Origin of the sequence: Aurantimonas marina (genome assembly GCF_017183135.1) — a bacterium.
In the GTDB taxonomy this organism is placed as follows: Bacteria; Pseudomonadota; Alphaproteobacteria; order Rhizobiales; family Rhizobiaceae; genus Aurantimonas; species Aurantimonas marina.
The window spans coordinates 1-112719 of the sequence record NZ_JADDXW010000005.1; the positions used below are offsets into that span (position 1 = coordinate 1).

General features: G+C 64.5%; 110 protein-coding genes, 1 other RNA gene and 1 pseudogene. 69 read left to right on the plus strand and 43 right to left on the minus strand.

From position 1 onward, the window contains the following. From ING15_RS07290 to ING15_RS07300, 3 genes are all read right to left on the minus strand, one after another. Positions 1-1873 (minus strand): putative bifunctional diguanylate cyclase/phosphodiesterase (locus ING15_RS07290; protein ID WP_206454140.1); only part of this gene is annotated, 1873 nt, incomplete at its 3' end. Positions 1874-1894: 21 nt separating this feature from the next. Further along, a complete protein-coding gene (locus ING15_RS07295) occupies positions 1895-2725 on the minus strand; it encodes a substrate-binding domain-containing protein (protein ID WP_206454141.1) in 831 nt (276 codons plus the stop codon). A 269-nt stretch (positions 2726-2994) separates the two neighbouring features. Further along, a complete protein-coding gene (locus ING15_RS07300) occupies positions 2995-3465 on the minus strand; it encodes a tRNA (cytidine(34)-2'-O)-methyltransferase (RefSeq protein WP_206454370.1) in 471 nt (156 codons plus the stop codon). 226 nt (positions 3466-3691) lie between these two features. Between ING15_RS07300 and ING15_RS07305 the strand changes: the two genes are divergently transcribed. The 7 genes from ING15_RS07305 to ING15_RS07335 all read left to right on the plus strand — a co-directional run bounded on the left by ING15_RS07305 (position 3692) and on the right by ING15_RS07335 (position 11698). Next, positions 3692-5572, plus strand: coding sequence for an ABC transporter ATP-binding protein (locus ING15_RS07305; protein ID WP_206454142.1), 1881 nt, complete (start codon positions 3692-3694; stop codon positions 5570-5572). Then, positions 5569-7470, plus strand: a complete 1902-nt coding sequence (locus tag ING15_RS07310; protein WP_206454143.1) for an ABC transporter ATP-binding protein — start codon at positions 5569-5571, stop codon at positions 7468-7470. Before ING15_RS07305 ends, ING15_RS07310 begins: the two co-directional genes overlap by 4 nt. Positions 7471-7790: 320 nt before the next feature. After that, positions 7791-8351 carry a ubiquinol-cytochrome c reductase iron-sulfur subunit gene (petA, locus tag ING15_RS07315; RefSeq protein ID WP_206454144.1) on the plus strand — a complete coding sequence of 187 codons (561 nt, stop codon included), beginning with the start codon at positions 7791-7793 and terminating at the stop codon, positions 8349-8351. Between the two features lie 18 nt (positions 8352-8369). Further along, entirely contained in the window at positions 8370-9686 is a 1317-nt protein-coding gene (locus tag ING15_RS07320; protein WP_206454145.1) for a cytochrome b, read from the plus strand. Positions 9687-9713: 27 nt separating this feature from the next. Next, positions 9714-10664, plus strand: coding sequence for a cytochrome c1 (locus tag ING15_RS07325; protein WP_206454146.1), 951 nt, complete (start codon positions 9714-9716; stop codon positions 10662-10664). A 138-nt stretch (positions 10665-10802) separates the two neighbouring features. Next, positions 10803-11123, plus strand: coding sequence for an antibiotic biosynthesis monooxygenase family protein (locus tag ING15_RS07330; protein WP_206454147.1), 321 nt, complete (start codon positions 10803-10805; stop codon positions 11121-11123). A 44-nt stretch (positions 11124-11167) separates the two neighbouring features. Beyond that, complete coding sequence (locus ING15_RS07335) at positions 11168-11698, plus strand: adenine phosphoribosyltransferase (protein ID WP_206454148.1); 531 nt, start codon at positions 11168-11170, stop codon at positions 11696-11698. 43 nt (positions 11699-11741) lie between these two features. Here the strand turns inward: ING15_RS07335 and ING15_RS07340 are convergent, their stop codons facing one another. The 12 genes from ING15_RS07340 to lgt all read right to left on the minus strand — a co-directional run bounded on the left by ING15_RS07340 (position 11742) and on the right by lgt (position 24597). Then, positions 11742-13868 carry a putative bifunctional diguanylate cyclase/phosphodiesterase gene (locus ING15_RS07340; RefSeq protein WP_206454149.1) on the minus strand — a complete coding sequence of 709 codons (2127 nt, stop codon included), beginning with the start codon at positions 13866-13868 and terminating at the stop codon, positions 11742-11744. Positions 13869-14377: 509 nt separating this feature from the next. Next, positions 14378-14848: a MaoC family dehydratase gene (locus ING15_RS07345; RefSeq protein WP_206454150.1), complete on the minus strand. Its 471-nt coding sequence runs from the start codon at positions 14846-14848 to the stop codon at positions 14378-14380. Continuing rightward, on the minus strand, positions 14845-15303 hold the full coding sequence (locus ING15_RS07350) for a MaoC family dehydratase (RefSeq protein WP_206454151.1): 459 nt from the start codon (positions 15301-15303) through the stop codon (positions 14845-14847). The genes ING15_RS07345 and ING15_RS07350 overlap by 4 nt, the downstream gene beginning before the upstream one ends. A gap of 66 nt (positions 15304-15369) precedes the next feature. Next, positions 15370-16473: a redox-regulated ATPase YchF gene (gene ychF, locus ING15_RS07355; protein ID WP_206454152.1), complete on the minus strand. Its 1104-nt coding sequence runs from the start codon at positions 16471-16473 to the stop codon at positions 15370-15372. Between the two features lie 112 nt (positions 16474-16585). Next, complete coding sequence (gene pth, locus ING15_RS07360; RefSeq protein WP_206454153.1) at positions 16586-17326, minus strand: aminoacyl-tRNA hydrolase; 741 nt, start codon at positions 17324-17326, stop codon at positions 16586-16588. 47 nt (positions 17327-17373) lie between these two features. After that, positions 17374-18048, minus strand: a complete 675-nt coding sequence (locus ING15_RS07365) for a 50S ribosomal protein L25/general stress protein Ctc (protein ID WP_206454154.1) — start codon at positions 18046-18048, stop codon at positions 17374-17376. Positions 18049-18543: 495 nt separating this feature from the next. Then, positions 18544-19476 carry a ribose-phosphate pyrophosphokinase gene (locus ING15_RS07370; RefSeq protein ID WP_206454155.1) on the minus strand — a complete coding sequence of 311 codons (933 nt, stop codon included), beginning with the start codon at positions 19474-19476 and terminating at the stop codon, positions 18544-18546. 181 nt (positions 19477-19657) lie between these two features. Further along, a complete protein-coding gene (locus ING15_RS07375; protein WP_206454156.1) occupies positions 19658-20464 on the minus strand; it encodes a hypothetical protein in 807 nt (268 codons plus the stop codon). Between the two features lie 137 nt (positions 20465-20601). Beyond that, the gene (locus tag ING15_RS07380) at positions 20602-21750 is read right to left on the minus strand and encodes a M24 family metallopeptidase (protein ID WP_206454157.1); all 1149 of its coding nucleotides are present in this window, start codon (positions 21748-21750) and stop codon (positions 20602-20604) included. A gap of 3 nt (positions 21751-21753) precedes the next feature. Beyond that, positions 21754-22563: a peptidoglycan editing factor PgeF gene (gene pgeF, locus ING15_RS07385; protein ID WP_206454158.1), complete on the minus strand. Its 810-nt coding sequence runs from the start codon at positions 22561-22563 to the stop codon at positions 21754-21756. A gap of 22 nt (positions 22564-22585) precedes the next feature. Continuing rightward, a complete protein-coding gene (locus ING15_RS07390; RefSeq protein WP_206454159.1) occupies positions 22586-23707 on the minus strand; it encodes a class I SAM-dependent methyltransferase in 1122 nt (373 codons plus the stop codon). Next, positions 23704-24597 carry a prolipoprotein diacylglyceryl transferase gene (lgt, locus tag ING15_RS07395; protein ID WP_206454160.1) on the minus strand — a complete coding sequence of 298 codons (894 nt, stop codon included), beginning with the start codon at positions 24595-24597 and terminating at the stop codon, positions 23704-23706. Before lgt ends, ING15_RS07390 begins: the two co-directional genes overlap by 4 nt. 287 nt (positions 24598-24884) lie before the next feature. Here lgt and ING15_RS07400 point away from each other — a divergent pair, with 287 nt between their 5' ends. Beyond that, positions 24885-25406, plus strand: a complete 522-nt coding sequence (locus ING15_RS07400) for an EF-hand domain-containing protein (RefSeq protein WP_206454161.1) — start codon at positions 24885-24887, stop codon at positions 25404-25406. Between the two features lie 71 nt (positions 25407-25477). Here the strand turns inward: ING15_RS07400 and ING15_RS07405 are convergent, their stop codons facing one another. From ING15_RS07405 to ING15_RS07420, 4 genes are all read right to left on the minus strand, one after another. Beyond that, entirely contained in the window at positions 25478-26620 is a 1143-nt protein-coding gene (locus tag ING15_RS07405) for an extracellular catalytic domain type 1 short-chain-length polyhydroxyalkanoate depolymerase (RefSeq protein WP_206454162.1), read from the minus strand. A 102-nt stretch (positions 26621-26722) separates the two neighbouring features. Beyond that, positions 26723-27151 (minus strand): CopG family transcriptional regulator, encoded by a 429-nt coding sequence (locus ING15_RS07410; RefSeq protein WP_206454163.1) that lies wholly within the window; start codon positions 27149-27151, stop codon positions 26723-26725. 136 nt (positions 27152-27287) lie between these two features. Further along, on the minus strand, positions 27288-28475 hold the full coding sequence (locus ING15_RS07415; protein ID WP_206454164.1) for a lytic murein transglycosylase: 1188 nt from the start codon (positions 28473-28475) through the stop codon (positions 27288-27290). 74 nt (positions 28476-28549) lie between these two features. Beyond that, on the minus strand, positions 28550-29362 hold the full coding sequence (locus ING15_RS07420) for a glycoside hydrolase family 25 protein (protein ID WP_206454165.1): 813 nt from the start codon (positions 29360-29362) through the stop codon (positions 28550-28552). 324 nt (positions 29363-29686) lie between these two features. Between ING15_RS07420 and ING15_RS07425 the strand changes: the two genes are divergently transcribed. The 3 genes from ING15_RS07425 to ING15_RS07435 all read left to right on the plus strand — a co-directional run bounded on the left by ING15_RS07425 (position 29687) and on the right by ING15_RS07435 (position 31865). Then, positions 29687-30400, plus strand: a complete 714-nt coding sequence (locus tag ING15_RS07425) for a TerB family tellurite resistance protein (RefSeq protein WP_206454166.1) — start codon at positions 29687-29689, stop codon at positions 30398-30400. Beyond that, a complete protein-coding gene (locus ING15_RS07430) occupies positions 30397-31185 on the plus strand; it encodes an N-acetylmuramoyl-L-alanine amidase (protein ID WP_232845626.1) in 789 nt (262 codons plus the stop codon). Before ING15_RS07425 ends, ING15_RS07430 begins: the two co-directional genes overlap by 4 nt. 170 nt (positions 31186-31355) lie before the next feature. Continuing rightward, complete coding sequence (locus ING15_RS07435; protein ID WP_206454167.1) at positions 31356-31865, plus strand: lytic transglycosylase domain-containing protein; 510 nt, start codon at positions 31356-31358, stop codon at positions 31863-31865. A gap of 139 nt (positions 31866-32004) precedes the next feature. Here the strand turns inward: ING15_RS07435 and ING15_RS07440 are convergent, their stop codons facing one another. Further along, positions 32005-32469: a hypothetical protein gene (locus ING15_RS07440; protein WP_206454168.1), complete on the minus strand. Its 465-nt coding sequence runs from the start codon at positions 32467-32469 to the stop codon at positions 32005-32007. Between the two features lie 82 nt (positions 32470-32551). On the opposite strand from ING15_RS07440, the gene ING15_RS07445 reads away from it, so the two are divergent. The 27 genes from ING15_RS07445 to ING15_RS07575 all read left to right on the plus strand — a co-directional run bounded on the left by ING15_RS07445 (position 32552) and on the right by ING15_RS07575 (position 64041). Then, positions 32552-32995, plus strand: coding sequence for a MarR family winged helix-turn-helix transcriptional regulator (locus ING15_RS07445; RefSeq protein WP_206454169.1), 444 nt, complete (start codon positions 32552-32554; stop codon positions 32993-32995). Positions 32996-33275: 280 nt separating this feature from the next. After that, positions 33276-33723, plus strand: an RNA gene (rnpB, locus tag ING15_RS07450) — RNase P RNA component class A. 510 nt (positions 33724-34233) lie between these two features. Beyond that, entirely contained in the window at positions 34234-34695 is a 462-nt protein-coding gene (mraZ, locus tag ING15_RS07455) for a division/cell wall cluster transcriptional repressor MraZ (RefSeq protein ID WP_206454170.1), read from the plus strand. Further along, complete coding sequence (rsmH, locus tag ING15_RS07460; RefSeq protein WP_206454171.1) at positions 34692-35726, plus strand: 16S rRNA (cytosine(1402)-N(4))-methyltransferase RsmH; 1035 nt, start codon at positions 34692-34694, stop codon at positions 35724-35726. The genes mraZ and rsmH overlap by 4 nt, the downstream gene beginning before the upstream one ends. A gap of 5 nt (positions 35727-35731) precedes the next feature. Further along, positions 35732-36088 (plus strand): cell division protein FtsL, encoded by a 357-nt coding sequence (gene ftsL, locus ING15_RS07465; RefSeq protein WP_206454172.1) that lies wholly within the window; start codon positions 35732-35734, stop codon positions 36086-36088. Beyond that, positions 36088-37821, plus strand: a complete 1734-nt coding sequence (locus ING15_RS07470) for a peptidoglycan D,D-transpeptidase FtsI family protein (RefSeq protein WP_206454173.1) — start codon at positions 36088-36090, stop codon at positions 37819-37821. The genes ftsL and ING15_RS07470 overlap by 1 nt, the downstream gene beginning before the upstream one ends. 109 nt (positions 37822-37930) lie before the next feature. Beyond that, entirely contained in the window at positions 37931-39379 is a 1449-nt protein-coding gene (locus ING15_RS07475; RefSeq protein WP_206454174.1) for a UDP-N-acetylmuramoyl-L-alanyl-D-glutamate--2,6-diaminopimelate ligase, read from the plus strand. After that, positions 39376-40851: a UDP-N-acetylmuramoylalanyl-D-glutamyl-2,6-diaminopimelate--D-alanyl-D-alanine ligase gene (locus ING15_RS07480; RefSeq protein WP_206454175.1), complete on the plus strand. Its 1476-nt coding sequence runs from the start codon at positions 39376-39378 to the stop codon at positions 40849-40851. Before ING15_RS07475 ends, ING15_RS07480 begins: the two co-directional genes overlap by 4 nt. Then, positions 40848-41930 carry a phospho-N-acetylmuramoyl-pentapeptide-transferase gene (gene mraY / locus ING15_RS07485; protein ID WP_206454176.1) on the plus strand — a complete coding sequence of 361 codons (1083 nt, stop codon included), beginning with the start codon at positions 40848-40850 and terminating at the stop codon, positions 41928-41930. Before ING15_RS07480 ends, mraY begins: the two co-directional genes overlap by 4 nt. A 4-nt stretch (positions 41931-41934) precedes the next feature. Next, positions 41935-43347 carry a UDP-N-acetylmuramoyl-L-alanine--D-glutamate ligase gene (gene murD / locus ING15_RS07490; protein WP_206454177.1) on the plus strand — a complete coding sequence of 471 codons (1413 nt, stop codon included), beginning with the start codon at positions 41935-41937 and terminating at the stop codon, positions 43345-43347. Next, complete coding sequence (gene ftsW, locus ING15_RS07495) at positions 43344-44498, plus strand: putative lipid II flippase FtsW (protein WP_206454178.1); 1155 nt, start codon at positions 43344-43346, stop codon at positions 44496-44498. Before murD ends, ftsW begins: the two co-directional genes overlap by 4 nt. Positions 44499-44708: 210 nt before the next feature. Then, a complete protein-coding gene (gene murG, locus ING15_RS07500) occupies positions 44709-45797 on the plus strand; it encodes an undecaprenyldiphospho-muramoylpentapeptide beta-N-acetylglucosaminyltransferase (protein ID WP_206454179.1) in 1089 nt (362 codons plus the stop codon). 40 nt (positions 45798-45837) lie between these two features. After that, the gene (murC, locus tag ING15_RS07505; RefSeq protein WP_206454180.1) at positions 45838-47253 is read left to right on the plus strand and encodes a UDP-N-acetylmuramate--L-alanine ligase; all 1416 of its coding nucleotides are present in this window, start codon (positions 45838-45840) and stop codon (positions 47251-47253) included. After that, positions 47253-48212, plus strand: a complete 960-nt coding sequence (gene murB / locus ING15_RS07510; protein WP_206454181.1) for a UDP-N-acetylmuramate dehydrogenase — start codon at positions 47253-47255, stop codon at positions 48210-48212. Before murC ends, murB begins: the two co-directional genes overlap by 1 nt. A 390-nt stretch (positions 48213-48602) precedes the next feature. Then, a complete protein-coding gene (locus ING15_RS07515) occupies positions 48603-49652 on the plus strand; it encodes an endonuclease/exonuclease/phosphatase family protein (protein ID WP_206454182.1) in 1050 nt (349 codons plus the stop codon). A 157-nt stretch (positions 49653-49809) separates the two neighbouring features. Beyond that, positions 49810-50733 carry a D-alanine--D-alanine ligase gene (locus tag ING15_RS07520; RefSeq protein WP_206454183.1) on the plus strand — a complete coding sequence of 308 codons (924 nt, stop codon included), beginning with the start codon at positions 49810-49812 and terminating at the stop codon, positions 50731-50733. Beyond that, complete coding sequence (locus ING15_RS07525) at positions 50721-51635, plus strand: cell division protein FtsQ/DivIB (RefSeq protein ID WP_332873792.1); 915 nt, start codon at positions 50721-50723, stop codon at positions 51633-51635. The genes ING15_RS07520 and ING15_RS07525 overlap by 13 nt, the downstream gene beginning before the upstream one ends. Next, a complete protein-coding gene (gene ftsA / locus ING15_RS07530) occupies positions 51632-52960 on the plus strand; it encodes a cell division protein FtsA (RefSeq protein WP_206454184.1) in 1329 nt (442 codons plus the stop codon). Before ING15_RS07525 ends, ftsA begins: the two co-directional genes overlap by 4 nt. 130 nt (positions 52961-53090) lie before the next feature. Further along, the gene (ftsZ, locus tag ING15_RS07535; protein WP_206454185.1) at positions 53091-54632 is read left to right on the plus strand and encodes a cell division protein FtsZ; all 1542 of its coding nucleotides are present in this window, start codon (positions 53091-53093) and stop codon (positions 54630-54632) included. Positions 54633-54952: 320 nt separating this feature from the next. Next, the gene (gene lpxC, locus ING15_RS07540; protein WP_206454186.1) at positions 54953-55891 is read left to right on the plus strand and encodes a UDP-3-O-acyl-N-acetylglucosamine deacetylase; all 939 of its coding nucleotides are present in this window, start codon (positions 54953-54955) and stop codon (positions 55889-55891) included. A 128-nt stretch (positions 55892-56019) separates the two neighbouring features. Next, a complete protein-coding gene (locus ING15_RS07545) occupies positions 56020-56901 on the plus strand; it encodes an outer membrane protein assembly factor BamD (RefSeq protein WP_206454187.1) in 882 nt (293 codons plus the stop codon). A 169-nt stretch (positions 56902-57070) separates the two neighbouring features. Next, entirely contained in the window at positions 57071-58744 is a 1674-nt protein-coding gene (recN, locus tag ING15_RS07550) for a DNA repair protein RecN (RefSeq protein WP_206454188.1), read from the plus strand. A 2-nt stretch (positions 58745-58746) separates the two neighbouring features. Beyond that, the gene (locus tag ING15_RS07555; RefSeq protein ID WP_206454189.1) at positions 58747-59859 is read left to right on the plus strand and encodes an FAD-dependent oxidoreductase; all 1113 of its coding nucleotides are present in this window, start codon (positions 58747-58749) and stop codon (positions 59857-59859) included. Between the two features lie 37 nt (positions 59860-59896). Continuing rightward, entirely contained in the window at positions 59897-62023 is a 2127-nt protein-coding gene (ligA, locus tag ING15_RS07560) for an NAD-dependent DNA ligase LigA (protein ID WP_206454190.1), read from the plus strand. Between the two features lie 285 nt (positions 62024-62308). Beyond that, positions 62309-62920, plus strand: a complete 612-nt coding sequence (locus ING15_RS07565) for a YbjN domain-containing protein (RefSeq protein WP_206454191.1) — start codon at positions 62309-62311, stop codon at positions 62918-62920. A 118-nt stretch (positions 62921-63038) separates the two neighbouring features. Beyond that, positions 63039-63752, plus strand: coding sequence for an AzlC family ABC transporter permease (locus tag ING15_RS07570; RefSeq protein ID WP_206454192.1), 714 nt, complete (start codon positions 63039-63041; stop codon positions 63750-63752). Then, entirely contained in the window at positions 63745-64041 is a 297-nt protein-coding gene (locus tag ING15_RS07575; RefSeq protein WP_206454193.1) for an AzlD family protein, read from the plus strand. The genes ING15_RS07570 and ING15_RS07575 overlap by 8 nt, the downstream gene beginning before the upstream one ends. 61 nt (positions 64042-64102) lie before the next feature. Here ING15_RS07575 and ING15_RS07580 read toward each other — a convergent pair whose 3' ends face one another. Together ING15_RS07580 and ING15_RS07585 are read right to left on the minus strand one after the other, a co-directional pair. Next, on the minus strand, positions 64103-65107 hold the full coding sequence (locus ING15_RS07580) for a Tim44 domain-containing protein (protein WP_206454194.1): 1005 nt from the start codon (positions 65105-65107) through the stop codon (positions 64103-64105). An 84-nt stretch (positions 65108-65191) separates the two neighbouring features. Continuing rightward, positions 65192-66382: a vWA domain-containing protein gene (locus tag ING15_RS07585; RefSeq protein ID WP_206454195.1), complete on the minus strand. Its 1191-nt coding sequence runs from the start codon at positions 66380-66382 to the stop codon at positions 65192-65194. Positions 66383-66507: 125 nt separating this feature from the next. Here ING15_RS07585 and ING15_RS07590 point away from each other — a divergent pair, with 125 nt between their 5' ends. Together ING15_RS07590 and ING15_RS07595 are read left to right on the plus strand one after the other, a co-directional pair. After that, complete coding sequence (locus ING15_RS07590) at positions 66508-66822, plus strand: hypothetical protein (protein WP_206454196.1); 315 nt, start codon at positions 66508-66510, stop codon at positions 66820-66822. A gap of 13 nt (positions 66823-66835) precedes the next feature. Next, positions 66836-67171: a helix-turn-helix domain-containing protein gene (locus tag ING15_RS07595; RefSeq protein ID WP_206454197.1), complete on the plus strand. Its 336-nt coding sequence runs from the start codon at positions 66836-66838 to the stop codon at positions 67169-67171. 71 nt (positions 67172-67242) lie between these two features. Here the strand turns inward: ING15_RS07595 and ING15_RS07600 are convergent, their stop codons facing one another. The 4 genes from ING15_RS07600 to ING15_RS07615 all read right to left on the minus strand — a co-directional run bounded on the left by ING15_RS07600 (position 67243) and on the right by ING15_RS07615 (position 70220). Then, on the minus strand, positions 67243-67824 hold the full coding sequence (locus ING15_RS07600) for a c-type cytochrome (RefSeq protein ID WP_206454198.1): 582 nt from the start codon (positions 67822-67824) through the stop codon (positions 67243-67245). Positions 67825-68093: 269 nt separating this feature from the next. Further along, positions 68094-68930, minus strand: a complete 837-nt coding sequence (locus ING15_RS07605) for a PhzF family phenazine biosynthesis protein (RefSeq protein WP_206454199.1) — start codon at positions 68928-68930, stop codon at positions 68094-68096. 7 nt (positions 68931-68937) lie between these two features. After that, a complete protein-coding gene (locus ING15_RS07610; protein ID WP_206454200.1) occupies positions 68938-69378 on the minus strand; it encodes a GNAT family N-acetyltransferase in 441 nt (146 codons plus the stop codon). 2 nt (positions 69379-69380) lie between these two features. Further along, positions 69381-70220, minus strand: a complete 840-nt coding sequence (locus ING15_RS07615; RefSeq protein WP_206454373.1) for an AAA family ATPase — start codon at positions 70218-70220, stop codon at positions 69381-69383. A 178-nt stretch (positions 70221-70398) separates the two neighbouring features. Between ING15_RS07615 and ING15_RS07620 the strand changes: the two genes are divergently transcribed. Beyond that, positions 70399-71601, plus strand: a complete 1203-nt coding sequence (locus tag ING15_RS07620; RefSeq protein ID WP_206454201.1) for an MFS transporter — start codon at positions 70399-70401, stop codon at positions 71599-71601. Here ING15_RS07620 and ING15_RS07625 read toward each other — a convergent pair. Further along, a complete protein-coding gene (locus ING15_RS07625; RefSeq protein WP_232845627.1) occupies positions 71571-72308 on the minus strand; it encodes a DapH/DapD/GlmU-related protein in 738 nt (245 codons plus the stop codon). The two genes, ING15_RS07620 and ING15_RS07625, sit on opposite strands and share 31 nt — an antisense overlap. Positions 72309-72481: 173 nt before the next feature. Here ING15_RS07625 and ING15_RS07630 point away from each other — a divergent pair, with 173 nt between their 5' ends. The 5 genes from ING15_RS07630 to ING15_RS07650 all read left to right on the plus strand — a co-directional run bounded on the left by ING15_RS07630 (position 72482) and on the right by ING15_RS07650 (position 77823). Next, positions 72482-73837, plus strand: coding sequence for a selenium-binding family protein (locus ING15_RS07630; RefSeq protein ID WP_206454202.1), 1356 nt, complete (start codon positions 72482-72484; stop codon positions 73835-73837). A 40-nt stretch (positions 73838-73877) separates the two neighbouring features. Further along, positions 73878-74228 carry a 2Fe-2S iron-sulfur cluster-binding protein gene (locus ING15_RS07635; RefSeq protein WP_206454203.1) on the plus strand — a complete coding sequence of 117 codons (351 nt, stop codon included), beginning with the start codon at positions 73878-73880 and terminating at the stop codon, positions 74226-74228. 104 nt (positions 74229-74332) lie between these two features. Next, positions 74333-74926 carry an SCO family protein gene (locus ING15_RS07640; RefSeq protein WP_206454204.1) on the plus strand — a complete coding sequence of 198 codons (594 nt, stop codon included), beginning with the start codon at positions 74333-74335 and terminating at the stop codon, positions 74924-74926. A gap of 123 nt (positions 74927-75049) precedes the next feature. Beyond that, on the plus strand, positions 75050-76951 hold the full coding sequence (locus ING15_RS07645; RefSeq protein ID WP_206454205.1) for a cation:proton antiporter: 1902 nt from the start codon (positions 75050-75052) through the stop codon (positions 76949-76951). Continuing rightward, positions 76951-77823 carry a 50S ribosomal protein L11 methyltransferase gene (locus ING15_RS07650; RefSeq protein ID WP_206454206.1) on the plus strand — a complete coding sequence of 291 codons (873 nt, stop codon included), beginning with the start codon at positions 76951-76953 and terminating at the stop codon, positions 77821-77823. Before ING15_RS07645 ends, ING15_RS07650 begins: the two co-directional genes overlap by 1 nt. Positions 77824-77909: 86 nt before the next feature. Here the strand turns inward: ING15_RS07650 and ING15_RS07655 are convergent, their stop codons facing one another. Then, the gene (locus ING15_RS07655; protein ID WP_206454207.1) at positions 77910-78119 is read right to left on the minus strand and encodes a hypothetical protein; all 210 of its coding nucleotides are present in this window, start codon (positions 78117-78119) and stop codon (positions 77910-77912) included. Positions 78120-78359: 240 nt separating this feature from the next. On the opposite strand from ING15_RS07655, the gene ING15_RS07660 reads away from it, so the two are divergent. After that, positions 78360-80189, plus strand: a complete 1830-nt coding sequence (locus tag ING15_RS07660) for an aminopeptidase P family protein (protein ID WP_206454208.1) — start codon at positions 78360-78362, stop codon at positions 80187-80189. Between the two features lie 55 nt (positions 80190-80244). Here the strand turns inward: ING15_RS07660 and ING15_RS07665 are convergent, their stop codons facing one another. Continuing rightward, positions 80245-80724: a BA14K family protein gene (locus tag ING15_RS07665; protein ID WP_206454209.1), complete on the minus strand. Its 480-nt coding sequence runs from the start codon at positions 80722-80724 to the stop codon at positions 80245-80247. Between the two features lie 220 nt (positions 80725-80944). Between ING15_RS07665 and ING15_RS07670 the strand changes: the two genes are divergently transcribed. From ING15_RS07670 to ING15_RS07690, 5 genes are all read left to right on the plus strand, one after another. Continuing rightward, on the plus strand, positions 80945-81610 hold the full coding sequence (locus ING15_RS07670) for a DsbA family protein (RefSeq protein ID WP_206454210.1): 666 nt from the start codon (positions 80945-80947) through the stop codon (positions 81608-81610). A 166-nt stretch (positions 81611-81776) separates the two neighbouring features. Next, the gene (locus ING15_RS07675) at positions 81777-82064 is read left to right on the plus strand and encodes an accessory factor UbiK family protein (RefSeq protein WP_206454211.1); all 288 of its coding nucleotides are present in this window, start codon (positions 81777-81779) and stop codon (positions 82062-82064) included. A 277-nt stretch (positions 82065-82341) separates the two neighbouring features. Then, positions 82342-82842, plus strand: coding sequence for a type III secretion system chaperone family protein (locus tag ING15_RS07680; protein ID WP_206454212.1), 501 nt, complete (start codon positions 82342-82344; stop codon positions 82840-82842). A 2-nt stretch (positions 82843-82844) separates the two neighbouring features. Next, positions 82845-83660 carry a pyrroline-5-carboxylate reductase gene (gene proC, locus ING15_RS07685; RefSeq protein WP_408628684.1) on the plus strand — a complete coding sequence of 272 codons (816 nt, stop codon included), beginning with the start codon at positions 82845-82847 and terminating at the stop codon, positions 83658-83660. Positions 83661-83664: 4 nt separating this feature from the next. After that, on the plus strand, positions 83665-84024 hold the full coding sequence (locus tag ING15_RS07690; RefSeq protein ID WP_206454213.1) for a tRNA-binding protein: 360 nt from the start codon (positions 83665-83667) through the stop codon (positions 84022-84024). A 6-nt stretch (positions 84025-84030) separates the two neighbouring features. On the opposite strand, the gene ING15_RS07695 is transcribed toward ING15_RS07690, so the two are convergent. From ING15_RS07695 to ING15_RS07705, 3 genes are all read right to left on the minus strand, one after another. After that, positions 84031-85326, minus strand: coding sequence for an ATP-binding protein (locus ING15_RS07695; RefSeq protein ID WP_206454376.1), 1296 nt, complete (start codon positions 85324-85326; stop codon positions 84031-84033). 171 nt (positions 85327-85497) lie between these two features. Then, positions 85498-86223 carry a response regulator gene (locus ING15_RS07700; protein ID WP_206454214.1) on the minus strand — a complete coding sequence of 242 codons (726 nt, stop codon included), beginning with the start codon at positions 86221-86223 and terminating at the stop codon, positions 85498-85500. Beyond that, on the minus strand, positions 86220-86768 hold the full coding sequence (locus ING15_RS07705; protein ID WP_206454215.1) for a MarR family winged helix-turn-helix transcriptional regulator: 549 nt from the start codon (positions 86766-86768) through the stop codon (positions 86220-86222). The genes ING15_RS07700 and ING15_RS07705 overlap by 4 nt, the downstream gene beginning before the upstream one ends. 183 nt (positions 86769-86951) lie before the next feature. Between ING15_RS07705 and ING15_RS07710 the strand changes: the two genes are divergently transcribed. From ING15_RS07710 to ING15_RS07720, 3 genes are all read left to right on the plus strand, one after another. Then, positions 86952-87842: a branched-chain amino acid aminotransferase gene (locus ING15_RS07710; protein WP_206454216.1), complete on the plus strand. Its 891-nt coding sequence runs from the start codon at positions 86952-86954 to the stop codon at positions 87840-87842. Positions 87843-87877: 35 nt separating this feature from the next. Beyond that, positions 87878-88549, plus strand: a complete 672-nt coding sequence (locus tag ING15_RS07715; protein ID WP_206454217.1) for a spermidine synthase — start codon at positions 87878-87880, stop codon at positions 88547-88549. Positions 88550-88725: 176 nt separating this feature from the next. Beyond that, entirely contained in the window at positions 88726-89367 is a 642-nt protein-coding gene (locus ING15_RS07720) for an MBL fold metallo-hydrolase (RefSeq protein WP_269812737.1), read from the plus strand. A 26-nt stretch (positions 89368-89393) separates the two neighbouring features. Here ING15_RS07720 and ING15_RS07725 read toward each other — a convergent pair whose 3' ends face one another. Continuing rightward, complete coding sequence (locus ING15_RS07725) at positions 89394-90200, minus strand: hypothetical protein (RefSeq protein WP_206454218.1); 807 nt, start codon at positions 90198-90200, stop codon at positions 89394-89396. Positions 90201-90402: 202 nt separating this feature from the next. Continuing rightward, on the minus strand, positions 90403-90618 hold the full coding sequence (locus ING15_RS07730) for a cold-shock protein (RefSeq protein WP_206454219.1): 216 nt from the start codon (positions 90616-90618) through the stop codon (positions 90403-90405). Positions 90619-90922: 304 nt separating this feature from the next. Between ING15_RS07730 and ING15_RS07735 the strand changes: the two genes are divergently transcribed. Together ING15_RS07735 and ING15_RS07740 are read left to right on the plus strand one after the other, a co-directional pair. Then, entirely contained in the window at positions 90923-91573 is a 651-nt protein-coding gene (locus ING15_RS07735; RefSeq protein ID WP_206454220.1) for a pyroglutamyl-peptidase I family protein, read from the plus strand. Next, the gene (locus ING15_RS07740; RefSeq protein ID WP_206454221.1) at positions 91570-92391 is read left to right on the plus strand and encodes a class I SAM-dependent DNA methyltransferase; all 822 of its coding nucleotides are present in this window, start codon (positions 91570-91572) and stop codon (positions 92389-92391) included. Before ING15_RS07735 ends, ING15_RS07740 begins: the two co-directional genes overlap by 4 nt. Positions 92392-92478: 87 nt before the next feature. Here the strand turns inward: ING15_RS07740 and ING15_RS07745 are convergent, their stop codons facing one another. From ING15_RS07745 to ING15_RS07775, 7 genes are all read right to left on the minus strand, one after another. Beyond that, positions 92479-93321, minus strand: coding sequence for a fumarylacetoacetate hydrolase family protein (locus tag ING15_RS07745; RefSeq protein WP_206454222.1), 843 nt, complete (start codon positions 93319-93321; stop codon positions 92479-92481). A gap of 51 nt (positions 93322-93372) precedes the next feature. Next, positions 93373-94119 carry an SDR family NAD(P)-dependent oxidoreductase gene (locus ING15_RS07750; protein WP_206454223.1) on the minus strand — a complete coding sequence of 249 codons (747 nt, stop codon included), beginning with the start codon at positions 94117-94119 and terminating at the stop codon, positions 93373-93375. Positions 94120-94261: 142 nt separating this feature from the next. Next, entirely contained in the window at positions 94262-95032 is a 771-nt protein-coding gene (locus ING15_RS07755; protein WP_210348823.1) for an ABC transporter ATP-binding protein, read from the minus strand. Beyond that, a complete protein-coding gene (locus ING15_RS07760; protein ID WP_206454224.1) occupies positions 95029-95784 on the minus strand; it encodes an ABC transporter ATP-binding protein in 756 nt (251 codons plus the stop codon). Before ING15_RS07760 ends, ING15_RS07755 begins: the two co-directional genes overlap by 4 nt. Before the next feature lie 10 nt (positions 95785-95794). Beyond that, positions 95795-97036: a branched-chain amino acid ABC transporter permease gene (locus ING15_RS07765; protein WP_232845628.1), complete on the minus strand. Its 1242-nt coding sequence runs from the start codon at positions 97034-97036 to the stop codon at positions 95795-95797. 4 nt (positions 97037-97040) lie between these two features. Continuing rightward, on the minus strand, positions 97041-98054 hold the full coding sequence (locus ING15_RS07770) for a branched-chain amino acid ABC transporter permease (RefSeq protein ID WP_206454225.1): 1014 nt from the start codon (positions 98052-98054) through the stop codon (positions 97041-97043). An 89-nt stretch (positions 98055-98143) separates the two neighbouring features. Further along, complete coding sequence (locus tag ING15_RS07775; protein ID WP_206454226.1) at positions 98144-99508, minus strand: substrate-binding protein; 1365 nt, start codon at positions 99506-99508, stop codon at positions 98144-98146. A 377-nt stretch (positions 99509-99885) separates the two neighbouring features. Between ING15_RS07775 and ING15_RS07780 the strand changes: the two genes are divergently transcribed. The 5 genes from ING15_RS07780 to ING15_RS19710 are packed head-to-tail and all read left to right on the plus strand — an operon-like array spanning position 99886 to position 103643. Further along, entirely contained in the window at positions 99886-100749 is an 864-nt protein-coding gene (locus ING15_RS07780) for an STAS domain-containing protein (RefSeq protein ID WP_206454227.1), read from the plus strand. A 3-nt stretch (positions 100750-100752) separates the two neighbouring features. After that, on the plus strand, positions 100753-101115 hold the full coding sequence (locus ING15_RS07785; protein WP_332873793.1) for an STAS domain-containing protein: 363 nt from the start codon (positions 100753-100755) through the stop codon (positions 101113-101115). A 16-nt stretch (positions 101116-101131) separates the two neighbouring features. Beyond that, positions 101132-101536 (plus strand): ATP-binding protein, encoded by a 405-nt coding sequence (locus ING15_RS07790; RefSeq protein WP_206454228.1) that lies wholly within the window; start codon positions 101132-101134, stop codon positions 101534-101536. Next, positions 101533-102534 (plus strand): ATP-binding protein, encoded by a 1002-nt coding sequence (locus ING15_RS07795; RefSeq protein WP_206454229.1) that lies wholly within the window; start codon positions 101533-101535, stop codon positions 102532-102534. The genes ING15_RS07790 and ING15_RS07795 overlap by 4 nt, the downstream gene beginning before the upstream one ends. After that, positions 102531-103643, plus strand: a complete 1113-nt coding sequence (locus tag ING15_RS19710) for a sensor histidine kinase (RefSeq protein ID WP_206454230.1) — start codon at positions 102531-102533, stop codon at positions 103641-103643. The genes ING15_RS07795 and ING15_RS19710 overlap by 4 nt, the downstream gene beginning before the upstream one ends. Positions 103644-103745: 102 nt before the next feature. Here ING15_RS19710 and ING15_RS07805 read toward each other — a convergent pair. Continuing rightward, positions 103746-103926, minus strand: a pseudogene (locus tag ING15_RS07805) (NAD(P)-dependent alcohol dehydrogenase); the annotation flags it as partial. Positions 103927-104006: 80 nt separating this feature from the next. On the opposite strand from ING15_RS07805, the gene ING15_RS07810 reads away from it, so the two are divergent. From ING15_RS07810 to ING15_RS07830, 5 genes are all read left to right on the plus strand, one after another. Then, positions 104007-105170: an isovaleryl-CoA dehydrogenase gene (locus ING15_RS07810; protein WP_206454232.1), complete on the plus strand. Its 1164-nt coding sequence runs from the start codon at positions 104007-104009 to the stop codon at positions 105168-105170. Between the two features lie 76 nt (positions 105171-105246). Further along, positions 105247-105753 carry an AbrB/MazE/SpoVT family DNA-binding domain-containing protein gene (locus tag ING15_RS07815; RefSeq protein ID WP_206454233.1) on the plus strand — a complete coding sequence of 169 codons (507 nt, stop codon included), beginning with the start codon at positions 105247-105249 and terminating at the stop codon, positions 105751-105753. Further along, positions 105750-106130, plus strand: coding sequence for a type II toxin-antitoxin system VapC family toxin (locus tag ING15_RS07820; protein WP_253964207.1), 381 nt, complete (start codon positions 105750-105752; stop codon positions 106128-106130). Before ING15_RS07815 ends, ING15_RS07820 begins: the two co-directional genes overlap by 4 nt. A gap of 122 nt (positions 106131-106252) precedes the next feature. Next, complete coding sequence (locus ING15_RS07825) at positions 106253-107008, plus strand: flavodoxin family protein (protein ID WP_206454234.1); 756 nt, start codon at positions 106253-106255, stop codon at positions 107006-107008. 68 nt (positions 107009-107076) lie between these two features. Beyond that, positions 107077-108684, plus strand: a complete 1608-nt coding sequence (locus ING15_RS07830) for a carboxyl transferase domain-containing protein (RefSeq protein WP_206454235.1) — start codon at positions 107077-107079, stop codon at positions 108682-108684. 52 nt (positions 108685-108736) lie between these two features. On the opposite strand, the gene ING15_RS07835 is transcribed toward ING15_RS07830, so the two are convergent. Continuing rightward, positions 108737-109594 (minus strand): DMT family transporter, encoded by an 858-nt coding sequence (locus ING15_RS07835; protein ID WP_206454236.1) that lies wholly within the window; start codon positions 109592-109594, stop codon positions 108737-108739. Between the two features lie 270 nt (positions 109595-109864). Here ING15_RS07835 and ING15_RS07840 point away from each other — a divergent pair, with 270 nt between their 5' ends. Then, the gene (locus tag ING15_RS07840; protein ID WP_206454383.1) at positions 109865-111889 is read left to right on the plus strand and encodes an acetyl/propionyl/methylcrotonyl-CoA carboxylase subunit alpha; all 2025 of its coding nucleotides are present in this window, start codon (positions 109865-109867) and stop codon (positions 111887-111889) included. Then, positions 111886-112677 carry a crotonase/enoyl-CoA hydratase family protein gene (locus ING15_RS07845; RefSeq protein WP_206454237.1) on the plus strand — a complete coding sequence of 264 codons (792 nt, stop codon included), beginning with the start codon at positions 111886-111888 and terminating at the stop codon, positions 112675-112677. The genes ING15_RS07840 and ING15_RS07845 overlap by 4 nt, the downstream gene beginning before the upstream one ends. Positions 112678-112719 lie beyond the last annotated feature (42 nt).

Below are 112719 nucleotides of genomic sequence, written 5' to 3' on the forward strand. Positions count from 1 at the left end.
CCTCCGCGGGATGCGCAGTTCTGCTTATGCCCACGGCATCCGCGACAATCGAGGCGCCGCTGCGCGCAGAGTGAACGAGGGCACCGATCTGTTCTGCGGCCATCGGCCGGCCGAAGTAAAAGCCCTGGACTTCCTCGCATCCCTGCGCTCTCAACAGGTCGGCTTGCTCGATCGTTTCGACCCCTTCGGCATTTGATTTCATGCCGAGGGCGCGACCGAGGCTGATGACTGCGTTGATGATACTGTCGGCATCCTTGTCACGGCCGATATCGGCGATGAAGGACCGGTCGATCTTGATCTTGTCGAAGGGAAAACGCCGGAGATAGCTCAAGCTGGAATAACCTGTTCCAAAATCATCCATGGCAATCTTCACGCCCAATTCCTTCAGTGCGGTCAGGATGGCGATGGTTGCGTCGGTATCTTGCAGCAGAACACCCTCGGTGATTTCCAACTCCAAACGCCCGGCATCCATGCCGCTCTCTTCGAGTGCATGCTGGACCACCGCCACCAGATTGCCGCGGCGAAACTGCACCGGCGAGACATTGACCGCGACTTTCAACGACGGCCAAGCCTGGGCCTGGCGGCAGGCCGTATGAATGACCCAGTCGCCGATCGGCAGGATCAACCCCGTCTCTTCGGCAAGGGGAATGAAACGATCCGGCGCAATCCATCCCTGCTCCGGATGATTCCAGCGGATCAGGGCCTCGACGCCGATGAGCGCGCTTGTCGCCAGGTCGATCTGAGGCTGGAAGTGCAACTGCAACTGGTCGTTTGCCAACGCCCGGCGCAGGTCGATTTCCATCATCTTTCGCTCCAGTAAGCGACGATTCATGTCCTCCTCGAAGAATTGGTAGTTTCCGCGCCCGCCGCTCTTGGCGCGATAAAGCGCCATATCGGCCTGCTGAAGCAGATGCGATGGATCGGCTTGTCCGCCGGGCTCACAAATCGTGATGCCGATGCTTGCGCCGATCATCACCTCTTGCCCTGAAAGGTCGAACGGCTCTGCGAGAATGGCGACAAGTCTTTGCGCCAGCCGTGCGGCGCCTGCGGGTTGGACAATGCGCTTCTGAATGATGGCGAACTCATCCCCACCCAGGCGAGACAACACGTCGTTCTGGCGTAGGGCCGCGCTCATTCGCTCACTGGCCTGTTGCAGCAACTGGTCGCCTGCGGCGTGACCCAACAGGTCGTTGACTTCCTTGAAGTGATCGAGGTCGAGAAAAAGCACGGCGGCAGGCGTTCCGTCACGCTCGACATCGGCCATCGTGTGGGCCATCCACTCTTGAAAAACGGCGCGATTGGGCAAGTTGGTGAGGGCGTCGTGGCTTGCCAGAAACGAGGCTCGTTCGATCACTTTCCGTAACACGCACAGTGGTACCGCGCGCAAGGCGATGAAAATGCCCGCGCCGAAAAGGCCGGACAGCAGGAACACCATGAAGCTCTGGATCAGCTGCGGCCGCAGCGAGCGCTCGAACTCTACACGCCCGACGATCACTCCGGCATCGTAAAGCGCGTGGCTATCGCGAATGATGGGTCCCAGAAGGGGCGCGTCTGTTGCGCGTTCGGCGACGAGATCGCCATTCTTGGCGAAAACCCGTTGAATGTCTGTGGTGGTGTCGTGCTCGGTGCTGACGAGCAACTCCTCGATGCGCAGTGTTTCGAACTGCCACATTCTCGGGTTGTTGCCGATCAGTTGCGAAATCAGCTTCGCGTTGATTTCAGTGGTGGATTCAATATATCCGTTATTGTATTCATAAACATAATAAAAGTGCAGGGCGGGCAAAACCAATGCGACGATCATGGCCGCCGCCGCCGCCACTGCCGTGGTAAACGCTAAGGCAGAATCGTCTATCTCTTTCGATCGATTGAGCACGTTTACACCACCAGGTTTCTATTATTCGGCCATCGGGCTATGGCCCGTATTGGCAAGGATGTTTTGACCTTCTGCTGAGTTCACGAAGGCGACGAACGCCATCGCTGGCGTGGTGGTGTCAGACTTGGTCACGAGATGCAGATCCTTGACGAAGTCGTAATCAGCTTGCGCGGCGAGGACGGCCGTCGGCATGACGCCGTCCAGCGACAGAACCTTGAGCCGCCGGCCTTCTGTCGCAATCTGGCCGATCGCAATGAGGCCGATTGCGCCCGGCAACCGCTCCAGCGCCTCGGCATTGTCCTGATCGTTCGTGGCCGAGACCAACCCAGGACGACCGAAGGCGACGTCGACGGCGCGTTCCATGCCGGGCGAAAGCTGGCGCAGCAACTGGATGTCGGTCTCCGAAGCTGGGCGCAGCACAAGGCGTATGATCGTTCCGTCCGGCCACCGCGTCGTTTCGCCCGCATAAATAGCCGCGAGTTCACCGGGGGTGATTTCTGCGATGGGCGCGTCAGGTGATGTCACGACGGCGAGGGGCGTGCGGGCATAAAGACGGCTTGTCGCGCCGGCCGTGCGTTCCTCGTCCTTGAGGGCGCGGGAACTGACCGCAATATCCACGGCGCCCGCAAGCAATGCCTTGATGCCACCGCTGCTACCCAGGCTGGGCAGTACCTCGATCTGAGTGGCGGGGTGTTCCTTCATGAAGGACGCGCCGAGAAGCCGCATCCCGCCAAGTGCCCCGCCCGTCCCGCCGATCCGGACAGTCTCGGCTTGTGCCAGCGCAATGCCGGCCAGTGTCGTGGCGGCAATAATAGTTGAGAGTGAAACTATTGGAAATATATTCAGTCTCATGTAACAATTACCTTGTCCGCATGACTTTCCGGTACGGTGCCAAAATCTACGCAGAGAAAGTTTACGATTTGGTCGATTGCTTTTGCCGTGGCAATAAGTCGCTTATGTTAACAATAAGCGGCCACGGGCCTGAGTTCGGCCGACGCGCGTGATGGCGACATGCCCACCCGCCCGATGCGCCGACACAAGGCAGGCCGTCAGGGAAGCTTGGGTTCTCGACAGCGGCACTCACCAGGCCGGAGGGATGGCCAAACTATTTGTGCGTCCGTTCACCCGCCCCACCGTAGTCGCCGCAGCGCTTCGCCCGCAGCCATGCCGGTGGCGATGGCAAGGTTGAGCGAGCGGCCGCCGCCGTCCATCGGGATGGTCACCGCGGCGTCGGCGAGCGCATGGACCGTGTCCGGAACCCCGGCGCTTTCGCGGCCGAACAACAGGATGTCGCCGGGTGCAAAGGCGAAGTCGGTATAGCGGAGCGACGCCTTGGTGGTGAACAGGACGAGCCGCCGCTCGGCCGCCCTGCGCGCCGCCTCGAAGGCGGACAAGTCCACATGGCGGACGAGGCGGGACATGGCGAGGTAATCCATGCCCGCCCGCTTCAGCGCCCGGTCGGAGAGGTCGAATCCCGCCGGCTCGATGATCTCGACGGCAAGGCCAAGACAGGCGCCGAGCCGCAGGATCGTGCCGGTGTTGCCGGCGATGTCGGGCTGGTAAAGGGCGAGGGACACCGGTCCGGGCCCCATCGGGACGGCCATCTTGCCCGGCTCGTGGTCGTCGCGATCCTGCGTCATCGGTAGCCTTGCCTGACATCATGGGGGCGGCAAGCCGCGTCCGACGTCGCCGAAGCCGTGAATCCGCCTCGGTTCGTCCTATATCGAAGGTACCGCCTCGCCACAGCCGGTTGCCGTCCGAAAAAGCTCGGTCCTGCCTGTTTCGTCGAATGGGCGTCCGATCCGATGGGAAGTTTTGATGTTTTCGTTGTTCGAGCGGATGGTCGAGCCGTTTCCCGACCAGGAGCTTGAGACCCCGCCGGGCGGCGGGCTGTTCCGCTTCGTCTGGTTCTATGCCAAGCCGGCCTGGCCGTTGCTCGCCGCGATGGCGGCGCTCACCGCGCTGATCTCGATCGTCGAGGTCTCGCTGTTCGCGTTTCTCGGCCAGATCGTCGACTGGTTCTCCGGCATCTCGCGCGAGACGTTCATCGCTGAGCGGGGATGGGCCCTGGCCCTGATGGGCTTCGTCGTGCTGGCGGTGCTGCCGGGGCTGGTGTTCCTGTCGGGCCTCGTCACCTTCCAGGCGCTCGCCGGCAATTTTCCGATGCGGTTTCGCTGGATGGTGCATCGCTGGCTGCTCGGCCATTCGATGAGCTTCTTCAGCGACGAATTCGCCGGGCGGATCTCGACCAAGCTGATGCAGACCGCGCTGGCGGTGCGCGAGACGGTGATGAAGGCGCTCGATGTCCTGCTTTATGTCGCGGTGTATTTCACCGGCGTCGTGGTGCTGGTGGCGGCGGCCGACTGGCGGCTGGCACTGCCCTTTCTCGGCTGGCTGGCACTCTACGCGCTGATGTTGTGGTATTTCATCCCGCGCCTCGGCGCCGTCGCCGAGCGGCAGGCCGGCGCCCGCGCCGAGATGACCGGGCGGGTAGTGGATGCCTACAGCAACATCGCGACGGTGAAGCTGTTCGCCCATACGCGGCGGGAGGCCGACTATGCCCGCGACTCCATGCGCGGCTTCCTGACGACGGTGCATGGCCAGATGCGGTTGGTGAATCTGTTCCAGCTGTCGCTTTACCTCCTGAACTCGATGCTGCTGACCGGTGTCGGTGCCCTTGGCATTTCGCTTTGGCTGTCCGAACTGGTCACGGTCGGGGCGCTCGCGGCGGCGATCGGCCTGGTGCTTCGCATCAACGGCATGTCGCAATGGATCATGTGGGAAGTGGCGGCGCTGTTCGAGAATATCGGCACCATCCGCGACGGGATGGCGACGTTTTCGACGCCGCGGACGATCGCCGATCGACCGGAAGCGCCGAAGCTTGTGGTGCCGACGGGCGAGATCGTCTTCGACCGGGTGTCCTTCGATTACGGCAAGGGTGGTGGCGTCTTGCGCGATTTCGACCTCAATGTGCGGCCGGGCGAAAAGATCGGCCTGGTCGGGCGCTCCGGCGCCGGCAAGTCGACGATCCTCAACCTCCTCCTGCGCTTCCACGACGTCGAGGCGGGGCGCATCCTGATCGACGGGCAGGATATTTCCGGCGTCACGCAGGCTTCGCTGAGAGAACAGATCGGCATGGTAACGCAGGACACCGCGCTGCTGCACCGCTCCATCCGTGACAACATCCTCTACGGGCGCCCTGAGGCGAGCGAGGCCGAACTGACGCGCGCCGTCGAACGGGCGGAGGTCGCCGGCTTTATCGAGGAGTTGCGCGACGCCGAGGGGCGGCAGGGCCTCGACGCCGAGGTCGGCGAGCGCGGCGTCAAGCTGTCGGGCGGCCAGCGTCAGCGCATCGCGATCGCCCGGGTCATGCTGAAGGACGCGCCGATCCTCCTTCTCGACGAGGCCACCTCGGCGCTCGATTCGGAAGTGGAGGCGGCGATCGCCGCCAATCTCTACCGGCTGATGGCGGGCAAGACGGTCATCGCCGTCGCCCACCGGCTGTCGACCATCGCCGCGCTCGACCGGCTGGTTGTCCTCGATCGCGGCCGCATCGTCGAAGAGGGCACCCACGCCGAACTGGTGGGCCGGGACGGGCTCTATGCCCAGCTCTGGGCGCGGCAGGCCGGCGGCTTCCTCTATTGCGATCCGCCCGAGGACGGGACGGGCGAGGAATCGGATCTCAGGGCGGCGGAATGATGGACCGGTTCCTCAAGCGCTTCGAGACGCTGCTCGATCCGTTCGACGACGAGGGCGCCGGTGGCGGGGGCTCGGCGCCCGACCGGATCGGCCAGCTCCAGCCGCTGCCGGATGAGACCAACCGCTTCATCTGGCACTTCGCCAAGCAGGCGAAATGGCCGCTGCTGGGCCTGCTGGCCACCGGCGGCCTGACCGGCGGCATCGAGGCGGTGTTGTATACCGGCGTCGGCTGGCTGATCGACGCGCTGGCGCGGTCGTCGCCGGCGACGCTGTTCGGGGAGCATTTCTGGCTGATCGCGGGCCTCGCCTTGCTGACGCTGGTCGGCCGGGCGGCGATCCTGCTTCTGTCGTCGGTCCTCGAGGAACAGGTGATCTCGCCGAGCTTCTACAACCGCATCCGCTGGCAGAGCTACCGCCGGCTGATGGAGCAGCCCTACACATTTTTCCAGAACGACTTCGCCGGCCGGCTGGCGCAGAAAGTTCAGCAGGTGGGCGCGGCGACCGGCGACCTGATTACCACGATCCTGCAGACCTTCTGGTCCTTCGTCACCTTCATCGTACTGACCGTGACCATTCTCGGCGTGCTCGACTGGCGCATGGCGGTTGTGCTCGGCGCCTGGGCGCTCGGCTATGTCTGGATCGTTCGCAACCTCTTGCCGAAAATCCGCAAATACGGCCGGGCGTCTGCCGACGCGCGCTCGATCGTCTCGGGCCGGGTCGTCGACAGCTTCACCAACATCCTGTCGGTCAAGCTGTTCGACTCGGCGCGCAGTGAGGATTCCTTCGTCAAGGCGGGATTCTCGAATTTGGTCGACGCGACCCGGCGGATGACGCGGGCGCTGACCGAGGTGCGCACCGCCGTCGCCGTCCTCAACGGCGTCATGATGACCGGCGTCGGCGCGGTGGCGATCCTTGGCTGGCAGGCCGGCGGCATCACCACCGGCGGCGTCGCCACCGCCCTCGGCCTGGTGCTGCGGCTCAACCAGATGTCCGGCTGGATGATGTTCAACATCAACGGTCTGGTCCGCAATTACGGCACTATCCAGGACGCCGTCGCGACCGTCGGACAGCTGCCGACGTTGGTTGACGAGCCCGATGCCGAACCGCTGAACGCCGAGCGCGGAGCCATCCGCTACGAGAATGTCAGCTTCCACTATGGCAAGGGCGGCGGCGTCGTCGAGGATCTGTCGCTGGCGATCCGGCCGGGCGAGAAGATCGGGCTGGTCGGCCGCTCGGGCGCCGGCAAGACGACGCTGGTCAATCTGCTCCTGCGCCTCTACGACCTCGAGGGCGGACGCATCCTGATCGACGGCCAGGATATTTCCGGCGTGACGCAAGCCTCGCTGCGCGGCGCCATCGGCGTCGTCACGCAGGACACCTCGCTCTTGCACCGCTCGATCCGCGACAACATCGCCTATGGAAGGCCGGGTGCCGACGAGGGCGACATATTGTCGGCGGCCGAACGGGCCAACGCCGAGGATTTCATCCCCACCCTGCGCGACCCGAAGGGCCGCACCGGCTACGACGCCCATGTCGGCGAGCGCGGCATCAAGCTGTCGGGCGGCCAGCGCCAGCGCATCGCGATCGCCCGTGTGCTTTTGAAGGACGCGCCGATCCTGGTGCTGGACGAGGCGACTTCGGCGCTGGATTCAGAGGTCGAGGCGGCCATCCAGGAGAATCTGACGAAGATGATGGAGGGCAAGACCGTCATCGCCATCGCCCACCGTCTTTCGACCATCGCCGCGATGGACCGGCTGATCGTGCTCGACGAAGGCCGGATCGTCGAGGAGGGCAGTCATGCGGAGCTGGTGGCGCGGGACGGACTCTATGCCAGCCTCTGGGCCAGGCAGTCGGGCGGGTTCCTGTACGGGCGGCAGGAGGAGGAGGCGGCAGAGTAGGTGCGATCTACGATCGTACGTGGCATGCTCATTGGACAGCCGTCCATTGCCCGCACAACGCTCCTTGAAGGGCACAAGGCGCCCGGCCGGGTGCGTTCCGCGTCAGCGCGACAAGCGTTTCCGACTCACTTGCGCATACGTCGTCATGCCGCAGTCTTTCATCTGGACAATCGCTCGTTTCCCCGCCTAAAACCCGCGCGAAATCTCGATCTTTTTGGGGAGTGCGGCGAAAATGCGTCGCCTCTCCCCTTGCCGCGCGGGTTTAAATCCGCAAGAAGCGGTGCAATCCGCGCGAGACCAGTCAAGGAGTGGCAGCCGCCGTGAGCGTCAACGAACACGCCGACCCGAACCGTCGGGACTTTCTCTACATCGCCACCGGCGCGATTGGCGCGGTCGGCGCCGCCGCCTTCCTCTGGCCGTTCATCGACCAGATGAATCCGGACGCCGCGACGTTGGCGCTGTCCGAGATCGAGGTTGACGTCAGCCAGGTCGCCGAGGGTCAGTCGATTACCGCCAAGTGGCGCGGCAAGCCCGTCGCCGTTCGGCAACGCACGGCCAAGGAAATCGAGGAAGCCAAGGCCACGGGTCTCTCCGACCTCAAAGACCCTGTGGCACGCAATGCCAACCTCGCGGGCGACGCCCCGGCGACCGACGTGAATCGGGCTGCGCCCGGCAAGGAAGCCTGGCTCGTGATGGTGCAGGTCTGCACTCATCTCGGTTGCATCCCGCTGGGCGAATCGGGCGTGTATGGCGGCTGGTTCTGCCCGTGCCACGGCTCCGCCTACGACACGGCCGGTCGCATCCGTTCGGGCCCGGCGCCGGAGAACATGGCGATCCCGCCCTTCGAATTCACGTCCGACACGACCGTTCGCATCGGCTGACAGGGAGAAAGTTCGAATATGAGTGGTCATTCTTCCTACGTGCCGACGAGCGGCTTCATGCGCTGGCTGGACGCACGGTTGCCGCTGCCGCGTCTCATGTATGACTCCTTCGTCGCCTATCCGGTGCCGCGCAACCTGAATTACGCCTACACTTTCGGCGGCATTCTCTCGATCTTCCTGGTGCTGCAGATCCTGACCGGCGTCGTGCTCGCCATGCACTATGCCGCGTCCTCGGCGATCGCCTTCGAATCGGTCGAGAAGATCATGCGTGACGTCAACTGGGGCTGGCTGCTGCGCTACATGCACGCCACCGGCGCATCGTTCTTCTTCATCGCCGTCTACATCCACATCTTCCGGGGGCTGTATTACGGCTCCTACAAGCAGCCGCGCGAGGTCCTGTGGATTCTCGGCGTGATCATCTTCCTGTTGATGATGGCGACGGCCTTCATGGGCTACGTGCTGCCCTGGGGTCAGATGTCGTTCTGGGGCGCCACCGTCATCACCGGCTTCTTCACGGCATTTCCCCTGATCGGCGAGCCGATCCAGCAGCTGCTGCTCGGCGGTTTCGCGGTCGACAACGCCACCCTGAACCGCTTCTTCTCGCTGCACTATCTCTTGCCGTTCATGATCGCCGGTGTGGTGATCCTGCACGTTTGGGCGTTGCATGTGGTCGGTCAGACCAACCCGACCGGCGTCGAGGTCAAGTCGTCGAAGGACACGGTGCCGTTCACGCCGCACGCGACGATCAAGGACGGCTTCGCCATGATCGTCTTCCTGGCGATCTTTGCCTATTTCGTCTTCTACCTGCCGAACTTCCTCGGTCATCCCGACAACTACATCGAGGCCAACCCGCTCAAGACGCCGGCGCATATCGTGCCCGAATGGTATTTCCTGCCGTTCTACGCGATGCTGCGCGCCATCACCTTCGACATTGGACCGATCGATTCCAAGCTCGGCGGCGTCCTGGTTATGTTCGGCTCGATTCTGGTGCTGTTCTTCGTGCCCTGGCTCGATACCTCTCGGGTGAAATCGACGGCGTTCCGGCCGCTCTACAAGATCTTCTTCTGGATCCTCGTCGCCGACTGCATCTTCCTCGGCTGGCTCGGCGCCAAGCCCGCGGAAGGCATTTATCCGATCCTCGCGCTGTTCGGCACGATCTACTATTTCGCGCACTTCCTGATCGTACTGCCGGTTCTTGGCCTCATCGAGACGCCCAAGAAGCTGCCCAACTCGATCAGCGAGGCGGTGCTCGGACCCAATCGCGGCGTCGGCACGGGCACGGGCGGTGGAGCCGCCCCCGCATCGACGGCCTCGGCGCCGGAAATCAGAGGCTGAGCTGAGGCTTCGGAGAAAGACATGCCAATGACCAGACTACTGTCAGCCCTTCTCGCCGCTGGCGTCGTCTTCGCGCCGATTTCGGTCGCGGTTGCCCAGGACGCGCCGACGCCGGCCGAGACCACCGAGACGCAGCCTGCCGCGGCAGCGGCTGCGGAACAGCCGTCCGCGGAAACCGAAGCGGCCGCTGCCGGAGAAGAGCACGCCGAGGCCGAGACTCCGCATTATCCGATCAAGAAGCCCGAGGAGCTGTCCTGGAGCTTCGCAGGCCCGTTCGGCCAATGGGACATCGGACAGCTTCAGCGTGGCCTCAAGGTCTACAAGGAAGTCTGCTCCGCCTGCCATTCGCTTAACCTCGTCGCGATGCGTAATATCGAGGCACTCGGCTACAGCGAGGAGCAGGTGAAGGCCTTCGCGGCCGAATATCAGGTCACCGACGGACCGAACGGCGACGGCGAGATGTTCGAGCGGCCTGGCATTCCCGCCGACCGTTTCCCAGCGCCGTTCCCCAACCCCGCGGCGGCGGCCGCGGCGAACAATGGCGCGCCGCCGCCGGACTTCTCGCTGATCGCCAAGGCGCGCGCTGCCGAACGCGGCTTCCCGACCTTCGTCTTCGACATATTCACCCAGTATGCCGAGTCAGGACCCGATTACATCCACGCGCTTCTGACAGGCTACGAGGAAGCACCTGCGGGCGTGGAGTTGCAGCCGGGCACATACTATAATCCGTATTATCTTTATGGCCCGGCGCTGGCGATGGCACAGCCGATCTCCGACGATCAGGTCGACTATCCCGATGGCGCGCCGCAGACCACCGATCAGTATGCCAGAGACGTGGCGGCGTTCCTGATGTGGGCTGCCGAACCGCATCTCGCCGAGCGCAAGGCGACCGGCCTGATCGTCATGCTGTTCCTCATCGTGTTCGCGGCGCTGATGTTCCTGATCAAACGGCGGGTCTGGGCGGGGAGACCGCACTGACCGCAGTAACTGTCGGGGTCGAAAACAATGGAAAAGGGGGCTTTTAGCTCCCTTTTTTCTTGGCCAAGACGTGCCATGTGGGCCGAGAGTCGAATGGGCGGCCGACGTGTCGAACAAACGCGGATGGAGGAACCAGCAATGTATATCGCCATGAACCGCTTCAAGGTGTTGCCAGGCGCGGAGTCCGAGTTCGAGACGCTCTGGCTGAACCGTGAGTCGAAGCTGCGTGAGGTGCCCGGCTTCGTCAAGTTCCATATGCTGCGGGGGCCGGGGCGGGAGGGCCATACGCTCTACGCCTCACACACTATTTGGGAGAGCCCGGCCACCTTCCAGGCTTGGACAAAATCCGAGGCGTTCCGCGCCGCCCATGGAAGCGCCGGCAGCACCCGGCCGCTCTATGAAGGTCATCCGGAATTCGAGGGCTTCGAGGTCATCCAGACCATCGGCGCGGCGGATTGAACCTCCCATTATGATTTTTGTTCTTCTGAGAGGTCGGTAACCACATGAACGATTTCGCTGCCGCCATCCGTACCATTGCCGACTATCCTAAACCGGGTATCCAGTTTCGCGACATCACGACGCTGCTGGCCGATCCGGCGACCTTTCGCGCCGCCGTCGACACGCTGGTCGATCCCTACAAGAACGCGGGCGTAGACCACGTCGCCGGGATTGAGGCGCGCGGCTTCATCCTTGGCGGGGCGCTTGCCCATCAGTTGTCGGCCGGCTTCGTGCCGATCCGCAAGAAGGGCAAGCTGCCGCACGAAACCATTCGCGTCGCCTATAGTCTGGAATACGGGGTCGACGAGATGGAAATGCACCGCGACGCGGTCAGCCCCGGTCAGCGCGTGCTCCTCACTGACGACCTGATCGCAACCGGAGGTACGGCTGAGGGCGCAGTCAAACTCTTGCGCGAGATCGGCGCCGAGATTGTCGCCGCCTGCTTTGTCATCGATCTGCCGGATCTTGGGGGGCGCAAGAAGCTCGAGGCATTGCACGTGGACGTTCGAACACTTGTGGCGTTCTCCGGCCACTGAAGCGCGGTTCATGAGCTTGCGGAACCGGCCGTGGGGGGAGTAATCAGCCGCCGATAGGAAGGCCTGCGGTCAGATGACCTCGCTGCGAGGGGTCGGCGGTAGAGCGCCTGAATTCGTTCAGGAGGTAGCCGCCCACATCGGTTTCGGCCATCGGCCGACTGAAGTAGTAGCCCTGTAACTGGCTGCAGTTCAGGCCGCTGAGAATGGCGAGCTGCGCATCGTCCTCAACGCCCTCGGCGGTTACGCAGAGGTCGAGGACACGGCCGAGGATCATGATCGTTTCGAGAATGCCGCGGGCTACGGGGTCGTCCTTGATCGCGCTGACGAAAGATCGGTCGATCTTCAGCTTGTCGAAGGGGAAGCGACGCAGATAGGACAGACTGGAATAGCCTGTGCCGAAATCGTCGAGGGCGATTTTGACGCCGATGTTTCGCAGTTCGTGGAGGATCTCGACGACTTGTTGCGCATCGTCGATCAGGACGCTTTCGGTGATTTCCAGTTCCAGCCGATCGGCGCGCAGGCCGGTTCGCGCCAGCGCGTCCTGCACCACCCCGATGATTCCGCCGTCCTTGAACTGGTGGGCCGAGACATTGACCGCGACCGAAAGTTCCTCCGGCCAGGATGCCGCGGCCCCGCAGGCCTGATGGATGACCCACGCGCCGATCTCCGTGATGGCGCCGATTTCCTCCGCCAGCGGGATGAACCGGTCCGGGGCGACCCGTCCGTGCTCGGGATGCTGCCACCGCAGCAGCGCCTCGAAACTGACTGTCCTGCGTGTGCCGTTGTCGACGAGCGGCTGATACTGAAGGAACAGTTCCCCATTGCCGATGGCGTCGCGAAGATCCTGTTCCAGGCGGTGGCGTTCGATGCGCTGGCGGGCCATCGCGAGGGTAAAGAATCGATAGGTTCGCTTACCCTCCTCCTTGGCGTGATAAAGGGCGAGATCGGCGCTCTTGAGAAGATGTTCGGTGGTCGTGCCGTCCTTGCCGGGAAAGGCGATGCCGACGGACGATCCGACGCTCGCCGTTTCGCATCCGAGATCGAACGGCTTGGCGAAGCTCTCCAAGATCGCCATCGCCAACCGGGCGGCCGTGTACTCATCTCGGGCACTTCGGGCGATGATGGCATATTCGTCGCCGCCGATGCGCGACACCGTGTCCTCGGGTCCGACCACATCCTTCAACCGGACGCCGACCGCTTTCAACAGCCGGTCGCCCATCGTATGGCCACGGGTGTCGTTGATGGCTTTGAAGTTGTCGAGATCCAGATAGAAGATGCTGCAGACCGGTCCGTCGCAACCGCTCTCGCGGAAAGTCGCCTCGATCTGCTCCGCGAAGTGGGCCCGATTGGCCAAGCCGGTCAGGCTGTCGTGATGAGCCAGATAGTAGATGCGGGTTTCGGCGTCGCGAGCGGCGGTGATATCCGACGCCACGCCGCGAAAGCCGATAAACTCGCCGCTACAATCGAAGATCGGTTTGCCCGAAATGGACATCCACCGCGAGGCTTGCTGCGCGTCGACTTCAACGAGCTGGTCGCGAAACGGTGTCCGGGCCGCTAGATGGTCTAAAATCGGGGTGAGACCTTGGATCATTCCGCTGGGGCAGGAAAGAATGGATTGCAGCGTCGTGTTGCCGTCGAGCCGAATTTCGTCAGCGGCCTGACAGCGGAACTGCGAGAACCGTTCGATGCCGCGGGTGAGTGCCCCGCCGGCATCGGTTTCCCATAGCCAGTCGCTGGTTCCTTCTTCGAAGTCGCGCAGCAAGAGTTCGATAATGGCCGACTGCTCGGCAAGTTTCTCCTGATCCTCAAAATTTCCCCTGATCAGTCGCCCGCGGGCGAATCCGCTCTGGATGACGATGAAGGAGAAAGCACCGAGCAGGACCGTAAAAAGAAAATCATGCGGGTTGCCGGAAAGAAACAGGGCCGTAGCGCCCCCGGTGATGACGGGGAGCATGTAGTTGAGCATGGCCGCAGGGAGCGCGCAGAGGGCGAAGGCGCTACCGGAAATCAGCCCCACGACGATCGTGGCGGCGATCGCCTTCCCATCGCTGTCGGCCGCCGGATAGATGACGAGGATGCTGGCCGACCACCAGGATCCGAGCAGCAACGCCGAAACCTTGGCGCGTTCCACGGCGCGCCGCGATGCGGTTTGGAGGTATCCCGACTTCACGATGCGGTTCCGCGATTGGGCGGCGGCGAAGACGAAATAGAGAAGCGGGACGCACCAGAATAAAAATGCCGGGGCGAGACCGGCTTTGTAGGCGACAGGAAATATGACAGTTGCGCTGACCACGTTGCCAAGCATCATGATCTGCGTGAATTTCAAAATGTTGTTGATCTGGACGCCGCGAAAGCGGCGCGAAAACTCTGTTTCGACAGAAACGGATCGCGGGTTCGTTCTGTTAAAAGTAATTGTAAGCATTACGAAGTGCCGCGAGCCCCTGATTGTCCAAAGGGCATCCAATACCAAACGCACTAAGAAGTAGTGAATTAAAGCTATCGCATGTAACGGTAGATGCGCCTTGTGCTCGGGTTATTCGCTTGGGCAACGGAACCGTGCCTTCAGGTTTCTTCCGGATCGCTTTGACGTTCATTTCAGCCGGAACGATGGAAACCGGCAAGGACCGGCCGCAGGAAAGCCCTCACGGTCGACGGCCTTGGCGGCCCAACCTCGTGCGGTCAATCGATGCCGCTGAATGCAGCGCCATCGAAGGAAAATACCGGCTCGCCGTTCTGGTTGACGCCAAGCGTGGTGAATTCCAGGACACCCCAGCCTGGACGGCTGGCGGATTTCCGCTTCGCCGTCACGGTCTGACGGAAGGTCACCGTGTCGCCGGCATAGACCGGTTTCAGCCAGCGCAGATTGGTGACGCCGGGGGAGGGGCCCATTTTCGGTGCCGGGTTGCCCGCAGCGATCCATTCGCGGGCTTGGGCGGCGCGGGTATCGACATTGAGCCGCATGCACACCGCGGCGGTATGCCAGCCGGAGGCGCAGAGCCCGCCGAACATCGACGCCTTTGCAGCCTCCTCGTCCAGATGAAAGCTTTGCGGGTCATATTTTGCCGCGAACTGTTTGATGGCGTCCGCTTCGAAGCCGTGCGAGCCGAGTTCGATCGTTTCGCCGACGGTGATCGTCTCCCAGTAACTCATGCCGCCGCGGCCTCGCGGGTCAGGAGGAACAGCGTGTGCTCGCTTTCCAGAACGGTTTCGGCGCTTCCATTGCGCAGTTCGGTGGAGATACGTGCGAGGCCAATCGTCGGACGTTTGGCCGAAATCCGTGTGGAGAGCACGCGGGCCGTTCCGGACAGGATGTCGCCCGGGCGGACGGGACGCCGCCATCTGACGAAATCGACGCCCGGCCCCCCCTGCGACGTGGAGTCGAGCACATAGGCGTCGGCCATCATCCGCATCATCATCGCACAGGTATGCCAGCCTGACGCCGACAGGCCGCCGAGCATGCTCGCCTTCGCCGCCTCTTCGTCCAGGTGGAACGGCTGCGGATCGAACTCGGCCGCGAATTCGATCACCGCCTGCTTCGTGACCTCATAGGGGCCGAGGGCGATCTCCAGGCCTTCGGTGAAATCCTCGAATGCGCGCAATGTCATCTTTCCACGTTCATCAACCGGTGGACCTGACCGCCGCGATTGCGATTCAAGACCAATATGTTGGAGTTAATTGTTGAATTTGAACATTAGCACGTCGCCGTCCTGGACGACATATTCCTTGCCCTCGTCGCGGGCCTTGCCTGCTTCCTTGGCCGCAGTCTCGCCGCCGAGCTCGACGAAGTCGGCAAAGCCGATCGTCTGGGCGCGGATGAAGCCCTTTTCGAAGTCGGTATGGATGACGCCGGCCGCCTGCGGCGCCTTTGATCCGCGCTTCACTGTCCAGGCGCGCGCTTCCTTCGGCCCGGCGGTGAAATAGGTGATCAGGTCGAGGAGTTCGTAGCCGGCCTGGATCAGCCGGTCGAGACCGGGTTCGCTCAGCCCCATTGCCTCCAGATAGTCGCCCACTTCCTCGGGTGGAAGCTGGGCGATCTCCGACTCGATCTCCGCCGAAATCACCACGGTTCGCGCACCTTGGCGCTCGGCCATCGCCGCTACCGCTTCGGAATGCGCGTTGCCGGTGGCCGCGTCGTCCTCGGCGACGTTGCAGACATAGAGGACCGGCTTGGAGGTCAAAAGGTTGAGGTTGCGCAATTCGCGCCGTTCCTCCGGGTCCATCCCGGCGAGCAGCACGCGCACCGGTTCGCCGGCCTGCAGCTTCTCCAGCGCTGCCTCCATGACCGGAAGAGCCTGCTGCGCCTCCTTGTCCTTGCCGGCAGCCTTCTTGCGGGTGGCGACCGTGCGCCGTTCCAGGCTTTCCAGATCCGACAGCATCAACTCGGTCTCGACGGTCTCGGCGTCGGCCACGGGATCGATCGTGCCCTCGACATGGACGATGTCGTCATTCTCGAAGCAGCGCAGCACGTGGACGATCGCGTCGACCTCGCGGATATTGGCGAGGAACTGGTTGCCGAGCCCTTCGCCCTTGGAGGCGCCGCGCACCAGGCCCGCGATATCGACGAAGGTGATCCGCGTGGCGATGATCGCCGCCGATTTGGCGATCCGGGCGATGTCCTTCAGCCGCGCGTCCGGCACCGGCACGTCGCCGGTGTTCGGCTCGATGGTGCAGAACGGGTAGTTCGCCGCCTGGGCGGCGGCCGTCTTTGTGAGGGCGTTAAACAGCGTCGATTTGCCGACATTCGGCAGGCCGACGATACCGCATCTGAAACCCATGGGGTCTGGTCCTTGTCTCTAGATCACCGGTGAAAGCGGGATGCGGGCGGAAGTCCGGTTTCCAGATGTCCACATCCGGCTCGTAAGGGAGGAGGGGCGGGCATGGTGCCGCTCAGTCCTTCGCTCCGAAAATTCGTTTCAGCATCTCGGCCATCGGCCCCTTTTCGGGCGGCTTCAAGACAGGACCCGTGCCGCGTGCCTGGCGAATGTGGCTTTGGCCCTTGCCGTTGCCCTGGCGCTTGGCGGAGCCTGTCGACGCGCCCTTGGCGCCCGCCGGTTCACTCGATCCGGTGGCAACGCTCACCTTGTTCATGAACAGGGCGTCATCGCCGGCGACCAAACTGTCGATGTGACGGGCGATAGCCTCCAGCAAGGGATCGAGCCATTCCCGGTCCACCTTGGCGAAATCGCCCAAGACGTGCGGCGTGACCGCCTCTTTCGCGCCGGGATGGCCGATGCCGAGGCGCATGCGCCGATAGTCCTTGGTGCCGAGATGGGCGTCGATCGATCGAAGTCCGTTGTGGCCGCCATTGCCGCCGCCGGTCTTTACCCGCAGCTTGCCGGGCGCCAGATCGAGTTCGTCATGGATGACGACGATGTTCGCGGGCTCGATCTTGAAGAAGCGGGCCGCCTCGCCGACCGAGCGGCCGGACTCGTTCATGAAGGTCTGGGGTTTGACGAGAAGCACCTTCTCCGCACCGATCTGGCCTTCGGCGATCTCGGCGGAAAACTTCTTCGACCAAGGGGAGAAGGACGGGGCCCTGGCGATCTCATCGACCGCCATGAACCCGATATTGTGGCGATTGCCGGCGTAGCGGGAGCCGGGATTGCCCAATCCTGCGATCAGCAACATCGCCCGGCTCCTTTTTCTCGTGAACGTGGCTCGGTGGAGCCGGCCGCTTACTTGTCCTCGCCGGACTCGTTCTCAGCGTCGCCTTCAGCAACCTCGGTCGCCTCGACTTCGTCAGCCGCTTCCGTCTCCGCTGCCTCATCTTCTTCCGACCGAAGCGCGGCCGGAGCCGCGATCGTCGCGATGGTGAAATCGCGGTCGGTGATCGTCAGATCGACGCCCTTCGGCAGCGTCAGCGCCGAGGCATGGATGGAATCGCCGATATCGAGACCGGTGAGATCCAGCGTGAACGCCTCGGGAATGGCGCTTGCCGGCGCGACAACCTCGACCGCATAGCGCACGACGTTGAGAACACCGCCGCGCTTCAGGCCCGGGGCATCATCCTCGTTCTCGAAGTGAACCGGGATTTCGACGGTCACGCGGGTCTTTGCGGAAACGCGCAGAAAGTCGACATGCATCAGAAAGTCGCGGACGGGCTCCAGTTGATAGTCTTTCGGGAGCACCTTGATCTTCTTGCCGTTCAGCTCGATCGTCGCGACATGGGTCATGAAACCGCCGGCGTGCAACGCCAGAAAGGTTTCCTTGTAGGGGATCGCGATCGGCTGGGGATCTTGCTTGTCGCCGTAGATGACGGCGGGAATCATTCCGGAGCGGCGAAGATGTCTGGCGGCCCCCTTGCCGACCTTGTCGCGCGCCTCGGCTTTGACCGTAAAGGTCTCGCTCATGGCTATATCCTTTTGTTTGCGAGGTGGTCGCGCGGACGTCTTGTCCGAAACGACGAAAAGCGGACCCGTCGGCAAAAGCCGACCAGACCGCTCAACTCCGCGCTGCCTCCAAGGGTGTCTGCGCGGACGGAGTGCCTATAGCGCAAGGCGCGGGGAGGAGCAAGGCGCGCGCGAATAGTTCCGCACCGACTTCTCGACGATGGCGTGAAGCCGTAACAGGCGTCCGCGACACGGTAATTGAAGATGAAGCTGGAGCCGGCGATGGTCAGATACGGCTTGTCGGCGACGTTCTCGCGGGTCGCCAGGCCAATCGCCAACAGGATCGCGACAAGGCCGATGCTGGCGAGGAGCACCTGCCGGACGCTGATCCGGTCGAGGCTGTGGAGCATGGCCAGGCTCCCGATTTTCGGGTCAGGCCATGAATGTTACGCCGGAAATCGCTGCGCGGCCAGAAGCGGCCGGGCGCCGAGCGATCGCGCCGGCGCTGTCAGCCCGTCAGTCGAACAGGCTCGAGACCGATTCCTCGGATGCGGTGCGGGCGATCGCCTCGCCGAGAAGGTTGGCGGTGGTCACGACCCGGATGTTGTGGGCGTTGAGGATCGCCTTGGTCGGCTGGATCGAATCGGTGATCACCAGTTCCTTGAGGCTCGATGCGGTGATGCGGGCAGCGGCCCCGCCCGACAGGACGCCGTGGGTGATGTAGGCCGAGGCGCTGTTGGCGCCGGCTTTCACCAGCGCGTCGGCGGCATTGCACAGGGTGCCGCCGGAATCGATGATGTCGTCGATCAGGATGCAGTTGCGGCCGGTGACGTCGCCGATGATGTTCATGACCTCGGAGTCGCCTGGCCGGTCGCGGCGCTTGTCGACGATGGCCAGCGGCGCGTCGAGGCGCTTGGCCAGAGCCCGTGCGCGCACGACGCCGCCGACGTCTGGCGAGACCACCATCAGATTCGACAAGTCCTGATGCGCCTTCACGTCGCGCGCGATCAGCGGCACGGCGAACAGATTGTCGGTGGGAATGTCGAAGAAGCCCTGGATCTGTCCGGCGTGGAGATCCAGGGTCATGACCCGGTCGGCGCCCGCCTCGGTGATGAGATTCGCGACCAGCTTGGCGGAAATCGGCGTGCGACCGCCGGCCTTTCGATCTTGCCGGGCATAGCCGAAATAGGGGACTACGGCGGTAATGCGGCGAGCCGAGGCCCGGCGCAGGGCATCGATCATGATCAAGAGTTCCATGAGATGATCGTTCGCCGGATAGGCCGTCGACTGGATGATGAACACATCCTCGCCGCGCACATTCTCCTGGATTTCGACGAAGATTTCCTGATCGGCGAACCGCCGGACCATGGCGTCGCCGAGAGGCAATTCCAGGTAGCGTCCGATGGCTTCTGCGAGAACGCGATTGGAATTGCCGCTGAACAGTTTCATCGCGTTCTTTCCGGTAATCGGGCCACCGACTGGGCAAGCAGCTTGAGGTGCCGTTCCGTCGGTGTCCTTCGCGAGGCCGATCGATGGAAGGGGCTCATAACAACATCGCGCAAATCGTCAACCCGCGCGGTTTCGCAGTGCGGCAAGAATCGCAGAACTGGTACGCAAGGGGAAGCGGCGGTCAGCCGGCGCGGGGGGACAATTCGGCCGCTTCGCTGAGCGTGCGCCTGGCGACGGCTTGAAAGGTCGTAAGATCGACCGCGGCCCACGGATCGTCGGTCTTGCCGGGAATGGCCTCCTGGCCCTGGATGCGCTTGATGCGCTGGTCGTTGGCGTCGAGCACGTCCCAGACATAGACGAGCGTTGTGGTGGAGCCGTCGTTGAACGCCGAGAAATAGCCCTTGAGCCGGACATCCGCGACCGCCTCGGAGGCAGGCCGTATCCGCAGGCCCTGCGCTGCCGCCGTTTCGGATAGCGCGCGGGCGAGCAATTCGGCCTTGTCCTGAGGCGCTCCGACCAGGGGCAGGAACTGGACTTCGCCCGCGGCCCGGACTGCCGCGGTGGCGGAAGCGGGCATAGCCGCTGGTTGCGGCGTGGCGGCCACTTGGGTCGGTGGCGGGGCGAGTGGCTGGGATGCGAGCGTTGCGGGAGGAGGAGCGAGAGGCTCGGATGCGACCGCGGCACGCCGGGGCGTGAGCGGCTCGGACGCAGGAGGCGGATAGGCTGCGGCCGGAGAAGTGGTTGCCGGATAGGCGGCGACTGGATATTGGGCCTGCGGCGCGGCCGGCGGGGCGCCTATGCTGCCGCCGGCTGCCGCGGACATGGAGCCCACCGGCGCTCCGAGCGTGCTTGTCGAGCCGATGTCGACGCTCGGCATCGGGCCATTCGCTCCCATGCCGATGGTGCCATCGATGCCGGTGCAAGCGGTGAGGGCGGCGGTAAGGCTGACGGCAATGACCGGCGCGCGACGGGCGTTTCGGGTTTTCACGGGAGCTGTTCCCTTGCCGTTTTCAGGTCTGGCGTTTCCATCAGTCGAACGTCAGCAATCTCTTGCAGGGAAAACTTAAAAAACTCTCGAAACGGGCGCCTTGTCCCGGTCGATGCGCGCGATTTTATTATCGTGCTTTACAGAACGATAAGATCGAGGGGCAGCCGTGACAGCGACTCCGGCTTGGCCGTCGTCGTCAAATAGGTGCGCCCGAGCGTCATCGCGGTCTCGCTATCGGAATCCATGACGATCATGTGGGCGAACAGAGTCATGCCCGGCTCGATGACAGCCGGATTACCGGAATGGAACATCGGCATGTCCATCCAGGATGGCGCGAAGCGCGCGCCGAGCGAATAGCCGCAGGCGCTCAGCCGGTGGCGCGCCAGTTCGTGCGCCTCCATGACGGCGGCATGGGCGTCGAACACATCGCCGAACGTATGGCCCGGCTGCATGGTCGCCTCCACCGCCTGCAGCGCCTCCCGGGCGGCGGCATGGAGTTCGAGATGCCGGTCGGAGGGCCGGCCGACGATCACGGTCCGCATCAGCGCCGCGTGGTACTGGGCCTTGACGCCGGCCCATTCGAGCGTCAGTTGGTCGTTCTCGTCGAGCCTGCGGCGGCCGGATTTGTAGCGGCAGAGCAGAGCGTCGCGACCAGATCCGACGATGAAGGGGTTGGCGGGGTAGTCGCCTCCCTGTCGAAGGACCTCGCCTTGCATTGCCGCGAGGATTTCGGCCTCGTCGGCCCCCGGGCGGATCAGCGGCCGGGCAGCCGCGAAGGCGTCGTCGGCGAAGCGCGCGGCTTCGCGGACCATGTCGATCTCGGCGGGGCTTTTGACCGCCCGTAACATCGGGATGAGCGGCGAGGCGTCCTTCAGCGACGCGAACGAACCGAGCCGCTCCTCGACCTGCTGGCCGCTGGCGGCGGTAAGCCCATGGGTCGCCCATTCCACGCCGATGCGCGCCCCAAGCAAGCCCATCTCGTCCAGCATGTCGCGCAGCTCTATGACGGGATCGGCATTGCCGCGGTCACGCCAGACCGTGATCGCGTCGAGAATCGAGGTATGGCGGGCCTGGCGAAGATCGGCCGAGCGGGTCAAAAGGCGCATGTCGCCATCGGCCTTCACCACGAGGCACTGGAAGAAGCAGAACCCAAAGGAATCGTAGCCGGTCAGCCAGTACATCGAATCCTGGGCGAACAGCAGCATCGCATCCAGCTTTTGCTCGCCCATTTCGAGGATCAGCCGGTCCCGCCGCGCCTCGAATTCGTCCCGTCCGAAATGCAGCATCGGTCAGCCTCTCAGAGCGATGGCGGATAGCTGGCGGCCATAGTCGGGCTCGCCGCGATGGGTCGTGCGCCGGAACGAGAAGAATCGATCAGCGTCGCCATAGGTGCAGGTGCCGACGAAACTCGCGGCGACGCCGCTCGCCCGCAATTGCGCGAGGATGAAGCCCGGCAGGTCGAACTGGCGTTTGTCGGGCGACACTCCGCCGAGAAAGAAGCGCTCGCGCGTCGCGTCGCCGTCGAGGAACTCGGCCATCATCTCGATGCCGACCTCGTAATTGGCCTGTGTGATCGTCGGTCCCAGCACGGCCGCGATCGAATCCCGGTTCGCGCCGGCGCTCTCCATGGCAGCGATTGTCGCTTCGAGAACGCCGCCGAGCGCCCCGCGCCAGCCGGCATGGGCGGCGCCGACAACGCCGTTTTTCGGGTCGGCTAAGAGCACGGGGCCGCAGTCGGCGGTGACGACCCCGACGGCGAGCCCGGGCCGGTTGGTCACGATGCCATCGACGCGCGGTCGGTCTCCCGTGAAGGGTCCATCAACTACGACGGCTTCCCCGGAATGGACTTGCCACGGAGTTGCGAGATCGCCTGGTGTCGCGCCCAGCGTAGCCGCCGCCCGGGCGCGATTCTCCTCGACATCATCGCGCCGGTCGTTCGATCCGGCACCGACGTTCAGCCCCTCATAGATGCCTCCCGACACGCCGCCGAGGCGCGTGAAGAAGGCATGGCTGACACACCCGGCGCCGGTCAGGCGGTCCGAGCGGATGAGCGCCGAATCGGCGAGGGGCGTGGCGGGACTGGCTCGGGTATCTGACATGGCGCGGGATGGTGGTGGAGGGTCAGGGTGAAGTCAATCCGGCGTCGGCCACCCCGAAAGGCGGTAAAGACAGTGGGCGAGAAGACGCGGACAATACCTTGAAAAGAATCCCCATCTCTTTCTCGCCTGTGCCTGCCAAACGCGCGACCGCGGCCCCGATTTCCTCCCGCCCGGCCTCGCTCATTTTGTTGCCGAGAGCGCCGGCGCGTTCCAGCAGCCCAAGCGCGAGGAGAACGTCTCCTTGTGGAACCGTTGGTGAGACGGCGAGCCCCGCGTGTCGAAACGGCGCCGCGACCCGCTCGAAATCGACATGGCTGGTGAGGTCCACTTCGCCCGGCCGGTCGAGCGGGTCCGCGAAGGCATGGCCGTGGATCGCCTGCAACGTGTCCCCGAAGCCGGTCGCGGCATGGCCGTAGTCGATGAAGAGCCCGGCACCGCCTTCCTCGGCCAGATGCTGGGCGATCGTCGCCGCCAGGGTCTCGCGCGCCGGCGACAATTCGAGCACCGCGCCGGCCATCGGCGGGTGCGGCAAGGTCGCGGCGATCTTGCTGGGCAGCTCCGGCCTTGCCGAGCACAGCACGAACTCGAACCGCCCGCTATCGGCGACGGAGATGCAGCGCTCGCGCCAGGTCTCGCCGTCGAAGACGAACTGGCGGATGGCGAGTGCGTCGAAGAGTTCATTGGCGACGAGAAGCAGTGGCTCCCGTTCCAGATCCGCGATCCGTCTGACCCGGCGGATCGGCAGATCGAAGCGGTCGAGTGCGGCCATCTGCTCGGCGGCGAGCCGATCGCTCGTTTCCACCAATCGGACCTTGGCGGCCTTGAGGCAGTCCGGGGCGACGGACCGCAGGGTCCGCAACATGTCGGCCATCAGCGTACCGCGTCCCGGCCCGATCTCAGCGAGCAGGAACGAAGCTGGGGACCTGTGTTCGCGCCAGGCTGCGGCGATCCAGGCGCCGATCAACTCGCCGAACATCTGACTGATCTCCGGCGCGGTGATGAAATCGCCGGTCCGGCCGAACGGCTCGCGCGCCGCGTAATAGCCATGCTCGCGGTCGAACAGCGCCAGGTTCCAATAGCGATCGAGGCCGATCGCCCCCTCGATGCGGATCAACTCCGCGATCTTGCGGGCGAGGGGTGTCATGGCCGGGTTGCATTGGTCCCGCCGGTGGACTGCGCGTCCTCGGCCTCGCGCGGTTCGTAGGCACGATGCTTGGCGGTAGCCATGCCCCAGATGCCGATCAGCAGCATCGGGATCGAGAGCACCATGCCCATGGTCAGCCAGCCGCCATACAGATAGCCGAGCTGTACGTCCGGCATGCGGAACAGCTCCACGAAGATGCGAGCGCAGCCATAGCCGAACAGGAACAGTCCCCCGACGAAGCGGGGACGGCCGAGCATCTTGAAGTGATGGGTGGCGATCCAGAGAATCAGCCACAGAAGAATGCCTTCGAGCGCGGCTTCGTAGAGCTGGCTCGGGTGCCGGGGCAGCGCATCCGGGGCATCGGGAAACACCATCGCCCAGGAGACGCTCGTCGGCGCCCCCCAGAGCTCGCCATTGATGAAGTTGGCAATGCGTCCGAAGAACAGCCCGAACGGGACCGATGCGGCGACCACGTCGATGAGGCTCCATACCGGAACCTTGTAGACCCGGCAGAAGATCAGCATAGCCACGACGACCCCCAACAGCCCGCCATGGAAGGCCATGCCGCCCTCCCAGACCTTGAAGATGGCCAGCGGTTCGGCGGCATATCGCTCGAAATCGTAGAAGAACACGGAGCCCAATCGTCCGCCGATGACGATGCCAAGGGTGAGATACAGGATCAAATCGTCGATATGGGTCTTGGTGATCGGCGAGACGCCGTTCGGCCAGAGCTTGGTATTGCCGACGAGATAGCGCCCGTAGAGCCAGCCGCAGAGAATGCCGGCGACATAGGACAGGCCGTACCAGCGCAGTTGAACCGGTCCGAGATCGAGAAAGACCGGATCGATCTGCGGATAGGTCAGAACGCCGAGGGTGGGGAGGGTGAGCATCGAACCGCCGTTGCGAGATTGTCGACGCCGGGCGCCGCTTTGCATGCGGCGGGACATAGACCTTGTCCCCACTGGAGGGTCAAGGGTGGCGCTGGATGATTGAAGCATCGCGCGAAGCGTTGATTTGCGTCAATGCCGCGACTGGCCGTGAGGCCGATAACCCAGCTATCGCCTATGTCGCCGAACACAGCCGCGGACGAATCTCGGAAGCAGTTTCGCGCGTGACAGTGCAAGGCAACGAGGCTCAATGCCGGGCTGTGCCCCGGCGATCAAAAAGGAGACCACCGATGATCAAGTCCATACTGACGCTGACGACATCCGCGTTGATCCTGGCGGGAAGCGCCATGGCCGCCAATAGCCAGCAGACCCCGGGAGCCGCCGGACAGCAGGATCGGCCAGGCAGGATGATGCAGCAGCAGGACGACGACATGATGCGTCCGGGCGGGCAGCGATCGGAGCGCGCGCAGAACGACGACGACGACATGATGCGATCGGGTCGGCAACGCTCGGAGCGTGATGACGACGATGACGATCGGTGGGGAATGCCGGGCCAGTTCTACGGGCAAGGTGGGCCCGATTGGAGGCGGGGTGGCATGATGGGACCGCGCATGGGCGGCCCCCACATGATGCGGATGATGATGATCCTGCTCGATACCGACGGCGATGGAGCCCTGTCGCTCGATGAGGTCCAGGCCGTGCACGCGCGGTTCTTCAAGGCGGTCGACGCCAACGGGGATGGCAAGGTCACGACCGAGGAAATCCAGGCCTTCATGTCGCCGAGGGGTGGCAGGACAATGCCCCGCCAGTAGGCTCTTGATGTGACGGGAAGCCGGGTGCGGTTGGTTGCGCCCGGCTTCCCGCACGGTTTCGCGCGGGCCGTTCAGCCGCGCGTCGGGTCGGCTTGCGCGCGGAAGAAACGCAGCATTTCGCGGCTCGCGTCCGGTCCCTTCGGTTCGGTATAGGTTCCGGCGGGACTACCGCCGGACCATGCGTGGCCAGCGCCATGCAGGACCCAATGTTCCAGCGTCGTTCCCCGCTCTTCGTCGGCGTGGACCGTTTGGGTATACCGTATCCCGCCGGGGGCCTCGCCCTGACTGATTTCGGTCCGGATGCCGGCGGCGGCCTTGGCCTGTTCAATCACATGCTCGCCATTGGCGGGATGGACGGTGGCGTCACGATCGCCGTGGAAGACGATGGTCGGGATGATCCCGCGGGACGCCGATGTCCAGGCGGCGGGGGCGCCGCCGTTGCGCATGGCTGCGAAGGCGGATCCCATGTCGCGCGCGGCTCCGTGGGCCAGGCCCGAATGAACGCCGACGGCCGCATAAAGGTCGGGATAGGTCGCGCCCATGATCGCCGCCGCAGCGCCGCCGGCGGACAGTCCCGCGATATAGACCCGGCCGGGCTCGACCGCGAACTCCGCCATGATCTGGCGGGTGATCCCTGCAATCAAAGAGGGCTCACCGCGATCCCGTTCCTGGTCCGCCGCATTGAACCAGTTCCAGCATTTTGAGGTATTCGCTGTCCGGGACTGGGCGGGGTAGGCGACGAGGACGATCTGCTCCTCCGCCAACTCGTTCATCCGCGTGCCGGCGGCGAAATCGTCGGGCGATTGGGTGCAGCCATGCAGCATGACGACGAGCGGCACAGCCTGTCCGTGATATCCGCTCGGCACATAGAGCTTGTAGTCGCGGCTCCCTGCGGCGTTGGTGTAGCTGCTGGAGACAAAGCGCGCGCCGGCGGGCAATGGGCCAGCATTCGGGACGGTCCGCGAAGCGGAGAATGCCTCCGCATCTTGGGTGCCGAGCCGGTCAAGATAGCGGCGAAGCACCCGGGGAACGAGTGATGGTGCCGCACCGTCCGCGTGGTACTGCGGCCGTGCTTCCGCCGAGGTTCCCGAGCCGAGGGTCGATGAACGCGCCCGCCCGCCGGCCCCTCGCAAGAGAGCGGTGGCTTCGTGGATCTGCCCGTTTCGGGTCAGACGGGCGGCCTCCATCATGGTGGCCTTGGACAGTATGTTCATAAAATCGGATCCTGTGAGAAAAGGGCTCGCGGGCGAGCTTCGGGTGGTCTGGAACCAAACACTGCACGGCGGCCGGCCGCAAAGCCGCCTCTGGCGGCGCTGTCAGGCAGTGCGTTGGCGCAGTGCCGCCTTGACCGCCGGGCTGGCCTGCAGGGAACCCAACACCTGAACGGAAGCGATGGTTGCAAGCGCCAGTTCGGCGGAGACGTCGGGTGCAATGACTGCTAGGCCGAGAACCCTAATATGCAGCAATTCGCCCTTCGCCTTCAGGGCCTCGAGCTGGCGCCTCGTGACGTGGCACAGACCGAGATCGAGCCGGCGCCGCGTCACCGATTGCTTGACTGCATCCGCATGACGATCAAGCTGGTTGCGCGCCGCCGTCCGGAGGAAATCCGAGCGGTTGGAGTAGAATCCCTCCTTCACCAAGAGGTCGATGTGGCCCAGATCGACAAAGCCGAGATTGATCGTGATCTTCTCGCTCTCCGTCGATCGAAGCCGCATGTCCTGCTTCGTCGCGCTCATGTTCGCCATCCAGGGTCCATCCAGGTGGATGGTATGTGGATGCTCAACGATCCCATTGCAATGCGGAAAAGGGATAACGCCGCCGACCAAGCAAGGGCCCCGCCGATCGGGGCGACGCTTGAGCCACTCGCGGTCGGAGGGAGCCTTACAACGCCGACAGAAGATCCCGCGTCGGCCAGCCGTCTGCCGGTAGGCCGAGCCGCTGCTGTTCGCGGCGTACGGCCGAGCGGGTATTCTCGCCGAGGATGCCGTCGACGCCGCCGACGTCGTGGCCGAGCTCGACCAGCTTCTGCTGCAAGCGCTTGGTCTGATCGAGGTCGAGGCCAGGTCGCGGATTGCCCATTTCGATGGGCGGGGCACCAGCGAGGCGGGTCGAGAAATACGCCGCGGTCAGCGAGTAGACCAGCGACTTGTTCCATTTCAGATAGATGTCGAAATTCGGATAGGCGAGGAAGGCCGGGCCGCCGCGCCCCATCGGCAGGATCAGCGCCGCCGGCAGTTCGTCGGCGGGAAGCGGCGAACCATCGGCCCTGGTGACGCCGAGCCCACTGAAGTCGGCCCGTGGCTCCTTGTTGACGAGGGCCGCGCGATCCCAAGGGAAATCGGCCGGCACTCGCACCGCTTCCAGCCACGGCTCGCCGCCGCGCCAGCCGAGCGACTGGATATATTTGCCGGTGGTGGCAAGGACATCCGCCGCGTCCTTGCGCAGGTCGACCCGGCCATTGCCGTCGGCGTCCGTGCCGAAGGCGATGTATTCCTCGGGTAGAAGCTGTGTCTGGCCGATCTCGCCGGCCCAGGCACCCTTCATCTCCGATGGGGTCAGGTAGCCGCGATCGACGATCTCGATCGCGCCGATGAGATGCGGGCGGAACAGCTCCGGCCGGCGGCAGTCATGGGCCAGCGTCGCCAGCGCCGCCAGCGTGTCGAAATTACCGAGCACCGCGCCGTAATCGGTCTCCAATCCCCAGAAGGCGGCGATCACCGGACCCGGGACGCCCGTATCGGCCTCCACCTTGGCAAGGACGCTGGAATATTTCTGAAGGTTTGCCTTGCCCTGGGTCAGCCTGTAGCTGTTGACCATGCGGGTGGCGAATTGCTGCCAATCCTGGGCGAACACGCCTTGCGCGCGGTCAGCGGCGAGAACCTTCGGGTCGAGCCGCATGCTGGCGAGCGCCGTATCGACGGCAGCCGGAGACAGGCCCTTGGCGAGCGCTTCGGCCCGGACGCCGTCGAGGAACTGCGAGAAGTCACCGCCGCACTGCTGGGCCGCCGCGAGACTGGTGCCGGAGAGGAGCAATGTCAGGGTCAGGGCAAGACGGCGGGCTCGAAGCATCGCGGTGATCCTTTTCTCTAAAGACGGCGAAGGCGCACGCCGATTAGCCACGCAAGATGGCGGATTGAAGAAGCTCAGCGCGCGAGATTGGCTTCCAGCCACTTTTTCCAATCCTCGCGGGTTCCAGCGAAGGCGTTGCGGTCGACCTCGCCATTCACACCGGGAACGGTTCCCTTCTCGGTATACTGCCAGAACCGGAATTTGCGGTTCTCATAGACATTGTCTGGATGGTCGCGGACCGCGCGGACCCAGACCTCGTGGCGCGGGAAGGCGCCGACCAGCCGGTCGCGGTGCACGTCGATCGGGATGTAGAGCAGCGGCCGTTGGCCGTAGTGCTTTTCCAGGGCATCGGCCATCGCCGTCACCTCGCGAACCAGCTCCTCGCGCGGCGGGCGCTTGGTGCAGGTCGGCGAGAAGGGAGTCCATTCGATGTCGATTACCGGCGGCAGCGACAGGCGATCCTTGGGAACGGCGTTGATGAAGGCGCGTGCCTGCTCGATGCCCGGCCGGCAATGATACCAGAAATGGTAGGCACCGCGCGGGATGCCGGCCGCCCGGGTCTTCCGCCAGTTCTCCCGGAACATTTCATCGACGCGGTCGCCGCCCTCGGTCGCCTTCAGCCAAGCGAACGCGACGCCGCTGTCGCGGGCCGCGTCCCAGTCGATCGTGCCCTGATATTTCGAGATGTCGACGCCGTGGACCGGATATTGATAGGCTGATTCAGCGGCCACGTTCGAAAGGCCGAGATCCTTAACGTCGAGCACGGTGGAGCGGCAACCGCCAACCAGCAGCGCCGCCGCCACGCCGGCCAGGACGAGCGCCCGCCTGCCCAGGCCGCGGCGCGCTTGTGTCGATGGGGCCGGGTGGGTCGAAAAAAAAGGCTTCATCGTCGGCTCGGATCGGTTCGAGGTGGGCCATCATGATGGCGGGTCGGGGCAAATCGCAAGTGGCGGCGGCATAGGCTTTCAAGCCTTGGCCACCAGGCGTGGACAGCTGCCAGGGCGATCGGGCTGGTTCAACGCAAACCAGGACGAAATTCGCGCAATCTCGCTTCGATCAGATCAAAGTGAGCTTGACCGAAGCTTGCCGGCATCATTTACAGGGACACGTGCGATCCCGGCCTTGATGGTGGCGCGGAGCGACGCGGCATTTGCCTCGCCGGGAGCGGTCGCCGATAATTGCGAATCGACAAAGGGGGGCGAGCCTCCGCAATGCAGATTCTGTCCAATCTCAATACCGTACTCCAGGCGATCCCGGCGGGCGGCCGGGCAAGTCTCGAGGCGATTCTGGAAAGCATCCGGGCGTTGTTCGGCGGCGATCGGGAGACGCGCAGGCGGGTCGCCTTCGGCGTGGCTGTGATCGCGCTGTCGGCCAAGATGGCGAAAGCCGACGGCATCGTTTCACAGCCGGAAATTACCGCATTTCGGCAGATTCTCGAAATTCCGCCGGAAGAAATGCGCAACGTCTTTCGCCTCTACGACATCGCCAAGGAGGACATTGCCGGCTTCGAGATCTATGCCGCGCGGCTGCGGGCGTTGTGCCGCGACGAGGACGGCGACTGCCAATTGCTGGCCGATGTCCTCGATGGCCTGTTCCACATCGCCAAGGCGGATGGACTGGTCCATGAGCGCGAACTGGCGTTCCTTGCAGAGATCGGGCGCATCTTCGGTCTGACCGAGCAGGAATTCGCCCGGATCAAGAACCGCCATATCCTGGGAGCGGAGAATCCCTATGCGGTGCTCGGGCTCGATCCCGGTGCCCCCCTGGCGGAGACCCGCGCGCGTTATCTGTCGCTGGTGCGCGAGAACCATCCCGACCGGCTGGCCGCCCGCGGTGTGCCGGACGAGTTCATGTTCATCGCCACGGAGCGAATGAAGGCGATCAACGCCGCCTATCACTCCATCTCCGGAAAGACCGCGGCTTGAAACCCGACGCCGCGCGAATCGACGAGGTCCGGCCGTCGCCCAATCACACCGAGCGGCGTGTGGCGGACGGGCCGGACATGCTGATTCTGCACTACACCGGCATGGGCTCGGGCGAGGGGGCAGTGCGTTGGCTGTGCGATCCGCAAAGCGGCGTGTCCTGCCATTATCTCGTGCATGAGGACGGCAGAGTCGTGCAGATGGTACCGGAGGCGCTGCGCGCCTGGCACGCCGGCGTGGGCAACTGGCGCGGGCGCGACGACATCAATTCCCGTTCGATCGGCATCGAGATCGTCAATGTCGGCCACGACAACGGCTACCCGGATTTTCCCGCCGCGCAGATCGAAGCAGTGGTGGAATTGTGCAGGGATTGTGTCGGCCGCTGGCCGATCCGGTCCGAATTCGTCCTGGCCCATTCCGATATCGCGCCCGCGCGCAAATCAGACCCCGGCGAAAAGTTCCGGTGGGATCAACTTTTTCTTGCCGGCATCGGGCACTTCGTCCCGCCGACGCCATTGCGGGGCGGGCGTTTTTTCGGCCGGGGCGATCACGGGGAGCCGGTGGCCGCCTACCAATCGCTGCTGGCCGCCTATGGCTATGAGGTGTCGACCGACGGGGTTTTCGAGCAAACCACGCGTTTGGCGACGATCGCCTTCCAGCGGCATTTCCGTCCCGAGCGGGTCGATGGCATCGCCGATTTCTCGACGATCGATACGCTGCATCGGTTGCTGACGGCGTTGCCCCGTTCGCCCTTCGATCATGATGAAAGCAGCGCCGGTACCGTCTAATCCTGCGCAAAAATGTTTCAGCATGAAATGTCGCGTGATCAGATCGCCACATTCTGGGTCATATTGCGCTGCACATAAAAATTCCGCCGAGGCCGCGATGCAGTCGTGGCGAGGGGTAGACAGCCGTCCTGACAAGGGGTTGGGCGGCATTCGATCAATTTGGGGTATTCATGCACAGACTGACTGCCGCGGCGCTCGCCGCGACGATTTTCTTCGGCCAGACCACTGCCATTTTCGCCCACGAGACCGCCGTTGAACATGCCGAAACCGCCGGAGTTCAGATGGCGTCGGTCGAGCGCTTTTCCGAACGGCCTTATGCCGCCATTATCGCCAAGCACGCAAAGGCCAATGGCGTTCCGGTCGCTTTGGCGCATGCCGTAGTGAGTGTCGAAAGCCGCTATCGCGCCAAGGTGACCGGCGCAGCCGGCGAAGTGGGACTGATGCAGATCAAGCCGGCGACGGCGCGCGGCATGGGCTACAAGGGCAGCACCAAGGCGCTCTACAATCCCGACACCAATATCAAATGGGGCATGCGTTACCTCGCCGGCGCGGTGAAGCGTGGCGGCGGCACGACCTGCGGAACGATCCTGAAATACAATGCCGGCCATTATGCCAAGCGGATGAACCCGGTGTCCAAGCGCTATTGCTCGAAGGTGAAGGTCGAGCTCGCGCGGGCGTAGGCGCGCTCCATCATTGCCTGGAAACAGAACACCCGGCGCGGGGGCGCCGGGTGTTCTGCGTTTTTGGGGTCGCCGCAAATTGCGGGATGGGCAAGTTGCCGACCCAAAATGGATGAACGCTAGAAAATCAGGCTCGTCTCTAAAGCGAACGACGTTGAGACGAGAGGTGGGGCGAGCGGGATTTCAAGCGCAGCCCGTCCCGCATGTTCAATCCGAGGAGCGTGATGTTCACGGCTCCAGCCACAAGCTCGACGATCTGCACACCATAGAACGCCGCGTCGAATTCTCCCGCGCGCGCCTTGAAGGCCAGGAACAGCGCGGCGGGAATCAGGATCAGGATCCCGTTTCCGGCTATGAAGGGCATGCGCTTTCGTTTGGCGTCGATCAGCCCGTTGCCCGGCCGCTTTTTCGAGAGGGTAAAGCCTGATCCGCCGGCTGCCATCAAGGCAGGGATCAGCACGAAAAATCCCCAGGGTATCAGCGTTTTGACCATGACGATCGTGGCGAGGGGGCTGAAGAGTTCCGAGACCGTCGTGGAGATCCAGAAGGTCAGAATGGTCACGAGAGCCAGCGTTCCAGCGATCGGGTGAATGGCTTTGGTCATTTAGCGCTTCCTTAAGCAGGTGGTTAAACATAGCAAGCTATATATAATTGCATAGCGGACTATGCAAGTGCCATAATCCGATATGAAATTTTCCAAGCGCGAATCGGCGGGATATCTCGCCAACCACATGGCTAGGCTATTCGCCCGGGGGCTGCAGGCGAGGATCAAGCCGCTGGGCCTGACGACGGGTACGTTCCCGGCGCTGCTGGAATTGTGGGAGACGGATGGTCTGACCCAGAAGGAGCTGGTGCAGCGGCTCGACATAGAGCAGGCCACCATGGCCAACACTCTCGCGCGGATGGAGCGCGACGGACTGGTGACCCGCCGCGACGACCCCCAGGACGGTCGGTCCCAGCGCGTGTGGCTCACCGATAAGGCACGGGCCTTGCAAGCGCCCGCGGTCGCGGCGGCCATGCACCAGAACGCCGTGGCCCTGGCGGACTTATCGGAATCCGAGCAGCGACAGTTCCTCCGGCTGATGCAACGGGCCATCGCGGCGATGCAGGATCCGGCCAACTCATCGTAGCGAACCAAGGGGCTGCCGGCGCTATAGTAACGGGGACGCTAGATCGAGGCGTTCCTGTTTTCTCATGGACCGAATAGGATCTCAGCGGGCCATGGCTTTGGACTCGAACGTGATCAATCGCTCGGCGGATGGCTGCGCTTCGCACCGAGCGACCCAATCGCGAATGGCTGGTACGTCCGGTGTCGCCTCGGGGAGCCAGGTGAACGGCGAGCTGAGCAGAAGGTCGGCTGCGGTGAGATTCCCATTGACATCCGCCAGCCGCGCAGACACCTACGAGGTGCCAGTCGGCTGGGCGGCCGCTCCCGTCATACGTCGAAAGACGGCGGGGGAGGAAAGTCCGGGCTCCACGGAGAAACGGTGCCGGATAATGTCCGGCGGGGGCGACCCCAGGGAAAGTGCCACAGAAAACAGACCGCCCCGCCTATAGTGCGGCTCGACCGGCGCAAGAGCCTCGGCAGCGGAGCCGCACTATTGGCGGGGTAAGGGTGAAACGGCGGGGTAAGAGCCCACCGCGCTTCCGGCAACGGCAGCGGCACGGTAAACCCCACCGGGAGCAAGACCGAATAGGGACGACGCGGCGGTTCGCCTTCGGGTGACATCGCCAGCCCTTCTCCGGGCCTGTCGTCCGGGTGGGTTGCTCGAGGCGGTTCGCAAGAACCGTCCCAGAGGAATGGTCGCCAGGCGGCTTTCGCCGCTCACAGAACCCGGCTTACAGGCCGACTGGCTCTCGCCCTCGTTCTCCATGCAGAAGGCCCCCGGCGGGCTTCCGCCCGTGACGCTCCAGTTTTTTTCTTCGTTCATGGGACGCACTCACACCGGCCCTGCGATTCCCCGGAATCATTCGTCTTTCAGTCGAATTCCGGCTGGCGCACCGACATCTTCGACCGCCCGGACAGCTTCGGGCAAGTGCCGAGACAAAAATCCAAGCCGTTTCGAAAATATCAATATTAATAGGGTGTTAAGACTGTCATCTTAAGACTTGGGTGTGACTCAAGATAGATGTCGTGTGGTCTGTTCCCATTGACGCCCAAGAATGCCCATGCTATTCGGTAAGTCATCATTAAGGGGTCATGCGACGCCCCATTTCGGACATGACGGGCCAGGCTTCGGAGGAGCTGAAGCAAGGGGAGCGTGCCGCACGGCATGCTTTGCTGCGGCGAAATTGCGTCGATGGGGCGGTGGGCAAGCGGGGGTTTTGATGGAATGCGAGCCGGCCGCTTCAGGACAATTACGGGCTGATGGACCGGTTTCTCTCCAACTGGGTGAACAATGTCGACGCCAAGGGCCGGGTGTCGGTGCCGGCCCCTTTCCGACAGGTCATTGCGGCACGCGGCATTCGCGAGTTGTTTGCCATGCGCAGCCTGGGCCAGCCGGTGATGGATGTCGGCGGCCCGGATCTTCTGGAGCGCTTCGAGCGGCAGATGGATGCGACCAGTCCGTTCAGCGAGGCATTTCAGGACCTGTCGGTCTTCGCCTTCGGCGATGGAGCGTATTTGAAGTTCGACGGGGAAGGCCGGATCACGATGACCGACTTTGTCCGCTCGCATACGGGGATCACCGATCAGGTGGCCTTCGTAGGCGCCCGCGATTTCTTCCAGCTTTGGGAGCCGTCGCGGTTCGAGGCGTACCGGACCGAAGCGAGGGCGCGCCTTCTGGCGGCGCGTGGTTCGGTCGGCACGTCAACGGGATCACCGGAATGATGGCGGGCCACGGTGGGGCCGAGGATCCCGCCGTTGGCGGACCGGCTCGTCACGTTCCGGTGCTTCTCGACGAGGTTCTGACAGCGCTCGCCCCGCAAGGCGGTGAGACGATCATCGACGGTACCTTTGGCGCCGGCGGCTATACCCGCGCCATCCTGGATCGCGGCGCGAGCGTCGTGGCGATCGACAGGGATCCGTCCGCGGTGGCGACCGGCCACGAACTGGCGGACGCTTTCGGCAACCGGTTGACGATGGTCGAGGGTCGCTTCGGCGATCTCGAGGCGATCGTCGAAAACCATGGCGGTGCGGTCGACGGCATTGTCCTCGACATCGGCGTCTCGTCGATGCAGATCGACGCGGCTGAGCGCGGCTTTTCCTTCCAGAAGGACGGGCCACTGGACATGCGCATGGGCGCATCCGGTCCGACCGCCGCCGACGTCGTCAACCGGCTGAAGCTGGGCGATCTGGCGCGAGTCCTCGGATTCCTGGGTGAGGAGAAGCAGGCGGGTCGGGTGGCGCGGGCGATCGAGGTGCGCCGGGCGGAAAAACCATTCACCCGGACCCTCGATCTCGCCGCGGTCATCGGCCGGGTGGTGGGGCGCTCGCCCAAGGATCGGATTGATCCCGCGACCCGCAGTTTTCAGGGGCTGCGCATTTTCGTCAATGACGAGCTGGGCGAACTCGCCCGGGCGCTGGTCGCGGCCGAGCGGGTGCTGAAGCCCGGCGGCCGCCTCGTCGTCGTGACCTTCCACTCGCTTGAGGATCGCATCGTCAAGCGCTTCCTGCGCGATCGCTCGTCGCCGCCGTCGGGATCGCGGCACCTGCCGGACATCGCCCCCGCGACGCAAACCTTCGAGGCCCGCAACAGGGCGGTCGCCGCCTCCGATGCGGAAGCTGCCCGCAACCCGCGGGCCCGCTCGGCCAAACTACGCTCGGGTGTGCGAACCGCCGAAGCGCCGCGCGGCGCGGCCGATGCGCTCGCTTTCGCCGCCCTGCCATCGCTCGCCGACCTTCCGCAGACCGGAGACTGACCGCCATGTTGAAGACCCTCGACATCGTTCTCATCGCGGTCATGATTTCCGCCGCGGCCTGGACCTACAAGATCAAGCACGAGGCCGAGTTGCTCGAGGCGGAGGTCGCCAAGGTCGAGCGACGGATAGCAATGGAGCGGGAGACCGTCGCCTTGCTCGAGGCCGACTGGAGCCTGCTCGACCAGCCCGGTCGCCTGCAGCGTCTGGTCGATGCCTTCGCGTCGGACCTCAAGCTCCAGCCAATGCGCCCGGATCAGATCGTGGAGCCTGACCAATTGCCCGCGCGGCCGGTGAACTTCCTTCCCGACCAGACCAATACGCTCGGCGGGTATGCCGACAGCTCGGAAACGGTGGTCCGGTGATGCGTATCGCAAACCCCTTCAAACGCGCCGCCCCGACGACATCGGTGTCGACGGCCCGCGAACCCGATGTCTCCGGTCGGCGACGCCGCAATATCGCGCCGAAAAACCGCAGCCGCTTCACCATCGCCATCGGCCTCTTCGTGGCCGTCTATGGCGTCATCGGCGGCCGCCTCGTCATGTGGGGCGTCGCGCCGGCCGAAACGGCATCGTCCAGAGGCGCCAGCGACCTGATCATGGCCGCCCGGCCGGACCTCGTCGACCGCAACGGCGAAGTGCTCGCCACCGACATCAAGACCGCTTCGCTCTTCGCCGAGCCTCGCCGCATCATCGATCCGGACGAGGCGAGCGAGCTGTTGCTCTCGGTCCTGCCCGACCTCGATCCCAAATGGCTCTATCGCCGGCTGGCCAGCGAGGCCGGCTTCATCTGGCTGCGGCGCGAGCTGACACCGGGCCAGCAGCAGGCGATCCTCGACCTCGGCATTCCCGGCATCGGATTTCGCACCGAGACGCGCCGCTTCTATCCGGGCGGCAGCACCGCCGGCTTCATCGTCGGGACGGTCAATGTCGACAATCAGGGCATCGCCGGCATGGAGAAGTATGTCGACGATCAGGGCTATCGGGCGCTGCAGAACACCGGGCTTGCCGTCGACACGGAACTGGAGCCGGTGCGCATGTCGATCGACCTGCGGGTTCAACACATCGTGCGCGACGAGGTGGCGGCGGCGATGAAACGCTACCGGGCGATCGCTGCCGGTGGTGTCGTGCTGGACGTCGAGACCGGCGAGGTCGTCGCCATGACATCGCTGCCCGATTACGACCCCAACGACCCGAAGCAGGCGCTGGAAAAGGACCGCATGAACCGCATGTCGGCGGGTCTTTACGAAATGGGGTCCACATTCAAGACCTTCACCACCGCGATGGCCCTCGATTCCGGCAAGGTGAAGATCACCGATTCCTTCGATGCGACGAAGCCGATCCGGATCGGCGGTTTCACCATCAGCGATTTTCACGGCAAGCGCCGGGTGCTGAGCGTCCCCGAGATCTTCATCTATTCGTCGAACATCGGCACGGCCAAGGAGGCCGAGACCGTCGGTGTGGCGGCTCACCAGGAGTTCCTGACCCGGCTCGGACTGCTGAGCAAGATGCAGACCGAACTCCCCGAAGTTGCGTCCCCGACCCAGCCCAAGGAATGGAAACAGATCAACTCGATCACGATTTCCTTCGGCCACGGCGTTTCGACCACGCCGCTGCAGACGGCGGTCGCCGCGGCCGCGCTGATGAACGGCGGCAAGTTGATCCCGCCGACCTTCCTGCCGCGCAGCCGTGAAGACGCGGAGGCCTTGGCGACGCGGGTGGTTTCGCAAAAGACCAGCGATCAGATGCGCTATCTCTTCCGTCTCAACGTCGCCGACCAGCGCGGCTCGGGAAACCGGGCGGACGTGCCTGGCTACAAGGTCGGCGGCAAGACCGGGACCGCCAACAAGGTGGTCAACGGGCGCTATTCCGACACCAAGAAATTCAATGCCTTCCTGTCGGCCTTTCCGACCGACAAGCCGCGCTACGTCGTCCTTGTCGTGGTCGACGAGCCGAAGGCGGAGGAGGGCCAGGTCTATGCCACCGCGGGCATGAACGCGGCGCCGACGGTCGCCAGTATCATTCGGCGGTCGGCGACGCTGTTGAAGGTCCGTCCGGATTTCGGCGAGGACGGAAAGTCGCTGCTCGTCTCCTATTAGCAACTGTGAACGCCCGAACCGACCTTCACCAAGCGGCCCGCAGGTTATAGAAGTCCGACGAGTCGGCGAGGGATGCGCCGGCTATTCGGTGCAGCGCGGATATTGGTGAATGAAGCTATCCCAACTCGCAGACGACCTGGCCCAGACCGGCGGCGACGACGATCCGGAGATCGCCGGATTGTCGGCTGACTCCCGCAGCGTCGGCGACGGGTTCCTGTTCGCGGCATTGTCGGGAACACGGGCCGACGGCGCCCGTTTCGTCGCCGCCGCCGAGGTCGGCGGCGCCGTCGCCATTCTCGCGGCGCATGGCGCGGCGATCGAATCACGGCTGCCCATCCTTCGCGCTGACGATCCGCGCCACGCCATCGCGGTCATGGCGGCGCGGTTCTATGGCGCGCAGCCCGAGCAGGTCGTGGCTGTCACCGGCACGGCCGGCAAGACCTCGATCACGACCTTCGTCCGTCAGATCTGGGCGAGCCAGGGGATCGCCGCCGCTTCGATCGGCACCACCGGCGTGGTTTCGCCGAGCCGCGACGACTATGGCACGCTGACGACGCCCGATCCGGTGGCGCTTGCCAGACTGATGGCCGAGCTGGCGTCCGAAGGTGTCACCCACGCGGCGATGGAAGCATCGAGCCACGGTCTCGATCAGCGGCGGCTCGACGGCATCCGGCTCGCGGCGGCGGGGTTCAGCAATCTCGGCCATGACCATCTGGACTATCATCCCGACGCCGAGTCCTACTTCGGTGCCAAGATGCGGCTGTTTACCACCCTGTTGCCGAAGGGCGCTCCGGCGGTGATCTTCGCCGACGACCGCTGGTCGGGACGGGCGATCGAGGTCGCGACTAGTGTCGGCGCGAAGGTGCTGACCGTCGGGCGAAACGGCGGCTTTCTCACCCTGAAGCGGCTGGAACACCAACGGCATTGCCAGGTCGCGGAAATCGAGGCCGAGGGTCGTATCCATCGCATCGTCCTGCCGCTGGCGGGCGAGTTCCAGATGTCCAATGCCCTGGTGGCCGCCGGGCTGGCGATCGCCACCGGCGTTGCGACCGACGCCGCGCTGGCCGCGCTGGAGACCCTAAAGGGCGCGTCCGGCCGGCTGGATCTGGCCGGCACGACGGCAGAGGGTGCTCCGGTCTTCGTCGATTACGCGCACAAGCCGGATGCGCTCGAGAACGTGCTGGCGTCCGTGCGTCCTTTCACCACCGGCCGTATCGTCGCGATCATCGGCTGCGGCGGCGACCGCGATCGGGCCAAGCGGCCGATGATGGGCGAAATCGCCGCGCGACTGGCCGATGTGGTCATTGTCACCGACGACAATCCGCGCTCGGAAGACGCCGCGACGATCCGGGCGGCGATCATGGCGGCGGCCCCCGGTGCCACCGAAATCGCCGATCGCCGTTCGGCCATTCGCGAGGCGGTGCGGCGGGCGCGGGCCGGCGATACGGTCGTGATCGCCGGCAAGGGGCACGAGGTCGGCCAGACGGTGGGCGACATCACCCATCATTTCAGCGATCATGAAGAGGTCCGAGCGGCGATCTCGGAGACGGGCCGATGAGCGAAGCGCTTTGGGAGACATCCGCCCTGATCGAGGCGATGAACGCGCGTCCGGTCGGAGATCTGCCGGAAGCGATCTCCGGCATTTCGATCGATACCCGGACGCTCGGGACGGGCGAGGCCTTCTTCGCCATCCAGGGCGAGCGGTTCGACGGCCACGACTTTCTGACGGCGGCGACGAAAGCCGGTGCGGCTCTGCATGTGGTGGCGGAGCACAAGCTGCCGGCGCTCGGCAGCGTTCAGTCACCGCTGCTGGTCGTCGACGACGTGCTGCAGGCCCTCTCGCGCCTGGGCGAGGCGGCCCGCGCCCGCTCGAGCGCGAAAATCATCGCGGTGACCGGCAGCGTCGGCAAGACCACCACCAAGGATGCGCTGCGGCACGGCCTGTCGGCGGTCGGCCGCGTCCATGCGAGCGCGGCTTCGTTCAACAACCATTGGGGCGTGCCGCTGAGCCTGGCCCGGATGCCGCTCGACAGTCGCTTCGCGATCTTCGAGATCGGCATGAACCATGCGGGCGAAATCCGCCCGCTGGTCAAGCTGGTGCGTCCGCATCTGGCGATCATCACGCTGATCGCCCCGGCCCATCTCGGCCATTTCCGCGATCTCGACGAGATCGCCGCGGCGAAGGCCGAGATTTTCGAGGGGCTGGTCACGGACGGCACAGCGATCCTCAACGCCGACGATCCCTATTGTGGACCGTTGGCGACCATGGCCCGCAAGGCCGGCGTGACCGCCATCGCGACCTTCGGCGAGGCGAATGGCGCCGATTTCCAGTTGACCCGCTTCGAAACGACGGCCGAGGGGGCGGTGATCGAAGCGGTCATCGGCGGCGAAGCGGTCCGGTTGCATCTGGCCTCCAGCGGCCGGCACATGGCACAGAATATCCTCGCTGTGCTCGGTGCGGCCAAGCTTGCCGGCGCGGATGTCCAGACGGTGGCGGCGGCGCTGTCGAGCTGGCACGCGGTCAAGGGGCGCGGCGCGCGCTCGCGTCTGCCCATGCCGGGCGGTGGCTCGATCGACCTCATCGACGACAGCTACAACGCCAACCCGGCCTCGATGCGCGCCGCGCTCGCCGTCCTGAAGGCCGCGGCGGTCGGGCAGGGGGGGCGTCGCATTGCCGTCCTCGGCGATATGCTGGAACTGGGCGATCACGCGCCGGCGCAGCACGCCGAACTCGCCGGGCCGATCACCGAGGCGGGAGTTGATCGGGTCTTTCTCGCCGGTGCCGAGATGAAGGCGCTTGATGACGTTCTGGAAGGTCGGGTGGACCGCGAATGGCATGACAGTGTCGAGGAACTCCTGGTCAGCCTGTTGAAGACGATCCGCGCCGGCGACGTCGTTATGGTGAAGGCCTCGAAAAGCATCGGCTTCACCGTTTTGGTGGAAACAATGCTGACGACCTATCCGCCGCAGACGTCCACCGGCGCGGCCCCGGTACCTGACAAAATCGACCCGGCTGGAGCTGCCCGATGATCGCCTATCTCGGCCAGTTCGCCGCCGACTTTCCGCTCTTCAACGTCTTTCGCTACATCACCTTTCGGACCGGCGCTTCGATGATCACGGGCTTCATCGTGGTGTTTCTGTTCGGCCCGGCGATCATTGCCAATTTGCGTATTCGACAGGGCAAGGGCCAGCCGATCCGCGCCGACGGCCCGCAGACCCATTTCAAGAAGGCCGGCACGCCCACCATGGGCGGGCTGATGATACTCTCGGGCTTTCTCGTCTCGGCGCTTCTGTGGGCGGATCTGACCAATCTTTATGTCTGGACGGTGCTGCTGGTGACCGTCGGCTTCGGCGCGATCGGATTTTACGACGACTATCTGAAAGTGACCAAGCAGAACGACAAGGGGTTTTCCGGCAAGTTCCGCCTGGTCCTGGAATTCCTGATCGCCACGATCGCGGCGGTCCTGATCGTCTATGCCGGAAACGGAAGCTTCGCGACCTCGCTGGCCTTCCCGTTCGTTAAGTCCTTGCTGCTCGATCTCGGCTGGTTCTATGTCGGCTTCGCTGCCTTTGTCGTGGTCGGCTCCGCCAACGCGGTGAACCTCACCGACGGACTCGACGGGCTGGCAATCGTGCCGATCATGATCGCCGCCGCTGCTTTCGGGCTGATCGCCTATATCGCCGGCAATGTGAACTTCTCGAATTATCTGCAGATCCATTACGTCGTCGGCACGGGTGAACTGGCGCCGCTCTGCGGCGCGGTCATCGGCGCCGGGCTGGGATTCCTGTGGTTCAACGCGCCGCCGGCGGCAATCTTCATGGGCGACACCGGCTCGCTCGCCCTCGGCGGGATGACCGGTACGATCGCCGTCGCGACCAAGCATGAACTGGTACTGGCGATCATCGGCGGCCTGTTCGTCATTGAGGCGCTGTCGGTGATCATCCAGGTCGCCTCGTTCAAGCTGACCGGCAAGCGGGTGTTCCTGATGGCGCCGATCCACCATCATTTCGAAAAGCTCGGCTGGACCGAAAGCCAGGTCGTGGTTCGCTTCTGGATCATCGCGTTCATGTTGGCCTTCGTCGGCCTGTCGACCCTAAAACTGCGGTGAGGCCATGATCCCGGCGCGATCCTTCTCCGGACAATCGGTCGCCCTGTTCGGGCTCGGCGGCTCAGGCCGCGCGACAGCACGCGCGTTGGTCGAAGGTGGCGCAAATGTCATCGCCTTCGACGACAATCCGGCGAGTGTCGAAGCCGCGCGCGCCGAGGCAATCCCCACGGGTGATCTGCGCGCTATTGATTGGTCGCGCTTTGCCGCCTTCGTTCTTTCGCCGGGCGTGCCGCTTACCCATCCCAAGCCGCACTGGACCGTGGAGCTTGCCCGCGCCGCCGGAGTCGAGGTGATCGGCGACATCGAATTATTCAGCCGCGAACGCCGCGCCACCGCGCCGGCGTCGCCGTTCATCGCGATCACCGGCACCAACGGCAAGTCGACGACCACCGCTCTGATCGCCCATTGCCTCCGTTCCAGCGGGCGGGACACGCAGTTCGGCGGCAATATCGGCGTCGCCGTGATGACTCTCGATCAGCCGGCGCCCGAGCGCCACTACGTCGTTGAGTGCTCGTCCTATCAGATCGACCTGGCGCCGACGCTGGAACCCTCGGTCGGAATCCTGCTCAACCTGACGCCCGATCATCTCGACCGGCATGGATCGATGGGCAATTACGCCGCGATCAAGGCACGCCTCGTCGCCGGCTCCGGCCTGGCCGTGGTCGGCGTTGATGACGCGCCGTGCCGGCAGATCGCCGACGAGCTGGAATCCGAGGGCAAGACCGTGGTGCGGATCTCGCAAGGGGAGGCCCCCGGCCCCGGCGTCGACTTCGACGGCCGGATGCTGCGACGCCGCATGGCAGGAACCGAAGAAACATTCTTCGACCTTTCGGCGATCGGCTCCCTGCGCGGACGCCACAATGCCCAGAACGCCGCCGCGGCGGTTGCCGCCTTGAGCGCGGTCGGGCTGTCGGACGTCGAAATTCGCGCGGGTCTCGAAAGTTTCCCGGGATTGGCACACCGCATGGAGGAGGTCGGGCGGCGCGGCCGGGTTCTCTTCGTCAATGATTCCAAAGCCACCAATGCCGAGGCCGCCGCGCCGGCGCTGGCGGCATTCCCGCGCATCCACTGGATTGCCGGCGGGCTGGCGAAGGACGGCGGTATCGCGGCGCTGGCGCCGTACTTTCCCAGAATCGCCAAGGCCTATCTGATCGGTGAGGCGGCGCCCGCTTTCGCCGCGAGTCTTGGTAAACGAATTCCTTACGAAATTTCCGGTACGCTTGCCGTTGCGGTCGAACACGCGGCGGCCGACGCCGAGGCGAGCGATGGGGTTCCAGCGCAGGAGAGCGTCGTACTCCTGTCGCCGGCCTGCGCGAGTTTCGACCAGTTTCGCAATTTCGAGGTGCGGGGCGATGCGTTCCGCAAGGCGGTGGGCGCGCTCGCGGGCATCGAGATGGCCCACAAGGGGGATGCATGACGAGCCGGGTCAAACGAGGCGTGATCAGCGACTGGTGGTGGGGCGTCGATCGCTGGTTTTTGGCGGCATTCCTGATACTTTTGGTCGGCGGCCTCGTGTTTTCCTTTGCCGCCAGTCCACCGGTTGCCGAACGCATTGGGGTGGAACCCTTTCACTTCGTCAAGCGTCATGCCGTCTTCCTCATTCCCACGGCTTTGGTGATGTTCGGCTGCTCGCTTCTCAGCCCACGCGGCGTGCGCCGCGCCGCGCTGTTGATCCTTGCGGCGTCCTTGGTCTTGATGGTGTTGGCGTTGTTCGTCGGCACCGAGATCAAGGGCTCGCGCCGCTGGATCGATTTCGGCCCGCTCAACATCCAGCCATCGGAATTCATGAAACCGGCCTTCGTGGTGATCTGCGCCTGGCTGTTCGCCGAAAAGCAACGCCGCCCGGATATTCCCGGCAACCTCTTTGCGCTGATTCTGCTCATCGTGGTTGTCGCGTTGCTCGTCGCGCAGCCGGACCTCGGCCAGACCATGCTCGTAGCTGCGGCCTGGGGCGGCCTGTTCTTCATGGCGGGCATGCCATGGGTGTGGATCGCGCTGCTTGGGGGCGTGGCTGTCGGCGGCTCGATGCTCGCCTATCTTGCCTTCCCCCATGTCGCCAGCCGCATCGACCGGTTTCTCACCGGCGAGGGCGATACCTTCCAGACCGACACAGCGCGGGAGGCGATCATGCGCGGCGGCTGGTTTGGCCAGGGTCCGGGCGAGGGCACGGTCAAACGCATGCTGCCCGACAGCCACACAGATTTCGCCTTCGCGGTTCTCGCCGAGGAATTCGGCATCATCGCCTGCATGCTGGTGGCATCGATCTTCGCCTTCATCGTGGTGCGCGGCCTGTCGGCGGCGCTCGCCCAGCGCGATATCTTCGATCGGCTGGCGATTTCGGGCCTGGTGCTGCTCTTTGGATTGCAGTCGATCATCAACATGGCGGTCAATCTGCAATTGATGCCGGCCAAGGGCATGACCCTGCCCTTCATCTCCTATGGTGGCTCGTCGATGCTGGCGATCGCCATATCGGCCGGCTTCATCCTGGCGCTGACGCGCCGCCAACCGGCAAATCGCTCGCATACCGATCGGTTGATGGAACGGACCTACCAGCTACACGGTGTGTGAGGCGAGGGGCGGGGCTCGCCTGGGACGCTTGAGCGTCCCATGGTCGCCGGTACCGTGGGCTGTATCCTTTCCGCCTTTATCGGCCATGGCCGGGAACGGCTGGCGCGTCTCGGCATTCTGTGAGCGAATTGGTGTCGTTCCTGCGGTCTCAGCTGCACGAAGCAATGGCAACGAGGCCAACTCCGATCCGAAGAGGCGACCTTTTCCGCGATGACAACGATCCTTCTCTCCGCTGGCGGCACTGGCGGCCATCTCTTTCCGGCCGAGGCCCTGGCGCATGAGCTTGTCGCGCGCGGCTTCGAGGTTCATCTGGTCACCGACGATCGGGCGGGCCGCTTTGCCGATCGCTTCCCGATCAAGGCGGTGCATCGCGCGCGCTCGGCGACCTTCGCCTCGAAAAACCCGCTGAAGGTCGCATCCGCGTTGTGGACGCTGTGGCGCGGCTTCCGCGAAGCCGGCGATCTGGTGCGCCGCCTGCGACCAGCGGTCGTCGTCGGTTTCGGCGGTTATCCGACGGTGCCGCCGCTGATGGCGGCGCTCCGCGCTGGCCGGCCGACGCTAATCCATGAACAGAACGCGGTGATGGGCCGGGCGAATCGGTTCCTCGGCTCCCGCGTCGATCGCATCGCCGCGGGAATTCCGCAGGACAAGGTCGATCCGGCGATAGCCGCCAAGATCACCGTCACGGGGAATCCGGTGCGTCCGCCGATCCTGGGGGCCGCGAAGACCCCGTACCGGCCGCCCGAGCCGGGCGAGCGGTTCAATCTCGTGGTGTTTGGCGGCAGCCAGGGCGCGCAGTTCTTTTCCGAGCGCATTCCGGCGGCGATCGAACGCCTGCCCGAGCAACTGCGAAAGCGGCTGGTCGTCACCCAACAGGCGCGCAGCGACGACGAGGCGAGCGTACGACGCTTCTATGAAGAGCGCGGCGTTCCGGCGACCGTCGCCCCATTCTTCACCGACATGGCCGAACGGCTGGGGGCCGCGCATCTGGTGATCAGCCGCTCGGGCGCCTCCACGGTATCCGAGCTGGCTGTGATCGGCCGGCCGGCGATCCTGGTGCCTTATCCCTATGCCCTCGACCACGACCAGGCGGCCAATGCCGCCAAGCTCGAGGCCGAGGGCGGCGCACTGGTCGTGCGGCAGGCGGACCTTTCGGCCGATCGGCTGGCCGGTCTCATCGCGGAGATTGCCGGCGACCCGCAAAGGGCCGCGACCATGGCGGCCGCGGCGAAGGCGACGGGCATCCCCGATGCGGCGCGGTTGCTTGCCGACCTGGTTGCGGCTATGCCCCGAGCCTGAAACAAAAGCGAAGATCGTTAGAATACAGGGGGATGCGGCCATGAAGATGCCGCCGAATATCGGGCCGGTCCACTTCATCGGGATCGGCGGTATCGGAATGAGCGGCATCGCCGAGGTGCTGCTCAATCTCGGCTACACCGTCCAAGGATCTGATCAGAGCGAGAACGCCAACGTCCAGCGCCTGCGGGAGTCGGGCGTTCATGTCGCGATCGGCCATGCGGCGGAAAATCTGGGCGTGGCCGAGGTCGTCGTCGTGTCCACCGCGATCAAGCGCTCGAACCCGGAACTGGAAGCCGCCCGGGAACGGCTGCTGCCAATCGTCAGGCGCGCCGAGATGCTGGCCGAACTGATGCGCTTTCGTCAGGCGATCGCCATTGGCGGCACCCACGGCAAGACCACCACGACCTCGATGGTGGCGACTCTGCTGGATGCCGGCGGTCTCGATCCGACCGTGGTCAATGGCGGCATCATCAACGCCTACGGGACCAATGCGCGGATGGGCGACGGCGACTGGATGGTCGTCGAGGCGGACGAATCCGACGGGACCTTCCTGAAACTGCCGGCCGATGTTGCCGTTGTTACCAATATCGATCCCGAGCATCTCGATCATTATGGCACCTTCGATGCCGTGCGGGCGGCGTTTCGGACATTCGTCGAGAATGTGCCGTTCTACGGTTTCGCGGTGATGTGCATCGACCACCCAGTGGTGCAGACGCTGATCTCGGAGATTGAGGATCGCCGGGTGATTACCTATGGCGAGAGCCCGCAGTCCGACGTGCGTTTCGAAAACCTTCAAACGGAGGGCCCGAAGTCCCGCTTCGACATCACCATTCGCGATCGGGTGACCGGAGCCACTGAGCAGATCGAGAACCTCGTCCTGCCGATGCCCGGCCGCCATAACGTCTCCAATGCGACCGCCGCGATTGCAGTGGCGCATCGGCTGAACATCCCGGCGGCCGCGATCCGCAAGGGACTTGATGGTTTCAGCGGCGTCAAGCGCCGCTTCACCCATACCGGCAATGTCGGCGGCGTCGACATCTACGACGACTACGGTCACCACCCGGTCGAGATCCGCGCCGTTCTGGCGGCGGCGCGATCCTCGGCCACGGGCCGCGTCATCGCCGTGGTGCAGCCGCACCGCTATTCGCGGCTGCAGGCGCTGTTCCCGGATTTCGCCGCCTGTTTCAACGACGCCGACACGGTGATCGTCGCGCCGGTCTATGCCGCCGGCGAGGAACCGATCGGTTTCGTCAGCTCGGAAATCCTGGTCGAGCGTCTCAAGCTTGGCGGACATCGCGACGCCCGTCTGATCGGCGGTCCGGAGGAGCTGGCGCCGTTGATCCACCAGATCGCTCGCAAAGACGACATGGTCGTCTGCCTCGGCGCCGGTTCGATCACCCAGTGGGCCTATGCGTTGCCGAAGGAGTTGGCCGCACTCAACGGAGGCGGCGGCTGATGGATGGCGAGGCAATGCTGACAGGTCTCGGCGATCGGCTCAGCGGCGTTCGCGGCAGGCTGACGCCCGGGGCTGGCATGGACAAGATCACCTGGTTTCGGGCCGGCGGTCCGGCGGAGCTATTGTTTCAGCCGGCCGACGAGGAGGATCTCGCCGCGTTTCTGGCGGCACTACCCGACGAGGTGCCCGTGCTTGTTGTCGGTATCGGCTCCAACCTGTTGGTGCGCGACGGCGGCGTGCCTGGTGTCGTCATCCGCCTGTCGGCCAAAGGCTTCGGCACCGCCGAGGCAATTGGCGGGACGGCGATCCGTGCTGGCGCCGCGACGCCCGACAAGCGGCTGGCGGCGACAGCGCTGGAAGCGGGCATCGGCGGTTTTCATTTTTATCACGGCATTCCGGGCGCGGTCGGCGGGGCGCTTCGCATGAATGCCGGCGCCAACGACGTCGAGACCCGCGAGCGGGTCCGCGAGGTCCGCGCGCTCGATCGCAAGGGCAATGTCCATATCCTGTCCAATGCCGAAATGGGCTATGCCTATCGGCATTGCGACGCGGCGTCCGAACTGATCTTCACCTCGGCGATCTTCGACGGCTATGCGGCGGGCAAGGACGATATCCGCGCGAAGATGGACGAGGTCCAGGAGCACCGCGAAACGGTTCAGCCAATCCGCGAGAAGACCGGTGGCTCGACTTTCAAGAACCCGCCGGGCACTTCCGCCTGGAAGGAGGTCGACAAGGCCGGCTGCCGCGGCCTGACGGTCGGCGGTGCGCAGATGTCGAAACTGCACTGCAACTTCATGATCAATATGGGCACAGCCACCGGCTATGATCTCGAATGCCTCGGCGAGACTGTTCGCGCGCGGGTGCTCGAAACGTCCGGCATCCGGCTCGACTGGGAGATCAAGCGGCTCGGCCACTTTGCCAATGGGCGTGTCGTGGAGCCGTTTTTGGGGCAAGGGTGAGAGTGGGAAGAACTGCCGCCCGCCGGTGGTGGCAGATCTTCGAAAAATCGCCTTGTGCGGGGGCCGCCATTTGGCGGCCAGGCGAGGCCCGGGCGCCAGCACGGCGTCCGACTGAAACGGGATGGAACGGTTACAGATTTTTCGGCGAGGAGGCCGTCACCGAAGCGGCTGACGACCAGCGTCGCCGGGCCTCGTGCTGAGATCTCCGCTTTGGTCCTCTTCCCCGAATAGCCCCGGCTCCGGCCGCTGCGTGATGCTTGCTTTCCCACCTGTTGCGGAACCCTGAAGCACCGCCGAGTATTGCAAAAATATGGAAGCGGATCGGGAGACGAAAGAGTGAGCGATCAAAGGTCCAGGTCCCTAGCGCGAAAGATCAGGCTGTATGTCTTGGTGCCATTATTGCTTGCGCTGGCGGTCTTTTCGCTGCTGCCGCTTGTGGAGTCCAACCGGTGGTGGATCCGTTTTCTCGACTTTCCCCGGATACAGGTAACGATCGCTCTTCTTCTCGTACTGGCGCTCTACGTGATCCTGGGCGGCTGGCGTGGCCGGTTCGGTCTGGCGACGATCGTTCTGTCGATCATCGCGCTCGGCTACCAGGCCTACCGTCTCTATCCTTACACGCCGCTGGTCGAGCCGATGGCGCTGCGGATAACGACGTGCCCGGCGGACGCACGCTTGGCGGTCATGGTCGCCAACGTCAAGCGGACGAACCGGAGGGCCGACGCGCTCTTGCGGATCATCGAACAGGCCGAGCCGGATCTTCTTCTCGTTCTCGAGACCGACGAGTGGTGGGATCGCCAACTCGCGCCGCTCGACAAGCGGTTCGGCTTCAACGCACAACACATTCCCACCGATGCCGAATATTACGGGATGCATCTTTTCTCGCGCTACCCACTGATAGATGCGCAGGTGAAGTTCCTTTTCGGGGCCGACACGCCGACGATCTTCTCGGGTGTTCGTTTGCCGAAAGGTGAGGTGATACACTTCGCTGGTCTTCATCCGCGGCCGCCGCAGAGTTGGTCGCGACCGACCACCATGCGCGACGGCCATCTGGCCACTGCGGCACTGGCGGCGGCCGATTCCGATGCGGCGAGCGTGATCGCCGGAGATTTCAATTCGGTGCCATGGGAACGCATCACGCGGCGCGTTATGCGGCTGGGTCAACTACTGGACCCGCGTGTCGGCCGTGGAACCTACCCGACCTACGACGCACAGAGCTGGATCCTGTCCTGGCCGCTGGACCAGGTGCTCTACCAGACGCGTTTCGGATTGCTCGGCTACGATACGCTTCCCGAATTCGGCTCGGATCATTATCCGATCCTGGCCGAACTCTGCTACTCGCCGGCCATGGCCGACCGGCAATCGGCTCCGGCACATGAGGAGGGCGATCGCGAGGAGGCGCGAACGGCTATCGAGGCGGCGCGACAGCTGGAAAGATAGGGCCATTCATCGCCCGACGTCCCGGCCCTCTTCCTCCCGTGGAGGGCTTATCTCCTTACGAAAATCTTTCTTTCGCCACAGTTAGTTAACTGCTGCTTAACCATCCGCCTGCGATGAATGGCTCCTAGCCTCGTTTGAGGATCGGATCGGGCGGTTCATGGCCAAGCATGTCGCGGTATTGATGGGTGGTTTTTCGTCGGAGCGGCCGGTCAGCCTTGCCTCCGGCAACGCCTGCGCCGATGGCCTCCAGGCCGCCGGCTACGCGGTGACGCGCGTCGACGTCGACCGCGACGTCGCCCGCGCGCTGGCCGAGCTGCGGCCCGACATTGCCTTCAACGCCCTGCACGGTCCCTATGGCGAGGACGGCACGATCCAGGGCCTCCTCGAATATCTGGCGATACCCTACACCCATTCCGGCGTTCTCGCCTCGGCGCTCGCCATGCATAAGGAACTGGCGAAGACGGTCGCGAAGGTGGCCGGTGTGCCGGTGGCCGAAGCCAGGGTGTGCCATCGCCGCGACGCCGCCGGCAAACACGTCCTGTCACCGCCCTATGTGGTGAAGCCGGTGGCCGAGGGTTCCAGCTTCGGCGTCCTGATCGTGCGCGAGGACCAGGCTCATCCGCCGCGGGAACTCACCAGCGACGAATGGCCTTATGGCGACATCGTCATGGTCGAACGCTTCGTCGCCGGACGGGAATTGACCTGCGCGGTGATGGGCGACGTGGCGCTCGAGGTCTGCGAGATTACCACCGAGGGCCACGCATTTTACGACTACGATTCCAAATATGCTCCCGGCGGATCGCGCCATGTTGTGCCGGCCGAAATTCCCGCCAAGGTCTCCCGGCGTATTCAGGAATGGTCGCTCGCCGCCCACAGGGTGATCGGTTGCCGTGGCGTGACGCGCTCGGACTTTCGCTATGACGACCGCTTCGGCGAGGGTGGCGAGGTGATCTGGCTGGAGATAAACACCCAGCCCGGCATGACCAAGACCTCGCTTGTGCCCGACATTGCCGCCGCCTCCGGCCATTCCTTTCCCGAACTTCTGACCTGGATGGTGGAGGACGCCTCGTGCAATCGCTGACGGCCGAGCGCCGCCCTAACGACATGCGCGCCGGTACGCCCGGGCGACTCACCTTGCGTATGCTGCGCGCCGGACGCCGGGCTTCCGGTCTCGCCGCCAGCGTTGCGCGACTGCCCATACCGCCTTTCGGTGCGCTGGCCGCGGTGGTGATCGGATCGGCCGTCGTCTACGGCATATCGGTGGGCGGCCACACCGTGACGGTCGTCGACGGCATTGCGCAGCCGCTCGGCTTTCCGATCGAGGCGATCGACGTGACGGGCAATTCGGAAACTTCCGAGATCGATGTCCTGCAGGCGCTCTGGCAGACCGGCTCGCAGAGCCTGTTCTCGCTCGATCCGGCCGCTGCCCGCCAGGCCCTGGAAGAGATGCCCTGGGTCGATCGCGCTTCAGTGGCCAAGGTCTTTCCCGATCGGGTCCGGATCACCCTGTCCGAACATCGCCCTTACGCCGTCTGGCAGAAGGGGCGAGAGTTCGTTGTGGTCAACCGCGAGGGCAAGGAGATCGTGCCCTTCACCCCCGGCCGCTTCGCCAATCTGCCTGTCGTTGTAGGGACCGGCGCGGCCGCCCACGCCGCGGCTCTCCTCGACGAGTTGGAGGTCCTGCCCGAGCTTCGCGCAAGGGTGAAGGCGTATATCCGAGTGGGGAATCGTCGTTGGGACTTGCGGCTCGAAAACAGCATCGCGATCGAGCTTCCCGAGGATGATCCAGTCGAGGCACTGGCCGAGGTGGCGCGGATGGACCGGGAGAACGGGCTTTTGTCTCGCGACATCGCGGCCGTCGACATGCGGCTTGCTGACCGGATCGTGATCAAGCTCACGCCCGACGCGTTGATTCGGCGTAATGCGGCTCTGAAGGAGCGTGAGAAGATTTTCAAGCGTAGCCGGAAGGATGACCCGGTATGAGTTTGTTTCAACGTGGCCGGGACGAGCTTCCGCGCATCAAGGCGCTACCGAAGCGCCGCTCCCGCGTGATCTCCGTGCTGGATGTCGGCTCGGAAAAGGTCTCCTGCCTGATCGCTCGGCTGACGCCGCGCGTTGCCAGTGAGATGTTGCCCGGCCGGACCCATACGATCGAGGTAATCGGCGTAGGTCACCAGCGCTCGCACGGCATCAAATCCGGAGTCGTCGTCGATCTCGACGCGGCGGAGCAATCGGTCCGGCACGCGGTCGCCGCGGCCGAGCGGATGGCCGGACTGACCATCGAATCGCTGATCGTCTCCGTCACGGCCGGACGGCTCAAAAGTCTGCGCGGCGCCGCTGAGATCGACACCGTCGGGGAGATTTCTCAGGCGGATGTTTCGCAGGTCCTTGGTCTCGCCGCGAAGGTGCCCCTCGAGGAGCGCCGAGTGGCGCTGCATTCGCTCGCCTTCGATCTGTCGATCGACGGCGAGAGCGGGCTCGACAAGGTCGTCGGCATGAGCGGCAATCGGCTAGGCGCGGACATGCATGTGCTGACCGCCGAGGAAACACCGTTGCGCAATCTCGAGGCGGTCGTCAATCGTGCGCGGCTGATGGTCGAGGCGTTCGTGGCGACGCCTTATGCCAGCGCGCTTTCGACATTGGTCGAAGACGAGGCGACGATGGGTTCGGCCTGCATCGACATGGGGGGCGGTGCGACGACCATCGCGATCTTCCAGAATGGTCGCTTCGTCTATGCCGATCAGGTCGCGCTCGGCGGCAACCACATCACCATGGACCTCGCACGCGGATTGTCGATCCGTCCGGCCGATGCGGAGCGGCTCAAGGTCATGCACGGCTGCACCCTGAGCGAGTTGATGCAGGACGACGACAGGGTGCCTGTCGTGCCGCTCGGGGAAGAGGGCGGACACGACTCCAAATCCACCGTCGCGCGTTCGCTGATCGCTAAGATCATCCGGCCGCGCGTCGAGGAAACCCTGGAGCTTGTCCGCGACCGTCTGGCCGCCTCAGGGCTCGGCCACGTCATCGGGAAGCGCGTGGTCTTGACCGGCGGTGCCAGCCAGCTTGCCGGCATGAGCGATACGGCGCGCGGTATTCTCCAGCGCAATGTTCGGCTCGGACGACCGGTCGGGGTTGCCGGGCTCAATCCATCCAACAAGGGGCCAGCCTTTGCGACCTCGGTCGGCCTGCTGATCTACCCGCAGGTCGCCCATCGCGAGAACACCGGCCAATCGTCGATCGCGGCCTTCGCGCTCGATCAGAACACCAGGACGGGACGTTTCGGATCCTGGCTCCGGCGGAGCCTTTGAGACAGCGCGGCCGGACTGCCGGCCGGCCGCGAAAACATACGGTGCGCGCCGCGCGCCGTAGCAACTGACAATGCGAACGGCCGCGCGGCGAAACGGCCCGAAACTGCGATATGCGATAGAGGAACAGGATATGAGCACGAACCCGAACAAGACCGACATCACCGAGTTGAAGCCCCGCATCACCGTTTTCGGCGTTGGCGGAGGCGGCTGCAATGCGGTCAACAACATGATCAACGCCGGCCTCGAAGGGGTCGAGTTCGTGATCGCCAACACCGACGCCCAGGCGTTGCGCTCGTCCAAGGCCGAACGGATCATCCAGATGGGCGTCGCCGTGACCGAGGGACTCGGCGCCGGTTCGCAGCCGGAAGTCGGCCGTGCCGCGGCCGAGGAATCGATCGACGAGGTCTGCGACCATCTCCTCGGCTCGCACATGTGCTTCGTCACCGCCGGCATGGGCGGCGGCACCGGCACCGGCGCCGCGCCAGTGGTCGCGCGAGCGGCTCGCGAAAAGGGCATCCTCACGGTTGGCGTCGTGACAAAGCCGTTCCATTTCGAAGGTCAGCGCCGGCTGCGGATCGCCGACGAAGGTATCGAGGAACTGCAGAAGAACGTCGATACCCTGATCGTCATTCCGAACCAGAACCTGTTCCGGATCGCTAACGACAAGACCACCTTCGCCGACGCCTTCGGCATGGCCGATCAGGTGCTGTATTCGGGCGTCGCCTGTATCACCGACCTGATGGTGAAGGAAGGGCTGATCAATCTCGATTTCGCCGACGTGCGTTCGGTGATGCGCGAAATGGGCAAGGCGATGATGGGTACCGGCGAGGCGTCCGGCGAAGGACGCGCGATGGCCGCCGCCGAAGCCGCGATCGCCAACCCGCTGCTCGACGAGACGTCGATGAAGGGCGCGCGTGGGCTGTTGATCTCGATCACCGGTGGCCGCGACCTCACCCTCTTCGAGGTCGACGAAGCGGCGACCCGCATCCGCGAAGAGGTGGACCAGGACGCCAACATCATCCTCGGTGCGACATTTGACGAGAGTCTTGAGGGGATTATCCGCGTGTCGGTGGTCGCGACCGGTATCGACAAGGTCGAGATGGCGCTGGCGGGACACGCTGCGGAACGCTATGCCGCGCCCGTTGCCGCGGCGCCCCGTGCCGTGCCGCAGGCCGAATCGGCAACGTCCCGTGTCGCGGTGGCGGAGCCGACGCCGGTCCTCCCGGCCGCAGTCGCGATGGATGAATTTGACGAAGAGATCGAAGACGACTTCACCGACGCGCTCGAGGCCGAGATTGCCCAGGTCAGCTCGTCGACTCCCTCTGCGGATATTCCAGCGCCTCGTATGCCGCGAGTCGAGGATTTTCCGCCCGTCGTACGCGCCGAGATCGAGAGCCGATCTGCCGAGTACCACGGTGAGGACCGCGGTCCGATGGGGCTGTTGCGTCGGCTGACGACGGGCTTGTCGCGACGCGACGAAGAAGAGCACTCGACCGCCGAAATCCGTCAGAGCACGCCGGAAGCGTCACGCCGGGCGGTGGTTGAGCCGAATCCCTATGCGCCCCGCCGCGTGGCCGCCGAATCAGGTGCCCGGCCGGTGCCTCAGGCACGCTCGGTCAGTGATGACGATCAGCTTGAAATCCCTGCGTTTTTGCGCCGTCAGGCCAACTGATCGCCCACTGTTACCGGTTTGACACAAGGTCCGCCGACATTTCGGCGGACCTATGTATTTATAAGTCATTGAAAAAAAACGAATTTGTGCCTCGTATAAGCCGCCATCCAGTAACAACGGGTAAGAATCCGTGATTTGGCTGATGAACGGCTCCGTTCTAGGTGTTGCAGCGTGTTTTAGACATCTCGGCGGCGCGACCCTCCTGGGGGAGGTGGGTAGGCAAGAGCTGAAGGGAAGTCTCCCGATGAGGGTGCCAACCTCCAGGAAGTGCGAAGTGATCTTCGTTTGATGGTTGGCGGGAAAGGTTGCCAATTGTGTTGATGTTCCAGCAAACGCTTGGTTCGCGGGTCGATTTTGACGGCGTAGGCGTCCACAGCGGTCTTCCTGTTCAGCTCAGTCTTCTTCCGGCCGAGGCTCACACCGGCATCGTCTTCCATCTGTTTGACAAATCCGACCTGCTGCATGAGATCAAGGCGGTCTCGGCGAATGCCGCGCTTATGGATCTTTCCACCGTCGTCGGCGATCCGCGTGGCGCTCATGTCGCCACGATCGAGCATTTGATGGCAGCGCTCTATGCTATGGGCATCGACAATGTCGTCGTGCAGATCGATGCGCACGAAACCCCGATCATGGACGGATGCGCCGCCGGCTTTATCGCGGCGATCCGCGAATCGGGCATCATCAGCCAGGCGGCCAGGCGGCGCTTCCTGCGCGTATTGAAGCCCGTGACCGTCGAGATGGACGGCGCGCGGGCCGAATATCGCCCGCACAACGGCACGCGGTTCGAGATCGAGATCGATTTCGATAGCCCCGTCATCGGACGCCAGACCTATTGCGCCGATCTCACGGCGGACCGCTTCGCCGAGGATCTGTCGCGGGCGCGCACCTTCGGCTTCATGAAGGATGTGGAGCGTCTCTGGGCCGCAGGCTATGCACTCGGGTCCTCGCTGGACAATTCCGTGGTCATTGGCGACGATGGCCGGATCATCAATCCCGACGGCCTGCGCTATACGGACGAGTTCGTCCGCCACAAGGCACTGGACGCGGTCGGTGACCAGGCGCTCGCCGGCGCGCGCGTGCTCGGCTGCTACCGCTCCTATCGCGGCGGTCACAAGCTCAACGCGCTGGCGCTGCAGGCTCTGCTCGCGGACCATCGCGCCTATGAGATCGTCGAGATGCCGTCACGCCTCGTCGACCCGGTTCGCCATGCGCCACTCGTCGCGGTGGCGGCGCCCGCCTACGGTCCGCAGATCCTCTAAGACAGCGTCAGGGGGCGGTCCACCCGGGTGCCCGCGTCACAAAAAAGGCGGGTTGGTTCGGCTTTCAACGTTGCTGGCGTCGAGGGCACGGCGTAAACAGGCCTTCGAACGGCAGGGGATCGGCACGAATGAGCAATCCGCACAGCATTGAGATCACGCGCCGCTGGCGGACGGGACGGCTCGGGCTCTGTCTGGCGATCGGGCTGGCGGCTCTCGGCCTCGGCGGTTGCGCCTCGTCCGGCACCAGCGATGTCGAGGCCTTGGCGCTTGCCGCGCAGACAGAGCCTCCAGACGTCCTCTACAATCAGGGGCTGGCCAATCTCGAGGGTGGTCGCCTGGGTGAGGCAGCGAAGAAATTCGAGGCCATCGATCGTCAGCATCCCTATTCTGAATGGGCCCGCAAGGCGCTGGTCATGAACGCATTCGCCAGTTACCGCAGTGGTGACTACGACGGGGCGATCAATTCGTCCAAGCGCTATCTATCGCTCTATCCTGGCAGCGAGGAAGCGGCTTACGCGCAATACATCATCGGCTTGGCCTATTATAAGCAGATCCCGGACGTCACCCGCGACCAGAAGGAAGCCGCCCGCGCGGCTGCGGCGATGCGCGAGGTGATGGAGAAATATCCCGACTCCGAATATGCCGAGGATGCGCGCAACAAGGTGCGAATCGCCCGCGATCAGCTGGCCGGCAAGGAGATGCAGGTCGGGCGTTATTATCTGGAACGGCGTGAATACGTCGCAGCGATCAACCGCTTCAAGAATGTCGTCGACGTCTACCCCGAATCGCGGCAGGTCGAAGAGGCGCTCGCGCGTCTGACGGAGGCCTATTACGCCATGGGTCTGACCGGTGAGGCGCAGGCCGCGGCCTCGGTGCTCGGCCAGAACTATCCGAATTCGCCCTGGTATCGCGACTCCTACCAGCTCCTGCAGAGCAAGGGTCTCGCGCCGCGCGAAGGCAGCGCGACCTCCTGGTTCGGCACCATCGGCCGAAAGATCGCTGGCGGCTGATCACGCCGGTCCGGGCGGTCGGTAGATCGCCCGCCTCAAGCTTGTCGGGCGGCCGGTTGCAGAACCGGTCGCCCTTTTCGTTCGCGCTGCCATCCTCTCGCTCGCCCGATGCGCTATCTCGGTAACGCGGTTGCCATTGGGGCGCCGCTTCATTACCGACGATCCGGTCATGCTGGTTCACCTTTCGATCCGCGACATCGTTCTCATCGAACGGCTCGACCTCGCCCTGGGCGAAGGCCTCTCCGTGCTCACGGGTGAGACCGGCGCCGGCAAGTCGATCCTTCTCGACGCACTGTCGCTCGCCCTTGGCGGGCGGGGCGATGGCGGTCTCGTGCGTCACGGCGCCAGGCAGGGGGAGGTGACCGCCGTCTTCGATCTGGCGGCTGGCCTCGGCGTTCGGGCGCTTCTGGAAGAGAACGGCTTCGACGACGACGGCGATGTCATCCTGCGCCGCGTCCAGAGCGCCGACGGACGAACCCGCGGCTTCATCAACGACCGGCCCGCCAGCGTCGCGCTGATGCGCACGGTCGGGCAGGCGCTCGTCGAAATCCACGGCCAGCACGACGACCGGGCGCTGGTCGATCCGGAAGCGCATCGTACGCTGCTCGATCAATATGGCGGCCTCGAACGCGAGGCGGCGGCGGTGGCCGGCGCGCATGTGGCCTGGCGGAGCGCAGAGCAGGAGTTGCGCGCGCACCGCGCCAGGGTCGAGGCGGCGGCGCGGGAGGCCGATTATATCCGCGCCGCCGTCGAGGAATTGTCCGATCTCGCCCCGATTGCCGGCGAGGAGGAGGAGCTGGCGGAGCGCCGCCAGATCATGATGCGGTCGGAAAAGATCGTCACGGACGTCAACGATGCCTATGAGGAACTGTCCGGGTCGGCGTCTCCGATCCCGCCGCTGGCGGGCCTCCTGAAGCGTCTCGACCGCAAGCGCGATCAGGTGCCGGGTCTGCTCGATCCGACCATCGAAAGGCTCGATATTGCCCTCGACGCGCTGTCCGACGCGCAGATGGCGTTGCAGGAGGCGCTGCGCTCGCTGGAATTCGATCCGCGCGCGCTGGAACAGACCGAGGAGCGGCTGTTCGCGCTGCGTGCGGCGGGTCGAAAATTCTCGATCCCTGTCGACGCACTGCCTGAGCTCACGGCAAAGATGATCGGCGACCTGGCCGATCTCGACGCCGGCGAGGAGCGCCTGGCCCGGCTCGAGGAGGAACTCATCGAGAAACGGGCGTTGTTCGATCGCGACGCCGCTGCGCTGTCCGAACAGCGCCAGACTACCGCGCGTCTGCTCGAAGCTGCGGTGATGACGGAGCTTCCCGATCTCAAGCTCGATCGCGCGGCGTTTCTGGTCGAGATGGCGAGCGATCCGGACCGGCCCTCGGCCGCCGGCATCGACACGGTCGAGTTCTATGTTCGCACCAATCCCGGCACCCGCGCAGGGGCGATGATGAAGGTCGCGTCCGGCGGCGAGCTGTCTCGCTTTCTGCTGGCGTTGAAAGTCGCGCTCGCTGATCGCGGATCTGCGCCGACGCTGGTCTTCGACGAGATCGACACCGGCGTTGGGGGCGCCGTCGCCGACGCCATCGGTCGGCGCCTGGCGCGGCTCGCCGGGACCGTCCAGGTGCTCGCCGTCACCCATGCGCCGCAGGTCGCCGCCCGAGCCGCGACGCATCTCTTGATTTCCAAGGCCGCCGCCGATGCCGGCGAGGATCGGGTCGCAACCCGCGTCGCACCGATCGGCGAGGCGGGAAGGCGCGAGGAGATCGCCCGGATGCTCGCCGGCGAAACGGTCACCGACGAGGCCCGCGCCGCCGCTCTCCGGCTGATCGGCGCCGGAGCTTGAAGATGACGAAGCCTGAACGCGTTCTCATCGTCGGCGCGGGTCCAGTCGGGCTTGCGGCGGCCGTCGAGTTCCGTCGGCGCGGTTTTCATCCCCGCATCATCGACGCCGGGGAGGGGCCGACGGATGTGGCACAGTCACGGGCGCTCGGCATCCTGCCGACGACGCTCGATATCCTTGCAGCGTCGGGGATCACGGGTCGACTGCTGGCCGAGGGCGGCCGCATCGACAAGGCCGAGATTTCCCGCGATGGCAGGCATCTGTTCAGGATCTCGACCAGGCCGGCGCGCACGCGCCACAACTTCATCCTCACCCTGCCGCAGGGGCGCACCGAGCGACTGATGATCGAGTGGCTCGCCGCCCGCGATATCGCCGTCGAATGGAACACCGCCTTCGTCTCGCTGGCCGATACCCACGCGCCGCGGGTCCGCCTGTCCAATGGCGAGATCGTTGCGGCCGATCTGGTGCTGGGCGCCGACGGCGTGCATTCGGCGGTGCGCGAGGATATCGGCATTCCGTGGAACGGCGCGGGCTATCCGGCCGAGTTCGCGTTGGCCGACGTGGTCTTCGAGCGGCCGATTGACGCTTCGACCGCAAGGGCCAATCTCAGGACGGCGAACGGCGGCGCCGGAGGCGCGGTCGCGCTGTTGCCTCTCGGCGAGACGAAGGGCCGCTATGTCGGCATCGCGCCGTCCACCGCAGCGCTGCTGGCCGGAATCGAGGGCATTGCGGCCGTCACTTGGGAATCACGCTTTTCCGTCAGCTTCCGCCATGCCGAGCGCATGGCCAGGGGCCGGGTGTTCCTGGCCGGCGATGCCGCTCACGTTCATTCGCCCGTCGGCGGCCGCGGCATGAATCTCGGCATCTGGGACGCGGCCTGGCTGGCCTATCTCGCCAGCGAGGGGCGCCAGAGCGAATATGAGATGCGCCGGATGCCCTCCGTGCGACGGGTGCTGGAGGATACCAGGCGGATGACCGATGTCATCGCTGCGCCACCACAGCGGGTCCTGACCACGCTGCGCTATGCGATGCCGCTGGCGACACGGCTGCCCTGGGTGCGACGCAAGATCGCCGAACGGCTGTTGGCGCTCGATCTGCCGCAGCCCGAATGGCTATGAGACTGGCGTATGAAACGGGTAGGGAATCGCGGACACCATGAACGAAAAGCCGGTCGATGATCTGGACGAACAGGAGGCGGCGGTCGAACTCGAACGTCTTGCACGGGAGATCGCCGAACATGACCGGCGCTATCACGGCGAGGACGCGCCGACTGTCTCCGACGCCGAGTACGATGCGCTACGGCGCCGCAACGACGCGATCGAGGCGCGGTTCCCCGAACTGATCCGCAGCGACTCGCCGTCGCGCCGGGTCGGGTCGGAGGTGTCGGAGAAGTTCGAGAAGATCCGCCATGCTTTGCCGATGCTGTCGCTCGACAACGCGTTTTCCGATGAGGACGTTGCTGATTTCGCCAAGCGCGTCCGCCGCTTCCTGAAGCTCGCCGAGGACGCGCCGTTGGCGATCACCGCCGAGCCGAAGATCGATGGCCTGTCGCTATCTCTGCGCTACGAGAACGGCGAACTCGTCTCGGCGGCGACCCGGGGCGACGGCACGACCGGCGAGGACGTCACCCGCAACGCCCGGACCCTCGACGACATTCCAAACCGGCTGAAGGGGAACGCACCGGCCGTCTTCGAAGTGCGCGGCGAGGTCTATATGAGCCACGACGCTTTCGCCGCCCTCAACGCTCGGCAAGCCTCCGAAAACAAGCCGGTCTACGCCAATCCGCGCAACGCCGCCGCCGGCTCGCTGCGCCAGCTTGATGCCGGTATCACGAGGGGCCGCGCGTTGCGCTTCTTCGCCTATGCCTGGGGCGAGGCGAGCGATGTGCCGGGCTCCACGCAGATGGAGGTGGTCGCGGCGCTCCGGGATTTCGGCTTCGCGACCACGGATCTGATGCGCCGTTTCGAGACGATCGAGGGGCTGATCGAGCACTACCACCTTATCGAGGAGAAGCGGGCGAGCCTCGGCTACGACATCGACGGCGTCGTCTACAAGGTCGACGATCTGGCGCTGCAGAAACGGCTGGGTTTCGTCTCGCGTTCGCCGCGCTGGGCGATCGCCCACAAGTTTCCGGCCGAGCAGGCGACGACGGTTCTGAGGGCGATCGAGGTCCAGGTGGGTCGCACCGGCGCGCTGACGCCGGTCGCCAAGCTCGATCCGGTTACCGTCGGCGGCGTCGTCGTCCAGAATGCGACGCTCCACAATGCCGAGGAGATCGAGCGGCTGGATGTACGGGTCGGCGACACGGTCCGAATTCAGCGGGCTGGCGATGTCATCCCGCAGGTGCTTGGTATCATCGCGGAAAAGCGGCCCGAGGGCACCAAGCCGTACGAGTTTCCCTCGGTCTGTCCGTGCGAACTGAAAACCCCAGTCGTACGCGAGGAGACCGCTTCGGGGGCGCCGAGCGTGGTCAGGCGTTGCACCGGCGAGTTCGCCTGTCCGTTCCAGCGGCGCGAGCATCTGAAGCTGTTCGTCTCACGAAAAGCCTTCGACATCGACGGGCTGGGGGAGAAGCAGATCGATTTCTTCTACGACGATCCGGACTTCTCCATCCGCACGCCGGCCGACATCTTCAGGATGAGCGGCGCGAATGCGACTGGCCTGAAGAAGCTGAAGGACAAGGAAGGCTTCGGCGAGGTCTCGGCCAACAATCTGTTCGCCGCGATCGAGGCGCGCCGGACGATCCCGCTCGATCGCCTGATCTTCTCGCTCGGCATCCGCCATGTCGGCGAGGCGACGGCGAAGACCCTGGCCCGCGCCTACGGCTCCTTCGAGGCATTTCACGACGCCGCGCTCAAGGTGGCGGCGGGCGACGAGGAAGCGGGCGCCGAGATGGACGCGCTGGAGGACATCGGGGGGGCCGTGTTGACCGCTGTCGCGCGGTTCTTCTCCGAGGCTCACAACCTGCGTCTCGTCGAGGATCTGGTGGCACAGCTGACGGTCGAACCAGCCGAAAAGCCGGCCGCGTCCTCGCCCGTCTCCGGTCAGACCATTGTCTTCACCGGCTCGCTCGAGCAGATGACCCGCGACGAGGCCAAGGCGATGGCCGAGGCGCTTGGGGCCAAGGTCGCAGGTTCGGTGTCGAAGAAGACCGACCTCGTCGTCGCTGGCCCTGGCGCCGGCTCGAAGCTGAAGAAGGCCGCCGAGCTCGGCGTCGAGGTGATCGACGAGGATGCCTGGTTCGCACGGATCGGGCGAAAGGAAGGGAGCGGGGCCGGCTAGGCAACCCTCCCGATCGATTAAAAGGCCGAAGTTTCCGGCCGCGGCGAACTGGTGCGCAAGGTGGCGCATCTCAGCCCACCGATTGACTGAGCGACATCTTTCCCGGATAGCGGTCTCCCAGCTCCCGGGGGATGAGCGGCCTGCACCTCGTCCGTGCAAGATGCGCGGTCCGACGACGGTGCAGTGCGGTCACGGTAACCAATCGATTTCGCGTGCTCGCGAGAGCTTGTATTGCTCCCTGATGGTCGGCGGGCGACATTGCCGACGTTCGAACAAGGAATCCTCATGCCTCACCATCTGCTGCGCCGTCTGCGCCGCGCGGCGCCCTGGAGCGTTGCACTTGGCCTTGCTGTGACCAGTGCCGCCTTTGCGCCGAGCGCTCGCGCTGTGGGAGAAACCGAACGAAGCGGTTCGCCGAATACGCAGGATCCCGCGACGGCAGGAAAAGCGGAGGTTCCCGCGACGCGCGGGACGGCCGGCGCGTCATCGGAAATCATCCCCGCCGACGATCTCGCCACCATGCTCGAACTCGCCCAGGGCTATGGCGAGGCCGAACTGACCGCCGTCGAGGATGGCGACCCTGTCATCGTCGGCGAGATCAACGGCGTCGCCTACCAGTTGTTCTTTCTGAACTGCGCGGACAACCACACCGGCTGCGCCATCATGAACTTCTACGCGATCTGGGATGTCCAGGACGTCGCCATCAGTGCCATCAACGCATTCAACCGCACCCAGCCGTTCAACAAGGCGTATCTGACCGCGGACAATCTCCCGGTGGTCGAGCTCAACCTGTCGACGGAGGGCGGCATGACGCGCGGCCAGCTCGACAACGCGTTCGAGCGCTGGACCATCGTGCTGGCGGAGTTTCCGAGGCAGGTGCTGGGCGAAACGCGGTAAGGGGACACCGTCCCCATTTCGCCGCGCTTGCGCGTTGCGTCGCGACGAAGCATAAGCAAGCCTGAGCAAATGGTCGCCGGCACGACCCGCGACTCCGTTGGACCATCCGAGAATTGCATTGACCGAATCCGCCCGATCGGAGACCCGCGCCGCGCTGCGCCAACTCCTGCCCGTGCTTCTCGCCGTCGTCCCATTCGGCATGGTGTATGGCGCCATCGCGGTCGGCGCCGGGCTGACGCTGTGGCAGACAATGGGCTTTTCGGCGACCGTCTACGCCGGCGCCTCGCAGCTTGCCGCCTTGCAATTGATCGGTCTCGGAGCGCCGGTCTGGTCGGTGCTCCTGGCCGTCGTCGCGCTCAATTTCCGGCACGTCCTCTATTCGGCCTCGGTGGGCCGGCATCTGACGCGCTTTTCCGCGCCGCAAAAGGCCGCTGCGTTTTTTTTCCTAGTCGATCCTGTGTTCGGCGCCGCCGAGGCGCGGGCGAGCGGCCAGAAACTGACCAAGACCTATTATTTCGTCTACGGGATCGTGCTCTATTTCGGCTGGCTCGCGGCGACTTTGGCAGGCGCGGTATTCGGCGCAATGATCGACGACCCGCGCGCCTACGGCCTCGACTTCATCCTGCCGGTCTATTTCCTGACGCTGTTGATGACATTCCGATACCGCAGCCTGTTCTATCCGGTGGCGCTGGCAAGCGCGGCGGCATCGATCCTCGTCTACGTCACGATCGGGCCGCCCTGGCACGTCACCATTGGCGGGTTTGCCGGCATCGCCCTCGCGGCGTTTGCCCGACCTGCCGGCCATTCAACCGGGGAGGGCGCCGATGGCTGACATCTGGTGGATCATCCTGCTCGCCGGTCTGCTGACCTATCTGACCCGAGCCGGCGGACATCTCCTGCTGGCGCGGATCGGCGTGATGCCGCCGCGGCTGGAAGCGGCGCTGAACGCCGTGCCGGCGGCGGTACTCACGACCATCGTCACTCCCGTCCTGGTGACCGGCGACTGGCCGGAGCGCGCCGCGATCCTTGTCTGCCTGGTCTTGTCGCTGCGGCTGCCGCTGATCGCGGTCGTCGCCATCGGCACGGGGCTGGTTGCGGCGGCGCGAGCGGCCGGCTTCTGACCCCAGGAACGACGACGACCGAAAACGCAAACGGGCCGGCAGTGCCGGCCCGTTTGCGGGATCAGGATTCCTGGATGGCGGAAAGTTTCCATTCGCCGCCATCCTGGCGCACGAAGGTCCACAATTCCGTCGTCTCCGTGGCATGGTCCGGATCGCCCTCTACCACCTCTCCGGTGGTCCGGTCGCGCATCACGTCGATCGACGAGTAGCGCATCGCAAGGCTCGCATAATCGCGTTCCCCCTCGCGCCAGGCTTCGGCGATATCGCCCTGTTCGAGCTTGACGTCGAGAACATCGTTCTTGCGGCCCGACGTGGCGTTCTCCGACAGTTCCTCGGCGAGATAGGACATGACCTCCGGCGTGGTGATCGCCCGCAGCGCTGCGTAATCCTCGCGCGAGAACGCCGCCTGCACCTCGTGAAGCTTCTGCTCGAAGGTGTCGAGGTCGGCGTTGGTGATGCCGATCTCGTCGGACGGTTCGCTCGCTGCGGTTGCCGCTCCCGTCGCGGCGCTGCCGCCCAGACCGGCACCCGAGCCGATCGAGGGGATGCGGAAGCTGCCATTGCCGGCCGGCTGCGCCGGCTCCTCATAGGCGCGGCGCGCGGCCGGATCGGCGCCATTCGCGCGGGCCGGGCTCGGATTGCGGCCCCGGAACAGCCGCATCAGCAACGACGCTCCGACTACGATCAGCAGGATCTGCATGATCATCGCCAGAATGCCGCCCATGCCGCCGAAGCCGCTTCCCATCAGCATGCCGAACAGGCCGCCGAGCATCAAGCCGCCGAGAAGACCACCGCCCAAGCCGCCGAACAGCCCGGGACGACGGGCGGCGATGCCGTTCTGAGCAGCGCCCGCGCCCGGCTGCGCGGCCTGGCCTGGGGTCATAGAGCGCTGGACCGGCGCAAAGGATTTGGGTGCCGTGGTTGTGGTCGGCGCCGACTGGAAGGTGCGGAAGCCCCGGCTGCCGAAGCTGCCCCCGCGACGGGCGTCGGCGTAGTCGACAGCGACGAACGAGAAAGCGAGGAAGAGGCTTGCGAACACTGCACCGAAGCGAAGGCGATTGACCATGTGATGTTCCGTCAAATTGGCGTCCGGCGCAATATGGGAGGCCGAAGCCCCTGTCGCCAGCGGTCCGCGCCGAATTCTTGAGCCTCAGCGCGCCAATTCACGTGTCGCGTCCTCGATACCCTTCAAAGTCATCTCAAACATCCGATCGCCAGTCGCCTCGCGGATCAACTGGATCGATTGCGTCCAGTCCCAGTGTTCGCGCTTGACCGGGTTCAGCCAGACGGTCTTCGGCCATTTGGCGGTAAAGCGTTCCAGCCAGACGAAGCCTGGCTCGGCATTCCAGTGCTCGACCGACCCACCCGGCATGGCGATCTCATAGGGGCTCATCGAGGCGTCGCCGACGAACACCGCCTTGTAGTCCGATCCGAAAGTGTGGAGCACGTCCATGGTGGAGATCGTCTCGGCATGGCGGCGACGATTGTCCTTCCACAACCGCTCATACGGGCAATTGTGGAAGTAGAAGAATTCGAGGTGCTTCAGCTCCGAGCGGGCGGCGGAAAACAGCTCCTCGACCGCCCGGACATGGTCGTCCATCGACCCGCCGATATCGAGAAACAGGAGTACCTTGACGGCGTTGCGCCGCTCCGGCCGGGTCTTGACGTCGAGATAGCCGTGCTCGGCGGTGGAGCGGATCGTGGCGGGAAGGTCGAATTCCTCCTCGGCCCCGTCCCTAACCCAGCGGCGCAGCCGCTTCAGCGCGACCTTGATGTTGCGGGTGCCGAGCTCGATGCCGTCGTCGAGATTGCGGAACTCGCGCCGGTCCCAGACCTTCACCGCCTTGCGGTGGCGGCTCTCCTTCTGGCCGATACGGACGCCTTCCGGGTTGTAGCCATAGGCGCCGAACGGCGAGGTTCCGCCGGTGCCGATCCATTTCGAGCCGCCCTGGTGGCGCCCTTGCTGCTCTTCGAGGCGTTCTTTGAGCGTCTCCATAAGCTTCTCGAAGCCGCCGAGGGATTCGACCAGCTTCTTCTCGTCTTCCGTGAGGTGCTTCTCGGCGAGCCGGCGCAGCCATTCCTCGGGCAGTTCGCGCATATCTACGCCGCCGCCGGCCTCGCCGGATACCGCTTCCACGCCCTTGAAGTTTTCGGCGAAGACCCGGTCGAACCGGTCGACGAAGCGCTCGTCCTTCACCAGGCTGGCGCGCGCCAGATAGTAGAAGCCCTCGACGTCGTAGGTGACGAGATCGGCCGCCACCGCGTCGAGAAAGGCCAGGTGCTCGCGCAGCGTGACCGGGACACCGGCGGCCTTGAGCTTGAGGAAGAACGTCAGGAACATGAGGCAAGGGTAGGGCAGGGAGTGGCGCTTGTCAGCCGGCGCATTGTTTCGCCGGAATCGGCAATCTAGGATTGGGTTGGTTGATCGCGATACGTCAGTGGCGTATACTAGGGGCGGAGATGGCGTTGAAGATCGAAGTTGGTGAAACCCGACGCTTTCTGCTCGACCGTGCGTTCTACGGCCTGTCCGACGATCGCAAGGATCGCATGTTCGCTCAGCTGGAATCCGATCCCGCGATCGGAACGCCGCGGGCCGACCGGACGTCACTTTGGGATTGGCGGTTTGGAGGGTTCGACGTCACCTACGCGATCAGCAACGATTTCAGCAAGATCGTGCTGCTGGAACTTCGACCCCGGACCGAGAAACCCGCGCCGCTTCTGGAGCGCACGTGGGACGCCATCGACAAGATCAATAAGATCAAGCGTTTGATTGGTCTGTGATATGAGAAATGCGATGAAGAAAAGGAAGACCGAGGAGGAGGCGGCCGAGCATCTGGCAGAGTCCCTCGAACAGGCGCTGAAATGGTTTCAGGGCGACGCTTCCGACGTCACGGTTCACACGTTTACGATCGAGGTGCCGGACGTCGCCAAGCTGAGGCGCAAGCTGAAGCTGACGCAGGCGGATTTTGCCCTGAAGATCGGCGTTCCGGTGGCCACGCTGCGCAATTGGGAGCAGGGCCGGCGCTATCCGACCGGTCCGGCGCGCGTCCTCCTCAATGTTCTGGCGCGGCGGCCCGATCTGGTGATGGAGGCGATCGAGGCTTCCCAACCGGTCGAGGCGGCGGAATAACCGCAGTGCCGGCGCAAGGCCGATGCTTCCTTCTCGCTCACCCTGCCTTCGAGGCCGGTCGTGCAAATGCACTATTGTGCGAGCTTGTCGCGGAATTTCTCAGGCACCTGATCGAGCGTCAGTTTCTTCTGCTCCTTGACGTCGTGCGCGAAGGCGACCAGGTCGGCAAGATCCTGGCCGCTCAGATCGATGACCGCGCCCAGTTCCGCTTCCTGCATCGCCGCCATCGCGGGGGCGCCGCGCCACATGCGGGCGGCGAATTCAAAGGCGTTCATCGGCGATGGCATCTCGGCGGCGTCAAGCGACGGGCCGACTTCGACCCCGACGCCGTTGACCGAATGGCAGACGACGCAACCCTTGTCGACGAACAGCTGGCGTCCCCGTTCGGCGTCGAGCGGTGGCATGGCGATACCGATATCGCGCATGAACCCCATCATGCGGTCGACCTGTTCGGGCGGCATCTCCTCGATCGCTTCGAAATCGTGGCCATGCTCGTGGCCCTGGTGCATTTCGCGCATCTCTTCAAGCGGAGCAGACGCGCCGTGGCCGTCGTTTTCCGTCTCCGAGGAATGACCGGGAGCGGCCATGGCGCCGACCGGCGCAAGCGCCACGGTTACGGCCACGGCCGCTGCGGCAAGCGTGACAGGGGACATCGTCATATTCCTTTCAGATCATCGTAACGGCACCGCCCGCGCCCTTCAGAATCTGCAAAGGACGCAGTCGGTCCAGGAAGCACCACACCATCTCGTCCGAAAGCCGAAACTGCTCGGCGGCAACGATGCCGTAGCACCGAACACGGGATCGAGCGTTGATTCACATCAATCCCGCGCTGCGCCACGTTGAGGGGCGCCTTACAAATTTCTGAAAAACAGCACCGTTTTCTGAAAAACAGCACCGTCCGGATCGGTTAGACCGGCGCGGTTCAGCTTGGCAGAGTAATCTCGCCCTTGAGATAGAGCACCCCCTGGCCGGCCACCACGGCGGTCTCACCGTCCAGCCGGCAGCGCAGATCGCCGCCGCGCTTCGACACTTGCCGCGCCGTGAAGTCGCTCTTGCCCAGCCGCTCGGCCCAATAGGGCACCAGCGAGCAATGCGCCGAGCCGGTCACCGGGTCCTCGTCGATGCCGGCCTTCGGCGCGAACATGCGCGAGACGAAATCGATGCCGAAGCCCGGCGCGCCCTTTGCCGTGGCGATGATATTGCGCGGCGGCAAGGCCGCGATCGCCCTTATGTCCGGCGCCAGCGCCTCGACCTCGGCGGAGCTATCCATAACGGCCAGCCAGGACGTGTCGTTCGGCACGGTGAAAGAGAGCACCGCCTGCGGCCGGGCGCCTAGGGCGTCGGCCAGCCTGTCGATATCGGCCGCATCGACGGTCCCGGCCTCGTGACGACGCGGGAAGCGCATCGCATACCAGCCGTCAGCGCCCCGCGTCACGGTGAGCTCGCCCGATTCCCGTGTGACGAAGGTCAGGGTCGCGGCGGTCTCGCCGAGATATTCGGCGAGGACGAATGCGGTGGCGAGCGTCGCGTGGCCGCAGAGCGGCACCTCGATGGTCGGGGTGAACCAGCGCAGCTCCCAGCGCGCCGCGCCGGCCGGCACGAAGAAGGCAGTTTCGGCGAGATTGTTCTCGGCGGCGATCGTCTGCATCGTGGCGTCCGGCAGCCACGTCTGCAGCGGCACCACAGCGGCCGGATTGCCGGAAAACAGTCGGTCGGTGAAGGCATCGACTTGGTAGAGGGGGAGGCGAGTCGCTGTCATGTCGGTCTCAGCGCTGATATTTGATGAACGGCGTTTTGCTCCCGATTCGATCATAGAGCTGGCGGCCCGTATAGTTGAACTCCTGCGTCATCCAGTAGACGCTGGGACAACCGGCGTCGTCCGCCGCCGCATAGACGGCTTCGATCAGCTTTCGGCCGACGCCCTGGCCTCGTACGGCCGGGTCGGCGAAGAGATCCTGCAGATGGACGACGTTCTCGCTGCGCCAACAATGGCGATGCTGCAAGTAGTGCACGAGACCGACAATCTGGCCGTCACGGACCGCCAGCAGGCCGCATGGGTCGTAGAGCACGTGGCCGAGCAATCGCGCAAAGGTCGTTGCGTAGACCTCCTCGGTCGTCGTGGTCCCGTAGAAGTCGAGATAGGCAGTCCAGAGCCGTCGCCAATCGGCTTCGTCCGAGGTTTCCAACGGGCGGATCGTAATGGTCATGCCTACCCCTTCCGCCTTGCCAGAAACGCCAGGCGCTCGAACAGGTGCACGTCCTGCTCGTTCTTGAGCAGCGCGCCGGCGAGCTTCGGCAGAGCGCTGGTCGGGCTCTCGCGCAGATCCTTGGGTTCGATGTCCTCGGCGACGAGCAGGCGAATCCAGTCCAGCGCCTCCGAGGTCGACGGCCGTTTCTTGACGCCCGGCTGCTCGCGCAGCTCGTAGAACTGGGTCAACGCGGCGCGCACCAGCTCCTTCTTAATGCCGGGATGATGCACCTCGACGATCTTCGCCAGCGTCTCGGGATCGGGGAACTGGATGTAATGGAAGAAGCAGCGGCGCAGGAACGCGTCCGGCAACTCCTTTTCGTTGTTCGAGGTCACCACGACGATAGGCCGGTGCCTGGCCCTGACCGTCTCGTCGGTCTCGTAGACATCGAACTCCATCCTGTCGAGCTCCTGCAGGAGATCGTTCGGGAACTCGATGTCGGCCTTGTCGATCTCGTCGATCAACAGGACGACGCGCTCGTCGGAGGCGAAGGCCTCCCACAGCTTGCCGCGGCGGATATAGTTGCGGATATCGTTGACCTTCTCGTCGCCGAGCTGGCTGTCGCGCAGCCGCGAGACGGCGTCATATTCGTAAAGCCCCTGCGCCGCGCGCGTGGTGGACTTCACCGTCCACTGGATCAGCCTGAGCCCCAGCGCCTCGGCGATCTGGAAGGCGAGTTCCGTCTTGCCGGTGCCCGGCTCGCCCTTGACCAGCAATGGACGTTCGAGGGTGATCGCGGCGTTGACCGCGATCATCAGATCCTTGCCGGCCACATAGGCGTCGGTTCCGGTAAAGCGCATGCGTGTCATCCTGTGTTCCGTTGCTCGGAACCATAAGGTTCGGCGAGGCGGTGGCAAGCGGGGGGAAGGGTGCTTTGGCGCCACGTCCCGCCGGCCGGGCTTATCGAGCCGCTGCTCTGCCCTATGTTGCGGCTGCGAAGTGCCGGCCCGCGTGATGCTCCAGGAGAATTCACCGTCCATGACCCAACCGAGCTTTGCCGCGCAATCTGGCGCCACTGGTGAGGGCGCTCTCGGCACCGTCCTGACTGTGTTGTTCGCGCTTGCCTGCGGCGCGCTCGCGGCCAATCTCTATTACGCCCAGCCGCTGGTCGCGCTGATCGGCGACGACACCGGCCTGTCGGCCGCGACCGAGAGCATGATCGTCACCGTCGCGCAGATTGGTTACGCGGTCGGCCTCGTCCTCTTGGTGCCGCTCGGCGACCTTATTGAGAACCGCAAGCTGATCCTCGTCACGATGGCGGCGAACGTCGTCAGCCTCGCCGGCCTCGCGCTGGCGCCGGGCCTGACGACACTGTTCGCCATGATGCTGGTCGTCGGCATCACCTCGACGGCGGCGCAAATGCTGGTGCCGCTCGCCGCCAATCTCGCGCCCGCCGCCGAGCGAGGCAAGGTCGTCGGCAACGTCATGAGCGGGCTTCTCGGCGGCATATTGCTGGCCCGGCCGGTCTCCAGTTTCCTCGCCGACTATGTCGGCTGGCGCGGCGTGTTCGGCCTGTCCGCGGGGCTCATCGCAGCGCTTGGTCTGGCTGGTCTGATCCTGTTGCCGCGCCGCGAGCCCCACGGCGAACGGAGCTATGCCGTGCTGATCGGCTCGCTCGGCAGGCTGTTCGTCCGCCAGCCGGTGCTGCGCCGGCGCGGGATCTACCATGCCGCGATGTTCGGGGCGTTTTCACTATTCTGGACGGCCGCGCCGGTGATCCTTCTGCGCGCTCCCTACAATTTCACCCCGAGTGGCGTCGCGCTGTTCACGCTGGCCGGCGTCCTCGGCGTCTTCGCCGCACCGGTCGCCGGGCGGCTCGCCGATCGCGGCTACACCCGCGCCGGCACCATCGTAGCAATCGCAACTGTGATCGCTGCGTTCGTCGCGGCGCTGTTCGGCGGCGTATCGCTGGCCGCCCTGGTCGCCGCAGGCATCCTGATCGACCTCGGGGTGCAGGCCAATCTCGTCTTCGGCCAGCGCGAGATCTACCAGCTTGACGCGACCATCCGGAACCGGCTCAACGCCGTCTACATGACCACCTTCTTTCTCGGCGGGGCGATTGGATCTGCACTATCGAGCCCGGTGCTCGAAGCCTTCGGCTGGGTGGGCGTCTGCATTATCGGCATCGCCATGCCGACTGCGGCGCTGATTTATTTCCTCTTGGCCGACGAGACGGGCTGAGCGGCGATGTCGGCCGTTTCCCACTTGTCGAGGAAAGCTTCGATCGGCAGCGCCTGCATGTCGGGGATCGCCGCAAACAGCACCTCCGGCAACCAGTCCCACCAGGCCAGACGCCGGAGCCGCTCGACGCTCTCTGGCGGAAACCGTTCGCGCAGTAGCCGTGCCGGTACGCCCGCGACAATGGCATAGGACTCGACATTCTTGGTCACAACAGCATTGGCGCCGACCACCGCGCCGTCGCCGATCTGGACGCCGGGCATGATCACCGCGCCATGACCGACCCAGACATCGTGGCCGATCGTCACGCGCTTTGCCCTGCGGTGTTCGCGCCAGTCGGCGTCGATCGGCAGAAAGCGGAAATATTCGTTCGGCCTGTAGCTGATCTTGTGCGTTGTGGGGCGCTCCAGTGGGTGTTCGAGCGCGTTGATCCTGACATTCGCCGCGATCGAGCAGAATTTGCCGAGATCGGTGTAGATCGCCTCGCCGCCGCGCTCGAAATAGGAAAAATCGCCGACCGAGACGTCCCGCAGGAGCACTCGCTGGCCGATCTCGACGAAACGCCCGAGGCGCGTTTCCTTCAGTTCCGCCGACGGGTGAATGCGCGGTTCGGACGACCGCAGGCGCAAATCGTCGTCCCGGTCATCGGCGTGGTCATCCGTTGCGGCGCTTGTCGGAAGGCTCGGCTCTTGTGGATCGTCGGTCATCATCCGCCCATAACCTGCAACATGGCGGTGGTACAGGGCAGCCGGAAATCGGCCGCCTCGCCGCGAAGGTAAGGCGAACCACGAATGTTTTGATTTTGCAGCGGCCGCGCCACCTGCCATGCTGCCCTCCGGTGGCGAAGGGTCAACTGTCGCACCAGCGATCTTGGGAGGATCCGATGGCTGAGAATGGTTGTTGCGGGCCGGGCTATGCATCGCCGAAGGAGGCAATGCAGGCCGAGCGGGAGAAGCTGCTTTACACGGTGGCGCTTTATGTCGGGACGGGCGTGGAGAAGCCGGATTATCTGGCGACGGTGGATGTCGACCCGGATAGCCCGACCTATTCCAGCGTCGTCGCGCGAACCGAAATGCCGGGGATCGGCGACGAGCTGCACCATTCGGGCTGGAACGCCTGCTCGTCCTGTCATGACGATGCGTCGAAATCCCGGCGCTATCTGCTAATGCCCGGCGTGCGCACCTCGAACATCAATGTGATCGACACGGCCGATCCGACGAATCCGAAGCTGCACACGGTTGTATCCGGCGACGAGATCAAGGCGAAGACCGGTTTGTCGGCGCCGCACACGGTCCATTGCCTCGGCTCGGATATCATCATTTCCATGCTCGGCGACGCCGAGGGCAACGGCCCCGGCGGCTTTCTGCATCTCGACGAGAATTTCAACATCGTCGGCCGCTGGGAGAACGAGCTCAACGGCATGAAGTACAATTACGACTTCTGGTACCAGCCGCGCCACAACATGATGGTGAGCTCGGAATGGGCCGCGCCGAACACCTTCATGCCGGGCTTCGAACTGGAGGATGTGGCCGCCGGAAAATATGGTCAGTCGGTGCATTTCTGGGACTTCAAGGCAAAGGCGGTCGCGAAATCCGTCGATCTTGGCGCCGAGGGCATGATTCCGCTGGAGGTCCGAGGGCTGCACGATCCCGAATCCCATCACGGTTATTTCGCCGCGACATTGTCCTCCAACGTCTTCCACTGGTGGAAGGATGACAATGGCGAACCCCAGCTGGAGAAGGTGATCGACATCCCGACCATCGATGTCGCGGGCTTCCCGGTGCCGATGCCGAGCCTGATCACCGACATCCTGATCTCGATGGACGACCGTTACATCTATTTCGCCAACTGGCTGCACGGCGATCTCAGGCAGTACGACATCACCGACCGCTCGAACCCGAAACTGACCGGTCAGGTCTGGCTCGGCGGCATGCTCGGCAAGGCGTCGGAGGTGAACGGCGTTGCGGTGCAGGGTGCCCCGCAGATGATCCAGCTGTCGCTGGACGGCAAGCGGCTCTACGTCACGACATCATTGTTTTCGACCTGGGACAACCAGTTCTATCCGGGCATGAAGGACAAGGGCGCGCAGATGTTCATGGTCGACTGCGACACCGAGAACGGCGGTATGAGCATCAATTCCGACTTCCTGGTCGATTTCGGCAAGGAGCCAAACGGTCCCTCGCGCTGCCACGAGATGCGCTATCCGGGCGGCGATGTGACCAGCGACATCTGGATGTGAGTCGGGTGGGCGGTCGGTCCCTCGACGGACGGTACGGACAGTGAAATCCCACCGGGTTACGCTGGTGAATCGGAACGGCCGCGTCCTGGATGTTGGTGAGGACCAGCCGATCCTCGACGCCGCAGAGGCGGCCGGGCTCGTCCTGCCGGTCGCCTGCCGTTATGGCGGGTGCATCACCTGCGCCGGGCGACTGATCTCGGGCAAGGTGCGCCAGCCGAAGGGGACGGCGCTGAACCGCCGGCAGAGCGCCGCCAGCTATATCCTGCTTTGCATTGCGCGGCCCCGCTCCGATTGCGCCATCGCCGTCGGCGTCGAGAGCCATGATGACCTTTATCGAAACCCCTTCGCCGACTCCCCGGCGTCGGGCAAGGGATCGCGAGGACGGCCATAGGGTCTCGCATCCGGCGGGGCGGCTATGCTATTCGCATCCCGATACCAATCGGATGCGCGGGAGAGGCGGGCCGGGTCTTAAACACACCCGTGCACGATGATGACATGAACGGACTTTCGTTGTTTCGAGCCGGTCTTTGGGCCGTCGTCGCGCTACTTGCAGGCGCAGTCGCGGCGCTGATATTGTTTTACGCTCCGGTCGGCCCGGTCAGCGGCGAGGGACCCTTCGGGACGCCCTTTGCGCTCGTCGATCAGAACGGCTCGGCGATCACCGAGGCCGATCTGAATGGGACGCCCTCCGCAGTGTTCTTCGGCTTCACCCATTGCCCGGAGGTCTGTCCGACGACGCTTTACGAGCTTGCCGGTCATCAGAAGCGGCTGAAGCAGGAGGGCAAAGACCTGCAGGTCGTCTTCGTCACCGTCGATCCGGAACGCGATACGCCCGAAATCCTCAAGGATTATGTCAGCGCCGTCGGTGCAGACATCACCGCGATCACCGGTGCGCCGGACAAGATCGCGACGATGCTGAGGGGCTGGGGCGTCTATGCGGCGAAGGTGGGCGAGGAGCCCGATTATTCCATGGACCATACGGCAACGACATTCCTTTTGGACGCCGATGGCGCGCTGGCCGGCACGCTAGCATACGGCGAAAATTCCGACACTGCGCGCGCCAAGCTGGATCGGCTTGTCGGGCTTTGACGCGACCTCTTAAACGCGCCGTGCGAAATCGGACACGGGACCTGCGACTAGCGATCGCTGCGCCCATTCCCTTCTTGCCTCTCCGGTCTAATTGGGCGGCGTCGCTCGCAAGGATAATCGCATATGGATGATCTCGCCGCCCAGATCGCTCTCATTGGTGCCGCGGGCATCGCTTCGCAGTGGCTTGCCTGGCGCCTGCAGATTCCGGCGATCGTGCTCTTGCTCGCAGTCGGTCTCGTCTTCGGCCCGTTCACCGGCTTCATGAATCCACGCGCGGATTTCGGCGACCTCTACACGCCATTGGTGTCAACAGCCGTCGCAATCGTGCTGTTCGAGGGTGGGCTGACGCTGAATTTTCGCGAGATTCGCGAGACATCGACAGCGGTACGGCGCATCGTCATCGTGTCCGGCCCACTCGTCTGGCTGATGACGGCGCTCGCCGCCCATTATATCGGTAATCTGTCCTGGCCGACGGCGATCATCCTCGGCGCAGTGCTGGTGGTCACCGGGCCGACGGTGATCATGCCGCTTTTGCGCCACGCCAAACTGAAGACCCGGCCGGCGTCGATCCTCAGATGGGAGGCGATCGTCAACGACCCGCTCGGCGCGTTGTTCGCGGTCATCTCCTTTGAAACATTCCTCGTGCTCACAGGGGCGCACGAGGCCGAGAACCTGATCCTCAACGTGATCCTGGCGATCATCGTCGCGGTTCCAGGCGGTATCGCGGTGGGGCGCGCACTCAGCTGGCTGTTCAGCCGCGGCCACGCTCCCGAATATCTGAAAGCGCCGATCCTCTTCGCCGCCGTCGTTGCGATGAATTCCATCACCAATCTGGTACTCGAGGAGGCTGGGCTGCTCACTGTGACCGTGATGGGTATCACCATGGCCAATGCCCGGATCGCCAGCATTACCGAACTCCGGCGGTTCAAGGAGACGATCACCACGCTACTCGTTTCGGGCCTGTTCATTGTACTGACCGCCTCGCTGCAGATGGACGTGATCCGCAGCCTCGAATGGCGGGTTGTCGGCTTTCTGGCTGTCGTATTGTTCCTGGTGCGGCCATTGGCCGTCTTCGTGGCGACGATTGGCGCGGGCCTGAACTGGAAGGAACGGTTGCTTGTCGGTTGGATCGCACCGCGCGGTATCGTCGCGGTTGCGGTTGCCGGCCTATTCGGCGCGACGCTTGCGCGCATTGGGGTGACCGATGGCGACCGCATGATCGCCTATACGTTCGCCCTGGTCGCCGCGACGATCGTCCTGCACGGCTTTTCGCTCGGGCCGCTGGCCCGACTTCTCGATCTCAGATCGGCGGATCGGCCGGGCGTCCTCTTCGTCGGCGCGTCGCGGTTCACCATCGCCTTCGCCCGCCGGCTCAAGGCGCAGGAGGTTCCTGTTCTCATCGCCGACGGCAATTGGTCGCGCGCATCCGAAGCGCGGCTGGCCGAAGTCGAGGTTTGGTATGGCGAGATCCTGTCGGAACAGGCTCACCATTCCCTCAATCTCTCGCGCTTCGACCATATGGTGGCGGCGACCGATAACGACGCCTACAATGCATTGATCTGTACGGATTTCGCGCCGGAGATCGGCCGTTCCGACGTGTTCCAGATCGGCGATCTCGGCGCTTCCGATCGCCAGTCGATGAACTTCACCATCGGCGGCTTGCCGCTGTTCAAGCCCGGCAAGACATATGCCCAGTTGCGTGATCTTGTCGTCGACGGCTGGACGTTCCAGGCAACGCGGCTAACCGAGGAATTCGGCTACGAGCGCTTCGTCGAGACGCGGCCGGCGGAAACCCACGTGCTGTTGTGGATCAAGCCCTCAGAAAGTCTCGTCTTCGCCGCGTCCGAAGGATCGGGCGAGCCGGACGAAGGCGACACCATCATTTCCTTCGGCCCGCCGCGACCGGAGCGCGAGCAGGATAAGATCGTGAAGGCGACAACGACCGAACGCGAGGCCCGCGCCGAAAAGGCGCGCAAGACCACCGAAGCAGCGTCCGCCAACGTCAACGCCGCGACCGCCGGCTGATGGCCCAGTCGCGCTATTTCCTGCGGGCTGGCAAGGCCGAGGCTGAAGCCGTCTATGAGGCCCTTGACACAGCCTTCGAAGAACATGGCTCGCCGGTGGCAATCAGCGAAATCAACGAGACGAGGGGGCTCTTCGAGGTCTCGGCCTATTTCGACACCGAGGACGCGGACGCCTGGGAAAGCATCTTCGCGGATGCGGTCGGACCGGAGCTAGCCGGTCGAATCGAGCGCGAGGAGCTTCCCGATAAGGATTGGATGGCTGATGTTCTCAAAACATTGAAGCCGGTGCGCGCCGGCCGCTTCCTTGTTCATGGTGCCCATGATCGCGAAAAGATCGCCGCCAACGACCTGTCCATCGAGATCGAGGCCGGGCAAGCCTTCGGCACCGGGCATCATGGCACGACGGCTGGCTGTCTGACGATGATCGGGCAGATTGCCGCGCGGCGCCGTCCACGCAACGCGCTCGACCTCGGCACGGGAAGCGCGGTGCTCGCGATCGGCCTGGCCAAACTCGCCCGCGTACCGGTGCTCGCGACCGACATCGACCCGGTGGCCGTGCGTGTCGCCAAGGCCAATGTCATTGCCAATGGCGTCGCCCCCTTCGTCACCAGCGCCACCGCCGTCGGCTTCGCGGGGCCCGCGATCCGCGCGCGCGCGCCGTTCGATCTGATCGTCGCGAACATTCTCGCCGGGCCGCTGATGAAGCTGGCGCCGCAATTCACGCGGCATCTGGCGCGGCACGGCGACATCGTCCTGTCGGGCATTCTGGTCAGCCAGCGGGACGCGGTTCTTTCGGCTTTTCGCGCGCAAGGGCTATTCCACCGATGCACATTGGTGAGGGGCGATTGGGTGACGCTGCATCTGGTCCGGTGAGGGGCGAAAGCGGCCTCAAGACACGAAAACGCCGGCGCGCGGTGACCGCCGCCGACGTTTCGATGCTGCGTGGAAATGCCGCTGGATCAGCGACGCTCGGGCGTGCGTCCCTCGAACAGCGACTCTCGCCCGGCCAGTTCAAGGCCATCGCGTCCGAGAAACGCCATGCGGTCTTCGATGTAGCGTCGGGCCTCACGCTCGCGCGCTTCGATCATGCGGTCCAGCATGCTGCGCATGAAGCCTTTGGAGCGGCCGGTGCCGCGGTGGGACAATTCAGTGTAGGTCGTCGTGGCCATCGCAATATCTCCTGATGCGCTTCGCTGGCCTCCCCTTGCAGCCAATATGCGACCTGGAGCGTGATCGCGGTAGAGTCATTCCTGCATAGGTGCCTCCCGTTATTGCATTGCACAACGGCAGGGCGATTCATGTCTCGTTAACCTTTCGCGCCGCCCTCTGCGCGCCTATGGTCCCCGCCGTCGGCCGCGGGTCGCGCCATTTTTCACCCCGTCTTTACTCGTATCCTGCCAGAGCCTCCGATGTTTCAGAATTTCGACCAGACCGCCGATTTCTCGCGCAGTGCCGAACGGGTCCGTCGGCTCCGCGCTGCTTTCGCAGAATCCGGCATCGACGGTTTCATCGTCCCGCGCGCCGACGAGTACCAGGGCGAGTATATCCCCCCCTCGGCCGCACGGCTTGAATGGCTGACCGGCTTTTCCGGCTCGGCGGGGGTGGCAGCCGTCTTCGCCGATCGCGCCGTGATTCTGGTCGATGGGCGATATACCTTGCAGGTCCGCTCCGAGATCGATCTTGCGGTCTTCGAGCCATTGTCGTCTGGCGAGACCTCGCTCGCCGACTTTCTCAAGGCCGCCGCGCCCGGCAAGCGGATCGGCTACGACCCGTGGCTGCATACGGTGTCGGAGATTCGCACGCTGACGGACGTGATCGAGGCGGCCGGCGGACATCTCGTCGCACTTCCGGCCAATCCGATCGACCGGATCTGGAATGATCGTCCTGCGCCCCCAAAGGCGCGGGCGGTCGTCCATCCAGAGCGCTTCGCCGGACGCCCAGCAACGGAGAAACTTTCCGATCTGGCCGGGCGGATTGGCGAGGCAAAGGCCGATGCCGCGCTTCTCACCGACCCCGCTTCGATCGCCTGGGCCTTCAACCTTCGCGGCGCCGACGTGCCGCACACCCCGCTGATGCTGGCCTTTGCCATCCTGCCCGCCGACGGCCGTCCGACCCTCTTCGTCGATCCGGACAAGCTCGGCGCCGAAATCCGCGCTTATCTTGCGGCGCTCTGCGCTCTGGCATTGCCGGAGGATTTCGAGCCGGCGTTGAAACGGGAGGCGGCTGGGCGCGCAATCGGTCTCGACCCGCAATTGGGCGCGGCGCGGCTGGCGACCATCGTCGAGGCGGCTGGCGGCACGCTCGTCGATATGCCCGACCCGGCGCGGTTGCCGCGAGCGATCAAGAATGCCGGCGAGATTGCCGGCTCACGGGCCGCTCACCGACGCGACGGCGCGGCGGTATCGAGCTTTCTCGCCTGGCTCGACCGCCAGCCGCCGGGAAGCCTCACCGAGATCGCCGCGGTCGAGCGGCTGGAAGCGTCGCGTGCCGAATATGGCGAACGGGACGGAAGCCCCTTGAAGGACATTTCCTTCGATACGATCGCCGGCTCCGGCCCGAACGGCGCGATCGTGCATTATCGCGTTAACCGGGGGAGCGACCGGCTTCTCGGGGAGGGCGAGCTCTTTCTGCTCGATTCCGGCGCCCAGTACGAGGACGGCACCACCGACATCACGCGGACGATCCCGATCGGCCAGCCGAGCGCGGAGATGCGGGAAAAGTTCACGCTGGTGTTAAAGGGCATGATCGCCATTGCCACGGCGCGGTTTCCCAAGGGCACGCGTGGCGTCGATCTCGATCCGCTGGCCCGGATCGCGCTGTGGAAGGCCGGCTGCGACTACGCCCATGGCACTGGTCATGGCGTCGGCTCCTATCTCGCCGTGCATGAGGGGCCGCAGTCGATCTCCAGGCGCGGCATGGCGGTGCTCGAAGCCGGCATGATCCTGTCCGACGAGCCGGGCTATTATCGTGAAGGCGCCTACGGCATCCGGATCGAGAATTTGATCCTGATCGAGCCCGCGACGGCCGTAGCGGGCGGCGATCTCCCAATGCATTCATTCGAGACATTGACCCTCGCGCCGATCGACCGCCGGCTCATCGAGCCGATGCTGATGAGCCGTGAGGAAATCGACTGGGTCGATACCTACCACGCAACCGTGCGGGCTGCGCTGACCGCCTTGCTGCCGGCTGCGGATCAGGACTGGTTGGAGGCAGCGACGCGTCCCGTCGACGCAGCATGACAACTCCCTCGCCGCCCATTCTAGGGCGCGGTCGGGACTGCGTCGTCGTTTCGCCTCAGCGGCAGAGCCGCCGCTTGCCATGATACGGCTGGAAGGTTCCCGAGCGAGCGTCGAACGACCGGTACTTGGCCGCGCAATAGCGATACCACTCGCCTGTCCAGGCGGCCGGCCTGCCGCGGTAGTAGCGCGGGGCGGCCCGATAATAACGCGGTGCCGGGCGGTAGTAGCGCGGCTGGCTGGCGATCGCTGCGCCGATGCCGAGGCCCACGATACCGCCGATAATCGCCGCGCCGCCGGAACCGAGGCCCCGGTGGCGACGATAGTAACGGCGGTCACCACGGAAGCCACGGTGGCCGCCATACTGCCGGCCACCGCGATAATGTCGGCCACCGCCAAAGGACCCGCCGCCATAGTGGCCGGCCTCGGCCTGCGATATCCCGACGAGCGGCGTGTTGGCGGGCACCGCGGCCGGGGCGACCGACAGCGCAAGCGCCAGTGCCAGGGATTTGACTGCCAACGGTTTGAAGAAATTCATGTCGACCTCCTGCATTACCAATAGTTTAACACTTAGGTAACGATTGGGAAGCTGAACGGCTCCTGAACAAGATGGCCGCTCACGAAAGCGTGGTCGGGAACCTTGAACCGCCGGGAAGGCAATGGCCGTCAACACGGCCCCTTGCCGGCATCTTCTTGCGCGACAGGTGAAGCGCGTGGTGCTGTACCGCCACGCATAACTCGAAAGGCCGCCCGACATCATGTCCGACAACCCGTCTTCATTCCCGCAAACGCCCCATTTGATCTATTTCGCCGATCCCATGTGCTCATGGTGCTGGGGCTTCGCGCCTGTCATCGAGGCGATCGCCGAGCTCTATCCGGATTTGGCGATCCGCCTCGTCCTCGGCGGTCTCCGGCCGTTTACCGACAAACGCATGGACGCGAGCGCCAAGGCGGATATCCGCAACCATTGGGAGCATGTGCGCGACGCCTCGGGGCAGCCCTTCGACTTTTCCTTTTTCGAGCGGGACGATTTTGTCTACGACACCGAACCGGCCGCGCGGGCGGTCGTGGCGGGCCGTCAGCTCGGGCCGGAGAAGGCCATCGCACTCGAACACAGGATCGCCCGGGCATTCTATGCCGAGAACCGCGATGTCACCGACTCCGAAACACTGGCCGATCTGGCGGCGGAATTGGGCTTCGATCGCACGGCATTTCAGGCGGCGTTCGCGCGGGAGGATACCAGGCAGGAAACGCTGGGCGATTTCGCCCTGTCCCAGCACGCCGGCGTTACCGGCTTTCCGACCCTCATCGCCGGGCCGCAGGCGGACGGCAATTATGCCCTCGTCACTGCGGGCTTTCAGCCGTCCGAGCCGGTCCTCGCCCGGGTAGGGTTGTGGCTCGAGCAGCAAAGAGCGGTGGCGTGAGGAAACTCGGCTTGACGATCTGCTCGCGATAAAATCGAAGCAGGGATTCGGATTTCCCGAGCATGCCGCTTGCCGTCTTCCCTCCTGGCCGGCCATTGTCTTCCGGGTGGGGGCTCTCTACCTCCAAACGCAGCGAACGCGCACACAGCCACAGCGGAGACGATCCATGTCCACTTCAGGTCCCGGCCGGCAAGGCCCCAATCGCATGCTCGACGAGTTCGCGCGGATGATGACCGACGCCGCCGGTGCTGCCCAAGGGGTGCGGCGCGAGGTTGAGACGGTGTTCCGGGCGCAAGGCGAGCGCTTCCTCAACCAGATGGACCTCGTCCAGCGCGAGGAATTCGAGGCCGTTCGCGATATGGCGGCGAAGGCGCGCATGGAAAACGAAGTCCTGAAGAAGCGGCTCGATGACCTTGAGGCACGCGCTCCCAGTGCCAAGCCGAAGGCCGGCTGACAGGTTCTCCACAGGCAATCAACAGGTTGCAAACAACCTTTGGTCGAACCGGATTATCCTTTGCCGAGAGTCGCTTAAGACTCCCGGCGAGGCCCTTCTCCTGGGTGCCCAAATCGATTGATGGTGAATATTTGGTTAACGCCCCTTAGCGCGAGGACTCGCGGTCTATATGCTGATTCATAAGGGTGATTCGACGCTGTGCGGTGGCGGTGTCATCCCTGCGGGGCGGCTTGGCGGCAATCGGCATCCCCGCCGAATTGGATACGGGGACGTTGACATGAGTCTGATTGAATTTGCCTCTTTGAGGCAATCTCATCCGGTCGATATGATCGAATGGGTCGCTGCGGCGCGGGAATGGGCGTTCGAACGCTCGGGCGACGACGAGATCGCGGTGGCGGTGGCCGGAGTCTGGACCGATTACTCGGTTTCGTTCTCCTGGCTGGAGAATATCGAGGCGCTGCATTTGGGTTGCGCCTTTGACCTCAAGATACCCGCGCATCGTCGCTCCGAAGTGCTCCGGCTGCTGGCGTTGATCAACGAGAAGCTACTCGTCGGACATTTCGACCTTTGGCAGCAGGAAGGGGCGGTGATGTTCCGCCATGCGCTGTTGCTATCAGGCGGCGCCGAACCGACCAGTCAGCAGGCCGAACGGATGCTGGCGACGGCGCTGGAAAGCTGCGAGCGTTTCTATCAGGCGTTTCAGTTCGTCGTGTGGGCCGACAAGATGGCTGACGATGCACTGGCTTGCGCGATTTTCGAGACCGAAGGCGAGGCCTGAGCATGACGGGCGGGCCGGACCGCATCCTGCTTCTGGGCGGCGGCAATATGGGCGCGGCGCTGCTCGGCGGCTGGCTGGAGAGTGGCTTGGAGTCGTCGCGCGTGCTTGTCGTCGATCCGAAGATCGGGGACGCCTTGCGCCAGTTGATCGACCGCCACGGCGTCCGCCATGCGACAAGCGTGCCGGATGAGGCGTTCGATGTCGCGCTGCTGGCGATCAAGCCGCAGATGATGGGCGAGGCGCTGCCGTCGCTACGGGCCGCGCTGAAGCCTGAGAGCCTCATCGTGTCGATCGCCGCCGGCACGAGCGTTGCGGCCATCGAGACACGGCTTGGCGAACGGCCCGTGGTGCGCGCCATGCCGAACACGCCGGCGCTGATCGGCCGGGGCATCACGGGTGCCTACGCCAATGCGCGAGTCGAGGCCGCGGGGCGCGCCGTTGCGGACGGTCTCCTGTCGGCGAGCGGCCCGGTTGAATGGGTCGACAGCGAGGCCCTGATCGACGCGGTCACCGGTGTCTCGGGCAGCGGCCCGGCCTATGTGTTCTATCTCGCCGAATGTCTGGCGAGAGCCGGCGGGGCGGCCGGACTGCCGGCCGAACTCGCGATGCGGTTGGCGCGGCACACGATCGCCGGCGCGGGCGAGTTGATGATCCGGTCAGAGGATACGCCGGAAAAATTGCGCCGGAACGTCACGTCGCCGAATGGCACCACCCAGGCCGCGCTCGATGTCTTAATGGCGGACGACGGTTTGGCCGCTCTGATGCTGCGGGCCGTACAAGCCGCGCGTGACCGCGCCGAGGCACTGTCGAAGGAGTAGGCGAATGGCGACACGTAAGGGTCCGGCGCCGGAAATCGGCTTCGACGATTTCATGAAGGTCGATATCCGCGTCGGCACGATCGTAGCGGCGGCGCCGTTTCCCGAAGCGCGCAAGCCGGCGTTTCGCCTGACCATCGACTTTGGCGCGCCGATCGGCCGCAAGAAATCTTCCGCTCAGATCACAGCGCATTACGAGGCGGAGGCGCTGGTCGGCCGGCAGGTGCTCGCCGTCGTCAATTTTCCGCCCCGGCAGATCGGCCCGATGATGTCGGAGGTGCTGACCCTCGGCGTACCGGACGCGGCTGGCGAGGTCGTGCTGCTCGGGCCGGGCCATAAAGTGCCCGACGGCGGCCGGATGTTCTGAGTGGGGCTACGCCGGCACGCGAATGAGCGCCCGCAGGCCGCCGAGATCGCTGTCTGACAGGAGGATGTCGCCGCCGTGGCTGCGGGCGATGTCGCGGGCGATCGCAAGGCCGAGGCCGGTGCCGCCGCTGTCGATGTTGCGTGCGGTGTCGAGGCGCACGAACGGCTTGAACACTTCCTCGCGCTGCTCGGCGGCGATTCCGGCGCCGTTGTCCTCGACCGTGATGGTCAGCCAGCGTCCCTCATGGCTGGCGCACACACGGATGCGGTCGCCATGGCGCAAGGCGTTGGTGACGACGTTGGTCACCATGCGGGTGAAGGAATCCGGCCGCACCGCGAGGCGGGGATCGCCGGCGATCTCCACCGCGATCTGCTTACCCTTCAATTTGGCTTCGGTCCGGAATTTTCCGAGCACCGGGACCAGATCGAGTTCACCGACCTCCTCGGCCGCCTCGTCCTTGGCAAAGGCCAGATAACCCTCGAGCATCCGCTGCATTTCGTCGACGTCGGCGTTCAACTCGTCCTGGTCTTCGCCTTCGCCGAGCAGGGCAAGTTGCAGCCGGAAGCGCGTCAGGATGGTCCGCAGATCGTGGCTGACGCCGGTCAGCATGGCCGTGCGCTGTTCCATCTGCCGCTCGATGCGATCGCGCATCTGGATGAAGGCGAGTGAGGCGCGCCGAACCTCCGAGGCGCCGCGCGGGCGGAAATTCGGCGGCATCGGTTGGCCGCGCCCAAAACCCTCGGCCGCCGCTGCCAGAGCCTGGATCGGGCGAATCTGGTTGCGCAGAAACAGGATGGCGATGATCATGAGCACCAGCGAGGTGCCGACCATCCAGACCAGGAAAATATGGGTGTTCGAGGCGTAGGCCGAGTTACGGGGCGCGAACACGCGCAAAACCTTGCCGTCCAGCTGGATGCGAACTTCGACGATCTTGGATTGGCCGACCGTGTCGATCCAGAAGGGGCGCCCGATCCGTTTGGTGATCTCTTCGCTGAGGATGCCGTCGAGGATGTTGAAGAACGGCTTCGGAGCAAGGGCGGGCAACGGTTCGGGCGGCAGCACCGAAACATTGAGGCCAAGCCGGTCGCGGGCGATCCCGATGACCCGCGAATAGTTGCTCCCCGGCGGCTGCGCTTCGACGAGGTCGGTGATCGCTGCGATGTCGCGCACCACGGCGGTCGACAGCCGATGGGTCACGAGCTGCCAGTGACGCTCCATGAACACCACCGTCACCACGCCCTGCAGCAGGACCACCGGCGCGATGATGATGATCAGGGAGCGTGCGTAGAGCCCCTTCGGCATGAAGTGCTGGGTGATGCGCGGAATGGGCCGCAGGAGTCCGCGCCAGATGTCGATCGTCGGCAGCTTGTCCCACCGCCAGCGCGGTGGCCACGCGTGGCGCCGGATGAGCGTGCGGAACCGCCACCGGCGTTTTTGGATGAGGCGTTCGATCGAGGTCACGGCCAGTCGGCCTCAGTCTGTGTTCAGGCGATAGCCGATGCCGCGCACCGTCTGTAGCCACAAGGGGTTTGCCGGATCGCTTTCAATTTTTCGGCGCAGGCGGTTGATCTGGACGTCGACGGTACGTTCACCGACATCGGTCTCGTCGCCGAGGAGATCCTGACGCTGGATCGTCTCGCCCGGATTGCCAGCGAACTGCGACATCATCTCCTGCTCGCGTTCGGTCAGGCGGATGACCTCCGGGCCGCGTTTCAATTCGCGGCGTGACAGCGTGAAGGTGAACGGGCCGAAACGCACATGTTCCAGCTTTTGGATCGGCGCCTGGCTCCCGCGTCGCAAGATGTTGTTGATGCGCAGAAGCAGTTCGCGTGGATCGAACGGCTTCGGCAGATAATCGTCGGCGCCGGCCGCCAACCCTTCGATCCGCTGCTCGGTCTCCGAGCGCGCCGTCAGCATCAGCACCGGCGACTGGCGGTCGACGCGGAACGAGCGCACCAGCTCGATGCCATTCTCGCCTGGCATCATGACGTCGACGATCAAAAGATCGAAGTCGAGCCCCTCGAGGATGCGCCGGGCCTCCCTGGCATCGGCCGCCACCGAGACGCGGAAATTCTGCTCCGACAGGAACCGCGACAGCAGCGAGCGGATGCGACGGTCGTCGTCGACGACGAGAATATGGGGGGCGTCGTCTCCCAGCGATGTCATCTCGCCCGAAGTCTCCCCGGCGAACTCGTTCATAGCGGGTCTTTCCAATTGATACCTTGCTTCGCGAACCACTCCCGCGTCGCCGGCCGGTCCGCCGCCATCTGTCTGAGAAAGGCGCCGATCGGCGCGGCGTCCGAGGGCGCCGCGTCGCTCAGCGCGGCTTCGATCCGGCGCGCCTGGGCTCGCGAAAGCTCCAGCGTCAGCTCGCGTCCCTTCACGGTCGGATAGAGACAGCGCTGCCGACGATCCTCCGCCCCCGGCATCTGACGGATGAAGCCATCGTCGATGAGCTGGCGCAATACCCGCGATAGCGATTGCTTGGTGATCTGCAGCAGATCGAGGAGATCGGTGATGGTCATGCCGGGGGCGCGGTTGACGAAATGCAGGATCCGGTGATGGGCACGCCCGAACCCGTAGCGGGCCAGAATTGAATCGGCATCGGCGGTGAATTCGCGATAGGCGAAAAACAACAGCTCGATCATCCGGAAGTCCGGATGTCCGAAGGTCGGCAGGGGCTCCCGCACAATGGCTTCGGCGGCATCGTCCGTGCGCACATCGGGGGTCAGGGCAGCATCCATAATTTAGGTCAGCACCATTGACGTAATTTCCTTCCATTGTTACACCGGACAGCGAAGAGTGGAAACCGTCGCTGTTCAGCCATACAGGGACCGGAGACATTGACGCGGCTCCACCCCTCGGCCAACAGTCGACTGCCGCCAGACGATGATAGGGAGGACGCCGGAACAGGCGTCGCGAGCACCATGAGCAATGTTCCATTCGACCAGCTTGACGGCGAAATCTGGTTCAACGGCCAGTTCGTGCCCTGGAAGGACGCCAAGATCCACGTGCTGACGCACGGGCTTCACTATGCGAGCGCCGTCTTCGAGGGCGAGCGGGCCTATGGTGGCACGGTCTTCAAGCTGCGCGAGCACACCGAGCGCTTGATCGCGTCGGGGCGCATGCTCGGCTTTGAGATACCCTACGGCGCCGACGAGATCGACGCGGCGACGAATGAACTGCTCGACCGGCAGGGTTTTGCCGACGCTTATGTCCGGCCGATCGCCTTCCGTGGCTCGGAGATGATGGGCGTCTCGGCCCAGAAGAACCGCATCAACGTCGCCATCGCCATCTGGCAGTGGCCGAGCTATTTCGATCCCGAGCAGCGCATGAAGGGCATCCGGCTCGATCTCGCCGAGTATCGCCGGCCGGACCCACGCACCGCGCCCTCCAAGGCCAAGGCCACCGGCCTCTACATGATCTGCACGATCTCCAAGCACGCGGCGGAAGCCAAGGGCTATGCCGACGCGTTGATGCTCGACTGGCGCGGCCAGGTGGCCGAGGCGACCGGCGCCAACGTCTTCTTCGTCAAGGACGGCGTCGTGCATACGCCGACGCCCGACTGCTTCCTCGACGGCATCACCCGCCGGACCGTGATCGATCTGGCGCGCCGGCGCGGCATCGAGGTGAAGGAGCGGGTGATCATGCCGGAGGAACTGGCGAGTTTCGAGGAATGCTTCCTCTGTGGCACGGCGGCCGAGGTGACGCCGGTCTCCGAGATTGCCGACTGGCGGTTCACTCCCGGCGAGACGACCCGGCGGCTGGTCGAGGATTACACCGGCACCGTGCAGCCGAAGCGCGCGGCGGCGGAGTAGGGCGCGCGGGAGGACAGCCGGACGGAGACGCGGCGATGATCCCCTGGGAAAAGCTGGACAACGCGACGATTCCCGGGACGACCGCTGAGCTCCGGCTGATGCGGCGCGGCACTGAATTCTCGATCATGCTCGGCGATAACGAGCTGATGAACAGCCGGCTCTCGGGCTCGGAAGAAGCGCTTGCGCGCCTGTCCTGCGAGAGGATCGCCGACCGGGCGAAGCCGCACGTGCTGGTCGGCGGGCTCGGCATGGGGTTTACGCTCCGCGCCGTCCTGTCTCGTCTTGGCGGCGACGCGAGCGTTATTGTCGCCGAGCTTGTGCCGGCGGTGGTCGCTTGGGCGAAAGGCCCGATGGCGCATCTCGTCGACGGGAGCCTCGACGATCCCCGCGTCAGTATTGCGGTAACGGATGTCGCCGAGCTCATTCGCGGCGCCCCGGCGGCCTACGACGCGATCCTTCTGGACGTCGACAACGGCCCCGAGGGCCTGACGAGCCGTGCCAATGACGGCCTTTACGATCTTGGGGGATTGGAAGCGGCGCGACACGCGCTGCGTCCCGGCGGGGTGCTGGCGGTCTGGTCACAGGGACCCGACAGCGGCTTTACCGGACGGCTCCGCAAGGCAGGCTTCCGCGTCGACGAGCAGCGTGTGCGCGCCAGCCGCACGGGCCGTGGCGCCCGGCACGTCATCTGGATCGCCGCGACATAGGTCCGCGCGCAGCCGAGGCCACGTCCAAGCGTCTCGCGAAATCGACCCCCTGAGCCAGGCAGCATTTGCGCCAGGGGGCGGCGGCGGTTATTCCCCTGCCCAACACGGTAGCCGCGCGATCTTGACTAATGTTGGAGATGAACCGCGGCGCCCAACTGGTTGAGGAGACTCCCGTTTTGACGCAACTCAGCGCCCAGATCGTGCCCGTCACGCCGTTCCAGCAAAACTGCTGCATCCTCTATGACACCGAGGCCAAGACCGGCGTCGTGGTCGACCCTGGCGGCGATGTCGACCGGATCGTCGCGACGATCGAGGCCGCCGGCATTGCCATCGAGGCGATCTGGCTGACCCACGGCCATATCGACCACGCGGGCGGTGCCATGGAGCTGAAGGAACGGCTCGGCGTCGACATCATCGGTCCCCATCGTGACGACGCGTTCCTGCTGTCAGGCCTCGAGGCCCAGGCGCAGATGTTCGGCGTCGGCGGCGCGGTCCGCAATTGCACGCCGGACCGCTGGCTGGAGGAGGGCGAGACGGTCGGCTTCGCCGGGCATGTCTTCGAGGTGCTGCACACGCCGGGCCACGCGCCCGGTCATGTCGTGTTCTTCCATCGCCAGGCGAAGTTCCTGCATGCCGGCGACGTCCTGTTTGCCGGCTCGATCGGACGCACCGATTTGCCGGGCGGCGACCATGCCGCGCTGATCCGCTCGATCAAGCAGAAGGTCCTGCCGCTCGGCGACGATGTCGGCTTCATCTGCGGTCACGGGCCGGGCGGACGCCTCGGCGACGAGCGACGCACCAACCCGTTTCTGACCTGATAGCCGCGCCCCGCCGGGCCCGGCGGTCAGCCGCCGGCGCAGAATAGCGAATTGCCCGCCGCGTCCATATAGGTGCCGAAATTCGGATCGAAGCTGGGGTGGGCGCGGGTGCAAGCGCTCAGCCATTCCCGCGTCCACGGCTCGCCGGCGCGGGCTTTGCGTGCAGGACGCGCGCTCCGATCCAACTCTGCGGCGGCATGCCGGTCATAGTTCGGAGCGATGCGAATGATCTTCGAGCCGCCGGTCTCGATGATGTCGATGCCGGACGCCGGCAGGGGACGGCGATCCAGCCGTTCGCGCGCCACATCGATGATCCGCGGTCCGTTCGGCACAGCGTCGAATCCGTATTGACGTTTCCATGCCGAGGCGCGGGAGGGCACGGCGCGGTGACCGGAAGCACCGGTGGACATTATCGTGAAGGACCCTTGCGAGCGTGTCGCAACACCCCGTGGCTCGACCACGCGCCAAGCGCGATTTCGCCCACGCACCGTGAGCACGTCGAAATTTGGCTTGCGTTTGATCGAACCGCCGTCCTCTAGAAACTCCTCGCGTTCATTGGTGGAATAGATATCGGGAGCGGTTCGGATGCCGCCGCCATCCTCGAGAAACTCCTCCCGCTCGTCGGTGACGTAGATATCGGGCGCGGTGCGGATGCCACCTCCATCCTCGAGAAAATCCTCGCCCTGAGCGGAAAAGTCGATGATTTGGGCGGTTCTGACGCCGCCGCCTCCGCTGTCGATGGACTGTTCGCTCGTGGCGGGCACGGAGGCCAGCATTAGAAAGGAAAGCGCAGCTGCGGTCGTGTGCGTTGCCAGGCGGTTTCGGCTTTGCATGACGATCTCCCGTTTAGGCCCCTTGCGAGGCATTCGGCAGAGCCCTTGCACGCGGCGTGCCAGACGATTCTGTTCCATTCCGGTACTCCACCACTAAGGTGGGAGACAAAAAAGCCCGCCGTGCGATGCGCGGCGGGCTATCCCAAGCTTTTCGTGCCGGCGCGGCACTCTCGCGCCGGTTTGACCGGCGTTTCCGTCCGCCTCAGTCGGTCGCTTCGAGGTTGACCGCCTTGGGGCCCTTGCCGCGCTTGTCGGGTTCGGTTTCGTACGAGACCTTCTGGTTTTCCTCGAGGCCCGGCAGGCCGGAGGCCTGCACCGCCGAGATATGAACGAAGATGTCCGCGCCGCCGTCGTCCGGCTTGATGAAGCCGAAGCCCTTCTCGGTATTGAAGAATTTGACCGTCCCGGTTTGTGCCATTATCGGAGTCCTTATCCTGGCATTACGTGTCGCCGTGTGGCGGTGGCAGGCAAGTCTTGACGAGGAAGGGAACCGATACATCGTGGTTTCCGGTTTCGGTATACCACCCGGAGGAGGCGCCTCCGATACGCAGTTCGTCCGTTACCTTTGTTCGCGAAATTGCCCAAACGTCCCTTGAATGCTATCCCGCGCCGGGCGTTGCAAGTAAAAGTTTTTGGGCAAGCTTCAGGTTTCATTTCGGCACGGGCGGTCTCGCCGTGCCTCCCGCGCCCGCCCGCCATTCCCGTTCAGGCTCATGCGTTCCATGTCGTTACTCTTCGCCGGCTTTTCTTCCTTTCCGAGCGCGCCGCGCAATCCGACCGAGGATCTGGCGCGCGCGTTGCAGTGCGAGAGGGGCTGCTCCGACGGTCTCCACGCTGAGATTCTGCCCGTCGAATGGGAGGGCAGCTGGTCGCGGCTCAAGGCTGCGATCGAAGCCGTGCGCCCGACGACCGTCGTGCTGTTCGGCCTCCACCAGCGCGCCGAACGCCTTCGCATCGAACTGGTCGCGCGCAATCGTCGTGAGCTCGGCCATGCCGACGCGGTCGGCGGCTTCCCGTCCGGACCGGCGGTGCTGGACGGTCCCCAGTCGCTGCCCGCAAATCTGCCGTGGAACGACGTCGCCGCTGCCTTGCGCAGTGCCGGCGCCTCCTTCGAGTGGTCGACCAATGCCGGCGGTTATCTCTGCAACGATACCTTCTACCGCCTTGCCCATCATGCCGCCTCGCTCGGCGTGCGGCGTTACGGTTTCATCCATGTTCCGCTGAGCGACGAGGCCGTAGCCGAAACCGTCGCGAGCGAAACCGTGCCGGACGTGTTTTGCAGCGTGCCGGCGGCAACCATCGAACGGGCGGCGCGGGCGCTGGCTGCAACATTAGGCGGGGTTCCGAACGCGATGCCGGAGACAAGCGCATGAGCGGGTTCGACGAAGCGGCGTTGACGGACGCCTATGAACGGGCGCTGTCGCTCGAGAAGGCTGGCGCGCACGCCGCCGCGGCCGAAGCCTATCGCGAGTGTCTGGCGATTGATCCTGAGGACCATGGCGGCGCGGCGGTCCGCATCGCGGCCATGGGTCTGGGGGAGGCGCCTGAATCGGCGGGCGACGCCTATGTGGCGACGCTGTTCGACCAGCATGCAGAGGCGTTCGAGGACATTCTGGTGCGCCAGCTCGGCTACGGCGTGCCGGGGCTGATGGCGGCGCGGCTCGCGGAGATCGCACCCGGTCGCCACCAGCGCGTGCTTGATCTCGGTTGCGGCACCGGGTTGGCCGGCGAGACACTGCGTGACCGGGCTACGACACTGATCGGCGTCGATCTGTCGGAAGGCATGATCGAGACCTGTTTCGACAAGGGCGTCTACGACGATCTCTATATCGGCGAGGCGGTCGGCTTCCTCGCGGACTTCGACGAGGAAGACCCCTTCGACCTGATAGTTGCCGCCGACGTGCTGCCTTATCTCGGCGGACTCGACGGACTCTTTTCCGGGGTCGCCGCACGGCTGGCGGGCGGCGGAATCTTCGGTTTCTCCACCGAGACACTGTCCAATGCGGCATTCGACGGGCGCGATTTCATGGTCGGCCCGCACCAGCGCTTTCATCACCGCGAGGCGTATCTTCAGGACCGGCTCACGGCGCACGGCTTCGATTGTCTGGAATGCGGATCGATCATCGTCCGCCTCCAGGAGGGGCAGCCGGCCCCTGGTCATCTGGTGCTGGCGCGGCGTCGGGACTGCTGAGCCGGCACTGCGTCAGATTTATACAGCGGCGGCAGGGCGGGGGCGCTTCACGAGTCTTGCCGGCCATCCCCGCCGCTGATCGCCAAGTCAGGCCGAAACGACTGTCTGTTTCTGCTCGCCGAGCCCTTCGATCCCCAGCGCCATGACATCGCCCACCTCCAGATATTTCGGCGGCTTCATGCCCATGCCGACGCCCGGCGGTGTGCCGGTGGAGATCACATCTCCCGGCATCAGTGTCATGAACTGCGACAAATAGGACACGATGTGCGGCACGTTGAAGATCAGCGTGTTGGTACTGCCGGTCTGGCGGCGTTCGCCGTTGACGTCGAGCCACATGGCGAGATTGTGAACATCGCCGAGTTCGTCGCGGGTCACCAGCCAGGGACCGAGCGGACCGAAGGTGTCGTGGCTCTTGCCCTTGGTCCACTGGCCCATGCGCTTGGTCTGGAAGTCACGCTCGGAGACGTCATTCATGATCGCGAAACCGGCGACGTGGTCCATCGCGTCGGCTTCCTCGACGTATTTCGCCTTGGTCCCGATGACGATCGCAAGCTCGACCTCCCAGTCGAGCGCTGTCGAACCGCGCGGCATCTCGACATCGTCATTCGGCCCGCAGAGCGCCGAGAGCGCCTTGGCGAAGATGATCGGCTCGCTGGGGACCTCGGCGCCGGTCTCGGCCGCATGGTCGGAATAATTGAGCCCGATGCAGACGATCTTCTGGATCTGCCCGACGCAAGGCCCCATGCGCGGCCAGCCGTCGACCACGGGGAGGCTGGAAGGATCGAGAGCCTTCAGCTTGGCGAGGCCGGCCTCGGAGAGAACCTCCCCGGCGATGTCGCCGACATGGGCGGAAAGGTCGCGCAGCGTGCCGTCGGCGTCGACAAGGCCGGGCTTTTCTTCGCCCGAGGGGCCATAGCGAACGAGTTTCATGACGTTTTTTCCGTGTTCCGAATGTGGTGGGAGAGAAGAAGTGTCGGCGCTTCAGTAGACGGCGCGGCCGCCGGAAATGTCGAACACCGCGCCGGTCGAGAACGAGCAGTCCTCGGAGGCGAGCCAGGCGATCATGGCGGCGACCTCGGCCGGCTCAACGAAGCGGTTGAGCGGGATTTTCGACAGCATGTAGTCGATGTGCTCCTGGCTCATCTGGTCGAAGATCGCGGTGCGCGCGGCAGCCGGAGTGATGCAGTTGACCAGGATGCCGGTTCCAGCGAGCTCCTTGCCGAGCGATTTGGTCAGCCCAATGAGGCCGGCCTTCGAGGCCGAATAGTGCGAGGCGTTGGGATTGCCTTCCTTGCCGGCGATCGAGGCGACGTTGACGATTCGGCCATAGCCCTTGTCCATCATCAGCGGCACGACGGCCCGGCTGGTCAGAAACGGCGCCACGAGGTTTACCTCGACCGTGCGGCGCCAGACGTCGGGCTCCAACTCCCAGGTCTTGCCATTGCCGCCGGTGATGCCGGCATTGTTGACGAGAATGTCGACCGAGCCGGCCTTGGCGAAAGCGGCCTTGGCGGCATCCGCGACGGCGTCCACATCGGTCAGTTCCACCGCTTGGCCGCTGGCCTTCGCGCCGAGCTGCGCCACCGCCTCCTCGATTGCCGTGCCGTCGACGTCCCACAGCACCGCCGATCCGCCGCTGGCGAGGACCCGCTCGGCGGTGGCAAGGCCGATGCCGCGCGCGCCGCCGGTGATGATCGCGGTGCGTCCCTCCAGATCGATGCGGTTCATGGTTTCTCCCTTTGGCCGGTGCGCGCCCGCGGCGCAACGCTCGTGGGGCTCATGACATATCGGCGTCGGGAGCGCAATGTATACGTTAAAGATGGCGCCTGTTCTGTCGCAAGGCCGGCATCACCGTTCCGGGAAAGAGGTGTTAGAGCGCCAGGTACTGGAGCCGCAATTCCTTGTTGTCGATGATCTCCTGGGCGGTGCCATCGAAAACCACTTCGCCCATTTCCAGGATGATCGCCCGGTCCGCCAAATGAAGGGCGGCGATGGCGTTCTGCTCCACTAGGATGGTGGTAATGCCGAGCTGCTTGATCTCTTCGAGAATCCGCTCGATTTCCTGCACGATCACTGGCGCCAAGCCTTCATAGGGCTCGTCGAGCAGCAGGAGCTTCACCTCGCGGGCGAGCGCCCGCGCCACCGCGAGCATTTGCTGCTCGCCGCCGGACATCGTCGTACCCTCCTGGGTGCGACGCTCGGCGAGGCGCGGGAAGTGATCGTAGATGCGCTCTAGCGGCCAGCCGATCGGTTTTTCGATCTGGGCGAGCTTGAGGTTTTCCTCGACGCTTAGGCCGGGAATGATCCGCCGGTCCTCGGGCACGAGCTGGATACCGGCCTGGGCCGCCTGATAGCTCTGCATTTCGTGCAACGGCTGGCCTTCCAGCCAGATCTCGCCGCGCTTGAGTTCGGGCTGGCCGGCGCGGGCGATGGTCCGCAATGTGGAGGTCTTGCCGGCGCCGTTACGGCCAAGTAGCGCCAGGATCTCGCCCTCGCGCACTTCGAAGGATACGCCTTGGACGATGTAGCTTTCGCCGTAATAGGCGTGCAGGTCCCGCGCCGCGAAGAATGGCGTCCCACCGGTTCCGGCCACAGGGTGGGGGGAGGCCGGGCGTTCCGTCGTGGCGATGGTCTCGCTCATAGATGCGCTCCCCCGAGATAGGCTTCCTGCACGCGCGGATCGGTCTTGATGTCCTGCGGCGTGCCCTCGGCGATGACGGTCCCCTGGGCCATGACGCTGACGGTGTCGGCGAGCGAGAAGACCACATGCATGTCGTGCTCGATGATAACCTTGGTGATCTTGCGCTTGGCGATCTTCTTCAACAACTCGACCGTGTTGTTGGTATCGGCGCGCGACATCCCGGCGGTCGGCTCGTCGAGCAGCAGGAGTTTGGGTTTTTGAACCAGGCACATGGCCAGCTCCAGCCGCCGTTTGTCGCCGCGCGACATCGAATTGACGATCTGATCGCGCTGGTCCGCAAGATGCAGATCTTCGAGGATCTCCTCGGCTTCCGCCTTGACCTTCCGCCTGTCCGCCGCGCGTTTCCAGAGATTTATCCGGAATGCCCCGTCGGCCGAAGCGAAAGCCGGGATCATGACGTTTTCCATCACCGTCATCTCGCCGAAGACCTCCGGCGTCTGGAACACCCGCGCGATGCCGGCCTGATTGATCTGGTGGGGATGGCGGCCCAGCAGCCCATGGCCATCGAAGTCGACCGAACCTTCGTCCGGGACGATGCGGCCGACCAGACAATTGAGCAGCGTCGATTTGCCGGCGCCGTTGGGGCCGATGATGGCGTGGATCGTTCCTTCCTTGACGTTCAGATTGACGTTGTCGAGCGCCTTGAGGCCGCCGAAGCGCTTGTTGACACCGCTGATCGCGAGAATATCCATGCCGGTTCCTCTATTCGGCGGCCGAATGGGCCGATTGCGGCATGTCGGGCATCTGTTTTTCGCCCGCCATTTTCGGTTTGCGGGCGATGCCGCCGATCCGGCGCAGCCCTTCCATGATGCCGCCCGGCAGCACGATGACGATGAGCATGAACAGAAGGCCGAGGGTCAGCAGCCAGCCTTCGCCGACGAAGGGGCTGGTGATCGCGACCATCGTCTCCTGTGCCCAATTGGGCAGGAAGTCGAAGGTGCGATAGAGGAAGCTGTCATTGAACGAGGAGAAGATCTGCTCGAGATATTTCATCACGGCCGCGCCGATAACCGGCCCGAGCAGCGTGCCGACGCCACCGAGGATGGTCATCAGCACGACTTCGCCGGAGGCTGTCCACTGCATGCGGTCCGCGCCCGCGAGGGGGTCGGTGACGGCCAGCAGGCCCCCTGCAAGCCCGGCATACATGCCGGAAATGACGAAGGCCGTCAGCAGATAGGGGCGGGTGCTGAAGCCGGTGAACGCCATCCGGTTCTGATTGGATTTTATGGCCAGCAGCATCATGCCGAAGGTCGAGTTCTTGATCCGCATCGCCAGGAAGAAGGCAAGGATCAGGAGGAACGCGCAGAAGTAGAAGCCGGCCCAGCCCTGTAGCTCGATGCCGAAGAAGTTCGGCGAGGGGAGCGATGCCGAACTCGTTCCGAAGGCGCGATCGATGATGCGCGGGTCGCTGCGGGATATCTGCAGGCCGGTCTCGCCATTGGTGATCGGCGTGAGCACCGAATAGGCGAGGTTGTAGGACATCTGCGCGAAAGCCAGCGTCAGGATCGAGAAGTAGATGCCCGACCTGCGCAGGCTGACGAAGCCGATGGTCAGCGCGAACACGCCTGCAATGATGATCGCGAAGACCAGCGCGAAGACCGCGTTCATCGACAAGAGCTTGAACATCCAGACCGCGGCGTAGGACCCCGCGCCGAGAAAGGCGGCATGGCCGAACGAGAGGTAGCCGGAGAAGCCGAACAGAATGTTGAAGCCGAGCGCGAAGATGCCGAAGATCGCGAATTTCTGCAGGATGTCGGGATAGCCGGCACCGATGGGCGCCAGCCACAGCGGCATGGTCAGGATCGCCGCCGCGAACAGCGCGACATAGACATACTCGCCCACGGCGCCGTCAAAGAAGCGGCGCCTTCGTCCGGCGGTCGGCGGAGCCGACCGGTGTTGACCGGCCTCCGCGGCGGATGGGGAAGGCGAAACTGCGCTGCTCATCGGATCAGGCCTCCATGACACCCTTGCGGCCCATCAGGCCGCGCGGACGAACCAGCAAGACGACGACGGCGACGAGATAGATGATGATCTGGTCGATGCCCGGAACGATGGCCTTGATTTCGGTAAGCGAGGCAAAGGACTGCAGGATTCCGAGCAGGAATCCGGCGACCACAGCGCCGGGCAGCGATCCCATTCCCCCGACAACCACCACGACGAATGACAGGACGAGGAAGTCCATGCCCAGATGATAGTTGGGAGCGAGAATCGGCGTGTACATGACGCCGGCGAGGCCCGCGACGACGGCGGCCAAGCCGAAGACGATCGAGAACTTGCGACCGATATTGATGCCCAGCAGGCCGACGGTCTCGCGATCCGCCATTCCCGCGCGGACTACCATGCCGAAGGTGGTCAATTGCAGGAAGGCGAAGACGGAGGCGATGACGGCGAGCGAGAACAGGAAATAGACGATGCGCCACATCGGATAACTGATGCCGGTGACGCCGAACCATTGGCCGATATCGGCGCTTCCGGCCAGCATCGGTGGCGCGGTCAGCGGGATCGGGTTGGCGCCGAAATAATGCTTGACGATCTCCTGCAGGACGATCGCGAGGCCGAAGGTCACCAGGATCTGCTCGGCATGGCTGCGCTTGTAGAAGAACCGGATGAGGCCGCGCTCCATGGCAAGGCCAATCAGGAGCATGACCGGGATCGCCATGAAAATCGACAGGGGGACCGCCCAGTCGACGATCGCGCGGCCGGTGTCTCCCCACCAGATCTCCAGATAGGGAATTTCCTTGTACGCCTCGAAAAAGGTGACGCTCTCGTCGCGGACGCGTTCGGAAATCGTCAGAAATTTGGTGAAGGCGACGGCGCAGAAGGCGCCGAGCATGAACAGCGCGCCGTGGGCGAAATTGACGACGCCGAGTGTGCCGAAGATCAGCGTCAGCCCCAAGGCAATCAGCGCATAGGCGCCGCCCTTGTCGAGCCCATTCAAGATCTGAAGAATAATGGCGTCCATGGTTCCTCTGACCGATCCTCTCGATCTCTCGCGAAAGCCTGATGGACCGCCCGACTCATCGCAGGCGGTCCCATCCCATCAGCCGTGGATCAGGCCGCGCAGCCCTTGACTTCCGAAGGGCCGAGTTCGCCGCCGAAGATCTCCGGATCGTAGGTCACATCGTCGCGCCCCACCACCTTGACGATCTCCATGAGGTCAAACTGGTTGGTCGGCTCCTGCTTGCCGCGCACAACCAGAACGTCCTTGAAGCACTGGTGGTCGGATCCGCGATACAGCGTCGGACCGTTGCCGAGGCCGTCGAACTCGAAGTCCTCGAGCGCCTTGATCAGTTCCGGCGGGTAGAAGGTGCCGGCGGTCTCGGCGGCGTTGGCGTAGAGCAGCGTTTGCGCGTAGCAGGTCTGTGCCGCCTGCGACGGCGGACGGCCATAGGCTTCGCCGAAGGATTTGGAGAAGGCCTTGGTCGCCTCGTTGTCGAGCTTCCAATCCCAGTTAGCGGTGCCGAGAATGCCCTTCACGGCATCGCCGGCGCCCTGCGCCATCAACTCGGAGAAGAGCGGCACGACGATCTCGAACTGTTTGCCGTTGACCTGTTTGCTCTTCATGTCGAACTGCGTGACGGCCTGACGCAGCGAATTGACCATGTCGCCGCCGTAGTGATTGAGGATCAGGACGTCGGCGCCGGAATTGAGAACCGGCGTCAGATACTGCGAGAAATCGCCGGCGCCGAGAGGTGTGCGAACGGCTTGCGACGTTTTCCAGCCGAGCGCCTCGGTGGCGTTCTTGATCGATTCTTCCTGGGTCCAGCCCCAAGTGTAGTCGGCCGTCAGGTGATAGGCGACGCGATCCTTGCCGTATTCCTCCGCGAGCACCGGTCCGAGCGCCTGGCCGGACATATAAGCGTTAAAGAAATGGCGGAAGCCATAGCGACGCTTGTCCTTGCCAGTGGTGTCGTTGGAGTGGGTGAGACCCGCCATGAAGATGACGCCCATCTCCTGACAGAGCGACTGCACCGCAACCGCGACCCCCGAGGACGAGCCGCCGGTGATCATGATCGCGCCGTCGGCCTCGATCATGCGCTTAGCCGAGGCGCGGGCCGCGTCCGACTTGGTCTGTGTGTCGCCGGTGACAAAGGCGACCTTCTTGCCGAGAATGCCGTTACCCTTGAGGTTGGAAGGCTTCAGCAGCGGGATCAGGCCACCGTCGCCTTCACCATTCAAGTGCTTGACGGCCAGCTCGTAGGCCCGCAACTCGTCAGCGCCTTCGTCGGCATAGGGGCCGGACTGGGGGACGTTGAAGCCGAGGGTGACGGTGTCGCCGCTCGGATTGTTGCAAAAAGCCTGATCCTGCGCCCAGGCGCCGCGCGTGAAGACGTGCGGCATGGCGAGGCCGGCGCCAACGCCGACGCCCGTCGTGAGCAACTGCCGACGGGTCCATCCGTCCTTGAAAAATGCCATTGGTGACCTCCCGAATTATTGGATTCCGCCCGAGCGCCGGGCGTCGACCGTGTGGCCGCTGAACGCCGACAATCAGCTTGAACAACCACTATCGTCCCTGAAGTCCGGCTGTTCGCCAATAGTACTTTCGGATGACCGACGAAGGGGCAAGTTATACTGCGTTGCAACATGTGTGGTGGAAAATTCATGAGCTGATATTGCGTTGCAACAGCAGCTCACTGCCGCATAGGTGCAACCTATGCCTGCGGAATACCTCCGTGAGAGTGGCAGGTAGCTATTGTCAAAACCTGCAACCTGGCCAACTTCCAAAAACTGGATTGCGTCATGGGCCACACTGGGCGATAGACGCGCAGGGACGCTGATAACAAGGGCATGAAATGGCAGTCGAAACATCACCCACGGTGACGCTTCTCCGGACGGAATTCGAGACGGTTCTCGCCAGATGGCTGAAGGCCCAGGCGCGGGAAGGCGTCAAGCGAACCGATCTTGTTTCCGCAAGGGAAACCGAGCGGCAAAGCCGTGACCTCCTAACGGCTCTTGCCGCGGCGATGGAAAACGCGGCAGTCGACGACGGTTTCGATCTCGCCAAGCCGGCGTGGGATTCGGTCCGCCAAACACTGGAGGAGATCACCGAAAGCCGCACGCAGCGCGGCGTTTCCGCAGGGGAAATGGGCTGGTTCATCGCCTCGATCAAACAGCCTGTGTTCGATCTGTTGCGACCGATTCTCGCCGACACTCCCCAAGCGTTCACAGAAGAGATTTGGAATACGACGCGGGTCATCGATCAGATCGTCCTTCAGGCCGTCGAGTATCTCGTTCAAAAGCGCGAGGCGGTGATCGAGCGCCAGCAGGCAGAGATGACCGAAGTGTCGGCGCCGGTCGTCAAGATCTGGGATCGGATCGTGACGGTCCCGCTTATCGGGACGCTCGACTCGTTCCGCGCGCAGGCAGTGATGGAGAATTTGCTCGACTCGATCGTGCAGTGGGAGGCGGAAGTCGCCATCATCGATATCACCGGTGTTTCGACAGTGGACACGCTGGTGGCCCAGCACCTGTTGAAGACAGCAGCTGCGGTGCGTCTTATGGGGGCCGAGTGCGTCATCTGCGGTATCAGCCCGAAGATCGCCCAGACGATCGTCAATCTCGGCGTGGAACTGCCCAACATCATCACGCGCGTCGATTTGCAGAGCGGTCTCGCCTATGCTTTCGAGCGCATCGGTGTTTCCGCGAAGGAGAGATAAGGGGTGGAATCGTCCTTCGGCATCACCCCCATTGTCACGATCACCGGATGCGTGGTTGTCGCGATCCGAGACGATCTCGATGACCAAGGGGTCGTGACTCTTCAGGATCAACTCGTCGAGGAAGTGGCGCGTCGCAAGGCCCGCGGTGTCGTCATCGACATCTCCAGTCTTGAAATCGTCGATACTTTCGCTGGACGAATGCTGGGGGCAATGGCCCAGATGGCGCGTATGATGAATGCGCGCACGATCGTTGTCGGTATGCGTCCGGCCGTGGCGATGACGCTCGTCGAGCTCGGCATGACGCTGGAAGGCGTCGAGACGGCACTGAATGCGGACAGGGCGGTCAACCTGATCCTCAACTCATAGAGCATTGGGCCGATCCTTGAGCGAGGAAGTTGTGACCGTCAGGCTCGCCCGAGCTACCGATGTGGCTTTCGCGCGCCAAGCCGCTATGAAGGCGATGACGTCTCTTGGCGCCAGCGCGATCAAGCGGACGAAATTCGTCACGGCCGTGTCGGAGATTGCCCGCAATGCGATCGTCTATGGCGGCGGCGGAGTAATTTCATTTGTTATCGTCGGGAACGGCTCGTTCCGCAAGGTCGTTGCTACATGCTCGGACCGAGGCCCGGGCATCGACGATATCAAGCAGGCTCTCATTGACGGTTTTACGACTGGAAACGGGCTTGGTCTCGGGCTGAGCGGCGCACGTCGCCTGGTCGACCGGCTCGATGTCGAATCGTCCCGCGAAAGCGGAACAACCGTCATATTGGAGTCCGCCGCCCGATGATCTCGCTACCAGTCACGGAAATCAGCCAGGTCGGCGCGGCGCGCAGAAGAGCCCTGCATGAAGCCGAGGGACTTGACCTGCCGACCGAGGCCCGCGAACGGCTGGCATTGGTGGTGACCGAAGCTGGAACAAACCTGGTCCGCCACGCTCGCGGAGGGGAGATTCTCCTGATTCTCCGTGGCAGGGGTCAATCGGCGGGGATCGATATCATCGCACTTGATGAGGGCCCCGGGCTTGCCAATGTCGAGGCCGCGATGACCGACGGCTACAGCACGGCGGCGGCGGGCGAACGGGGAATAGGGGGCGGATTGGGAGCGATCTCGCGCCTGTCGGAGTCGTTCGACATCTATACGGATGCCAGAGGAACGAGCGTCGTGGTTACGATCGGGAAGCTGCACCAGGATTCGGATGGGCCCATGGAGTCCGCCGGCCTGATCGTGCCCAAACCGAATTTCGATCAGGGCGGGGACGCATTTTGTTTGCGTCACGAAGCCGACAGAACGTTGATCATGCTGATGGATGTGCTCGGCCATGGCCCAGCCGCCGCAAGCGAGGCCGACAAGGCGATCGCCGCGTTTGCGCAAACGGCAGGAGCCTCATTGGAAGAGACCGAGCAGGAAGTTTCCACGGCTTTGCGGGGAGGGCGCGGGGCTGCGGCGCTGTTCGTCGAATTGCCGCATGCCGCTGGCAGATTACGGGCGATGGGACTCGGCAATGTGCGTGGGGAAATTGCCGCTATCGAAGGCCCCAGGTTCGGAATCCCCTCGATGCCGGGGATCGTGGGCGCCGCCGCCAAGCCACCGCGAGTAACGGAACACGATTGGTCGAGCCAAGCGGTGTTGTTGCTTTCCACCGACGGTCTACGCGGCGGCGACCGCGCGCCAGAACCGCCATCGCTGTTCTTTCGAGACCCGATGACGATCGCAGCATCCATTTACAAGCGCCGGCGGCGAGGAACCGACGATTGCGGCGTCGTCGTCGCGCGAGCCAGAACGTGAAAGCGGTCGTCACCTCGATACGCGTTGAGCGCGACGGGGACGTCACCCACACGCGTCGTACCGCGCGCATTGCGGCTCAAGTCGCCGGTGCCGCCACGCGCGATCAGATTCGCTTTGCGACGGCGGTGTCCGAAATCGCCCGGAACGCACTGCAATATGCGGGCGGCGGGGTCGCCGAGTTCTCCTTCGACCGCCTGGAAAAGCGAACCCGCTTGATGGCTCGGGTGCAGGACAAGGGGGCCGGAATCGAAGCCGTCGAGACAATGCTTCGCGCACGTCACCAGTCGCATACCGGTTTGGGGCTCGGGCTGAGCGGATCGCAGAAGTTGGTCGATCATTTCGACCTGAAGACCGGTTCGGGCGGAACGCTGGTAACGCTGGGCCTTCATCTGAATGGCAACCGCGGTGCCGACGAACTCGCGAAGGCGGCCGCCGGCGCCCTCATCAACGCGGCGCAGGGCTCTCCGATCGAGGAACTCGCCGAGCAGAACCGCGCTTTGCGCGATTCCTTGGCCGAACAGCAATTCCTGCTGCGCGAAATCCACCACAGGACCAAGAACAATCTGGCGATCATCCAGTCGCTGGCGCTGATGCAGGCGCGGCAGGCCAAATCGGAGGAGACGCAGGAAGCGCTCGGGATTTTGACCAACCGCATCCAGGCCTTTGCCAACGCCCACAATTTCTTGCATCAGGCTGAGGACGTGACGCAGGTGGATCTGCGTCAGCATTTGGAGAGCCTCACCGACAGGCTCGCCTCGGCCTTCGGCTCCGCCGGCTTAACGATTGCCTGCCACGCGGAGGCGATTTCCATTGGGTTCGAGGCAGCGACCGAGATCGCGCTGGTGGTCAATGAACTGGTGACCAACGCCGCGAAATACGGCGGCGACAACGGCCATGTGGACATCGCGGCGTATCAGCAAGGGCCCAATTTTTGTCTTCGCGTCGGCGACGATGGGCCGGGAATGGATAATCCGGAGACGGTTCTTCGTAATTCCAAGTCGCTTGGCTGGCGGATCGTGGAAGGCTGCGCCCGCAAACTGAACGGCAGCCTCGACGTCGAGGGGACGAACGGGCTGTCGGTCCTGCTGACCATTCCCAACGACCGGTAAAAGAGAGACGCGGCCACCGTTACTTCTCGGCGAAACGCGCTTCTTGCTTGCGTCAGTGTTTCATTTCGATCTGCATCTTCAGAACATGCTCGACCCGAGCCTCGCGCCGATGATCATCGCGACATGGCCGGGCGCCGCGCGCCTTGGTGTGGGCATGGACGCCGATGGCCAAAGGCTCGACCATGGCACCCGCGGCGAAGGAGACGGAGTCCGGCAGCGGGAAGGTGAAGGCCTCGGGGTGGATAACGCTTGATCTGAGGATGCCAGGCACCAGCGGCGTCGCCCCGACCCCCTCCGGAAACCATGTTGCGGGTCGTGCCCAATGCCGCCAGATTGGCGGCGGCGGGATTCTAAGGAGCAGATATGTTCGACAAGGGGATGAACTTCGCGCTCGGCGAGGAGATCGACGCGCTGCGCAACATGGTGCATCGCTTTGCGCGGGAAAAGATCGCGCCGCGCGCCGCCGAGATCGATCGGAGCAACGAATTTCCCAACGAGCTCTGGAAGGAGCTGGGCGCGCTCGGCCTGCTCGGGGTCACGGTGGAAGAAGAGTATGGCGGCTCGGCCATGGGCTATCTGGCACATTGCATCGCGATCGAGGAGATCTCGCGTGCCTCGGCTTCGGTGGGTCTGTCCTACGGCGCCCATTCCAACCTCTGCGTCAATCAGATCCGTCGCAACGGTACCGAGGACCAGAAGCGGAAATATCTGCCCAAGCTTGTCTCCGGCGAGCATGTCGGCTCGCTGGCGATGTCGGAGAGCGGCGCCGGGTCGGACGTTGTCGGCATGCGGCTCAGGGCCGAGAAGCGCAACGACCGCTTCGTCCTCAACGGCACCAAGATGTGGATCACCAACGGTCCCGACGCCTCGACCCTGATCGTCTACGCCAAGACCGATCCGGACGCCGGCCCGCGCGGCATCACCGCCTTCCTGATCGAGAAGGAGATGGCGGGGTTTTCGACCGCGCAGAAGCTCGACAAGCTCGGCATGCGCGGCTCCAACACCTGCGAGCTCGTCTTCGAGGATTGCGAGGTGCCCTATGAGAATATTCTCGGCGAGGAGGGCGGCGGCGCCAGGGTGCTGATGAGCGGCCTCGATTACGAGCGGGTCGTGCTGTCGGCCGGCCCGCTCGGCATCATGGCCGCCTGCATGGATGTGGTCGTCCCTTACGTCCACGAGCGCAAGCAGTTCGGCCAGCCGATCGGCGAGTTCCAGCTGATGCAGGGCAAGCTCGCCGACATGTATGTGACGATGAACGCCTGCCGGGCCTATGTCTACGCGGTGGCGGCGGCCTGCGACCGCGGCGAGACCAGCCGCAAGGATGCCGCCGGCTGCATCCTCTATGCCGCCGAGAAGGCGACGCAGATGGCGCTGGAGGCGATCCAGGCGCTCGGCGGCAACGGTTATATCAACGAGTATCCGACCGGCCGGCTGCTGCGTGACGCCAAACTCTACGAGATTGGTGCCGGCACCAGCGAAATCCGGCGGATGCTGATCGGTCGCGAGTTGTTCCGGGAGACGGATTGACGAGATATAGATACCTATCTACAGTTACCTATATAGGTAGGTTGTTTATGGTTGGCCGTTTTAGACGGAGGGCTTCATGAACGCGGATCAAGATACCATGAGAACGATCACCAACGGTCTTCCAAGCAAGGCCGCGAAGATCCGCGCGCTGGACGAGCGAGGTTTCCAGCGGGCCGATATCGCCCGCTTCCTCGGTATCCGCTATCAGCACGTCCGCAACACCCTCGAGAGACCGCGTGCGGAAAGCCCGAAGATGGCAACTCCGGATCGGAACGCGTTCACGATGCATCCGGAGGCGGACGCCTTCACGCGTGTGTCGGTCGACGCGGAAGGCCGGATCGTGATCCCCGAGACATTCCGGCGCCTTATGAAGCTCGGCGAGGGCGGTAAGCTCATCGTCAGGGTCGACGAGGATGGAGAGTTGCGGCTGACCTCACCCATGGCGGCGATCGATAAGGTTCGAAGAATGATCGCCGAGAACAGCTTTGGCGGCGGGTCGCCCGTCGATGAGTTGATCGCGGAAAGGCGCGCGGAGGCTCTGCGGGACGAGGCCGAGACGCTTCAGCATCTGCCCAAATCGTGACGGTCGTTCTCGATAGCTCGGCCGTCCTGGCCTATCTGTGGAGTGAGCCGGACAGCGACAGGATTGGCGAATTTATCCGGGAAGGAATGATATCGAGCGTCAATGTCGTGGAAGTGTTGTCCAAGCTGATCGACCATGGGATGGCCGGAGAGGCGGCGAACTTGATGTTTGCAGGCCTGAATCTCTCCGCGATCGCCTTCGATGCAGATCAGGCACGGCTGGCCGGCGATCTTCGATCACCCACCCGCAGATATGGCCTATCGCTCGGTGATCGGGCTTGTCTGGCTTTGGCGATACGGGAAAAGGCACAAGTCATAACCGCCGATAGAATATGGGCCGAGCTTGACCTTGGCATCGAAATCGAGGTCATCCGATAACCGTTGCCGCAAGCCGCGCGGTGGTGACCCATCATTTGGGCGCCGGCCGGGTGGGGGAGATCGAACGCGAATTTTGGCTGCTTCCAACGCCCGTTTATGGGCACGCGAACCAAGGAAAGTCCATGCCGCTCAACGACCGTCAGGAAGCGCTCTGCAAGGGGCATGATTTCGACTTCAGCAATTTGAAGGCGGTGATCGTCAACTGCACGCTGAAGCGCAGCCCTGAACCCTCGCACACGGACGATCTCTTGTCCGTTCCCCGTGAGATCATGGAGCGGAACGGCATCGCGGTCAGCCAATTCCGCCCGGTCGACCATCCCATCGCCTACGGGGTCATGCCCGACATGACCGAACACGGTGCCGCGACCGATGCCTGGCCTGAACTCTGGCAGACGGTGAGAGAGGCCGAGATCCTCATTCTCGGCACCCCGATCTGGCTTGGCGAGGAGAGCTCGGCCTGCCGGCTGGTGATCGAGCGGCTTTACGGCATGAGCGGGCTGAAGAACGACAAGGGCCAGAGCTTTTTCTACGGCAAGACCGGCGGCTGCGTGGTCACCGGCAATGAGGACGGCATCAAGCATGTCGCGATGACCTGTCTCTATGCCCTCGGCCATCTCGGCTACACGATCCCGCCCCAGGCCGACTGCGGCTGGATCGGCGAGGCCGGGCCGGGGCCGAGCTACGGCGACGACGTGGAAGGAAAACCCGCCGGGCATGACAACGACTTCACCCAGCGAAACGCCACCATTATGACCTGGAACCTGATGCACATGGCGCGGATGCTGAAGGATGCGGGCGGCCTGCCGCGCCACGGCAACGACCGCGACGCCTGGGAGGCCGGCTGCCGGTTCGATCATCCCAATCCGGACTACCGGTAGCAGGGCGGGGACTTCTATGGCTATGGTCTGGGACGACCACGTCGCCCGCAGCCAAACCTGAGCACCTCATGTCCGTCCTGACCTCCGCCATGTCGCCGCGCTCCGAAAGCTTTTCCGAAAACCGCAAGGTGATGACGCGGCGGTTGAAGGCGGTCGAGGAAGCCGCCGAGGCCGCGATGGCCGGCGGCGGCGAGAAGGCCCGCGAACGGCACCTCGCTCGCGGCAAGCTTTTACCCCGCGATCGCGTCGAGGGGCTGCTCGATCCGGGCTCGCCGTTTCTCGAAATCGGACTGTTTGCGGCGAACGGGATGTATGACGACGCGGTGCCGGCGGCGGGCATGATCGCCGGCATCGGCCGGGTATCGGGCCGCGAGGTGATGGTGCTGGCCAACGACGCCACGGTGAAGGGCGGCACCTATTTCCCCCTGACCGTGAAGAAGCACCTGCGAGCCCAGGAGATCGCCGCCGAGAACCATCTGCCTTGCGTCTATCTGGTGGATTCCGGCGGTGCCAATCTGCCGAACCAGGACGAGGTGTTTCCCGACCGGGATCATTTCGGCCGCATCTTCTACAATCAGGCGCAGATGTCGGCCAAGGGCATCGCCCAGATCGCCGTCGTCATGGGCTCCTGCACGGCCGGCGGCGCCTATGTGCCGGCGATGAGCGACGAGACCATCATCGTGCGCGAACAGGGCACGATCTTCCTGGCCGGCCCGCCGCTGGTCAAGGCGGCGACCGGCGAGGTGGTGTCGGCCGAGGATTTGGGTGGCGGCGACGTCCACACGCGGTTGTCGGGCGTCGCCGATCATTTGGCCAGGGATGATCTCCACGCTCTGGCGCTGGCTCGCCACGCCGTCGCCCATCTCAACCGCGAGAAACGGCCGGCTGTGGAGTTTCGGTCGCCGGAGGAGCCGGCCTACGACCCGGAGGAGATCCTCGGGATCGTCCCGGCCGACGCCAGGACGCCCTATGACGTGCGCGAGGTGATCGCCCGCATCGTCGACGGGTCGAGAGTCCACGAGTTCAAGGCCCGCTACGGCCCGACCCTGGTCTGCGGCTTCGCCCATCTTCGCGGCATGCCGGTCGGCATCATCGCTAACAATGGCGTGCTGTTCTCCGAGAGTGCCGTGAAGGGCGCGCATTTCGTCGAGCTTTGCTCGCAGCGCAATATCCCGCTGGTGTTCCTCCAGAACATCACCGGCTTCATGGTCGGGCGGCAATATGAGGCGGGCGGCATCGCCAAGCACGGGGCGAAGCTCGTCGCCGCCGTCGCGACGACGGCCGTGCCGAAGATCACCATGCTGATCGGCGGCTCCTACGGCGCCGGCAATTACGGCATGTGCGGGCGGGCGTATTCGCCGCGCTTCCTGTGGACCTGGCCGAACAGCCGTATCGCGGTGATGGGCGGCGAGCAGGCGGCCGGGGTGCTGGCGAGCGTCACGCGCGCCGGCATCGAGCGGCGCGGCGGCGAGTGGTCGGCGGAGGAGGAGGCCGACTTCAAGCGCCCGACGATCGCGATGTTCGAGCGCCAGAGCCACCCGCTCTATGCCTCGGCGAGATTGTGGGACGACGGCATCGTCAACCCGGCCAAAACCCGCGATATTCTGGCGCTGTCGCTCGCCGCCGCGCTGAACGCGCCGATCGCGGAGACGCGGTTCGGGCTGTTCCGGATGTGAGGAAATCGGCCTTTGAGCGAGAGGCCATTGTGCTATCACGCGAGCCCTGCCGCTATCCTGTCGCCAGCAGGATCACGCCGCCCAGGATGACCACCGCCCAGAACAGGCGTTGCCGCAACTGGCCCTCACGCAAGAGCAGGCTGCCCATCAGGACGGTCAGAACGACGCTGAGTTCGCGGGTCGGCGCCACATAGATGATCGGCGTGAAGGTGAGGGCGTAGAGGACGAGGATGTAGGCGAGCGGGCTGAGAATGGCGATCGCGACGACACTTGCCCGATGATTCGCCCAGAGCGCCGTCACCATCGCCCGGCGTCGTAGTGCGTAAGGCGTGAGCAGCATCACCCGGCCGATGTTGGAGACATACTCGAGCAGCAGCGGCGGAATCAGCAAGGCGGTGACCGTATAGGCGTCCCAGAGGGTATAACTGGCGATCAAGAAGCCGACGCCGACGCCGAACAGGATCGAGGCCGTGACGCTTTTGGAACCGCGCTTGAGCCCGCCCGATAGAAACAGCACGCCGGTGATGATGACGATCGCGCCCAGGGCGATCTGCCACGTCAACGGGTCGCCCAGCATCGTGACGGCGAAGATCGTGGCCAGGAATGGCCCGGTCGCGCGGGCGGTCGGATAGACGATCGAGAGTTCGCCATCGCGATAGCCGCGCTGCAGCAGCAGTATGTAACCGAGGTGCAGCCCGGTGCTGCCGAGGATGAAGCCGATTTCCCAGCCGCCGAAATCGGGGGGATCCAACACGATGACATAGGCGGCCAGCGGCAGATAGAGGACGAGCGTGACCATCGAGAAGAGCCAGACCAGCTCGGGGCCGCCGCGAATTTTCTTGACCAGGAGATTCCAGGTCGCATGGCAGACCGCCGCCGCCAGCACGAGGACAAAACCGGAAACTGACATGAGGGCTCCTGAAGACGATCGGGACGAAAAAAGGCGCGCAAAAACGCACCCAGCCATCCCCCTAGTTTTTTCGTCTTTCAGGTGTCTGCCGTACACGGCTCATAACGGCGCTCGGACCAGCTTGCGAAGGCAACGGAACCCTAGCCGCACATGGATGGGCGGAATCACATTAGACCGGTCTCGACTCGTGTGGAAGGATCGGCTCCGATCAATGTCGCGACCGGCGGGGATTCGCGGCCCATGCCGCATGACTGGGATGTGACGACGACGATGTTCACCACTTTGCTCATCGCCAATCGTGGCGAGATCGCCTGCCGTGTCATCAAGACCGCACGGCGGCTCGGAATGCGCACCGTCGCGGTGTTCTCCGACGCCGACCGCGACGCGCTGCACGTCGAGATGGCCGACGAGGCGGTGCATATCGGCCCGGCGCCGGTCGGTGAGAGCTATCTCAAGGGCGAGCGCATCATCGCCGCGGCGAAGCGGACCGGCGCCGAGGCGATCCACCCCGGCTACGGCTTCCTGTCCGAGAATCCGGATTTCGTCGCGGCGGTCGAAGCGGCAGGGCTGATCTTCGTCGGCCCGTCGGCTTCGGCGATTCGGGCGATGGGCCTGAAGGACGCCGCCAAGAAGTTTATGCACGCGGCCGGCGTTCCGGTCGTTCCGGGCTACCACGGCGAAGAACAGAATCCCGATTTTCTCGCCGGTGAAGCCGGTGAGATCGGCTATCCGGTGCTGATCAAGGCCCGGGCCGGCGGCGGCGGCAAGGGCATGCGCCGCGTCGACGATCCGGCCGCTTTCGCGGCGGCGCTGGAAGGCGCCCGGCGCGAGGGCGCGGCGTCGTTCGGCGACCCGCATTGCCTGATCGAGAAATATGTCGAAAAGCCCCGCCATATCGAGATCCAGGTGTTCGGCGACAGCCACGGCAACGCCGTGCATCTGTTCGAGCGCGACTGCTCCTTGCAGCGGCGCCACCAGAAGGTGATCGAGGAAGCGCCGGCGCCTGGTATGACGGCTGAGATGCGCGCGGCGATGGGCAAGGCGGCGGTCACTGCCGCCAAGGCGATCGGTTATGCGGGGGCGGGCACGATCGAATTCATCGTCGACGCCTCCGATGGTCTCAGGCCCGACCGCTTCTGGTTCATGGAGATGAACACGCGGCTGCAGGTCGAGCATCCGGCGACGGAAGCGATCACCGGCCTCGATCTGGTCGAACTGCAATTGCGCGTCGCGGCCGGCGAGGCATTGCCGTTCAGGCAGAACGATCTGACGATCTCCGGCCATGCCTTCGAGGCGCGGATCTATGCCGAGGATCCGGAGCGCGGCTTCCTGCCGGCCACCGGCACGCTGACGCATCTCGGCTTTCCGGCGGGCGAGGGGGTTCGGATCGACACCGGGGTACGCGCTGGCGACCGGATCACCCCGCATTACGACCCGATGATCGCCAAGCTGATCGTCCACGGCCCGGACCGCCCCTCGGCGCTCCGGCTTTTGCGCCGGGCTCTGGCCGGGACGCATATCGCCGGCTCAGTGACCAATGTCGCGTTCCTCGGCCGGCTCGCGGCGCATGAGGATTTCGCCGCAGGCGATGTCGACACCGGCCTGATCGGCCGCGACCAGGAGGCGCTGACGGCAATCGCGCCGGCCTCGCCGGAAATCGTGGCGACCGCCGCGCTGGCGCAGCTCGGCCATCTGGAGGGACCTGTCGCGGCCAAGGCCGGCGACGATCCCTGGACCCGTTTGCGCGGCTTTCGCAATTGGGGCGTTGCCCGCCAGACCGCGCGCTTCGAGACCGGGGAAGGAGGACGCCGCGATGTCGCGGTCGTCGATCGCGGCGACGGCCGTTTCGCCGTGGATGCTGGACAAGCGACGCTGAACCTTGCGGTCGTCGCGGTCGCGGGCGACGCTGTGCGCCTGTCGCTCGACGGCCGCATTTTCGGGGTGACGCTAGCGCGGGAGGTCGAAGCGGTCACGGTGTTCGCCGATGGCGCAGCGCACCGTTTCGCCCGCTGGAGCGCGAGCGCCCATGCCGAGGAGGGGATCGCCAGCGACACGATCGCCGCGCCGATGCCGGGACTCGTCAAGCTGGTTTCCGCGAAGGCAGGCGGAGCTGTGAAAAAGGGCGAGGCGCTGATCGTGCTCGAAGCCATGAAGATGGAACACACGCTGAAGAGCCCGCGCGACGGGACCGTCGCCGAGATTCTGGTCTCGCCCGGCGATCAGGTCGAGGACGGCACGCTCTTGCTGGCGTTGGAGCCGGAGAGCGCGGCCGGGACGGCGGGGAGGGACGATTGACCGGGACGATCCGCATCGAGACCGACGCGCGCGGCGTGGCGACGCTGACGCTGGCGCGGCCGGACAAGCACAATGCCATGAACGCCTCGATGATTGCCGAACTGACAAAGGCGGCCGAAGAGCTGGGCGCCGACCCCACCGTGCGTGTCGTCGTCCTGACCGGCGAAGGCCGGAGCTTCAGCGCCGGGGCGGACCTTGCCTGGATGAAGGCGCAGTTTGCAGCCAGCCGCGATGAGCGCATCGCCGAGGCGACGACGCTGGCGCGGATGCTGAAAGCCCTCAACGAGATGCCGAAACCGCTGATCGGCCGCGTTCAGGGCCAGGCCTTCGGCGGCGGCCTCGGCTTGATCTCGGTCTGCGATGTCGCGATCGGCAGCGACGCAGCGCGCTTTGCCTTCACCGAGACAAAACTGGGTCTGATCCCGGCGACGATCTCGCCTTACGTGCTGGCTCGCATGGGCGAAGGAAGCGCACGGCGGGTGTTCATGTCGGCGCGGCTGTTCGACGCCGATGAGGCCGTATCGCTCGGCCTTCTCGCCCAGGCGATACCGGCGGACGATCTCGACGCGGCCGTCGGGGCCGAAATCGCCCCCTATCTCGCCTGCTCTCCGGCGGCCGTGGCGTCAGCGAAGGCGCTCGCCCGCTCGCTGGGTCCGGTCATCGACGAGGCGACGATCGCTGACACCGCCCGGCGCCTTGCCGATATTTGGGAGACAGCCGATGCTCGCGAGGGGGTCAGCGCCTTTTTCGACAAGCGCTTGGCGACCTTTGTTGAGACGGAGGATTAGGCCGGACGTTGCCCGGTGGCCGCCGGAATTCCGTTTTGTTCC

What these genes read in the sequence shown, in the direction of transcription:
- ING15_RS07295 (WP_206454141.1), bottom strand. Translation starts at nt 2,725, where the DNA reads ATGAGACTGAATATATTTCCAATAGTTTCACTCTCAACTATTATTGCC.
- ING15_RS07300 (WP_206454370.1), bottom strand. Translation starts at nt 3,465, where the DNA reads ATGGGGCCCGGACCGGTGTCCCTCGCCCTTTACCAGCCCGACATCGCC.
- ING15_RS07305 (WP_206454142.1), top strand. Translation starts at nt 3,692, where the DNA reads ATGTTTTCGTTGTTCGAGCGGATGGTCGAGCCGTTTCCCGACCAGGAG.
- ING15_RS07310 (WP_206454143.1), top strand. Translation starts at nt 5,569, where the DNA reads ATGATGGACCGGTTCCTCAAGCGCTTCGAGACGCTGCTCGATCCGTTC.
- ING15_RS07320 (WP_206454145.1), top strand. Translation starts at nt 8,370, where the DNA reads ATGAGTGGTCATTCTTCCTACGTGCCGACGAGCGGCTTCATGCGCTGG.
- ING15_RS07325 (WP_206454146.1), top strand. Translation starts at nt 9,714, where the DNA reads ATGACCAGACTACTGTCAGCCCTTCTCGCCGCTGGCGTCGTCTTCGCG.
- ING15_RS07330 (WP_206454147.1), top strand. Translation starts at nt 10,803, where the DNA reads ATGTATATCGCCATGAACCGCTTCAAGGTGTTGCCAGGCGCGGAGTCC.
- ING15_RS07335 (WP_206454148.1), top strand. Translation starts at nt 11,168, where the DNA reads ATGAACGATTTCGCTGCCGCCATCCGTACCATTGCCGACTATCCTAAA.
- ING15_RS07345 (WP_206454150.1), bottom strand. Translation starts at nt 14,848, where the DNA reads ATGAGTTACTGGGAGACGATCACCGTCGGCGAAACGATCGAACTCGGC.
- ING15_RS07350 (WP_206454151.1), bottom strand. Translation starts at nt 15,303, where the DNA reads ATGACATTGCGCGCATTCGAGGATTTCACCGAAGGCCTGGAGATCGCC.
- ychF (WP_206454152.1), bottom strand. Translation starts at nt 16,473, where the DNA reads ATGGGTTTCAGATGCGGTATCGTCGGCCTGCCGAATGTCGGCAAATCG.
- pth (WP_206454153.1), bottom strand. Translation starts at nt 17,326, where the DNA reads ATGTTGCTGATCGCAGGATTGGGCAATCCCGGCTCCCGCTACGCCGGC.
- ING15_RS07365 (WP_206454154.1), bottom strand. Translation starts at nt 18,048, where the DNA reads ATGAGCGAGACCTTTACGGTCAAAGCCGAGGCGCGCGACAAGGTCGGC.
- ING15_RS07370 (WP_206454155.1), bottom strand. Translation starts at nt 19,476, where the DNA reads ATGAAACTGTTCAGCGGCAATTCCAATCGCGTTCTCGCAGAAGCCATC.
- ING15_RS07380 (WP_206454157.1), bottom strand. Translation starts at nt 21,750, where the DNA reads ATGCTGCATTTCGGACGGGACGAATTCGAGGCGCGGCGGGACCGGCTG.
- pgeF (WP_206454158.1), bottom strand. Translation starts at nt 22,563, where the DNA reads ATGTCAGATACCCGAGCCAGTCCCGCCACGCCCCTCGCCGATTCGGCG.
- ING15_RS07390 (WP_206454159.1), bottom strand. Translation starts at nt 23,707, where the DNA reads ATGACACCCCTCGCCCGCAAGATCGCGGAGTTGATCCGCATCGAGGGG.
- lgt (WP_206454160.1), bottom strand. Translation starts at nt 24,597, where the DNA reads ATGCTCACCCTCCCCACCCTCGGCGTTCTGACCTATCCGCAGATCGAT.
- ING15_RS07400 (WP_206454161.1), top strand. Translation starts at nt 24,885, where the DNA reads ATGATCAAGTCCATACTGACGCTGACGACATCCGCGTTGATCCTGGCG.
- ING15_RS07405 (WP_206454162.1), bottom strand. Translation starts at nt 26,620, where the DNA reads ATGAACATACTGTCCAAGGCCACCATGATGGAGGCCGCCCGTCTGACC.
- ING15_RS07410 (WP_206454163.1), bottom strand. Translation starts at nt 27,151, where the DNA reads ATGGCGAACATGAGCGCGACGAAGCAGGACATGCGGCTTCGATCGACG.
- ING15_RS07415 (WP_206454164.1), bottom strand. Translation starts at nt 28,475, where the DNA reads ATGCTTCGAGCCCGCCGTCTTGCCCTGACCCTGACATTGCTCCTCTCC.
- ING15_RS07420 (WP_206454165.1), bottom strand. Translation starts at nt 29,362, where the DNA reads ATGAAGCCTTTTTTTTCGACCCACCCGGCCCCATCGACACAAGCGCGC.
- ING15_RS07425 (WP_206454166.1), top strand. Translation starts at nt 29,687, where the DNA reads ATGCAGATTCTGTCCAATCTCAATACCGTACTCCAGGCGATCCCGGCG.
- ING15_RS07435 (WP_206454167.1), top strand. Translation starts at nt 31,356, where the DNA reads ATGCACAGACTGACTGCCGCGGCGCTCGCCGCGACGATTTTCTTCGGC.
- ING15_RS07440 (WP_206454168.1), bottom strand. Translation starts at nt 32,469, where the DNA reads ATGACCAAAGCCATTCACCCGATCGCTGGAACGCTGGCTCTCGTGACC.
- ING15_RS07445 (WP_206454169.1), top strand. Translation starts at nt 32,552, where the DNA reads ATGAAATTTTCCAAGCGCGAATCGGCGGGATATCTCGCCAACCACATG.
- mraZ (WP_206454170.1), top strand. Translation starts at nt 34,234, where the DNA reads ATGGACCGGTTTCTCTCCAACTGGGTGAACAATGTCGACGCCAAGGGC.
- rsmH (WP_206454171.1), top strand. Translation starts at nt 34,692, where the DNA reads ATGATGGCGGGCCACGGTGGGGCCGAGGATCCCGCCGTTGGCGGACCG.
- ftsL (WP_206454172.1), top strand. Translation starts at nt 35,732, where the DNA reads ATGTTGAAGACCCTCGACATCGTTCTCATCGCGGTCATGATTTCCGCC.
- ING15_RS07470 (WP_206454173.1), top strand. Translation starts at nt 36,088, where the DNA reads ATGCGTATCGCAAACCCCTTCAAACGCGCCGCCCCGACGACATCGGTG.
- ING15_RS07475 (WP_206454174.1), top strand. Translation starts at nt 37,931, where the DNA reads ATGAAGCTATCCCAACTCGCAGACGACCTGGCCCAGACCGGCGGCGAC.
- ING15_RS07480 (WP_206454175.1), top strand. Translation starts at nt 39,376, where the DNA reads ATGAGCGAAGCGCTTTGGGAGACATCCGCCCTGATCGAGGCGATGAAC.
- mraY (WP_206454176.1), top strand. Translation starts at nt 40,848, where the DNA reads ATGATCGCCTATCTCGGCCAGTTCGCCGCCGACTTTCCGCTCTTCAAC.
- murD (WP_206454177.1), top strand. Translation starts at nt 41,935, where the DNA reads ATGATCCCGGCGCGATCCTTCTCCGGACAATCGGTCGCCCTGTTCGGG.
- ftsW (WP_206454178.1), top strand. Translation starts at nt 43,344, where the DNA reads ATGACGAGCCGGGTCAAACGAGGCGTGATCAGCGACTGGTGGTGGGGC.
- murG (WP_206454179.1), top strand. Translation starts at nt 44,709, where the DNA reads ATGACAACGATCCTTCTCTCCGCTGGCGGCACTGGCGGCCATCTCTTT.
- murC (WP_206454180.1), top strand. Translation starts at nt 45,838, where the DNA reads ATGAAGATGCCGCCGAATATCGGGCCGGTCCACTTCATCGGGATCGGC.
- murB (WP_206454181.1), top strand. Translation starts at nt 47,253, where the DNA reads ATGGATGGCGAGGCAATGCTGACAGGTCTCGGCGATCGGCTCAGCGGC.
- ING15_RS07520 (WP_206454183.1), top strand. Translation starts at nt 49,810, where the DNA reads ATGGCCAAGCATGTCGCGGTATTGATGGGTGGTTTTTCGTCGGAGCGG.
- ftsA (WP_206454184.1), top strand. Translation starts at nt 51,632, where the DNA reads ATGAGTTTGTTTCAACGTGGCCGGGACGAGCTTCCGCGCATCAAGGCG.
- ftsZ (WP_206454185.1), top strand. Translation starts at nt 53,091, where the DNA reads ATGAGCACGAACCCGAACAAGACCGACATCACCGAGTTGAAGCCCCGC.
- lpxC (WP_206454186.1), top strand. Translation starts at nt 54,953, where the DNA reads ATGTTCCAGCAAACGCTTGGTTCGCGGGTCGATTTTGACGGCGTAGGC.
- ING15_RS07545 (WP_206454187.1), top strand. Translation starts at nt 56,020, where the DNA reads ATGAGCAATCCGCACAGCATTGAGATCACGCGCCGCTGGCGGACGGGA.
- recN (WP_206454188.1), top strand. Translation starts at nt 57,071, where the DNA reads ATGCTGGTTCACCTTTCGATCCGCGACATCGTTCTCATCGAACGGCTC.
- ING15_RS07555 (WP_206454189.1), top strand. Translation starts at nt 58,747, where the DNA reads ATGACGAAGCCTGAACGCGTTCTCATCGTCGGCGCGGGTCCAGTCGGG.
- ligA (WP_206454190.1), top strand. Translation starts at nt 59,897, where the DNA reads ATGAACGAAAAGCCGGTCGATGATCTGGACGAACAGGAGGCGGCGGTC.
- ING15_RS07565 (WP_206454191.1), top strand. Translation starts at nt 62,309, where the DNA reads ATGCCTCACCATCTGCTGCGCCGTCTGCGCCGCGCGGCGCCCTGGAGC.
- ING15_RS07575 (WP_206454193.1), top strand. Translation starts at nt 63,745, where the DNA reads ATGGCTGACATCTGGTGGATCATCCTGCTCGCCGGTCTGCTGACCTAT.
- ING15_RS07580 (WP_206454194.1), bottom strand. Translation starts at nt 65,107, where the DNA reads ATGGTCAATCGCCTTCGCTTCGGTGCAGTGTTCGCAAGCCTCTTCCTC.
- ING15_RS07585 (WP_206454195.1), bottom strand. Translation starts at nt 66,382, where the DNA reads ATGTTCCTGACGTTCTTCCTCAAGCTCAAGGCCGCCGGTGTCCCGGTC.
- ING15_RS07595 (WP_206454197.1), top strand. Translation starts at nt 66,836, where the DNA reads ATGAAGAAAAGGAAGACCGAGGAGGAGGCGGCCGAGCATCTGGCAGAG.
- ING15_RS07600 (WP_206454198.1), bottom strand. Translation starts at nt 67,824, where the DNA reads ATGTCCCCTGTCACGCTTGCCGCAGCGGCCGTGGCCGTAACCGTGGCG.
- ING15_RS07605 (WP_206454199.1), bottom strand. Translation starts at nt 68,930, where the DNA reads ATGACAGCGACTCGCCTCCCCCTCTACCAAGTCGATGCCTTCACCGAC.
- ING15_RS07610 (WP_206454200.1), bottom strand. Translation starts at nt 69,378, where the DNA reads ATGACCATTACGATCCGCCCGTTGGAAACCTCGGACGAAGCCGATTGG.
- ING15_RS07615 (WP_206454373.1), bottom strand. Translation starts at nt 70,220, where the DNA reads ATGCGCTTTACCGGAACCGACGCCTATGTGGCCGGCAAGGATCTGATG.
- ING15_RS07620 (WP_206454201.1), top strand. Translation starts at nt 70,399, where the DNA reads ATGACCCAACCGAGCTTTGCCGCGCAATCTGGCGCCACTGGTGAGGGC.
- ING15_RS07625 (WP_232845627.1), bottom strand. Translation starts at nt 72,308, where the DNA reads ATGATGACCGACGATCCACAAGAGCCGAGCCTTCCGACAAGCGCCGCA.
- ING15_RS07630 (WP_206454202.1), top strand. Translation starts at nt 72,482, where the DNA reads ATGGCTGAGAATGGTTGTTGCGGGCCGGGCTATGCATCGCCGAAGGAG.
- ING15_RS07640 (WP_206454204.1), top strand. Translation starts at nt 74,333, where the DNA reads ATGAACGGACTTTCGTTGTTTCGAGCCGGTCTTTGGGCCGTCGTCGCG.
- ING15_RS07645 (WP_206454205.1), top strand. Translation starts at nt 75,050, where the DNA reads ATGGATGATCTCGCCGCCCAGATCGCTCTCATTGGTGCCGCGGGCATC.
- ING15_RS07650 (WP_206454206.1), top strand. Translation starts at nt 76,951, where the DNA reads ATGGCCCAGTCGCGCTATTTCCTGCGGGCTGGCAAGGCCGAGGCTGAA.
- ING15_RS07655 (WP_206454207.1), bottom strand. Translation starts at nt 78,119, where the DNA reads ATGGCCACGACGACCTACACTGAATTGTCCCACCGCGGCACCGGCCGC.
- ING15_RS07660 (WP_206454208.1), top strand. Translation starts at nt 78,360, where the DNA reads ATGTTTCAGAATTTCGACCAGACCGCCGATTTCTCGCGCAGTGCCGAA.
- ING15_RS07665 (WP_206454209.1), bottom strand. Translation starts at nt 80,724, where the DNA reads ATGAATTTCTTCAAACCGTTGGCAGTCAAATCCCTGGCACTGGCGCTT.
- ING15_RS07670 (WP_206454210.1), top strand. Translation starts at nt 80,945, where the DNA reads ATGTCCGACAACCCGTCTTCATTCCCGCAAACGCCCCATTTGATCTAT.
- ING15_RS07675 (WP_206454211.1), top strand. Translation starts at nt 81,777, where the DNA reads ATGTCCACTTCAGGTCCCGGCCGGCAAGGCCCCAATCGCATGCTCGAC.
- ING15_RS07680 (WP_206454212.1), top strand. Translation starts at nt 82,342, where the DNA reads ATGAGTCTGATTGAATTTGCCTCTTTGAGGCAATCTCATCCGGTCGAT.
- proC (WP_408628684.1), top strand. Translation starts at nt 82,845, where the DNA reads ATGACGGGCGGGCCGGACCGCATCCTGCTTCTGGGCGGCGGCAATATG.
- ING15_RS07690 (WP_206454213.1), top strand. Translation starts at nt 83,665, where the DNA reads ATGGCGACACGTAAGGGTCCGGCGCCGGAAATCGGCTTCGACGATTTC.
- ING15_RS07695 (WP_206454376.1), bottom strand. Translation starts at nt 85,326, where the DNA reads ATGCCGAAGGGGCTCTACGCACGCTCCCTGATCATCATCATCGCGCCG.
- ING15_RS07700 (WP_206454214.1), bottom strand. Translation starts at nt 86,223, where the DNA reads ATGAACGAGTTCGCCGGGGAGACTTCGGGCGAGATGACATCGCTGGGA.
- ING15_RS07705 (WP_206454215.1), bottom strand. Translation starts at nt 86,768, where the DNA reads ATGGATGCTGCCCTGACCCCCGATGTGCGCACGGACGATGCCGCCGAA.
- ING15_RS07710 (WP_206454216.1), top strand. Translation starts at nt 86,952, where the DNA reads ATGAGCAATGTTCCATTCGACCAGCTTGACGGCGAAATCTGGTTCAAC.
- ING15_RS07715 (WP_206454217.1), top strand. Translation starts at nt 87,878, where the DNA reads ATGATCCCCTGGGAAAAGCTGGACAACGCGACGATTCCCGGGACGACC.
- ING15_RS07725 (WP_206454218.1), bottom strand. Translation starts at nt 90,200, where the DNA reads ATGCAAAGCCGAAACCGCCTGGCAACGCACACGACCGCAGCTGCGCTT.
- ING15_RS07730 (WP_206454219.1), bottom strand. Translation starts at nt 90,618, where the DNA reads ATGGCACAAACCGGGACGGTCAAATTCTTCAATACCGAGAAGGGCTTC.
- ING15_RS07735 (WP_206454220.1), top strand. Translation starts at nt 90,923, where the DNA reads ATGTCGTTACTCTTCGCCGGCTTTTCTTCCTTTCCGAGCGCGCCGCGC.
- ING15_RS07740 (WP_206454221.1), top strand. Translation starts at nt 91,570, where the DNA reads ATGAGCGGGTTCGACGAAGCGGCGTTGACGGACGCCTATGAACGGGCG.
- ING15_RS07745 (WP_206454222.1), bottom strand. Translation starts at nt 93,321, where the DNA reads ATGAAACTCGTTCGCTATGGCCCCTCGGGCGAAGAAAAGCCCGGCCTT.
- ING15_RS07750 (WP_206454223.1), bottom strand. Translation starts at nt 94,119, where the DNA reads ATGAACCGCATCGATCTGGAGGGACGCACCGCGATCATCACCGGCGGC.
- ING15_RS07755 (WP_210348823.1), bottom strand. Translation starts at nt 95,032, where the DNA reads ATGAGCGAGACCATCGCCACGACGGAACGCCCGGCCTCCCCCCACCCT.
- ING15_RS07760 (WP_206454224.1), bottom strand. Translation starts at nt 95,784, where the DNA reads ATGGATATTCTCGCGATCAGCGGTGTCAACAAGCGCTTCGGCGGCCTC.
- ING15_RS07765 (WP_232845628.1), bottom strand. Translation starts at nt 97,036, where the DNA reads ATGAGCAGCGCAGTTTCGCCTTCCCCATCCGCCGCGGAGGCCGGTCAA.
- ING15_RS07770 (WP_206454225.1), bottom strand. Translation starts at nt 98,054, where the DNA reads ATGGACGCCATTATTCTTCAGATCTTGAATGGGCTCGACAAGGGCGGC.
- ING15_RS07775 (WP_206454226.1), bottom strand. Translation starts at nt 99,508, where the DNA reads ATGGCATTTTTCAAGGACGGATGGACCCGTCGGCAGTTGCTCACGACG.
- ING15_RS07780 (WP_206454227.1), top strand. Translation starts at nt 99,886, where the DNA reads ATGGCAGTCGAAACATCACCCACGGTGACGCTTCTCCGGACGGAATTC.
- ING15_RS07795 (WP_206454229.1), top strand. Translation starts at nt 101,533, where the DNA reads ATGATCTCGCTACCAGTCACGGAAATCAGCCAGGTCGGCGCGGCGCGC.
- ING15_RS07810 (WP_206454232.1), top strand. Translation starts at nt 104,007, where the DNA reads ATGTTCGACAAGGGGATGAACTTCGCGCTCGGCGAGGAGATCGACGCG.
- ING15_RS07815 (WP_206454233.1), top strand. Translation starts at nt 105,247, where the DNA reads ATGAACGCGGATCAAGATACCATGAGAACGATCACCAACGGTCTTCCA.
- ING15_RS07825 (WP_206454234.1), top strand. Translation starts at nt 106,253, where the DNA reads ATGCCGCTCAACGACCGTCAGGAAGCGCTCTGCAAGGGGCATGATTTC.
- ING15_RS07830 (WP_206454235.1), top strand. Translation starts at nt 107,077, where the DNA reads ATGTCCGTCCTGACCTCCGCCATGTCGCCGCGCTCCGAAAGCTTTTCC.
- ING15_RS07835 (WP_206454236.1), bottom strand. Translation starts at nt 109,594, where the DNA reads ATGTCAGTTTCCGGTTTTGTCCTCGTGCTGGCGGCGGCGGTCTGCCAT.
- ING15_RS07840 (WP_206454383.1), top strand. Translation starts at nt 109,865, where the DNA reads ATGTTCACCACTTTGCTCATCGCCAATCGTGGCGAGATCGCCTGCCGT.